Origin of the sequence: Streptosporangium sp. H16 (assembly GCF_051918855.1) — a bacterium.
Classification (GTDB): Bacteria; Actinomycetota; Actinomycetes; order Streptosporangiales; family Streptosporangiaceae; genus Streptosporangium.
Window position 1 is genome coordinate 170,696 of record NZ_JBPXMD010000005.1, and the last position, 115,343, is coordinate 286,038.

Annotated in this window: 93 protein-coding genes (2 of these 93 running past the window's edge); 54 read left to right on the forward strand and 39 right to left on the reverse strand. The window is 71.4% G+C overall.

Annotated elements, in window-relative coordinates; translation table 11 throughout:
• From ACTOQ2_RS10780 to ACTOQ2_RS10800, 5 genes are all read left to right on the forward strand, one after another.
• Positions 1-1,595: the 3' portion of a polyribonucleotide nucleotidyltransferase gene (locus ACTOQ2_RS10780; protein ID WP_440099500.1), read on the forward strand. 757 nt of this gene lie to the left of the window's left edge; only the last 1,595 of its 2,352 coding nucleotides appear in the window; the start codon falls outside the window, past its left edge; its stop codon occupies positions 1,593-1,595.
• Complete coding sequence (locus ACTOQ2_RS10785) at positions 1,595-2,908, forward strand: M16 family metallopeptidase (RefSeq protein WP_440099677.1); 1,314 nt, start codon at positions 1,595-1,597, stop codon at positions 2,906-2,908. The genes ACTOQ2_RS10780 and ACTOQ2_RS10785 overlap by 1 nt, the downstream gene beginning before the upstream one ends.
• A 162-nt stretch (positions 2,909-3,070) precedes the next feature.
• Complete coding sequence (gene dapB / locus ACTOQ2_RS10790; protein ID WP_440071126.1) at positions 3,071-3,808, forward strand: 4-hydroxy-tetrahydrodipicolinate reductase; 738 nt, start codon at positions 3,071-3,073, stop codon at positions 3,806-3,808.
• A 63-nt stretch (positions 3,809-3,871) separates the two neighbouring features.
• Positions 3,872-4,048 (forward strand): hypothetical protein, encoded by a 177-nt coding sequence (locus ACTOQ2_RS10795; RefSeq protein WP_362677621.1) that lies wholly within the window; start codon positions 3,872-3,874, stop codon positions 4,046-4,048.
• Positions 4,017-4,526: a GNAT family N-acetyltransferase gene (locus ACTOQ2_RS10800; protein WP_440099501.1), complete on the forward strand. Its 510-nt coding sequence runs from the start codon at positions 4,017-4,019 to the stop codon at positions 4,524-4,526. The genes ACTOQ2_RS10795 and ACTOQ2_RS10800 overlap by 32 nt, the downstream gene beginning before the upstream one ends.
• A 90-nt stretch (positions 4,527-4,616) precedes the next feature.
• Here the strand turns inward: ACTOQ2_RS10800 and ACTOQ2_RS10805 are convergent, their stop codons facing one another.
• The 4 genes from ACTOQ2_RS10805 to ACTOQ2_RS10820 all read right to left on the reverse strand — a co-directional run bounded on the left by ACTOQ2_RS10805 (position 4,617) and on the right by ACTOQ2_RS10820 (position 8,355).
• Positions 4,617-5,486 carry a 1,4-dihydroxy-2-naphthoate polyprenyltransferase gene (locus ACTOQ2_RS10805; protein WP_440099502.1) on the reverse strand — a complete coding sequence of 290 codons (870 nt, stop codon included), beginning with the start codon at positions 5,484-5,486 and terminating at the stop codon, positions 4,617-4,619.
• A gap of 25 nt (positions 5,487-5,511) precedes the next feature.
• Entirely contained in the window at positions 5,512-6,123 is a 612-nt protein-coding gene (locus ACTOQ2_RS10810) for a GNAT family N-acetyltransferase (RefSeq protein WP_362677609.1), read from the reverse strand.
• A 132-nt stretch (positions 6,124-6,255) separates the two neighbouring features.
• Positions 6,256-6,804 (reverse strand): CGNR zinc finger domain-containing protein, encoded by a 549-nt coding sequence (locus ACTOQ2_RS10815; protein ID WP_440099503.1) that lies wholly within the window; start codon positions 6,802-6,804, stop codon positions 6,256-6,258.
• 153 nt (positions 6,805-6,957) lie between these two features.
• Positions 6,958-8,355 carry a PLP-dependent aminotransferase family protein gene (locus ACTOQ2_RS10820; protein ID WP_440099504.1) on the reverse strand — a complete coding sequence of 466 codons (1,398 nt, stop codon included), beginning with the start codon at positions 8,353-8,355 and terminating at the stop codon, positions 6,958-6,960.
• 76 nt (positions 8,356-8,431) lie between these two features.
• Here ACTOQ2_RS10820 and ACTOQ2_RS10825 point away from each other — a divergent pair, with 76 nt between their 5' ends.
• Both ACTOQ2_RS10825 and ACTOQ2_RS10830 read left to right on the forward strand, forming a co-directional pair.
• Positions 8,432-9,364: a DMT family transporter gene (locus ACTOQ2_RS10825; protein WP_440099505.1), complete on the forward strand. Its 933-nt coding sequence runs from the start codon at positions 8,432-8,434 to the stop codon at positions 9,362-9,364.
• The gene (locus ACTOQ2_RS10830) at positions 9,331-9,627 is read left to right on the forward strand and encodes a hypothetical protein (protein ID WP_440099506.1); all 297 of its coding nucleotides are present in this window, start codon (positions 9,331-9,333) and stop codon (positions 9,625-9,627) included. The genes ACTOQ2_RS10825 and ACTOQ2_RS10830 overlap by 34 nt, the downstream gene beginning before the upstream one ends.
• A 76-nt stretch (positions 9,628-9,703) precedes the next feature.
• Here the strand turns inward: ACTOQ2_RS10830 and ACTOQ2_RS10835 are convergent, their stop codons facing one another.
• Positions 9,704-9,913 carry a hypothetical protein gene (locus ACTOQ2_RS10835; RefSeq protein WP_440099507.1) on the reverse strand — a complete coding sequence of 70 codons (210 nt, stop codon included), beginning with the start codon at positions 9,911-9,913 and terminating at the stop codon, positions 9,704-9,706.
• Between the two features lie 318 nt (positions 9,914-10,231).
• Between ACTOQ2_RS10835 and ACTOQ2_RS10840 the strand changes: the two genes are divergently transcribed.
• The 3 genes from ACTOQ2_RS10840 (at position 10,232) to ACTOQ2_RS10850 (ending at position 12,812) form a co-directional block, all read left to right on the forward strand.
• A complete protein-coding gene (locus ACTOQ2_RS10840) occupies positions 10,232-10,906 on the forward strand; it encodes a YoaK family protein (protein ID WP_440099508.1) in 675 nt (224 codons plus the stop codon).
• 184 nt (positions 10,907-11,090) lie between these two features.
• Positions 11,091-11,567, forward strand: a complete 477-nt coding sequence (locus tag ACTOQ2_RS10845; RefSeq protein ID WP_440071135.1) for a peroxiredoxin — start codon at positions 11,091-11,093, stop codon at positions 11,565-11,567.
• A gap of 96 nt (positions 11,568-11,663) precedes the next feature.
• Complete coding sequence (locus ACTOQ2_RS10850) at positions 11,664-12,812, forward strand: hypothetical protein (RefSeq protein ID WP_440099509.1); 1,149 nt, start codon at positions 11,664-11,666, stop codon at positions 12,810-12,812.
• 92 nt (positions 12,813-12,904) lie between these two features.
• Here the strand turns inward: ACTOQ2_RS10850 and ACTOQ2_RS10855 are convergent, their stop codons facing one another.
• Positions 12,905-13,402, reverse strand: coding sequence for a GntR family transcriptional regulator (locus ACTOQ2_RS10855; protein WP_440099511.1), 498 nt, complete (start codon positions 13,400-13,402; stop codon positions 12,905-12,907).
• 109 nt (positions 13,403-13,511) lie between these two features.
• Here ACTOQ2_RS10855 and ACTOQ2_RS10860 point away from each other — a divergent pair, with 109 nt between their 5' ends.
• On the forward strand, positions 13,512-13,835 hold the full coding sequence (locus tag ACTOQ2_RS10860) for a hypothetical protein (RefSeq protein WP_440099512.1): 324 nt from the start codon (positions 13,512-13,514) through the stop codon (positions 13,833-13,835).
• A gap of 269 nt (positions 13,836-14,104) precedes the next feature.
• Here the strand turns inward: ACTOQ2_RS10860 and ACTOQ2_RS10865 are convergent, their stop codons facing one another.
• Entirely contained in the window at positions 14,105-15,172 is a 1,068-nt protein-coding gene (locus tag ACTOQ2_RS10865) for a glycerophosphodiester phosphodiesterase family protein (RefSeq protein ID WP_440099514.1), read from the reverse strand.
• Between the two features lie 373 nt (positions 15,173-15,545).
• A complete protein-coding gene (locus tag ACTOQ2_RS10870) occupies positions 15,546-16,268 on the reverse strand; it encodes a GntR family transcriptional regulator (RefSeq protein WP_440071141.1) in 723 nt (240 codons plus the stop codon).
• Positions 16,269-16,968: 700 nt separating this feature from the next.
• Between ACTOQ2_RS10870 and dapA the strand changes: the two genes are divergently transcribed.
• Both dapA and ACTOQ2_RS10880 read left to right on the forward strand, forming a co-directional pair.
• Positions 16,969-17,895 carry a 4-hydroxy-tetrahydrodipicolinate synthase gene (gene dapA, locus ACTOQ2_RS10875; protein ID WP_440099515.1) on the forward strand — a complete coding sequence of 309 codons (927 nt, stop codon included), beginning with the start codon at positions 16,969-16,971 and terminating at the stop codon, positions 17,893-17,895.
• 164 nt (positions 17,896-18,059) lie between these two features.
• Positions 18,060-19,745: a ribonuclease J gene (locus ACTOQ2_RS10880; RefSeq protein WP_440099516.1), complete on the forward strand. Its 1,686-nt coding sequence runs from the start codon at positions 18,060-18,062 to the stop codon at positions 19,743-19,745.
• Positions 19,746-19,920: 175 nt separating this feature from the next.
• Here the strand turns inward: ACTOQ2_RS10880 and ACTOQ2_RS10885 are convergent, their stop codons facing one another.
• Positions 19,921-20,613, reverse strand: a complete 693-nt coding sequence (locus ACTOQ2_RS10885) for a hypothetical protein (RefSeq protein ID WP_440099517.1) — start codon at positions 20,611-20,613, stop codon at positions 19,921-19,923.
• 212 nt (positions 20,614-20,825) lie between these two features.
• Between ACTOQ2_RS10885 and kduI the strand changes: the two genes are divergently transcribed.
• Positions 20,826-21,638, forward strand: a complete 813-nt coding sequence (kduI, locus tag ACTOQ2_RS10890; RefSeq protein WP_440099518.1) for a 5-dehydro-4-deoxy-D-glucuronate isomerase — start codon at positions 20,826-20,828, stop codon at positions 21,636-21,638.
• Entirely contained in the window at positions 21,638-22,258 is a 621-nt protein-coding gene (locus ACTOQ2_RS10895) for an SDR family NAD(P)-dependent oxidoreductase (protein WP_440099519.1), read from the forward strand. The genes kduI and ACTOQ2_RS10895 overlap by 1 nt, the downstream gene beginning before the upstream one ends.
• Here the strand turns inward: ACTOQ2_RS10895 and ACTOQ2_RS10900 are convergent.
• Complete coding sequence (locus ACTOQ2_RS10900; protein ID WP_440099520.1) at positions 22,255-22,437, reverse strand: type II toxin-antitoxin system Phd/YefM family antitoxin; 183 nt, start codon at positions 22,435-22,437, stop codon at positions 22,255-22,257. The genes ACTOQ2_RS10895 and ACTOQ2_RS10900 overlap by 4 nt on opposite strands.
• A 24-nt stretch (positions 22,438-22,461) precedes the next feature.
• Between ACTOQ2_RS10900 and ACTOQ2_RS10905 the strand changes: the two genes are divergently transcribed.
• The 9 genes from ACTOQ2_RS10905 to ACTOQ2_RS10945 all read left to right on the forward strand — a co-directional run bounded on the left by ACTOQ2_RS10905 (position 22,462) and on the right by ACTOQ2_RS10945 (position 32,311).
• The gene (locus ACTOQ2_RS10905; protein WP_440099521.1) at positions 22,462-23,703 is read left to right on the forward strand and encodes an RNA-guided endonuclease InsQ/TnpB family protein; all 1,242 of its coding nucleotides are present in this window, start codon (positions 22,462-22,464) and stop codon (positions 23,701-23,703) included.
• Positions 23,700-23,942, forward strand: coding sequence for an SDR family oxidoreductase (locus ACTOQ2_RS10910; protein ID WP_440099522.1), 243 nt, complete (start codon positions 23,700-23,702; stop codon positions 23,940-23,942). Before ACTOQ2_RS10905 ends, ACTOQ2_RS10910 begins: the two co-directional genes overlap by 4 nt.
• A gap of 17 nt (positions 23,943-23,959) precedes the next feature.
• Positions 23,960-24,736, forward strand: a complete 777-nt coding sequence (locus ACTOQ2_RS10915; RefSeq protein WP_440099523.1) for an IclR family transcriptional regulator — start codon at positions 23,960-23,962, stop codon at positions 24,734-24,736.
• Between the two features lie 643 nt (positions 24,737-25,379).
• The gene (locus ACTOQ2_RS10920; protein ID WP_440099524.1) at positions 25,380-27,899 is read left to right on the forward strand and encodes a DNA translocase FtsK; all 2,520 of its coding nucleotides are present in this window, start codon (positions 25,380-25,382) and stop codon (positions 27,897-27,899) included.
• Between the two features lie 312 nt (positions 27,900-28,211).
• Entirely contained in the window at positions 28,212-28,967 is a 756-nt protein-coding gene (locus ACTOQ2_RS10925) for a helix-turn-helix domain-containing protein (RefSeq protein WP_440070207.1), read from the forward strand.
• 192 nt (positions 28,968-29,159) lie between these two features.
• Entirely contained in the window at positions 29,160-30,569 is a 1,410-nt protein-coding gene (rimO, locus tag ACTOQ2_RS10930; RefSeq protein ID WP_440070206.1) for a 30S ribosomal protein S12 methylthiotransferase RimO, read from the forward strand.
• Positions 30,570-30,594: 25 nt separating this feature from the next.
• A complete protein-coding gene (pgsA, locus tag ACTOQ2_RS10935; protein WP_440099525.1) occupies positions 30,595-31,200 on the forward strand; it encodes a CDP-diacylglycerol--glycerol-3-phosphate 3-phosphatidyltransferase in 606 nt (201 codons plus the stop codon).
• Between the two features lie 52 nt (positions 31,201-31,252).
• Entirely contained in the window at positions 31,253-31,756 is a 504-nt protein-coding gene (locus ACTOQ2_RS10940) for a CinA family protein (protein WP_440099526.1), read from the forward strand.
• A gap of 207 nt (positions 31,757-31,963) precedes the next feature.
• A complete protein-coding gene (locus ACTOQ2_RS10945) occupies positions 31,964-32,311 on the forward strand; it encodes a helix-turn-helix domain-containing protein (RefSeq protein ID WP_440070203.1) in 348 nt (115 codons plus the stop codon).
• On the opposite strand, the gene ACTOQ2_RS10950 is transcribed toward ACTOQ2_RS10945, so the two are convergent.
• Genes ACTOQ2_RS10950 through ACTOQ2_RS10960 form a run of 3 tightly spaced genes read right to left on the reverse strand, consistent with a single transcriptional unit; the run spans position 32,308 to position 35,258 of the window.
• Positions 32,308-33,099, reverse strand: a complete 792-nt coding sequence (locus ACTOQ2_RS10950; protein ID WP_440099527.1) for an Fpg/Nei family DNA glycosylase — start codon at positions 33,097-33,099, stop codon at positions 32,308-32,310. The genes ACTOQ2_RS10945 and ACTOQ2_RS10950 overlap by 4 nt on opposite strands.
• Positions 33,100-33,117: 18 nt before the next feature.
• Entirely contained in the window at positions 33,118-33,567 is a 450-nt protein-coding gene (locus ACTOQ2_RS10955) for an RrF2 family transcriptional regulator (RefSeq protein WP_440070201.1), read from the reverse strand.
• Positions 33,568-33,587: 20 nt separating this feature from the next.
• The gene (locus tag ACTOQ2_RS10960; RefSeq protein WP_440099528.1) at positions 33,588-35,258 is read right to left on the reverse strand and encodes a condensation domain-containing protein; all 1,671 of its coding nucleotides are present in this window, start codon (positions 35,256-35,258) and stop codon (positions 33,588-33,590) included.
• 307 nt (positions 35,259-35,565) lie between these two features.
• Here ACTOQ2_RS10960 and ACTOQ2_RS10965 point away from each other — a divergent pair, with 307 nt between their 5' ends.
• The 3 genes from ACTOQ2_RS10965 (at position 35,566) to ACTOQ2_RS10975 (ending at position 38,807) form a co-directional block, all read left to right on the forward strand.
• On the forward strand, positions 35,566-36,744 hold the full coding sequence (locus ACTOQ2_RS10965) for an ROK family protein (protein ID WP_440099529.1): 1,179 nt from the start codon (positions 35,566-35,568) through the stop codon (positions 36,742-36,744).
• Between the two features lie 165 nt (positions 36,745-36,909).
• Positions 36,910-38,109: a hypothetical protein gene (locus ACTOQ2_RS10970; RefSeq protein ID WP_440099530.1), complete on the forward strand. Its 1,200-nt coding sequence runs from the start codon at positions 36,910-36,912 to the stop codon at positions 38,107-38,109.
• Positions 38,106-38,807, forward strand: coding sequence for a PIG-L deacetylase family protein (locus ACTOQ2_RS10975; protein WP_440099531.1), 702 nt, complete (start codon positions 38,106-38,108; stop codon positions 38,805-38,807). Before ACTOQ2_RS10970 ends, ACTOQ2_RS10975 begins: the two co-directional genes overlap by 4 nt.
• A 20-nt stretch (positions 38,808-38,827) precedes the next feature.
• On the opposite strand, the gene ACTOQ2_RS10980 is transcribed toward ACTOQ2_RS10975, so the two are convergent.
• Positions 38,828-40,330, reverse strand: a complete 1,503-nt coding sequence (locus ACTOQ2_RS10980) for a glycoside hydrolase family 3 protein (RefSeq protein ID WP_440099532.1) — start codon at positions 40,328-40,330, stop codon at positions 38,828-38,830.
• 191 nt (positions 40,331-40,521) lie between these two features.
• Between ACTOQ2_RS10980 and ACTOQ2_RS10985 the strand changes: the two genes are divergently transcribed.
• From ACTOQ2_RS10985 to ACTOQ2_RS11010, 6 genes are read left to right on the forward strand one after another with little or no spacing between them, the layout of a single operon-like run.
• Positions 40,522-42,021, forward strand: coding sequence for a condensation domain-containing protein (locus tag ACTOQ2_RS10985; RefSeq protein WP_440099534.1), 1,500 nt, complete (start codon positions 40,522-40,524; stop codon positions 42,019-42,021).
• The gene (locus ACTOQ2_RS10990) at positions 42,018-46,676 is read left to right on the forward strand and encodes a non-ribosomal peptide synthetase (protein ID WP_440099535.1); all 4,659 of its coding nucleotides are present in this window, start codon (positions 42,018-42,020) and stop codon (positions 46,674-46,676) included. Before ACTOQ2_RS10985 ends, ACTOQ2_RS10990 begins: the two co-directional genes overlap by 4 nt.
• Positions 46,669-48,129, forward strand: a complete 1,461-nt coding sequence (locus ACTOQ2_RS10995) for an MFS transporter (RefSeq protein WP_440099537.1) — start codon at positions 46,669-46,671, stop codon at positions 48,127-48,129. Before ACTOQ2_RS10990 ends, ACTOQ2_RS10995 begins: the two co-directional genes overlap by 8 nt.
• On the forward strand, positions 48,107-49,156 hold the full coding sequence (locus ACTOQ2_RS11000) for a methyltransferase (RefSeq protein ID WP_440099539.1): 1,050 nt from the start codon (positions 48,107-48,109) through the stop codon (positions 49,154-49,156). The genes ACTOQ2_RS10995 and ACTOQ2_RS11000 overlap by 23 nt, the downstream gene beginning before the upstream one ends.
• Entirely contained in the window at positions 49,153-50,619 is a 1,467-nt protein-coding gene (locus tag ACTOQ2_RS11005) for an FAD-dependent oxidoreductase (protein WP_440099540.1), read from the forward strand. The genes ACTOQ2_RS11000 and ACTOQ2_RS11005 overlap by 4 nt, the downstream gene beginning before the upstream one ends.
• Positions 50,613-51,317: a DUF6875 domain-containing protein gene (locus tag ACTOQ2_RS11010; RefSeq protein ID WP_440099542.1), complete on the forward strand. Its 705-nt coding sequence runs from the start codon at positions 50,613-50,615 to the stop codon at positions 51,315-51,317. The genes ACTOQ2_RS11005 and ACTOQ2_RS11010 overlap by 7 nt, the downstream gene beginning before the upstream one ends.
• Positions 51,318-51,520: 203 nt before the next feature.
• Here ACTOQ2_RS11010 and ACTOQ2_RS11015 read toward each other — a convergent pair whose 3' ends face one another.
• From ACTOQ2_RS11015 to ACTOQ2_RS11030, 4 genes are all read right to left on the reverse strand, one after another.
• Entirely contained in the window at positions 51,521-52,975 is a 1,455-nt protein-coding gene (locus ACTOQ2_RS11015; RefSeq protein WP_440099544.1) for a glycoside hydrolase family 3 protein, read from the reverse strand.
• A 123-nt stretch (positions 52,976-53,098) separates the two neighbouring features.
• Complete coding sequence (locus tag ACTOQ2_RS11020; protein ID WP_440099545.1) at positions 53,099-54,004, reverse strand: carbohydrate ABC transporter permease; 906 nt, start codon at positions 54,002-54,004, stop codon at positions 53,099-53,101.
• Positions 54,001-55,014, reverse strand: a complete 1,014-nt coding sequence (locus tag ACTOQ2_RS11025; protein WP_440070187.1) for a carbohydrate ABC transporter permease — start codon at positions 55,012-55,014, stop codon at positions 54,001-54,003. The genes ACTOQ2_RS11020 and ACTOQ2_RS11025 overlap by 4 nt, the downstream gene beginning before the upstream one ends.
• Positions 55,015-55,016: 2 nt before the next feature.
• Positions 55,017-56,351 carry an extracellular solute-binding protein gene (locus ACTOQ2_RS11030; protein WP_440099546.1) on the reverse strand — a complete coding sequence of 445 codons (1,335 nt, stop codon included), beginning with the start codon at positions 56,349-56,351 and terminating at the stop codon, positions 55,017-55,019.
• Positions 56,352-56,558: 207 nt separating this feature from the next.
• Here ACTOQ2_RS11030 and ACTOQ2_RS11035 point away from each other — a divergent pair, with 207 nt between their 5' ends.
• Positions 56,559-57,761, forward strand: a complete 1,203-nt coding sequence (locus ACTOQ2_RS11035; protein ID WP_440099548.1) for an ROK family protein — start codon at positions 56,559-56,561, stop codon at positions 57,759-57,761.
• A gap of 171 nt (positions 57,762-57,932) precedes the next feature.
• Positions 57,933-58,577, forward strand: coding sequence for a M15 family metallopeptidase (locus ACTOQ2_RS11040; protein ID WP_440099549.1), 645 nt, complete (start codon positions 57,933-57,935; stop codon positions 58,575-58,577).
• Positions 58,578-58,641: 64 nt separating this feature from the next.
• Here ACTOQ2_RS11040 and ACTOQ2_RS11045 read toward each other — a convergent pair whose 3' ends face one another.
• The gene (locus ACTOQ2_RS11045; protein ID WP_440099551.1) at positions 58,642-59,166 is read right to left on the reverse strand and encodes an NUDIX hydrolase; all 525 of its coding nucleotides are present in this window, start codon (positions 59,164-59,166) and stop codon (positions 58,642-58,644) included.
• A gap of 41 nt (positions 59,167-59,207) precedes the next feature.
• Entirely contained in the window at positions 59,208-60,554 is a 1,347-nt protein-coding gene (locus tag ACTOQ2_RS11050; RefSeq protein ID WP_440099553.1) for a transcriptional regulator, read from the reverse strand.
• A gap of 198 nt (positions 60,555-60,752) precedes the next feature.
• Between ACTOQ2_RS11050 and ACTOQ2_RS11055 the strand changes: the two genes are divergently transcribed.
• A complete protein-coding gene (locus ACTOQ2_RS11055) occupies positions 60,753-61,085 on the forward strand; it encodes a hypothetical protein (RefSeq protein ID WP_440099555.1) in 333 nt (110 codons plus the stop codon).
• 341 nt (positions 61,086-61,426) lie between these two features.
• Here ACTOQ2_RS11055 and ACTOQ2_RS11060 read toward each other — a convergent pair whose 3' ends face one another.
• The 5 genes from ACTOQ2_RS11060 to ACTOQ2_RS11080 form a co-directional block, all read right to left on the reverse strand.
• Positions 61,427-61,954, reverse strand: a complete 528-nt coding sequence (locus ACTOQ2_RS11060; protein WP_440099557.1) for a PPC domain-containing DNA-binding protein — start codon at positions 61,952-61,954, stop codon at positions 61,427-61,429.
• Positions 61,955-61,982: 28 nt separating this feature from the next.
• Positions 61,983-63,038, reverse strand: a complete 1,056-nt coding sequence (locus ACTOQ2_RS11065; RefSeq protein ID WP_440099558.1) for an asparaginase — start codon at positions 63,036-63,038, stop codon at positions 61,983-61,985.
• A gap of 165 nt (positions 63,039-63,203) precedes the next feature.
• Positions 63,204-63,986, reverse strand: a complete 783-nt coding sequence (locus ACTOQ2_RS11070) for a hypothetical protein (protein WP_440099559.1) — start codon at positions 63,984-63,986, stop codon at positions 63,204-63,206.
• A 226-nt stretch (positions 63,987-64,212) separates the two neighbouring features.
• Entirely contained in the window at positions 64,213-64,806 is a 594-nt protein-coding gene (locus ACTOQ2_RS11075; protein WP_440099560.1) for a DUF4291 domain-containing protein, read from the reverse strand.
• A 43-nt stretch (positions 64,807-64,849) separates the two neighbouring features.
• A complete protein-coding gene (locus tag ACTOQ2_RS11080) occupies positions 64,850-65,923 on the reverse strand; it encodes an alkene reductase (RefSeq protein WP_440099561.1) in 1,074 nt (357 codons plus the stop codon).
• A gap of 110 nt (positions 65,924-66,033) precedes the next feature.
• Between ACTOQ2_RS11080 and ACTOQ2_RS11085 the strand changes: the two genes are divergently transcribed.
• From ACTOQ2_RS11085 to ACTOQ2_RS11095, 3 genes are all read left to right on the forward strand, one after another.
• A complete protein-coding gene (locus ACTOQ2_RS11085; RefSeq protein WP_440099562.1) occupies positions 66,034-66,411 on the forward strand; it encodes a MerR family transcriptional regulator in 378 nt (125 codons plus the stop codon).
• Positions 66,412-66,546: 135 nt separating this feature from the next.
• Positions 66,547-69,930, forward strand: a complete 3,384-nt coding sequence (locus ACTOQ2_RS11090; RefSeq protein ID WP_440099563.1) for a BTAD domain-containing putative transcriptional regulator — start codon at positions 66,547-66,549, stop codon at positions 69,928-69,930.
• A 78-nt stretch (positions 69,931-70,008) separates the two neighbouring features.
• Positions 70,009-71,175, forward strand: coding sequence for an FAD-dependent monooxygenase (locus tag ACTOQ2_RS11095; RefSeq protein WP_440099564.1), 1,167 nt, complete (start codon positions 70,009-70,011; stop codon positions 71,173-71,175).
• Between the two features lie 48 nt (positions 71,176-71,223).
• Here the strand turns inward: ACTOQ2_RS11095 and ACTOQ2_RS11100 are convergent, their stop codons facing one another.
• The 5 genes from ACTOQ2_RS11100 to ACTOQ2_RS11120 all read right to left on the reverse strand — a co-directional run bounded on the left by ACTOQ2_RS11100 (position 71,224) and on the right by ACTOQ2_RS11120 (position 81,495).
• Entirely contained in the window at positions 71,224-73,080 is a 1,857-nt protein-coding gene (locus ACTOQ2_RS11100; RefSeq protein ID WP_440099565.1) for a N,N-dimethylformamidase beta subunit family domain-containing protein, read from the reverse strand.
• Positions 73,077-74,531, reverse strand: coding sequence for a hypothetical protein (locus ACTOQ2_RS11105; RefSeq protein ID WP_440099566.1), 1,455 nt, complete (start codon positions 74,529-74,531; stop codon positions 73,077-73,079). Before ACTOQ2_RS11105 ends, ACTOQ2_RS11100 begins: the two co-directional genes overlap by 4 nt.
• A gap of 25 nt (positions 74,532-74,556) precedes the next feature.
• On the reverse strand, positions 74,557-74,808 hold the full coding sequence (locus ACTOQ2_RS11110; protein ID WP_440099567.1) for an acyl carrier protein: 252 nt from the start codon (positions 74,806-74,808) through the stop codon (positions 74,557-74,559).
• Positions 74,809-74,873: 65 nt separating this feature from the next.
• On the reverse strand, positions 74,874-75,047 hold the full coding sequence (locus ACTOQ2_RS11115; protein WP_350972660.1) for an MbtH family protein: 174 nt from the start codon (positions 75,045-75,047) through the stop codon (positions 74,874-74,876).
• A 1-nt stretch (position 75,048) separates the two neighbouring features.
• Positions 75,049-81,495: an amino acid adenylation domain-containing protein gene (locus ACTOQ2_RS11120; RefSeq protein WP_440099568.1), complete on the reverse strand. Its 6,447-nt coding sequence runs from the start codon at positions 81,493-81,495 to the stop codon at positions 75,049-75,051.
• 364 nt (positions 81,496-81,859) lie between these two features.
• Between ACTOQ2_RS11120 and ACTOQ2_RS11125 the strand changes: the two genes are divergently transcribed.
• From ACTOQ2_RS11125 to ACTOQ2_RS11150, 6 genes are read left to right on the forward strand one after another with little or no spacing between them, the layout of a single operon-like run.
• Positions 81,860-83,314, forward strand: a complete 1,455-nt coding sequence (locus ACTOQ2_RS11125) for a class I adenylate-forming enzyme family protein (RefSeq protein ID WP_440099569.1) — start codon at positions 81,860-81,862, stop codon at positions 83,312-83,314.
• Positions 83,314-85,119 carry a condensation domain-containing protein gene (locus ACTOQ2_RS11130; RefSeq protein WP_440099570.1) on the forward strand — a complete coding sequence of 602 codons (1,806 nt, stop codon included), beginning with the start codon at positions 83,314-83,316 and terminating at the stop codon, positions 85,117-85,119. The genes ACTOQ2_RS11125 and ACTOQ2_RS11130 overlap by 1 nt, the downstream gene beginning before the upstream one ends.
• A complete protein-coding gene (locus ACTOQ2_RS11135; protein WP_440099571.1) occupies positions 85,112-86,035 on the forward strand; it encodes a thiamine pyrophosphate-dependent dehydrogenase E1 component subunit alpha in 924 nt (307 codons plus the stop codon). Before ACTOQ2_RS11130 ends, ACTOQ2_RS11135 begins: the two co-directional genes overlap by 8 nt.
• A complete protein-coding gene (locus ACTOQ2_RS11140; protein ID WP_440099572.1) occupies positions 86,026-87,009 on the forward strand; it encodes an alpha-ketoacid dehydrogenase subunit beta in 984 nt (327 codons plus the stop codon). Before ACTOQ2_RS11135 ends, ACTOQ2_RS11140 begins: the two co-directional genes overlap by 10 nt.
• Positions 87,002-88,276, forward strand: a complete 1,275-nt coding sequence (locus tag ACTOQ2_RS11145) for a 2-oxo acid dehydrogenase subunit E2 (protein ID WP_440099573.1) — start codon at positions 87,002-87,004, stop codon at positions 88,274-88,276. Before ACTOQ2_RS11140 ends, ACTOQ2_RS11145 begins: the two co-directional genes overlap by 8 nt.
• Positions 88,273-93,969: an amino acid adenylation domain-containing protein gene (locus ACTOQ2_RS11150; RefSeq protein ID WP_440099574.1), complete on the forward strand. Its 5,697-nt coding sequence runs from the start codon at positions 88,273-88,275 to the stop codon at positions 93,967-93,969. The genes ACTOQ2_RS11145 and ACTOQ2_RS11150 overlap by 4 nt, the downstream gene beginning before the upstream one ends.
• Positions 93,970-94,164: 195 nt before the next feature.
• Here the strand turns inward: ACTOQ2_RS11150 and ACTOQ2_RS11155 are convergent, their stop codons facing one another.
• Positions 94,165-94,314 (reverse strand): hypothetical protein, encoded by a 150-nt coding sequence (locus ACTOQ2_RS11155; protein WP_440070167.1) that lies wholly within the window; start codon positions 94,312-94,314, stop codon positions 94,165-94,167.
• 133 nt (positions 94,315-94,447) lie between these two features.
• Positions 94,448-99,358, reverse strand: coding sequence for an ATP-dependent helicase (locus ACTOQ2_RS11160; protein WP_440099575.1), 4,911 nt, complete (start codon positions 99,356-99,358; stop codon positions 94,448-94,450).
• Between the two features lie 305 nt (positions 99,359-99,663).
• On the opposite strand from ACTOQ2_RS11160, the gene ACTOQ2_RS11165 reads away from it, so the two are divergent.
• Positions 99,664-100,152: a VOC family protein gene (locus ACTOQ2_RS11165; protein WP_440099576.1), complete on the forward strand. Its 489-nt coding sequence runs from the start codon at positions 99,664-99,666 to the stop codon at positions 100,150-100,152.
• A 214-nt stretch (positions 100,153-100,366) separates the two neighbouring features.
• A complete protein-coding gene (locus ACTOQ2_RS11170; protein WP_350972642.1) occupies positions 100,367-100,561 on the forward strand; it encodes a DUF3046 domain-containing protein in 195 nt (64 codons plus the stop codon).
• 83 nt (positions 100,562-100,644) lie between these two features.
• Here the strand turns inward: ACTOQ2_RS11170 and ACTOQ2_RS11175 are convergent, their stop codons facing one another.
• On the reverse strand, positions 100,645-100,923 hold the full coding sequence (locus ACTOQ2_RS11175) for a hypothetical protein (protein WP_440099577.1): 279 nt from the start codon (positions 100,921-100,923) through the stop codon (positions 100,645-100,647).
• A gap of 335 nt (positions 100,924-101,258) precedes the next feature.
• On the opposite strand from ACTOQ2_RS11175, the gene recA reads away from it, so the two are divergent.
• From recA to rny, 3 genes are all read left to right on the forward strand, one after another.
• Complete coding sequence (recA, locus tag ACTOQ2_RS11180; protein WP_440099578.1) at positions 101,259-102,398, forward strand: recombinase RecA; 1,140 nt, start codon at positions 101,259-101,261, stop codon at positions 102,396-102,398.
• 14 nt (positions 102,399-102,412) lie between these two features.
• Positions 102,413-103,333, forward strand: a complete 921-nt coding sequence (recX, locus tag ACTOQ2_RS11185; RefSeq protein ID WP_440099579.1) for a recombination regulator RecX — start codon at positions 102,413-102,415, stop codon at positions 103,331-103,333.
• A gap of 287 nt (positions 103,334-103,620) precedes the next feature.
• Positions 103,621-105,234: a ribonuclease Y gene (gene rny / locus ACTOQ2_RS11190; RefSeq protein WP_440099580.1), complete on the forward strand. Its 1,614-nt coding sequence runs from the start codon at positions 103,621-103,623 to the stop codon at positions 105,232-105,234.
• A 162-nt stretch (positions 105,235-105,396) separates the two neighbouring features.
• Here the strand turns inward: rny and ACTOQ2_RS11195 are convergent, their stop codons facing one another.
• The 6 genes from ACTOQ2_RS11195 to ACTOQ2_RS11220 all read right to left on the reverse strand — a co-directional run bounded on the left by ACTOQ2_RS11195 (position 105,397) and on the right by ACTOQ2_RS11220 (position 111,562).
• Positions 105,397-107,274 (reverse strand): prolyl oligopeptidase family serine peptidase, encoded by a 1,878-nt coding sequence (locus tag ACTOQ2_RS11195; RefSeq protein WP_440099581.1) that lies wholly within the window; start codon positions 107,272-107,274, stop codon positions 105,397-105,399.
• A 226-nt stretch (positions 107,275-107,500) separates the two neighbouring features.
• Positions 107,501-108,451, reverse strand: coding sequence for an amino acid ABC transporter permease (locus ACTOQ2_RS11200; RefSeq protein ID WP_440070161.1), 951 nt, complete (start codon positions 108,449-108,451; stop codon positions 107,501-107,503).
• Complete coding sequence (locus ACTOQ2_RS11205; RefSeq protein ID WP_440070160.1) at positions 108,448-109,116, reverse strand: amino acid ABC transporter permease; 669 nt, start codon at positions 109,114-109,116, stop codon at positions 108,448-108,450. Before ACTOQ2_RS11205 ends, ACTOQ2_RS11200 begins: the two co-directional genes overlap by 4 nt.
• 60 nt (positions 109,117-109,176) lie before the next feature.
• Positions 109,177-109,998, reverse strand: coding sequence for a glutamate ABC transporter substrate-binding protein (locus ACTOQ2_RS11210; protein WP_440099582.1), 822 nt, complete (start codon positions 109,996-109,998; stop codon positions 109,177-109,179).
• A gap of 50 nt (positions 109,999-110,048) precedes the next feature.
• On the reverse strand, positions 110,049-110,804 hold the full coding sequence (locus ACTOQ2_RS11215) for an amino acid ABC transporter ATP-binding protein (protein WP_440083075.1): 756 nt from the start codon (positions 110,802-110,804) through the stop codon (positions 110,049-110,051).
• An 83-nt stretch (positions 110,805-110,887) separates the two neighbouring features.
• Positions 110,888-111,562, reverse strand: a complete 675-nt coding sequence (locus ACTOQ2_RS11220; RefSeq protein ID WP_440099678.1) for a Uma2 family endonuclease — start codon at positions 111,560-111,562, stop codon at positions 110,888-110,890.
• Positions 111,563-111,734: 172 nt separating this feature from the next.
• Between ACTOQ2_RS11220 and miaB the strand changes: the two genes are divergently transcribed.
• From miaB to ACTOQ2_RS11240, 4 genes are all read left to right on the forward strand, one after another.
• On the forward strand, positions 111,735-113,228 hold the full coding sequence (gene miaB, locus ACTOQ2_RS11225) for a tRNA (N6-isopentenyl adenosine(37)-C2)-methylthiotransferase MiaB (RefSeq protein WP_440099583.1): 1,494 nt from the start codon (positions 111,735-111,737) through the stop codon (positions 113,226-113,228).
• A gap of 330 nt (positions 113,229-113,558) precedes the next feature.
• Positions 113,559-114,092, forward strand: a complete 534-nt coding sequence (locus tag ACTOQ2_RS11230) for a hypothetical protein (RefSeq protein WP_440099584.1) — start codon at positions 113,559-113,561, stop codon at positions 114,090-114,092.
• Between the two features lie 238 nt (positions 114,093-114,330).
• Entirely contained in the window at positions 114,331-114,999 is a 669-nt protein-coding gene (locus ACTOQ2_RS11235; protein ID WP_440099585.1) for a hypothetical protein, read from the forward strand.
• 97 nt (positions 115,000-115,096) lie between these two features.
• A protein-coding gene (locus ACTOQ2_RS11240) for a methylated-DNA--[protein]-cysteine S-methyltransferase (protein WP_440099586.1) crosses the window boundary here: on the forward strand, positions 115,097-115,343 show its start. Its footprint extends 269 nt past the window's final position; 247 of the gene's 516 nt are visible here — the first part of the coding sequence; its start codon is at positions 115,097-115,099; the stop codon falls past the right edge of the window.

Genomic DNA, 115,343 nt, shown 5'->3' on the forward strand with positions numbered 1-115,343 from the left:
CCGCCGAGTACCCCCTGTTCCTCGACTACCAGGACGACGTCCTGGAGGCCGTGACCGGCGCGGTGCGCAGCGAGCTCGCCGCCGCGCTCACCATCGCCGGCAAGCAGGAGCGCGAGACCGAGCTCGACCGGGTTAAGGCCCTGGTGCTGGAGAAGGTCGGCCCCGACTTCGAGGGCCGCGAGAAGGAGATCGGCGCCGCGTTCCGGTCGCTGACCAAGAAGCTCATGCGCGAGCGCGTCATCGCCGAGGGCGTCCGCATCGACGGCCGCGGCGTCAAGGACATCCGGCAGCTCAGCGCCGAGGTCCACATCGTGCCCCGCGTGCACGGCTCGGCCCTGTTCGAGCGCGGCGAGACCCAGATCCTGGGCATCACCACGCTCAACATGCTCCGCATGGAGCAGATGATCGACACGCTCAACCCCGAGCGCACCAAGCGCTACATGCACAACTACAACTTCCCGCCCTACTCCACCGGTGAGACCGGCCGGGTCGGCTCGCCCAAGCGGCGCGAGATCGGTCACGGCGCGCTCGCCGAGCGGGCGCTCCTGCCGGTGCTGCCGGCGCGCGAGGAGTTCCCGTACGCCATCCGCCAGGTCTCCGAGGCGCTGAGCTCCAACGGCTCGACCTCCATGGGGTCGGTCTGCGCCTCGACGATGGCGCTGCTCGACGCGGGCGTCCCGCTGAAGGGCATCGTCGCGGGCATCGCGATGGGCCTCATCAACGAGGGCGACCAGTACGTCACGCTGACCGACATCCTCGGTGCCGAGGACGCCATGGGCGACATGGACTTCAAGGTCGCCGGCACCAAGGACGTCATCACCGCCCTCCAGCTCGACACCAAGCTGGACGGCATCCCGGCCTCCGTGTTGTCGGCCGCGCTGCGGCAGGCCAAGGGCGCCCGCCTGGCGATCATCGACGTGATGCAGGAGGCCATCGACTCCCCGGCGGAGATGAACGCGACGGCCCCGCGCATCATCACGATCAAGATCCCGGTGGACAAGATCGGAGAGGTCATCGGCCCGAAGGGCAAGATGATCAACCAGATCCAGGACGACACCGGCGCCGAGATCACCCTGGAAGACGACGGAACCATCTACATCGGCGCCACCGACGGCCCGTCCGCCGAGGCGGCCAGGTCGGCGATCAACGCCATCGCGAACCCGCACATGCCGGAGGTCGGCGAGCGCTACCTGGGCACGGTCGTCAAGATCGCCGCCTTCGGTGCCTTCATCTCCCTCATGCCGGGCAAGGACGGCCTCCTGCACGTCTCCCAGATCCGCAAGCTGCACGGCGGCAAGCGCATCGAGAACGTCGAGGACGTCATGAACGTCGGCGAGAAGGTCCAGGTGGAGATCGCCGAGATCGACTCGCGCGGCAAGCTCTCCCTGGTGCCCGTCGAGGTCATCGAGAAGGAGGCCGCCGCGAAGGCCGAGTCCGGCGACACCGAGACGTCCGCGGCCCCGGCCGCCGAGGCGCCCGCCGCCGACGAGCGGCCCCGTGAGGAGCGGCCCCGCCGCACCCGCACCCGCAGCAGCAACGGCGGTGGCGGTGGCGGCAACCGCGGTGGCGGCGGAGGGGAAGACCGCAACTCGTGATCACCACCACTCTGCACCCCGGCAAGGACGGCGCCGGGGTCGTGAAGCGCACCGTCCTTCCCGGTGGGCTCCGGGTGGTGACCGAGTCCATGCCGACCGTGCGTTCCGTCGCGGTCGGCATGTGGGTCGGCATCGGATCGAGAGACGAGTCCCCCCAGCACATGGGCTCCTCCCACTTCCTCGAGCACCTGCTGTTCAAGGGCACGCCCACGCGGGACGCCCTGGAGATCTCCGCGGCCATCGAGGGCATCGGCGGCGAGATCAACGCGTTCACCGCCAAGGAGTACACCTGCTACTACGCGCGGATCCTCGACGAGGACCTGCGGGTGGCGATCGACGTGCTCGCCGACGTGGTGACCTCCTCGCTCATCAGCGAGGAGGACGTCGAGGCCGAGCGTGGCGTGATCCTGGAGGAGATCGCCATGCACGACGACGATCCCTCGGACGTGGTGCACGAGCAGTTCTCCGCCGAGCTGTACGGTGACACGCCGGTCGGCAGGCCGATCCTCGGCACGGTCGACTCGATCACCGCGGTCAGCCGCGACCGGATCGCCGAGTACTACCGGCGTTACTACCTGCCCACCCACACCGTGGTGTCGGTGGCGGGCAACGTCGACCACGAGCAGGTGGTGGCCCTGGTCGCCGCGGCCTACGAGCGGGCCGGGGCCCTGGGCGGCGACGCCTCGCCGGTGCCCCCGCGCGTGTCGGGTCCCGGCGTCGAGCTCCGCTCCGGCACGCGGGTGGTGCACCGGCCGACCGAGCAGGCCAACCTGGTCCTCGGCACGACCGCGCTGACCCGCACCGACGAGCGCCGCTTCGCGCTCGGCGTGCTCAATGCGGCGCTGGGCGGCGGCATGTCCTCCCGGCTGTTCCAGGAGATCAGGGAGAAGAGGGGCCTCGCCTACTCGGCCTACTCCTACACCTCCGCCCTCGCCGACACCGGCCAGTTCGGCATCTACGTCGGCTGCCTGCCGTCGAAGATCGACGACGTGCTGAAGATCTGCCGCGAGGAGGTGCTCCGCGTGGTCGCCGACGGCATCACCGAGGAGGAAATCGTCCGCGGCAAGGGCCAGATGCGCGGCGGTCTCGTGCTCGGCCTGGAGGACACCGGTTCCCGGATGTCCAGGATCGGCAAGGGCGAGCTGGTCTTCGACGAGCTGCTCTCGGTCGACGACCTGCTCGCCAGGATCGACGCGGTGACCCCGGAGCAGATCGCCGAGGTCGCCTCGGAGGTCCTCACCCGCCCGATGACCCTCGCGGTCATCGGCCCCTACGAGGAGGACAGGGACTTCAGCGCGGTCGTCACCGGCTGACGGTCCCTCACGGCTCCCTGTACGAGCGGCCCCGGCGTTCCCGCGCCGGGGCCGCTCGTCGTTTCGTGACGGCCCTTACCGGCTCCACGTACGAGCGCGACCCCGTCGTCCCGTGCCGGGGCCGTCCGTCGTCCCGGGGTCCTTCGGTATAGCCTTGGGCCCGTGATCAGGGTTGGAGTTCTCGGCGCCCGAGGGCGCGTCGGTGTCGAAGTGTGCAGGGCCGTCGAGGCGGCGGACGATCTGGAGCTGGTCGCGGCCGTCGACCAGGGCGACCCGATCGAGGGGCTGGAAGGCGCCGAGGTGGTGGTCGACTTCACCCACCCCGACGTCGTCATGGGCAACCTCGAATGGTGCGTCTCCCACGGCATCCACCCGGTGGTCGGCACCACCGGCTTCGACGCGGGACGGCTGGCGACCGTCAGGGGCTGGCTGGACGCCAACCCCGGGGTCAACGCGCTGATCGCCCCCAACTTCGGCATCGCGGCCGTGCTCATGATGCACTTCGCCCAGCAGGCGGCCCGCTACTTCGAGTCGGCCGAGATCGTCGAGCTGCACCACCCCAACAAGGCCGACGCGCCCTCGGGCACAGCCCGCCGCACGGCCGAGCTGGTCGCCGAGGCCCGGCGCAAGGCGGGTTCCGCGCCGATGCCGGACGCCACCAGCACGGAGCTCGACGGGGCGCGCGGCGCCGACGTCGACGGGGTCCGCGTGCACGCGGTCCGGCTGGCCGGGCTCATCGCCCACCAGGAGGTCATCCTGGGTGGCGACGGCGAGATCCTCACCATCCGCCACGACACCATGAACCGCTCGTCGTTCACCCCGGGCGTGCTGCTGGGCGTGCGCCGGGTGCGCGAGCTCCCCGGCCTCACCGTCGGACTGGAGCACCTTCTCGACCTCTAGCGCGTGGCCCGCCGGTTCCGCCGCCTCCGGAACCCCGGGTCTCGCGCCGCTCGTTGCACGACCATGACGCCTTCCGAGCTCGCCTGCCCGCTCTGTCACGGCACCGCGTTCCAGCAGGAGCAGGGCAGGCTCGACAGCCGCTGGGGTATCACCTCGCACCGGTTGACCCTGATGATCTGCGAGCGGTGCCGCTATATCCTCCACTTCTATGACAAGCACTCCATCTTCGACTTCGACTGAGGTCCGCTGGGCGCGGCCGGAGGAGCTGGCCGGGCTGGTGGCGGTGGAGCTGGCGGCCGACGGGGTCTTCGCCCAGGTGGGGATCACCTTCCCGCCGGGGACCACGATGGTCGAGGAGGCCGACGACCCCTCCCGGGTGCTCGTGGCGGGCGACCCGCCGATCGGGTTCGCCCTGTTCGGCCTGGTTGACGGGCAGGTCCACCTCGACCAGCTCGCCGTCCACCCCGACCACGGGCGCAGGGGGGCCGGTGGGCGCCTGCTGGAGGCCGTCTGCGAGCACGCGGCCTCGACCGGCTTCGCCGCCGTGACGCTGACGACCTACCGCGACGTGTCCTGGAACGCGCCCTGGTACGCCCGGCGCGGCTTCTCCGTGCTCGACCCCGCCGAGTGGGGGCCGGAGCTGGCCGAGCTGGTGCGCCACGAGCGCGAGCTGGGCATCGAGATCGCCCCCCGCGTCGTGATGCGCCGCATCCTGTGACGGGATCGGTTCAGCGGATCGTGAAGCCGGGCTTCGGCAGGGCCGGGTGGCGGGGCCTCGGCGGGGCCGGCGAGCCGGGCCTTCGCGGGCTCAGAGGGCCAGGCCGACGGTGAGCAGCAGGCCGTACACGAGCTGGAAGCGGCCCGTCTGCTGGAGCGTGGCGATGAGCGCGGGGCCGGTCGCGCCCGCCCGTACGGCCTTCACCGGGGCGACGGCGAGCGGGGCGGCGAGCAGCGCCAGCGCCGCGAACGGCCGCCAGGGCGCCAGCGCGGGCGCGATCACCAGGGGCAGCAGCAGGCAGAGGGTGTAGAGGACCCGGGTGCCGCGGTCACCGAGCACCACGGCCATGGTGCGCTTGCCCGCGGGTCTGTCGGTCACGATGTCGCGCAGGTTGTTGACCACGAGCATCGCGCAGGCCAGCAGGCCCGCCGGGACGGCCGCCGCCACCGCGAGCCAGGGCAGGTACTCGAGCTGTACGTACGTGGTGCCCGTCACCGCCACCAGGCCGAAGAACACGAAGACCGAGACCTCGCCGAGCGCCCGGTAGCCGTACGGGCTGGAGCCGCCGGTGTAGAACCAGGCGGCGGCGATCGCCAGCGCGCCGACCAGCAGCAGCCACCACGCGCCGGTGGTCACGACGAGCACCAGCCCGGCCACCGCGGCGGCCAGGAAGCAGGCGAGGGCCGCGGTGAGGACCTGGCGGGGCGAGGCGGCGCGGGAGCCGACCAGGCGCATCGGGCCGACCCGGTCGGAGTCGGTGCCGCGCACCCCGTCGCTGTAGTCGTTGGCGTAGTTGACGCCCACCTGGAGGGCGAGGGCCACGAACAGGGCCAGCAGGGCCCGCCACCACACCCCTCCGGCGTATCCGATCGCGACTCCGGTGCCGACGGCGACGGGGACGACTGCGGCGGGAAGGGTGCGCGGACGTGCTCCGGCGATCCACTGGCTCGGGGTGGCCATGGGCGTGCGAGGTTCCTCTCCGGCTCTAGCTGATGTCGGTCGCCAGGCGGATCATCCGCACCGTACGGCCCATGTCGATGACCCGCTCGGCCCCGTCGGCGCCCCACCCGGCGGACTCCAGGAAGCCGAGCACCGCGTAGTTGTCGGCGAAGACCCAGGTCACGATGGTGTGGTAGCCGTCGTCACGGAGGTAGTCGACTGTGGCGTTCAGCAGCCTGCTGCCGTGGCCGCGCCGGACGTGGTCGGGGTCGATCAGGAACGTGAGCATCTCCCCGGCGGTGGTCGGGTCGAGGTCGGGATCCTCCGCCGGGGCGTGTGAGGCCAGACCGGCGACCTTCTCCGCGCCCTGCAGCGCGGCCATGGCCTCGATGCCGCCGGGACCGAGCGCCGGGAAGGCGTCGGTGTCGAGGACAACCTGCTCCACGGCCACCAGCACGCGGTGCCGGCGGCTGGGCGGCGAGGTGATCGCGTCCTCCCACTGCTGGCGCCACATCTTCTCGGCCGCCGGGCCGGTCATCTGCTCCAGCGGTCCTTCGGGAAGGAAGTCCCGGTAGCCGTACTTCCACGCGCGGATCTGGGTGCCCGTCACCGCGGCGACATCCTCGTGCCGAGCCGCCCGCACGCCTACGTCTGCCATCTCGGCCCGCTCCTTCTCTGCCGTCTGCCGTCGCCTCGAAACGCGCTGTCTCGTAGATCTCGTGCCACGCGAGCGGGCATCAGGCGGGTGGATCCGTGAGGCAGGCTCTTACACCGTATCGGGGAATCCGACTCAGAGATGACGTGAACCCGGCTCCGTCTGCCGTCGGGCCCGATATGCCCTTGTCTTCGTGCGGTTGCCGCAGACCCTCATGGAACACCACGAGCGTGAACGATTCTTGGACGAGTCGACGAACGCCCACTGGCAGGTGCTCTCGGTGCAGACCTTTAGGCGCGGCCACATCCCGCCGGAGTGGGCGCTCATCACGGCGGCGACGATCCCGGCCAGGCCGCCGGGCACCCCAGTCGCGACCGGTTCGAGCACCGGCCCACCGGCGGTCAGGGCGACGCGCAGCGGGAGGGCGCCGAAGGACCGCGACGGCCCGGGGTCGTGATCACCGCCGCCGGGGCGGTCGTGGTTGTGGCGGAGGGTCTCGCGGAGGGTCTCGCGGAGTTCGACGGCCGTCGCCAGATCCGTATCGGTGGCCGTGTCCTGCGGGCCGATCAGGCCTCGTCCGGCCAGCCAGGCGGTCAGCGCGGCAGGGGAGGGGATCGAGTCGGTCCCCTCCTCGACGTCGTACGTGTTCACGAAGGCGATCACCAGCTCGGAGGGGTCGTTCATGTCGTCGCTTACCTCCTCCCTCTTCGCAACCACTGTACGCCATTAGGGGGTTGTGTTCCTTTCGACACCATCATAAGGGCATAGATGGTGTTTTGAGGAGGTTGTCATGTGGTACCTGGCCTATCTCGCGTTCAAGGAGACCGGCAGGCGTGGTCAGAGGGGGTCCAGGGCCGTCGCCAGCCTGCGCACGCCCTCGACCAGTTCGGCCGTGTGGACGGCCGCCGAGTGGGTCACCCTGATGCGCGGGCCCGGCGGCTCGGCGGGGTAGTAGATGCGCCCGGGACTCACCAGGGCGCCCGCCCTCCTGGCGGTCTCCACCACGGTCTCCTCGTCCCGGTCCTCGGGGAGCCGTACCCACACGTGCAGGCCGCCACGGGGGACGAGGTGGATCCCGGCGCCGGGCATCCGGGCGGTCAGGGCGGCGGCGAGGGTGTCCCTGCGAAGCGCCAGCTCGGTGCCCAGGGAGGCCAGGTGGCGCCGCCAGGCGGGCGAGCCGACGAACTCCAGCGCCGTCTCCTGGAGCGGCCTGGCCACGAAGAACGACTCCACGAGCTGGCTCGCCCTCAGGCGCCGGGCGGCGGGGCCCCGGGCGACGACCCCGGCGACCCGCAGGCTCGGCGACAGGACCTTGGTCAGGGAGTTGATGTGCACGACCGTGCCGTGGGCGTCCAGCGCGACCAGCGGCGGCGGTACGGGGGAGGTGGTGAAGTAGCGGGCGTAGTCGTCCTCGATCACGAACGCCCCGGCGGCGCGGGCGATCGCCAGCACCTGCTCGCGGCGCTCCAGGGGCAGGGTCGCGCCGGTGGGGTTGTGCAGGGTCGGCTGGCACAGGAAGACCCGCGCGCCGGTCACGGCGAACGCCTCCGCGAGGAGCTCGGGCCGCACCCCGTCGCGGTCGACGGGCACGGCCGTCGCGCGCAGCCCGGCGGCCCGCGCCGCCGCGAGCGCGCCCGGGTAGGTGGGGGTCTCGACGAGGACGGGGGTGCCGGGGGCGGCGAGGGCGCGGAAGGCGTGGATGAGCGCAGACTGCCCGCCGCTGACGATGAGCACGTCCGACGGGGTGACGTCGCCGCCCAGTTCCTGGGCGAACCACCTGCGCAGCTCGGGGAGACCGGCCAGCGGCGGCATCGCCCAGACGTCGGGGCGGCGCAGCGCCCGGGAGGCGGCGGCCGACAGGGCCCTGGAGGGTCGCAGGACCGGGTTGAGGTAGCCGCCGGTGAGCGGGATGACCCCCTCGGGCGGGGCGGTGAGCAGGCCGCTGACCTCGCTGTCGTCCACCACCCTGTCACCGAGCGCCACCGTCTGCCACGACATGTCGGCGCTGTCGCCGCCCCGCGTGATCGCCGGGGCCACGTAGGCGCCGCTGCCGGGCCTGGTGATCACCCTTCCCTCGGCGGCGAGCCTGCCGATCGCGCGCGACACGGTCACCGGGCTCACGTTGTGCAGCCGGACCAGCTCCCGGCTCGACGGCAGCCGGTCGCCCGGACGGAGCCGCGACACCTCCTCACGGAGCGTGGCGGCGAGCCGGACGATACTGCTATCGTCATTCATGAGTGAAAAGAGTAGCGCTATCGTACCAAATCGGATAGCGGCGGGTACGGTCTCGCCGGGAGAGGTGCTGCCCGGTGTGGTGCCTCCACGGGAGGCACGTCACGATCGGCGGCCGGCCGGCGCGGTGCCGCCCGAGGCGCCGGGCAGGGCCTGGCGGGGGACCCTGCTGGCCGGGCTCGGAGTGCTGGCGTTCTCGGGGTCGTTCCCGGCGACCGTCTTCGCGATGGAGGGCTTCGACCCCTACCTGGTGGCGGTCGGCCGGGCCGCCGTCGCCGCCGCCGCGGCCGCCGCGTTCCTGCTCGTGGCCGGGGTGCCGCTGCTGCCGCCCAGGTCCCAGCTCCGGTCGTACGGCGTCATCGTGGCGGGCGTGGTGTTCGGCTTCCCCCTCTTCAGTGGCCTGGCGCTCTACGCCGGGGCCTCCACCTCGCACGCCGCCGTGGTGATCGGGCTGCTGCCCGCGGCCACCGCCGCCTGCGCGGTGCTGCGGGCGGGGGAGTGGCCCAGGGCGCTGTTCTGGGTGTCCTGCGGCCTCGGAGCCGTGTCGATCACCGCCTTCACCCTCAGCATGGGCGGCGGCCACGTCACCGGGGCCGACCTGCTGCTCGTCGGCGCGCTGCTGTCGGCCGCCGTCGGCTACACCGAGGGCGGGCGCCTGGCCCGCGCGACCCCCGGCTGGCGGGTGATCTCCCACACCCTCGTCCTCGCCACCCCGCTGACCGTGCCGATCACCGTCGCGCTCGCGCTCACCACCGACGTGCGGCCCACCGCCGCCTCGCTGGCCGGGTTCGCGTACGTCGGCCTGGTCTCGATGTTCCTCGGCTTCATCCCCTGGTACGCGGGCCTGGCCATGGGCGGCATCGCCCGCGCCGGGCAGACCCAGCTCGCCCAGCCGCTGCTGACGCTGCTGTGGGCCTGGCTGCTGCTCGGGGAGCTGTTCGGCCCGGTCACGATCGCGGCGGCGCTGGCCGTCCTCGCGTGCGTCGCACTGACGCAGCGGGCCCGCTCCTGAAAGCCTTCGGGGCCCCCGGCGGCTTCTGGGAGCTCCCGCCGTACTTCCTGCCCAACCACCGCGTCCTGATGGACCACGCCCGCGACGCGGGCCTCGGCGTGCTCTCGTACGAGGAACAGGCGGACAACTGGCGCGTGGCCATGGCCAGGATCCGCGCCATCGTCGAACGCTGGGGCATCGAGTTCCCCGCCATCCCCGAACTCGACATCGACGGCGTCCAGGTCGACGTCATCGACCCCGAGGAGATCATCCCGGTGTTCTAAGCGCCTGATCGGTGGCATACGAAAGCCCCGGCCTTCCTTGGACCGGGGCTCGCTGCTGTCCGGGTCTCGTACCGGGCTACGAGGCCACGCCCTCCAGCCGCGCGACGACACGGACGAGCAGGTCGCGGATCTCGACCTGCCCGGCTTTGAGTTCGGCGACGTCCTGGGGTACGCGGTTGAGCTTCAGCTCCATACCGCTCTGCCCGGCTTTGATTGCTGCGATGTCGCTTTTGATCTCAGCGATGTCGGATTCGACGGTGTCGATCCGATCCTCGATGCACGGCATGCGACCAGGATAGGACGATCCCCCGCGAGCGTGAGGCCGATTCGGAAGGAAGCATCGCGTCACCCGCTTTCGAAGGCGGGAAGCCGGGTGAAACCGCTCCGAGCTGGGAAAATTCACCGTGCGCGCAACCGCATGACCCCGGAGGACGGCAGATGGCCGATCAGCCCCATGACTCGCCCTGAGGGCGAAGACTCCTCGGCGCCCGTCGGTCCACCTCCCGCGCACGCTTCCGATCCGGCCCCCGCGTCCGGTGCGGAGCCCGTTCCCGTACGAGCACCCGAGACGAGGTCCCTCCAGCGGCGAAGTCATATCGCCCTCGTGCTGCTGACGCTGGCGGCGGGGGCGATGGACGCGATCGCCTTCCTCGGGCTCGGCGGTGTCTTCACGGCGAACATGACCGGCAATCTCATCCTTTTCGCCCTCGTCGGCCGCGAGGACTGGCTGCTCCACGCGATGCGCTCCGGACTCGCCTGCGCGGGGTTCTGCGCGGGGCTCCTCATCGGCTTCACAATGCCGGGACGTCGCGAGGGGCACGCGTTGTGGCCGTTGGCCGCCGTCAGGCTCCTGTGGGCCGATCTGGCCCTCCAGATCGCCTTCCTCGCCGGTTGGGCGCTCATCGCGGGAGCCCCCAGCCCTGTCGCGATCCTCGCGCTGATCGGGACGGGATCCTGCGCCATGGGCATGCAGGCCGCCGCGGCCCGCCGCGTCAACCTCGCCGGCATCACGGCCACGTTCGTCACGGGCACCCTCACCTCGCTGTTCGAGACCTCGGCGTCGGGCTGGTCCACCGACAACCGGCGTCGCGCCGCCATCGTGGTCGCTCTCGTCCTCGGTGCCCTCTGCGCGTCCCTGCTCCTGCGTTTCGCGCCGCCATGGGCCGGTGTGGTCGCCCCGGCCTGCACGTTCCTCGCGCTCGTCGTCGTACATCCGTACGTGCGGGGGGCGCGTTTCCGGGGACGCCGAGGACGACCGGACCGAGAGCCCCAGCGGTGATTCGCGGCCGATTCATGAGGTTTTCGCAGGACGAGAATGGATATTCCAGGGCGGGTCGATTGTGGGTCTGTCGCTCGGCCGGTGAATCGCTTAGAAATGAGATCGGGACTCCGACTTCCACTCTCGCCCGATCACGACGGCCAGGGGCGAGCGGAGATCCTCCGATGACATAAGGAGATGACTCGTGGGCGTGGGCCTCTCGGTGGGAGATGTGGTCGAGGACTTCGAGCTTCTTGACGAGACGGGCACGCGGCGGCGGCTCAGCGAATTCCTGGCGAAGGGGCCGGTGGTGCTCTTCTTCTATCCGGCGGCCATGACCTCCGGATGCACGGCCGAGAGCTGCCACTTCCGCGACCTGGCGGCCGACTTCGCCGCCGAGGGGGCGACCAGGATCGGGATCAGCCGCGACCGGGTCGACCGGCAGGCGAGATTCGCCCAGGCCAACCAGCTGGGATTCCCGCTTCTCTCCGACCCTGACGGCACCGTCGCCCGGCGCCTCGGCGCCCGCCGCACCGTCGCGGTGGGCCCGTTCCTCACCCGCCGGATGACCTTCGTCATCGACGTGGACCACCGCCTCCTGGAAGTGATCCACAGCGAGAGCTCCATGGAGGCCCACGCCGACCGGGCACTGGAAGCCCTCCGCTCCCGCCCGCACCCGTGACCGGAGCGCGAGAAAGCCCTCTGATGCTCCGGTGACACTTCGTGATCTCCCACGTTGAGGTCCCGCGAACACGGGTGTCGCACGAAGATCTGAGTCATGAGCAATGAATCGGGATGGCGGATAGCGCTCTCTGCTCTGTTGATCGCGGGCCTGCTGACGGGAGACGCGGCGGGCCGGGTCGTGAGGCACCCCGGCCCGGCCGACGTGCAGCGGATCGGTGAGCCGGCCGCCCGCTGGCACCTGAGATACGCGACCGAACCCGCGACTGCCGACATCACACACCGGGTCGTTCCCGCCGCGGGAAACCAGGCATGGCTGTTCGTCACCGGCGAAGGGCGCCCCGGTACGTCGTTGCTGCACTGGAACACCTCCGGCTGGAATCCCGTCGGCAGCCTGCCCGGCCAACTGAAAAAGGCCGAATACATCGACGTCAGCGACTCGGCGTCCGGCGACGCGGTGTTGGTGATCAACCATGTGCCGGACGAATGGGATGATTCGACCGAGCACCTCTGGCAGTTCTCCGGTGGCCGCTGGACGCATCATCGTCCCCGCCACCTGGACTGGACCGGCGACTTCGCCGTCGTCGGCCGGAACGACGTGTGGCTCGCGCAGGGAGGCGGTCCCGACGGACCCCCTCCGGACATGGTTCATTGGGACGGCACGGCCCTGCGCCGGCATACACCCCCGGAGGCGACGGACCTGGCCGTGGTGGCGGCGGCCGGTCCCGATGACGTGTGGGTGGTCGATGACAGGGGCTGGCCCAGAATGCTGCACTGGGACGGCGGGCGATGGAGCGTGGCCCCGCTACCGTGCACTCCTGCTCTCGCCCGGCGCGGTTGCCACGGACGTCCCTTCCTCAGCCGGTTGAGTGGTCTGGCGGCGGGGTCGAGGAATGACGTGTGGGCGGTCGGCCCCGGTTGGGCCGACGGTGCCCGCCCGGTCGTCCTCCACTGGAACGGCGTGGCGTGGAACCAGGTGAAACTCGATGTGAACCACCACACAGGGCTGGTGGCTGTGCGCACCGACCCCGTCGGCGGTGTGTGGATCGCCGCCAATCCCGCCGACGGAACGCCCTACGTGCTCAATCTGCGCAACGGCGAATGGACGAGGTCTGCTCTTCCTCGAAGTGGTCCGCCCGCCCACATCGTGGACATCGCTCCGGCGCCCGGCACCACCCACCTGTGGGTCCAGGCCCAGCACGGCGACGGCCCCGGGAAAACATCCCTGATCTACGAACTCCAGTGACGCCCGGCCGGGTCTGGCGGCCGCCGGCCCGCGCTTCGGCGCCCGCCGTGCCGTCGCGGTGGGCCCGTTCCTCACCCGCCCCGCCCCTGACGTCAAGAGCCGTCTTTCTCCTGCTCCCGCGGCCATTTCTCGGGTGGCGACACGTACGTTCCGCGATGGCGGACGGTGAAGACCCAGCCCTGCTCGCGAAGGAACGCGACGGAGTTCCGGATGGTCACCTTGGCGACGCCGTACTGCTCCATGAGCACTTTCTCGCTGGGAATCGCCCGGTTTGGAGAGAAGTCGCCGTTGCGAATCCGCCCGGCGATCTCAAGGGCGATCTCCTGGTAGAGCGGCGTTTTGCGAGGAGCGCGTGGAACGTCCGGCTCGCCGACGAAGGTGCCCTCACCCTGAACCGTGTAGACGAGCCCCTGCTCCCGAAGTTCACGGGCCACCCGTCGCGCGGTCGTACGGGCGATCCCGTACTCACTCTCAAGCTCGGTCTCGCTGGGCATCGCTTCGCCGGGAACGATGTCGCCGCTGCTGATTCGTCCTCGAATCTCATCCGCTATCTGCTTATAGACCGGTATGGGACCGTCTCGATCGAGCACAGTTGAATGCTAGACCAATAGATACGTATACCCACAAACCAGACGTCTGATAGCCGTGGAGGATACGAGCTTGTAGACCGGAGTAGACGTCATCACTTATAGTCACCGAGTGAGCGCATGGGGGATGGAAGTCCTTGTGGTGGCGGGGGTGCCGGGTGGGCGGCATCACGGGCATCACGTGGCGCCGTTGCAGGTGGGCTACGAGCCGATCGACTGGAGGCCCGAGCGGCCGAGGGCCGACCGGTTGCGGATCAAGGAGCACACCTGTGACTGCCTGCCCACCTTCTATGAGCTCTGTCAGGCGGGCGGGCTGATGTTCGTACGGCGAACGGAACGGGCGAGAAAGGGAGTGGTCGTGCACGAGCCGCCCTGGGTGGTCGCCAAGCGGACACAGGAACTGTGGCTTCGGCTCCTGATGGGCGCCGCCCACTGACGATCGGGCGCCGGGAGGAGGACGACTCCGGACCGGCGCCCACAAAAGCCCCCGAGCTCCCTGAAGGAGGCCATGTCGTCCGGGGAGATCGGGCGGCGGTCCCGCACCGGTCGGAGGGTCCGGTGCGGGACCGCCGGACAGCGGCCCGGCAGGCGTCCCTTCCCACACTCACCTGCCGGGCCCCGTCCCCCTCACGGGGGGACGCGGCGCCAGGCGGTGTCGATGACGACGGTGGGGTCGCGAAGCCGGCGCGGGAACTTCGGCCGGGACTACCTGAGGGAGTACGGCCGGGGAAGCTTGAACCCGCGGTCGGACATCACCTTGCGCAGGCGGTCGGGGTAGTCGGTGATGATGCCGTCGACGCCGTCGTCGATGAGCTTGTTCAGCGTGGGCTCGTCGTCGACGGTCCACGGGATCACCTTGATGCCGAGGCGGTGCGCCTGGTCGACCATCTCCTTGGTGACGTAGGGCTGGTAGCCGGGGTCGGTGATCTTCCCGTTCTGCGGGGTGCCGTGCACGGGGGAGAAGGCTGTCGCGCCGAAGGACTTGATCGCCTTGAGCGGGTCACCGCCGAAGTCGTCGATGTCGATCCCGCCGAGCCAGGGGGACGCGCCGGGCTGTCCGGTCTGCAGGAAGTCCCGGTTGGTCAGGGCCACGAGAGGCAGCTTCCGGTCGACCTGGCGCATCCGCATCAGGGCGCCCCAGTCGAAGCTCTGGATGGTGACCTGGCGCCGCATCCCGGCCTTGCGGATCTCGGCCGCCGTGACCTGGACGAACTGCTCCCTGGGGGCCGTCTGCTGCGGCGCCCCGGCCTCGACCTTGGTCTCGACGTTGAGCATGACGTCGTGCGCGCGGTAGCGCTTGACCAGGTCGAACACCTCGCTCAGCAGGGGCATCCGGGCTCCGGGGTCCGGCCGCTGGCCGGGGAACTCCGCCAGCGTCTGACTGCCGCAGTCCATGGTCCTGACCTGCGCCAGGGTCAGCGTGTTGATGAACTTGCCGACGTAGGGGAACTCGGGGTCGCCGTCGAACGCGGGGGCGGTGTCCCGGCACTTCCTGCCGTTGATCTGCCGGTCGTGGGTCACGACCGCCTTGCCGTCCTCGGTGATCTGCACGTCGAGTTCGAGCGTGCTGACCCCGAGTTCCAGACCGTTGGCGAACGAGGCGAGAGTGCTCTCCACGACCAGTCCCAGCCCACCCCGGTGGGCCTGCAGGTCGAAGGTGCGGCGGTGGTGCCTGTCGCCGTCGCCGTGCCCGTCGGCGGTCGCCGTCCCGGACAGCGCCCCCATCGCGACACCGATCGTCGCGATCACTGCGGCCGCACGCCATCTACGCATCTGTTGTCCCTCTTCGTGGCTGATCTGTCAGGTGACCGGATCATGGTTGGACGATCCGTTCCGTCCGAGAGTCAGCCACGTGTGCGGCCAGAGGGGATATTGGGGCTGAAGGGAATTTTAAGGCTTTATGACCGTTTCCCTGTCCGGCGTGGCGTCGCGGGTCGGCGGACGCCCTTCCGGCTTCCGGGCTCCCGTGACGGCTCCACGATGGTTTTCGCGAGGCTCCGCGACGGCTCCACGAGGGCTTCCGAGGTTCCGTGACGGGCGGCGCGTGGATGCCGGGACACGAGTCGGTGAGGACCCGCCCCCGGGCGCGCGGGAACGCCCTCACCCGCCGCGCAGACGAGAGGTGCCAGCCGTCAGGCCCGGGGTATCAGGGGTGCAGGGGGTGGCTGTAGACGAGGCGGAAGCGGTCGCCGGGGACGACGATGTCGCTGGTCTCCACCGGGCGGTCTCCGGCCCAGTGGGTGCGCTCGACGTGCAGGACCTGGACGCCCGCGGGCAGGGCGAGGGCGTCGCTCTCGGCCGGTTGCGGGACGCGGGTGTAGACCTGCTCGACGATCTCGGTGACCTTGACGCCGATGGCCGACAGGCGGGCGATCAGGCTCCGGGGGCTCTCCTCCGCGGTCTCGCCGAACTCGGCGGGCTCGTAGGAGGTGGCCAGCTGGATCGGCTTGCCGTCGCCGCGGAAGACGTAGTGGGTGCGGGTGACCGGGGCCGACTCGTCCAGCCGGAGGCGGTGGGCGATGTCCGGGGTGGCGCCGGCGGGCTCGGCCCGCCAGTCCCAGGTGGCCCGGGTGCCCTGTGACTGGATGTCCGCGCCGAAGGGGGCGTGGTGGTCGTGGAAACGCCATCGGTGCAGGGGGAGCAGCACCGGCTGCTCTCGTACGTAGTGACCCGAGCCGACGCGGCCGACGATCAGGCCCTCGGCGACGAGCACGCGCAGCGCGTGCCGGGCGGCGGTCTCGCCCACGCCGTACTTCCTGGTCAGCTGGGCGCGCGAGGGGATCGGGGCGCCGGGGGGAAGGGAGCCGTCGACGATCTGGCGCCGGATGTCGGCGACGACGCGCAGGTAGACAGGATCGGAGCTTGCCACGTGTCCATCCCTGGGGGTCTGGGGCGTTGTCCCATCCTGTCGTATTCAATGCACAACGCAGGGTAATGGCTCCGATTTGGAGCTCCAACTTTACCGCCGCTCCCAGAAGTGGCCAAAAATATCTCAGAGACCCTGTAACGCCCGCGTAAGGATCGCCGATTCAACGGTAGAGGTCGTCGATGTGTGTACCCCCGAGCACATATCGGCGGCCTCTTTCTCGTTCAAGGATGTCCTCGCCGTCGCCAAAGCGGACAAAGTCCTCGTTATTTCACGCAATCGGGCGCGAGATCTGCGAAAGCCGTTTTCTGCCCGCTTTCCTTCCGCCCTTCGCCGGTGACCGGCCTCACCCGCGCCGAACCCGCGCCGAACCCGCATCGACGGAGATCACCCGGATCCGTGTCCCGATCACTCCTGACCTCCCGCCGCCCGGGACGCCCGGCCCGGTCGCCGTTCCGCCTCCCCGTACGGCCCCGTACGGCCCCGTACGGCCCCGTACGGCCCCGTACGGCCCCGTACGGCAAGGCCGGAACGGCCCGCGGGGAGCGTCGGCCGGGGTCAGTCGCCGCGGCGGTGTATATCCGCGTGTACGGTGTGCAGCGGGCACCTCGGGGGGATGTTCGCTCTTGGGCCCATCGGTGGACGGAGGTTAGGCGGGGTGGCGGGGTCCACCGTTTCAGCGGATCCAGGTAGCGTTCGGTCTATGGCAGCGCCAACTGGAACCTCCGACGCCCCCTTCGGCCGCATGCTGACCGCGATGGTCACACCGTTCACGAGTGACGGAGCGGTCGACTACGAGACAGCGGGGCGCCTCGCCACCTACCTGGTGGACGAGCAGCGTAACGACGGCATCGTCGTGAGCGGCACGACGGGGGAGTCCCCGACGACCACGGACGACGAGAAGGAGCGCCTGCTGCGCGCCGTCGTCGAGGCGGTCGGCGACCGCGCCACGGTCGTCGCCGGAGCCGGGACCAACGACACCCACCACAGCGTGGGGCTGGCCAAAGCCGCCGAGCGCGCCGGGGCGCACGGTCTCCTGCTGGTGACGCCGTACTACAGCAAGCCCCCCCAGGAGGGGATCTACCGCCACTTCGCCACCGTGGCGGACGCGACGGCCCTGCCTGCCATGCTCTACGACATCCCCGGCCGGAGCGGCGTGCCGATCCGGAGCGAGACGCTGGCGCGGCTCGCCGGGCACGAGCGGATCGTCGCGGTGAAGGACGCCAAGGCCGACCTGTTCGAGGGATCGCAGATCATCGCGTCCACCGGCCTGGCCTACTACTCGGGTGACGACACGCTCAACCTGCCGTGGCTGTCGGTGGGGGCCGTGGGGTGCGTCAGCGTGATCGGCCACGTCGTCGGCGCGGAGATCGCCGCGATGATCGAGGCGTACCGCTCAGGGGACGTCGCGGGCGCGCTCGCCATCCACCGCAGGCTGCTTCCCGTGGTCTCCGCGATCATGATGCAGGCCGGTGGTGCGATCATGGCGAAGGCGGCGTTGTCCCTGGTCGGACAGCCCGCGGGACCGATGAGGTTGCCCCTGGTGGAGGCGACCCGGGAGCAGCTCGCGAGGCTGCGTGAAGACTTGATCGCGGGCGGTGTGAAGCTGTCCGACGAAGTTGTGACATGAGATAAAGCACCGCGGCCTTCACCGGCCGCATCCGGGAGGAACGAGAGTTTGCGAGAAAGAAGACACAACGGTCCGCTGGGGGACGGAGTGCTCGGCGAGGGAGTAGTCCTGCTGCCCACCAGGGCCTCCGTCGCATGTGAGACCTCTGAGAGAGGTGTGGCCGGATGAGTCACCCCCACCCCGAACTCGGGCTGCCGCCCGCGCTGCCCGAGGGTGCCCTGCGCATCGTCGCGCTGGGCGGTCTCGGCGAGATCGGCCGCAACATGGCCGTGTTCGAGTACGAAGGCCGTCTGCTGATCGTCGACTGCGGGGTGCTGTTCCCCGAGCCCGACCAGCCCGGCATCGACCTGATCCTGCCCGACTTCGAATACATCCGGGGCCGCCTGGACGACATCGAGGCCGTGGTCCTGACCCACGCGCACGAGGACCACATCGGTGCCGTGCCCTACCTGCTGCGCGAGCGCCGCGACATCCCGATCGTGGGATCCAGGCTGACGATGGCGCTGATCGAGGCCAAACTCACCGAGCACCGCATCCAGCCGACCAAGCGCGAGGTCGTGGAGGGGGAGCGGCACCGGTTCGGGCCGTTCGAGTGCGAGTTCCTCGCCGTCAACCACTCCATCCCCGACGCGCTGGCCGTCGCGATCAGGACGCCCGCGGGCATCGTCCTGCACACCGGCGACTTCCGGATGGACCAGCTGCCCAGCGACGGGCGGCTGACCGACCTGGGCGGGTTCGCCAGGATCGGCGCCGAGGGCGTCGACCTGCTGATGTCCGACTCGACCAACGCCGAGGTGCCGGGCTTCGTCACCAGCGAGCGGGAGATCGCGCCGGTCATCGACGAGGTCATCCGCACCGCGGGCAAGCGGGTGATCGTGGCGAGCTTCGCCTCCCACATCCACCGCGTCCAGCAGGTCATCGACTCGGCGGAGAAGCACGGCCGCAAGGTCGCGCTGGTCGGCCGCTCGATGGTGCGCAACATGGGCGTCGCCCGCGACCTGGGCTACCTGCGGGTCTCGCCGGGCCTGATCGTCGACTCCAAGGAGATCGAGGGCTGGCCGCCGGAGGACGTGGTGCTGATCTGCACCGGGTCCCAGGGCGAGCCGATGGCGGCGCTGTCGCGCATGGCCAACCGCGACCACCCGATCCGCATCGCCGAGGGCGACACGGTCCTGCTGGCCTCCTCGCTGGTGCCGGGCAACGAGACCGCGGTCAACAATGTGATCAACGGGCTGTCGCGCTGGGGCGCCCGCGTGGTGCACAAGGGCAACGCGAAGGTGCACGTCTCCGGGCACGCCGCCGCCGGTGAGCTGCTGTACGTGCTCAACCTGACGCGGCCGTCCAACTTCATGCCGGTGCACGGCGAGTGGCGCCACCTGCGGGCGCACGCCAAGCTCGCCGCGCTGACCGGGGTGCCCGACGACCACATCGTGATCGCCGAGGACGGCGTCGTGGTGGACCTGGTCGACGGCCGGGCCAAGATCGTGGGCGCGGTTCCCGCCGGTTACGTCTACGTGGACGGCACCTCGGTGGGCGACGTCACCGACTTCGCGCTGAAGGACCGCCGCATCCTGGGCGAGGAGGGCTTCATCTCCATCGTCATCGTGGTCGACACCGCCACCGGCAAGCTCGCCGGGGGCCCGGAGATCCACGCCAGGGGATCCGGCATCGACCCGGCCATGTTCGACGACATCCTGCCGCAGGTCGAGAGGGCCCTGCAGGAGAACGCGGCCGACGGGGTGGTGGACATCCAGCAGGTCCGCCGCGTGGTCCGCAGGACCGTGGGGCGCTGGGTGAGCGACACCTACCGCCGCCGCCCGATGATCATCCCCGTGGTGGTCGAGGTCTGACCCTCGCACCGTACGGCGGCCGCACCGGTCGCCGTACGGACCGTCGGGCCGCCCGGATCGGCGGGCCCCGTCCCGTCCCGCGTGGCCCTGCCGCGGGCCCGTCCCGCCCGGCCCTGCCGCGCCTGCCCGTCGTCGTGCGGGCGCGCGCCGGTTCTGTGGGCCTTCCCTGTGCCGGTCAGCAGACGCCGCGCAGGGAGCAGACCTTGGCCGCCATCTTCCTGGCGTCCTTCAGCTGCCGGGTGAAGTCGGAGCCGCGCACCTTGCCGTACTCGCCCGCCAGCACGTAGACCGCGACGGCCCGGCCCTCGCGGACGACGACGGCCCGCTGCCCGCCGACGGCCGGACGCACGCCCTTGGCGTCGTAGCCCTGGAGGGTGATCCGCACGGCCCGGTTCCCGGCGCGGACGGGGTCGGCCCAGGTCTTGGTGACCGTGCCCTCTGACTTGACGCGGGCGCACCTCTCGACCTGCCCGAGGAGCCCGGCCAGCGCCCTGCGCGCGGCGGCCGTGGAACGGTAGATCACCAGCTGCTCGCCGGAGTGGTGCTCGGGAGCCTGGTAGTCGACGCTACGCATGGCCACCCGGTCGCGATCGGCGGGGCGGCGCAGGCCGCACGGGTTGATCCCCAGGTTCGCTCCCAGCCTGTCGCTGATGGTCCACGTCTCCTCGCCCGGATACCTCACCGGTTTGCGGGCCTGGGGCTCGTGCAGGAGGAAGTTCTTCGGGATCCCCGCGGCGGTCCTTCCCGTCTCGCCCGTTCCGCCCGGTCCGCCCGTCTCGGCGAGGGCGGTGCCGCCCGCGAGGGCGGTCGCGAGGACCGTGCCGGCCGCCGCCAGCCGGATCGTCGTCCGTGTCATGCCAGTCGTCATCGGTCTCTCCCGTGTGCTCGGTGGTCCGTTCGGTGGCGATTCCCTATGTGGGACCCGGTTCCGGCGGGAAAAGTTCTCACTCCGGCGATCGTTTTCCGGGCGCCCGCGCGTGGCGGGAATCGCGGTGAGTGCGCGGGGAAGGGGGCCGTTGTATGCTCACAATGTTCTATGTAGCAGCTTCTAATTTCATGTAATAGAACAATGGAGGGGCGATGGAGGTACGGCACGCCACGGCACCCGACCAGATCACCGGGGCGACCACCGACTGGCTGCGCCGCCGGTTCCTGGTGGAACAGCTCTTCGTGCCAGGGGAGGTCCGGCTGCTCTACTCCCACGAGGATCGCATCGTGGTCGGCGGGGCCCTGCCGGACGACGGGCCACTGAGACTGCACTGCCCCGACCCGCTCAGGTCGGAGTACTTCCTGGAGCGCCGCGAGCTCGGCGTGGTCAACATCGGCGGGCCCGGCACGGTGACCATCGACTGCACCGCGTACCCCCTGGCCGCCAAGGAGTGCCTCTACGTCGGCAGGGGAGCCCGCGAGGTGGTCTTCGAGGGCGGCGCGTTCTATCTGGTCTCCACCCCCGCGCACGCGACCCTCCCGACGACCGCCGCGACCCTGGAGGACGCCGAGCCGGTACGGCTGGGCGGCCAGGACGGCTCCAACGGCCGGACGATCTACAAGTACATCCACGCCAAGGGCATCCAGAGCTGCCAGCTCGTGCTCGGCGTGACGGTGCTGGAGCCCGGCAGCATGTGGAACACCATGCCCTGCCACACCCACGAGCGCAGGACCGAGGTCTACCTCTACTTCGACCTGCCACCCGGCGAGCGGGTGATCCATCTGATGGGACGGCCGGACGAGACGCGCAACCTCGTCGTCGCCGACCGCCAGGCGGTCGTCTCCCCGCCCTGGTCGGTGCACTGCGGCTTCGGTACGAGAAGTTACTCCTTCGTCTGGGCGATGGGCGGGGAGAACCAGGCCTTCGAGGACATGGAGCAGGTCGAGATCGGCGAGCTGCGCTGATGTTCTCACTGGAGGGCAGGATCGCGCTCGTCACCGGCGCGCGGACCGGGATCGGCCGGGCCCTCGCCGTGGGCCTGGCGGCGGCCGGGGCCGACATCGTGCTGCACGGCCGCGACGACGACCTGGACAAGGTCGAGGCGGAGGTCCGCAAGACCGGCAGGCAGGCCTCCCGGTGGGTCCTGGACCTGTCGGACCCGCGGGCCGTCCCCGAGGCGGCCGGGCGGCTGGGCCCGGTCGATGTGCTGGTCAACAACGCCGGGATCATCCGCAGGGCCCCGGCCGCCGAGCACTCCCACGAGTCCTTCCGCGAGGTGCTCGACGTCAACCTGGACGCGGTCTTCCTGCTCAGCCAGGTCCTCGGGGCACGGATGCTCGCCCGGGGCTCCGGGAAGATCATCATGATCGCCTCCATGCTGTCCTTCCAGGGCGGCGTCAACGTCGTCGGCTACACCGCGGCCAAGCACGGTGTCGCCGGCCTCACGCGGGCGCTGGCCTGCGAGTGGGCGGGCTCGGGGGTGCAGGTCAACGCGATCGCCGCCGGCCACCGAAATGCGGGCCAGTGCTCCGGTCTTCAGGCCGGGGGTGCCGGGGGTGAAGGCCCGCGTGGCAGTGCCCGCTAGGGCGCGAGCGTGCCCTGACCTTCCTGGTCTTGCCGCTCGGCCCACCAGGCGTAGGAGACGACCACGGCGCGAGGCTCCCCGTGTCGCTCCACGATCGTGGGTTCGCCGGTGAAGTGGGCGACGTCGATGCGTCGCCCCAGGTTGTCGCGGAGTTCTCGAACACTCATGCGTTCCGTCATGGAACCAATGGTACTATCGGTACCATGCAGCTTCGTTACCAGTACCGGCTCTACCCCGACACCGCTCAGCGCCAGAGGCTGGCGCGGGCGTTCGGATGCGCGCGGGTAGTGTTCAACGACGGGCTGCGCGCACGCCAGGACGCCCGCGAGGCGGGCCTGGCCTACGTCTCCGACGCGGAGCTGTCCAAGCGCCTGACCGCCGCTAAGACGACACCGCAACGGGCATGGCTGGGCGAGGTGTCCAGCGTGGTTCTTCGGCAGGCGCTGGCCGACCTGAACACCGCGTACCGCAACTTCTTCGCCTCGATCACCGGCAACCGCAAGGGGCCGAAGGTCGGCCCGCCCCGGTTCCGGTCGCGCAAGGACAACCGCCAGGCGATCCGCTTCACCACGAACGCCCGGTTCGCCATCACAGCGGGCGGGAGGTTGCGCCTGCCGAAGATCGGTGACGTGGTGGTGCGCTGGTCACGGACCCTGCCGTCGGAGCCGTCCAGCGTCACGGTGATCAAGGATGCGGCGGGCAGGTACTTCGCGTCGTTCGCCGTGCAGAGCACTGACGAGCCGCTGCCCGAGCCGGCACCCGAGGTTGGCGTCGACCTGGGCCTCACCCACTTCGCGGTGCTGTCGGACGGCCGGAAGATCGACAACCCGCGCATCCTGCGGCGCGCGGGGAAGAAGCTCCGCAAGGCGCACAAGGCCCTCAGTCGCAAGGCGAAGGGGTCGAACAACCGCAAGAAGGCCGTCGTCAAGGTCGCGCGGGCGCACGCCCGGGTGGCCGACGCGCGCCGGGACTTCGCCCACAAGCTCTCCACCCAGTTGATCCGCGACAACCAAGCGATCTACGTGGAGGACCTGTCGGTCAAGGGCCTGGCCCGCACCCGGCTGGCCAAGTCGGTGCATGACGCGGGCTGGTCGGCCTTCGTCGGGATGCTGGAGTACAAGGCCGCCCGGTACGGCCGGACCTTCGCCAAGATCGACCGGTGGTTCCCGTCCTCCAAGCGGTGCTCGCGGTGCGAGACCGTCGCCACCGCCATACCTCTGGAGGTCCGAAAGTGGGAGTGCGCTTGCGGCGCGGTCCATGACCGCGATATCAACGCCGCACGCAACATCCTGGCCGAAGGCCGACGAACCGTCGCCGCTGGACGGAAACCCGCCGCTGGGAGGCGGCGGGAGGCGGAGACGTTAAATGCCTGTGGAGGTGACGTAAGACCACCGCTCGCGGTGGCGGACGCCGACGAAGCAGGAAGCCTCAGAGGTGCCGCGTGACGCGGCACGGGCTGAATCCCCGGCCTTCAGACCGGGGAGCGCGTCAAATCAGGACCGGCAACACCGAGCGGCTCTGGGACGACCCCGCGCGGGAGGCCGAGATGAGGGGCCGTATCCCGGCGGGGCACTGGGGCAGGCCCGAGGAACTCGTGGGCGCCGCCGTGTTCCTGGCGTCCGGCGCCTCCGACTACGTCAACGGGCACCTGCTGGCCGTCGACGGAGGCTGGTTGGCACGCTGACCAGTAGGCTCACGATCGTGGTCAGGGAAGGCAGTTCCATCGACAAGGCGCTGGCGGTGCTGGAGGCGATCGCCGAGCACCACCGCGTGACCGACATCGCCGCCGCGACGGGCGTGTCCAAATCGACCGTCCATCGCATCCTCCAGTCGCTCGTCGAGTGGGGGTTCGCGCGGGCCGACGGCCGCGGCGGCTACGAGCCGGGCCCCCGGATCCTCACACTGGCCGGGCGGGTCATGAACCGCTTCGACCCGGCCCGCCAGGCCTCCGGCGCGCTCCACGCCCTGCACGAGCGGACCGGCTACACCACGCACTTCGCGATCCGCAGCGGGGACGAGGCCGTCTACGTCGAGAAGCTGGAGGGCCGGCGGCCCTACCAGATGCCCTCCCGCGTCGGGATGAGCCTGCGCCTGCATTGCACCGCGATCGGCAAGGCGGTCCTCGCCCAGCTCGGTGCCGACGAGGTCCGCGCCATCTGTGCCCGTACGGGTATGCCCGCCCCGACCCCCACCACGCTGGCGACGCCGGAGGACCTGCTGGCCGACCTGGCGTTGGTACGGTCCCGCGGCTACTCGATCGACAACGAGGAGAACCTGCCCGGCGTCCTCTGCGTCGGCGCCCCGGTCTTCGACCACACCGGCCAGGTGCTCGGCGGCGTCTCCATCTCCGCCCTCGCGATGGACATGGGTCGCGACGACCTGGAGCGCTTCGCGCCCGACGTCGTCGCCACGGCCCGCGAGGTCTCCGCGGCCCTCGGCGCGCCCGGCGCTCCCGCCGCCCCGGCGCTCAACGGCTGAGCCGATCCGCCCGCGTCCCGGTTCCCTGGCCGATTGCAGCTTCCATTTGTTGCATGTAATGGAATGTTATCTCATTTTATGAAACGACCTGAGCTTGGAGGAATTCGGCATGCCGAACATCGCCGTGGAACTCCTGTCCGGTGGGATCCTCGACCGGCGCTGACCGAGGCGGCCGTGAACATCCTGAAGGCGCGTCGTGAGGCGGTACGCATCGTCTTCGCCGAGATCAAGAAGTCGGACGTGGTCAACGGCGGCGTCCTGGAGCCCGACGGGTAACCGGGGGCCGGCACGTGGTCCGGCGGGGCCCGGTCCCCTTGGCCGCGATGTCCACGACCTTCGGCAGCGCGCCGCTGTAGGCCGGCACCCGCTGGGTCGGCAGGTTGTGAAGTACGCGCCCAGAACGGACCAGTCGAGTGCGGACATGTGTCTCCTCCCAACGCCCTGTTGGTGAGGAGGTTCTACTACATGAAACGCAATGTCAATACATGGAATGGAAGACGCTTTCCGGCAGACTAATGGGACCTTTAGCCCCTCCCATCGCTGTTCACGAAGTATCGACCGATCTTGTGAAACGTCGGCGAGGGTCGGGCGGCTGCGGCGAGTCGGCGCGCAATCCACCACCCGTCTCGTTAACCTCCCTAACATGGCCACCCGTACGTCTAAAGGCTCCTCAGGAAAGCCCCCCGGCAAGGGGTCCTCCGGTCGTTCGGGCGCCTCCCAGGCCCGTACGGCCCCCGCGAGGCGGGCGCCCGCCGGCCGGGGGAGGAGCACGAGTCAGGGCCGCAGGCCCTCGCCCCAGCACGACCCGATCAGCTGGGTGCTCATCATGATCGGCAAGTTGTTCATGGGCATCTGGATGCTCCTCGCCGGGGGCATCGGCAGCGCCGCGCGGGCCCTGGGGCAGAACGCGCGCGAGCTCGACCCCGTGCACCGCCGCGACGGGCTCGGCCTGGCGGTCTTCGCCGGGGCGGTCGTGCTGGCCGCGATGACCTGGCGGAAGAACACCGGCACGGTCTCCACCGTGGTCGACGGGGTGATGCGCGGCGTCTTCGGCTCGCTGACCTGGGTGATCCCGATCCTGCTCGTGCTGCTGGCCTGGCGGCTGCTGCGCCACCCCGACCAGAACGCCGACACCGGCCGGATGATCATCGGCTGGTCCGCCCTGACCATCGGCGTGCTCGGCGTCGTGCACGTCGTCCATGACACGCCGTACCCCTCGGGGGGCAGCTCCGACGGCATGGACAAGGTGGCGGCCGCCGGAGGCATGATCGGCTTTATCGTCTCGGCGCCCCCGGCGAGCATCCTGCCGTCCTTCATCACCATCCCGCTGCTGCTGATCCTGTCGGGCTTCGGCATCCTGGTGATCACCGCGACGCCGGTGCACCGGGTCCCCGAGCGGCTGGCCGAGATCCGGCACATGCTCTTCAACCGCGACCTGCCCCCCACGCCGCGCGTGTCCAGGAAGAAGCCCTCCACCCGCAAGAAGCCGGAGTCCGAGGGCGGCGAGCTGGGCGACCACGTCAAGCCCTACGACACGCCCCTGATCGCCGAGACCACCGGTGGCCCCTCCGGGCACTCCCCGGAGATCGTGCCCGGCCTGGTGGACGAGGAGGCGGCCGACGCGGTGGTCAGGGCCGAGCCCCCCGAGCCGACCCCCGCCCCGCGCAAGGTCGAGCAGCTCGTCCTGTCGCCCCAGGCCGGTCCGTACACCCTGCCCGAGTCGCAGCTGCTGCGCCCGGGCACCGCGCCCAAGCCGCAGACGAAGGCCAACACCGTCGTCGTCAACGCGCTGACCAGCGTGATGGAGCAGTTCGCCATCGACGCCCAGGTGATCGGCTTCACCCGGGGGCCGACGGTGACGCGCTACGAGATCGAGCTCGGCCCGGCGGTCAAGGTCGAGAAGGTCACCGCGCTCACCAAGAACATCGCGTACGCGGTCAAGTCGGCCGATGTCCGGATCCTGTCCCCGATCCCCGGCAAGTCGGCGATCGGGGTCGAGATCCCCAACACCGACAAGGACCTCGTCTCGCTGGGCGACATCCTGCGCTCCCCGGTCGCCCAGGCCGACCACCACCCGATGATCGTCGGGCTCGGCAAGGACGTCGAGGGGCGCACGATAGTGGCCAACCTGGCCAAGATGCCGCACCTGCTCATCGCGGGCGCCACCGGCGCCGGAAAGTCGGTCTGCGTCAACGGGCTGATCACCTCGATCCTGATGCGGGCCACCCCCGACGAGGTCCGCATGGTCCTGGTCGACCCCAAGCGGGTCGAGCTCAGCGTCTACGAGGGCATCCCGCACCTGATCACGCCGATCATCACCAACCCCAAGAAGGCCGCCGAGGCCCTGGAGTGGGTCGTCGGGGAGATGGACCGCCGCTACGACGACCTGGCCGCCAGCGGCTTCCGGCACGTCGACGACTTCAACAAGGCGGTCCGCGCCGGCAAGCTGGTGCCGCCGCCGGGCAGCGAGCGGGTCTACCAGCCCTACCCGTACCTGCTGGTGATCGTCGACGAGCTCGCCGACCTGATGATGGTCGCCCCGCGCGACGTCGAGGACTCCATCGTCCGCATCACCCAGCTCGCCCGCGCCGCCGGGATCCACCTGGTCATCGCCACCCAGCGCCCCAGCGTGGACGTGGTCACCGGCCTGATCAAGGCCAACGTGCCCTCCCGGCTCGCCTTCGCCACCTCCTCGCTGGCCGACTCCCGGGTCATCCTGGACCAGCCGGGCGCCGAGAAGCTCGTCGGGCAGGGTGACTCGCTCTTCCTGCCGATGGGTGCCAGCAAGCCCATGCGGCTGCAGAACGCCTTCGTCTCCGAGAAGGAGATCGGCGAGATCGTCGGGCACTGCAAGGCCCAGATGGCGGTCGAGTACCGCGACGACGTTGCCGCCGTGGCGACCGCCAAGAAGGAGATCGACGAGGACATCGGCGACGACCTCGACCTGCTGGTCCAGGCGGCCGAGCTCATCGTGACCACCCAGTTCGGCTCGACCTCGATGCTCCAGCGCAAGCTGCGGGTCGGTTTCGCCAAGGCGGGCCGCCTGATGGACCTGCTGGAGAGCAGGAACGTCGTCGGGCCCAGCGAGGGGTCCAAGGCGCGAGAGGTCATGGTCAAGCCGGACGAGCTTCCCGGCCTGCTGGCCGACCTGCGCGGGGGCTGACGGCGCGATGCGGGGGCTCCGGCCGGCCCGCGCGGGATCCGACGGCGCCGTACGGGGGCTCCGGCCCTACCCGTGCGGGCGCGGTGCGGGAGGCTCCGGCCCGGCCCGCGCGGGGGCCGGCGGCGCGGTGCGGGGGGCTCCGGCCGCCCGCACCGGGAAGTGCCGGTACATATCAGGGAATACCGCCCCCCAACCGGCTCGCCCGGGGATGACGGCGCCGTGCGGGAATGGGACCCCCGCCGCGCATCCTCCACGCGGTTACTGATTGAATAGGTATCGCTACGCAACGTCGGGGGCTGAGAGGCGTGCGCCATGGGCATTGGAAGCGATCTGGCGGATGCCCGGCGGTCAAAGGGGATGACCGTCGGGCAATTGAGCGCGCGGACACGCATTCGCGAGGTGCTCATCCAGGCAATCGAGAGGAATGATTTCTCCCAATGTGGGGGAGATTTCTACGCGCGGGGCCATATAAGAAACATCGCCAAGATCGTTGACCTCGATCCCGAGGCGCTGGTGCACCGCTACGACGAGCAGCACGGGGGCGTGCCGCTGCCGGTGCGGGCCTCCAGCGTCTTCCAGGCCGACATGCCGCTGAAGATCCGCGAGCGCCGTTCGCCCAACTGGACGACGGCCATGGCGGTCGCTCTGGGCATCGTGGTCATCTTCGGTGTGGTGCGGACCATGGGCGGGGGCGACACTCCCGTGGCGGACCCGCGCCCGATGCCGGTGCCCGCCGCGCCGCCGCTCTCAGCCGGTCCCGGCCCCGACTCGCCGCGCCGGGCCTCGTCGCTGGCCGAGGAGAGACGGCGCGACATCGTCGTCCTCCAGGTCAGGGCGAAGCGCACCTCCTGGCTCGACGTGCAGGACGCGGGCGGCCGGCGTCTCTTCTCGGGAACGCTCGCGGCGGGCAAGACCTCGACCTGGAAGGCGAAGACCGGGATGAGGGTCACCTTCGGCGACGGGGGAGCCGTCTCGCTGAAGGTGAACGGCAAGAACCTGGGCGCCCCCGGCCGCCGGGGGCAGGTCGTGAACCGCTCCTACGAGGCTCCTGCCACCAAGAAGCGCTAGGTCACGCCGTACGGAGCACTTCTCCGCGGCACTCTTCCGGCGCCCCCCGGGCGTCCACGCCGCCGCGGTCCGGCCGAGCGTCCTGGCCGTCCCGGCGGCGGTACGTCCGGGGCGGGGCGGGGGGTGCGGCGGTGCCTGAATGGGGGGAGGTGCATCGGGTAGTGGCCAACTCCCGATACCGTAGTGTTCACCATGTCATCCCGCCGAACCGCATCGCTGATCACGCTTGGTTGCGCACGCAACGAGGTCGACTCCGAGGAACTCGCCGCCCGTCTCGAGGCTGCCGGTTGGCAGCTGGGCGACGACGACCCCGATGTCGTCGTCGTCAACACGTGTGGCTTCATCGACTCGGCGAAAAAGGACTCCATCGACACGCTGCTCGCCGCGGCCGACTCCGGTGCCAAAGTGGTCGCCGCGGGCTGCATGGCGGAGCGGTACGGTGACCAGCTCGCCGACGCGCTGCCCGAGGCCGCCGCCGTCATCTCCTTCGACGACTACACCGACATCGGCACGCGCCTCGACGACGTGCTGGCGGGCAAATCGCTCGTCCCGCACAGTCCCCGCGACCGCAGGACCCTGCTGCCCATCTCGCCGGTGGAACGCGCCGCCGCCCCCAAGACCGCCATTCCCGGCCACGGCGAGCTGCCCGAGGGTCTGGCCCCCGCCAGCGGCCCCCGGCCGCTCCGCAAGCGCCTGGGCGACGGCCCGGTGGCCTCGCTGAAGCTGGCCTCCGGCTGCGACCGGCGCTGCACGTTCTGCGCCATCCCCGCCTTCCGCGGGGCGTACGTCTCGCGCCGAGCCGAGGAGCTCCTCGGCGAGGCCGCCTGGCTGGCCGAGCAGGGCGTCAAGGAGCTGGTGCTGGTCAGCGAGAACTCCACCTCCTACGGCAAGGACCTGGGCGATCTGAGGGCGCTGGAGAAGCTGCTGCCCTCCCTCGCCGCGACCGAGGGCGTCGAGCGGGTGCGCGTCAGCTACCTGCAGCCCGCCGAGCTCCGCCCGGGGCTGCTGGAGATCATCGCCTCGACCGAGGGCGTGGCCCCCTACTTCGACCTGTCCTTCCAGCACGCCAGCGGGACGGTGCTGCGCCGGATGCGGCGCTTCGGCGACCCCCGGCGCTTCCTGGACCTCCTGGAGTCGATCCGTGCCCACGCCCCCGAGGCGGGGGTGCGCTCCAACTTCATCGTGGGCTTCCCCGGCGAGACCGAGGAGGAGTTCGGCGAGCTGGTGGGCTTCCTGGAGGAGGCCAGGCTCGACGTGATCGGCATCTTCGGTTACTCCGACGAGGACGGCACCGAGGCGGCCTCGCTGCCCGGCAAGCTCGACCAGGAGGTCGTCGACGCCCGCGTGTCCGCCCTCACCGAGCTGGCCGAGGAGCTCATGGCCCAGCGGGCCGAGGAGCGGATCGGCACCGAGGTCGACGTCCTGATCGAGGAGGACCTGGGCGACGGCGGCTACGAGGGCCGTGCCGCCCACCAGGGGCCCGAGGTCGACGGTTCTGTAACGGTCCAGGGCATCGGGCTGGTCCCCGGCCAGATCGTCCGGGCCGTCGTGGTCGACTCGGAGGGGGTCGACCTGATCGCCCGCATCAAGGCGGCCCCATGAGCGCGCCGCCGGGCCGGGAGAGCGTATGACCAACACGCCAGAGACCGGCACCGACTCGACCTCGGCATCCGGGCGCCCCAAGGTGAGCGCCTGGAACATCGCCAACGTCGTGACGGTGATACGGCTGGCGATGGTCCCGTTCTTCGTGGCCTGCCTCTTCCTGCCGGGATCCGGCTGGCGGGCCGCGGCGCTGGTGGTCTTCATGGTGGCCTCGCTCACCGACCTGCTCGACGGCGAACTGGCCCGCCGCTACGGCCTGGTCACCGACTTCGGGAAGATCGCCGACCCGATCGCCGACAAGGCCCTCATCGGCGCCGCCCTGATCAGCCTCTCGGTGCTGGAGGAGCTGCCCTGGTGGGTCACCGTCGTGATCCTGGGCAGGGAACTTGGCGTCACCGCGCTGAGGTTCGCCGTCATCCGGCACGGCGTCATCCCGGCCAGCTACGGCGGCAAGGTGAAGACCGTCCTGCAGATCGCCGCGATCGTCTCCTACATCTGGCCGGGCGTGCCCGACCTGATCCGCTGGATCGTGATGGGCGCGGCGGCGCTGGTCACCGTCGCCACCGGTCTCGACTACGTGATCCGGGCGATCAAGCTGCGGCAGGTCGCGAAGCGGGCACGGGCCATATGAAGGCGGGCCGGGTGAAGGCGGACGGCATGGGCCGCGACACGGGGCGGGCCATATGAGCCGGCGCCTGCTCGCGGCCACCGAGGTCCTCGCCCTTCTCGTCCGCAGGGGCGAGACGGTGGCGGTGGCCGAGTCGCTGACCGCCGGGCTCATCTGCGCGTCCCTCACCGGCCCCCCGGGGGCCTCCGCGGCCTTCCTGGGCGGGGTCGTCTCCTACGCCACCGAGCTCAAGCACCGGCTGCTGAACGTCCCGGCGGACCTGCTCGCCCGCGAGGGGGCGGTGCACCCGGAGGTCGCCGCCGCCATGGCCGACGGGGTGCGCCTTCTGGCCGGTGCCACGTACGGGCTGGCGGCCACCGGAGTGGCCGGCCCGGACCCCCAGGACGGTAAACCGGTGGGCACCGTGCATCTCGCCGTTAGCGGACCGGACGGGCGGGTATGGCACCGGGATCCGCGGCTCGCCGGGACGCGTGACCAGATTCGGGAGATGACCGTGAACGAGGCCGTGGATCTCCTCCGAGGTGTGCTGGAGACGAACGTGAGGGAACATTCAGGATGATTACCGCGTTACGTCCCCAGCGAACATGCTCCACATGGTCTGCCGCGTTGTCGGTCCATACAGGTACGGTGGAACGGTGAGTGAGGTAAAGGTCAAGCGATGATGACGGCGAGGAGTATGTACCAAGGGTCGCGTTCGAAGAACGGGCGGCACGAACCGATAGCGCGGAGTGTCGTGAAGACATCCGCGCCGGGGAGGGAGCGACAGATGGTCCTGCTGCGTCAGCTGCTCGGTGACGTGCTGCGGCGGCTGAGGGTGCGGCAGAGTCGCACCCTGCGTGAGGTGTCCACACTGGCTCGGGTTTCTCTTGGCTATTTGTCCGAGGTTGAGCGTGGTCAGAAGGAGGCCTCTTCAGAGCTGCTCGCGTCGATCTGCGGTGCCTTGGGCGTGCCGCTTTCACAGGTTCTCCGTGAGGTTTCCGATCAATTCGCCTTGGCCGAGCTGCAGCATGCTCCGGTGATGGCGGGAGACGTCCCCGAACGGGAGCGTCTGCCGATTCCCGAAACCGTGCCTGATTCCGTGTTTCCCGAGGTCAACGACATGGTCGCCGCCTAGCCGGTCGGTTCTTCCGGCTGGCAGTGACGGCACCAGACGATCAGCCGTTCCTGCGGCTGTGCGCCCATCTCCCCACGACTGATCCGACGCCCGCAGCGCAGGCAAGGCCGCCCGGCCCTGCCGTAGACCCAGGTGCTCCGTCCCGGACGGAGGTCGCCTGTCGTCGTCCTGCTCGAGCGTTCCTTGTTGGCGTCCAGCAGCCGCCACGCGATCGACACGATCGTTCTCAGGTCCTCAACCGCCCCCACAGGTCGCCACGGCGACACTCCGGCGAGGAAAAGCGTCTCGGCGCGATAGATGGTGCCGATTCCCGCCAGGTTGCGCTGATCGAGCAGCGCGACCCCGATGCTCGTCTCAGGCCGTCCTGCCAGCCGTCGCACGGCCTCCGCCTCGTCCCAGTCCTCCCCGAGCAGATCGGGGCCGAGATGCCCGACGAGCCGCCCCTCCTCCTCGGTCGAGACCAGGTCGACCATGCCCAGTCGCACCCCCGCCGCCTGCCATCGCTCGTTGGCCAGCACCAGGCGGACGACGTCGCTCCCGGGCAGCCGCCGCCCCGCGGGTGAGATCTGCCAGCTGCCCTCCATCCGCAGATGGGTGTGGACGGTCAGCCCGCCCTCGACCCTGGTGAGCAGGTGCTTGCCGCGCGAGACGGTCTCCAGCACCGCGCGCCCGGTCAGGTCGGCCGTGGAGTGACGCGGCACGCGAAAGTCCGAGCGGGTCAGCACCCGCCCGTCGAGCGCCCGGCCGAGCCGCAGGGCGGAGAGGTGGATGACGTCACCCTCGGGCACGTGGCCACACCGGCATGGTCAGTCCCAGGCCGCGGGGTCGGCCGACAGGCTGCGGACCCGGTCGGGGAGGGCTCCGGTGGCCACGTTCTCGAGGGTGACCTCCTCCAGGATCGCCCGCTCGCTGGCGCGCAGCGCGATCCAGACCTGCTGCAGCGACTCGGCGGGACCCCGGTAGCCGACATGCTCGGGCCGCTCCCCCCTGACGTTGGCGAGCGGGCCGTCAACGGCGCGGATCACGTCGGCGAGGCTGATCTCGGCGGGCGGGCGGGCCAGCACGTAGCCCCCCTCGGGGCCGCGCTGGCCGCGTACCAGCCCGGCGCGGCGCATCTGGAGCAGGATGTTCTCAAGATACTTGGGAGGCATGTCCTGCTCCTTGGCCAGCTCACCCACCGTGGTAGGGCCGGCACCCGCGGCGGCGAGTTCGGCGGCGGCACGGAGGGCATAGTCGACACGAGCGGATAGGCGCATGTAACCGATTATCCCGCCTGCTATTGGTTACTTACGCGCGCGGGGCCGACGGAGATGGAGTGGCGTCCGTCGCCCTCGGTGACGACGGGCCCGTGGAGCGACGAGCCGGTGGGCTCCGGCGCGTGCACGACGTAGTGGTGAGGCGCCATCGCGGAGGTGCGGCCCGGCAGCAGGGCGAGGCAGGCGGCGCGGATCTCCTCGGGGGTTCCTGAGGTGACGTGGCAGGTCAGGCGCCCGTCCGGGTCGTGCGTCACCAGGTGGGGACGTCCCTGCACCGCCTCGCCGACGAGCCGCTCCACCGCGCCGAGGTTCACCCAGCAGGAGTCGGTGTAGATCCACTCCGGCCCGCGCTCAATAGGCGAAATTCCCGATATATTCGAAATGTCGGAAACCTGGATGTCTCCGTCTCCGGCCGCGACCAGCAGCCGGATGATCCCGGTCCCGAAGCCCTCCGCCTCCGCCCGGCTCATCACCCGTGGATCGATCCAGAGTGTCAGGTCGACCACGTCCTCCAGCTGGTTGGCCCAGAGCGCGAGGTGCGCGGGGAGCGAGGCCGCCGGAAGCCAGTCGCACTCGACCTCGGCGGACGGCTCGGGTTCGGGCTCGGAGACGGTGACGCCGCTCATGTCGTTGAAGACGCAGTCGCGGGCGAAGTCCACCCCTCGTTCGGCGTTGACGGCCTCGATCACCTCCCACAGGGCGATGGAGTCGAAACGGCTGTGCTGGTACCCGGACAGGGACGCGGCGCGGAAGCGGCGGATCGCCTCGTCGAAGGTGGAGACGTCGAGGTCCGCGGTCATCAGCGCGTCCTGGGCCAGTGGCCCGACGTAGTCGCGCAGTTCGGGTCGTACCCGGTTGCTCGCCAGCGACGCGATCACGCAGGACCGCTGGGTGGTGCGCAGGCCGATGAGGACCCCCAGGGCGGCGAGCGTGATCGCCGAGCGGCTGGCGCCCGTGCGGCTCGCGACGGCGTCCAGCGCCCTGGCGGCCACCGCCGAGCGGACCCGCAGCCGGGGCCGGATCGCGTCGGCGTCGGCCCCGGCCGCCTCGTCGATCGCGAACATCGACTGGGGTGCCCGCCTGAGCCCGTTCTCCCAGTGCCGCAGGGCGGCCTCGGTCCGGCGCAGGGCGGCCGGGGTGCCCTCCGCGGTCGCGAGGTCCAGCGGCTGCACCGGGCACGGCGACGGGACGGCGACCCCACGGATCAGTCGCTCCCACTCCCTCATGACGGTGGCCAGCCCGATGGCGTCGACCGAGGTGTGGGGCAGAACGAAGGTCACCAGACGGGGCGCCTCCCCATCGGTGATCACGGCGACCCTGATCGGGAGCTCGGTCCGCAGGTCGAACCGGGTGCCCTGCATGCGCAGGCCCACCTCCTCGGCGACCTCGTCGAGGAGCCCGGTCCCCGCGCCGTGCACCTCGACGGGCAGGAAGCCGGAACCGGTCACGACCTGGACGTCCGAGTGGATGGTGGCTCGCAGTCCCTCGTGCCTGGAGAGCAGGCGCCCGACCGCCTCGGTGACGGCGGACAGGGGCGTTCCCTCGGGGAGGCGCTTGGTGACGCGGAAGTTCATGTGGAGCGGCGGGTCGCGGAGCACGCAACGCGCCATGTTGGCCTGGCCCATGGTCATGGGCCCCTGCCGGGCCCGCAGACCCGTGTATTCGGCCGGGATCGTGATGACGGTGTCCATGTCGAAACCTGCCTCGCCACCCGACGGCAAGGGTCTTACTGAAAAGAACCTTTACCGTTTTCGGGAGTGTTCCACGCGCCGGGCCGACGTCGCAAGCCCTTGATTTCCGGGCATCGCGGTGATGGGCGGGAGAGCGGTGCCGGCGAAACGGCGATGAGCAGGGACGCGACGCGGCCGGGAGGCCTCCGGTAGCCCTCCGCGGCGTCCGGGCGGCGCTAAACTGTCAGGAAGCCTTATTAAGAATAGAACCGTTATTCTTGATTGAAAGTAATCGCGACGGGGAAGCGGCGAACAAGAGAGCATGCGTATGGAGCGACGTCCTGGCGTGCCCAGGCTATTGAGGGAGATCAACGACAGGGCCGCCCTGGAGCTGCTGCTCGCCTCCGGGCCGCTGACGCGGGGGCAGATCGGCGAGCTCACCGGCCTGTCCAAGGTGACGGCGTCGCAGACGCTCGCCCGCCTGGAGGGGCGCGGACTGGTCGAGGTGGCGGGGGAGCAGGCGGGGGGCCGCGGGCCTAATGCCGCGCTTTATGGGATTATTTCCTCCTCCGCTTATGTGGCGGGTCTGGACGTCGGTCCGGAATTCGTGACGACCGCCATCGCCGATATCCACGGGGAGATCGTGGCCGAGGTGCGGGTGGCGCCGAGCGGGCACGACGATCCGGTGGCCCTCGTGCACAACGCGGTGGTCAAGGCGTGCCGGTCGGCCAAGGTCGCGCTCTCCAAGCTGCGCTCGGTCGTCATCGGCACCCCGGGCGTGGTCGACCCCCGCACCGGCGACGTGCGGTTCTCCTTCGACCTGCCCGGCTGGCACGAGGGCATCCACGAGGCGCTCGCGCGTGACCTGCGCCGCGACGTCAGGATAGAGAACGACGTGAACCTCGTCGCCATCGCCGAGCGCACGCTGGGCGCCGCCCGCGAGGTCGACGACTTCGTGCTGCTGTGGGTGGGCCGCGGTATCGGCCTCGGCGTCGTGCTCGGCGGGCGGCTGCACCGGGGCCGGTCCGGCAGCGCGGGTGAGATCGGCTACCTGCCGGTGCCGGGGGTGCCGCTGGCTGAGGACGTACGGGCCGTGCCCGGCAGGCTGCCGTCGCTCGCCGGGGGTCTGCAGTCCCTGGTCAGCGCCGAGGCGGTCGCCGAGCTCGCCGCGACGTACGGCTTCGAGGGGGGAAGCGCCGCCGAGTGCGTCGCGGCGGCGGTCGCGGCGGGCAAGAGGGGAGAGCCCCTGATCGACGACATCGCGGGGCGGCTGGCGCTGGGGGTGGCGTCGGTGTGCGTCGTGCTCGACCCGGGGCTCGTGGTGCTCGCGGGGGAGGTCAGCAGGGCCGGGGGCGACGAGCTCACCTCCAGGATCGAGGAGGCGGTGGCCAGGAGCTGCCCGGTCAGGCCGCAGGTGGTGGCGAGCGAGGTGGGCGGCAACCCGGTGCTGCGCGGGGCCGTCATCGCCGCCCTGGACCAGGCCAGGGAGGAGATCTTCGCCTCCTGAGCCCTCGGGTCCTTGGTCCGGAGTTCCGGAGTTCCGGATCCCGGATGTCCTGCGGGGTGGGGGATCCTTCTGGGCGAACGGCCGTCGCGCGGCAGGCAAGATCCTCTATGCTGGCGCGGAAATGTCATGAAAAAGACATCTTTCCGTGATCGGGGATGGGGACAAATGACGGCTGTCATCGCCGTGCTGCATGCCGAGGACGTCGCCCTGGAGTTCGTCTCCGTCCTGCGGGACCACGCCGACCAGGACGTCCTGGTGGTCGTCGGGCAGGCGAGGACGAGCGTGACCCTGCCGGGAGGGCTGTCGCTGCGGGAGCGCCTGGAGCTGCTCGGACCCCTGGTGGAGCCCGGGGGCAACACCGCGGAGCTGCCCGTCCCCGCCGACGTCGCCGCCCTGCTCGGCGAGGCATCGGCGCCGGCGCCCGATGAGATCTGGACCCACTCGCCCGCCGACCACCGCATCCGCCGGGCCAGGTTCGGCTGGATCGTCTCCCGCGCCGTGTCGCCGTTCTCGCCGCCCCCGGCGTCCTCGCCCTCCTCGCTGTCCTCACCGGCCGTGACCTGCTCGGTCGGTGACAATCCCTTCCTGCAGACGATCGCCAGTACAGCGAGCGCGATCACCGCCGCCGAGGCCGAGGCGAAGATCGAATTCATCAACCGGCGCGCCGGTGAGCTGCTGCGCAGCCGGGTGGCCGACCGGCTCGTCACCACCGACCGGGTGCCGGCCGTCGAGAGGTTCTTCACCGCGAGCGCCGCGCAGGCCAACCGCCTCTACGCGCTGACCTCCAGCCTCGGGGACGACGCCGCGGTGGCCGACGACCCGTGGGAGTTCGGGCTCTCGGCGTACGAGGCCGCCCGGCTGGACGCGACCGCCGCGTGGACCGCCCGCTGGTGCTCCCCCCAGGACGGGCCGATCGTGGAGGTCGGGGCGTGCCAGGGCGAGCTCACCCGGCGGCTGTCGGGGAAGGGATACCGGGTCCAGGCGACCGAGCCCAACGCGGGTTTCCGCGCCCGCCTGGCCGAGCGGGCGGAGCCGGGCGTGGAGGTGCTCCCGGACAGCCTGGAGGATCTCGCCGACCACGGTGAGCGCCAGGCGGCGGCGTACCTGCTCGTCGAGATGCTCTACTACGACCAGGATCTGGCGCTCCTCGACCGGCTGCCGACCGACCTGCTCCTCGTCGCGCTGGAGAGCGGTCAGCTCAACGAGCGGATCTGGCCCTGGCTGCGCGAGCAGTCCACCTGGCGGGTCGCCGAGCGCGTCGAGCTCGCTCCGCCGACCCTGGAGTCCGTCTGCGACGGGCTCGCCTACCTGCGCAAGCGGGGCAGCCGCGGTCTCGTCCTGGCCAGGGCCGGGTGGCGGCGATGAGCTGGGAGACGGTCGTGGTCTCGCCGCACTTCGACGACGCGGTGCTGTCGGTGGCGGGACTGCTCGCCCGCCGCGAGGGGGACGCGGTGATCGTCACGGTGCTGGGCGGCGCGCTCGGCGGGGCGCTCTCGGCGTGGGACCGGCTGTGCGGGTTCGCCTCGGCGGAGGAGACGGCGCGGGAGCGGCGGGCCGAGGACGCGCGGGCGTGCGAGATCCTCGGGGTCGACCAGGTGGTGCTGGACAATCCGGATGTTCCGGCGGCCCGGCTCCCGCTGGACGACCTGGAGACGTTCCTCACCGAGCACGTCACCCCGCGCACGCGCGTGCTCGTCCCGATGGGGATCGGCAACGCCGACCACGAGGCCGTACGCGACCGGGCGCTCGACGGGCTGGAGAAGGTCGAGGCCCTGGAGCGCTGGGCCTACGCGGACCTGCCCTACGCCGCCGCCGTACGCGAGTGGGGGAGCTCGGCGGCCGGGCCGGCCCTGGCGGACAGGCCGCCGGTCCGCGCGCTCGCCGGGCGCCACCGCCTCGAGGCGAAGACGTGGCCGCGACTGGAGGGGGAGGAGTGGGCGCTCAAGCGGCGCGCGGTCCTGGCGTACGCCTCGCAGATCGCGCCGCTCGCCTGCGACCACGGGGAGTTCCTCGCGATGCCCGGTCCCCTCCAGCACGAGCTGGTGTGGGTCCTCGACGGCTGACCCGCCCACGGCGCCGCAGGTCACGTCCCACGGCGGCCCGAGAGGAGTTCGGCGGCGGCCCGGCCCGAGGCGGCGGTCGCGCCGTGGGTGGTGATGTGGGTGGCGCCCGGGGTGGCCGGACCCGGCAGGCCCATCTCCACCACGATCGCGTCGGGACGCCGTGACAGCAGGGCGCCCAGGCGGTCCGTGACCCAGGCGTGCCGGTGGGCGTCGCGTACCACGATCACCAGCGGGCGCCCGTCGGGAGGCGGGACCGGGTCGCCGGAGCCGAGGCGCAGGGCCGTCGTGCCCGGCAGCAGCGCGGCCAGCGGCGCGGCGACGCCCCACGGGGTGGCGCGGTCGACGGCGATGTTCGTCTCGGAGACGAACTCGATCACCTGGGGCGCGGCGGGCAGCGGGAGCCCGCCGCCGCGGACCCGCAGCGCCCGCCTGGCCGCGTCGAGCCCCGCGGGCTCACCGGCCGGGCCCGTCTCGCCGGCCGCCCGCCGCCGCTCCGCCGACCAGGCGGCGAGGCGCCGGACCCGGGCGGCGGCATCGGCCAGGCGTTCCTCGGGGAGCGTCCCGTCGGCCACCGCGCCCATGATGGCGTTGCGCATGAACCCGACCACCCCGGGGCCCTTGCGCTCGCCGCCCACGCAGATCGCGTCGGCCCCGGCGGCGAGGGCGCGGACCGCCGCCCCGGTCACGCCGTACCGCTCGGCCACCGAGGGCATCTCCACGCCGTCGGTCACGATCAGCCCGTCGAAGCCCAGTTCCTCCCTGAGCAGCCCGGCCAGGATGCGGCCGCTCATGGTGGCGGGGTGGTCGGGGTCGTAGGCGGGGACGAGCAGGTGGCCGGTCATCACGGCGCGTACCCCGGCCTCGACGGCGGCCCGGTAGGGCGGGAGCGTGGTGGCGGCGAGCTCCTCGGCCGAGTAGGCGACGGTCGGCAGGTCGTCGTGCGAGTCGACGGCGGTGGCGCCGTGGCCGGGGAAGTGCTTGGCGCAGGCGGCCACCCCCGCGGACTGGAGGCCGGTGACCCAGGCGCGGGCGTGCCGGGCGACCAGACGGGGGTCGGCGCCGAACGCGCGGGTGCCCACGACGGGGTTGTCCAGGTCGGAGTTGACGTCGACCACGGGGGCGTAGTTGAGGGTGATGCCCGCCGCGGCCAGGTCCAGCCCGATCTCGCGGGCGACCCGCTCGGTCAGCGCGGGGTCGTCCACCGCGCCGAGCGCGAGGTTGCCGGGACGCGAGCTGCCGGTGCGCGCCTCCAGCCGGGTGACGTCGCCCGCCTCCTCGTCGGTGGCGATCACCACGTCCGGGTTCTCCGCGCGCAGCGCGGCGGTCAGCGCCTTGATCTGCTCGCTGTCTACAAGATTCCGGGAGTAGAGCGCAACCCCGCCGAGTCCCTCGGCGAGCCGCCTGCGCAGCCAGTCGGGCACTTCCACGCCCACGAACCCGGGTTGCAACACGGTGTCGGCAAGCCCGGCCAGTTCGGGGCTCGCGCCGTTCGCGCCGCTCGTACGGCCACCGCGAACGATCATCAAAGCCTCCAGGTCGGTTCGTGGCAAGTCGCTTGTCTCAGGCGTACCACATGTGTAGCATTCGGGTTGCGTAAATAGACAGGAAACTTTCCTAATAATTCTTTGTCAGGACCGCATGTCAGGGGCGACGCAGCCCCCGGCGCCTGCCCGAAGCGAGTCACCCACGAGGGAGCACAAGGGAGACGGACAGGATGTCGCACGCCCCCTTCGACCTGCGGGGAATCCCGCTGGCGCTTCACCTGAACGGTCCCGTCGACGTTCCGGCGCTGCTGGGCGCGTGCGCCGTCGTGGCCGGCAGGCATCCGGTGCTCGGCCGCGTCAGGGTCACCCGCACGGAGTCGACCCCGGAGCGCTATCCCCGGGTCGCCGCGGCCGAGGCCGCCCGCCCGTTCGACCTGGAGCGCGGCCCGCTTGCCCGGTTCACGCTCGTCACGGTGGGTCCCGAGCGCGTCAGGCTGCTCTTCACGGCACACGGGCGGGTGTTCGACGCGGGCTCCAAGGACGTCCTGATCCGCGATCTGGCCGACGCCTACTTCGCGCGGGCCGCCCTGCCGGGGCCGGCGTCGCCGTCCTCCCCGGTCCCGCGGCCGTACGGGTCTTCACCGGACCCGCCGTCCGGGCGGGCGGGCCGGCCCGGCGGTTCCGGGGCGGACGGCTGGGCCTTCCCTGCACCGCCCGACGGCGCCGAGGAGTTCTGGAAGGAGCGTGACCGCGCACCCGCGGAGCTGGTCCTGCCCGGCCTGCGCGCCGTTCCGCACGGCACCGGTCCCGGGGAGATCGTCGAGATGGTGCTCGGCGGCACGGAGTCCGGAGCCCTCACCGAGGCCGCCGCGGTGCTCGGCGCCACCAGGTTCGAGCTGCTGCTGGCGGCCGTGGGCGTGCTGCTGCGACGGTACGGCACCTCCGCGTCGCCGCTCGCCCTCGACCTCGGCACCCGCACCCGCGAGACGCTCGACCGCATCGGGCCGTTCGTGGCGCGGGTGCCGTTCGTCCCGCACCCCGACCTCGACAAGGGGTTTCCCGACCACCTGCGCACGGTCCGGGCCGAGCTGCGCGCCATGTACCGGTTCCGGCACGCGCCGCCGGCCCCGCCCTCCTCGCCGGTGCTGCTCAGCTACCGCAGGAGGGCGGCCGTCCCGGAGTTCCCCGGTGTCGGGGTGGGCGTGGAGTGGACGATCTTCAACGGGGCCGCCCGCGGCGCGCTGCACATCCAGGCCGTGGACGCCGGGCCGAGTCTCACCCTCGGCCTCCGCTTCAACCCCGCCGCGATCGGCCACGACGACGTGTCCGGGATCGCGGGTCACCTGCGCGCGCTGCTGCGCGCCATCTCCGCGGACCCCCGTGCGAAGGTCGCGGATCTGGCGGAACCACCCCAAATCACGCCCCATGAGGAGCCTTCCGTGACCGACCTGTTCGTCCCGGCCCCCGACAACGTGACGGAACCTCCCGCCGAGGAGGATCCGGTCACCGCGCAGGTGCGGGAGATCTGGCAGGAGATCCTCCGCCTCGACGACATCGGGCTGGACGAGGACCTCTACGACCTCGGCGGGCACTCGCTGACCATCACCCAGATCATCGCCAGGACCCGCCGCAGGCTCGGCGTGGAGGTGTCCCTGGACGTCTTCTTCGACAACCCCACCATCGCCGGCGTCGCCGAGGAGGTCACGCGTCTGCGGGGCGAGGCCGCGTGAGCACGCTCTCGTACGCCCAGGAGCGCCTGTGGTTCCTGGACCGGCTCACTCCCGGGGGCGGGACGTACAACATGGTCGTCTGCGAGCGGCTCATCGGGTCGCTCGACGCCGGCGCCCTGGAACGGGCGCTGGGTGAGGTCGTGGCCAGGCACGAGGCGCTGCGGACCGTCTTCCCCGAGGTCGGGGGCCTCCCGTCCGCGACGGTCCTGGATCCCGCGCCGCTGGTCATGGAGAGGATCGACCTGACCGGCGAGCCGCCGTACGGGACGCGGGAGCGGGGGACGGACGGCGTCCCGGACGGGCCACCGGACGGTTCTCCGCACGGGTCGCCGAATGGGTCGCGGCACGGTTCGCCGGACGGGGGCGCGGGGGCGGGGGCGGCGCGGGAGCGGGCGCTGGAGGTGTTGCTCGCCGAGCGGAGCAACCGGCCGTTCGACCTGGTCAACGGGCCGCTGCTGCGGGCGACCCTGGTGCGTACCGGGTACGACGAGCACGTCCTGCTGGTCGTCGTGCACCACATCGCCGGGGACGCCTGGTCGATCGAGCAGGTCATGTTCGGGGAGCTGGCGTCGCTGTACACGGCCTTCACCCTCGGGCTGCCGTCCCCCCTCCCGCCGCCCGCACGGCAGTACGCCGACTACGTGCGCGGGCAGCGCGAGCATCCGGTGGACATCGCCGGCGTGGTGCGCGAGCTCGACGGCGTCCCGGTGCTGGAACTGCCCACCGACCGGCCGCGCCAGGCCGTGCGGACCACCGAGGGCGGCCTGGTGGTCCGCAGGATCCCGCTGGAGCTGTGGCGGGGGATCACCGGGCTGGCGCGGGCCGAGCGGTGCACCCCGTTCATGGCCGTGCTGGCCGCCTACCAGGTGCTGCTCTCCCGCTACACCGGTCAGGACGACTTCTGCGTCGGCACCCCCGTCGCGGGCCGTACGGAGGAGGAGTTCGAGCAGGTCTTCGGCGTCTTCATCAACACCCTCGCCCTCCGCGCCGACCTGGCGGGCGACCCGACCTTCCGCGAGACGCTCAAGCGGGTGCGGCGGCGCGCCTTCACGATGTACGGCCACGCCTCGGTCCCGTTCGAGCACGTGGTGAGCGAGCTGCGCGTCGACCGCGACCCGGCCAGGACTCCGGTGTTCCAGACGATGCTGATGCTGGGCAACCCGGACGCCGGATCGCTCGACCTCGACGGCATCCGTACCGAGCCGGTGGCGTCGGGCCTGGCCGTGGCCAAGTTCGACCTCTCCCTGGACGTGATCGTCTACCCCACGCACGTCCAGCTGATGTTCGCCTATGACACCGGCCTGTTCGACCGGTCCACGGTGGAGCGGATGGGCGCCCAGCTGGAGACGCTGTTCCGCTCGATCGTCTCCGACCCGGGCCGCCGCCTGTCGCGGCTGGAGATCCTGCCCGCCGCCGAGCGCGCGATCGTGCTCGGCGGCGCCGCGGCGCCGGATCCGGGGGACGTGCTCTCGGACGGTCCGGCCTGGGATCCGGGGGACGTGCTCTCGGAGGATCCGGCCCGGCCGGTCCGGTCCGTTCACGGGGCGGGGGAGTTCCTCGACCGTCTGATCGCCCGGCAGGCCGCCCGTACCCCCGACGCCCCCGCCGTGATCACTCCCGGCGTCGCAGGCGAGGCGGGCGCCGTTCTCCCGTACGGGGAGCTCGACCGGGCCTCGGATGCCGTGGCCGATCGGCTCCGGCCGCTGCTGGAGCGGCCGGCGGGTTCCGGTACCACCGACGGAGGGGAGGCGCTGGTCGCGCTGGCGCTCGCCGCCGGGCCCGAGGCGATCGTGGCGCTGCTGGGCGTCCTCAAGGCGGGCGCCGCGTACCTGCCGCTCGATCCGGCGCAGCCCGCCGAGCGGCTGGCGTACCTGCTGGCCGACTCCGGCGCGCGCGCGGTGATCGCGGACGGGGCGGAACTCGCCGGGTTCGCGGGGCCGGTCGTCAGCCGGGCCGACCTGGCGCGCTGGACGGACGGCGGCCCCCCGGGAACGGCGGCGGCTGTCGAGTCCGGCACGGGGCACCTCGACGACGACACGGCGATCGGGAAGGAGGCGGCGCGCAGGCCCGGCGCGGAGCACCTCGCGCTTGAGGACCCGCGTGTCGGTGACGACACGGCGATCGAGAAGACGGTGGCGCGCGGGCCCGGCGCGGAGCACCTCGACCGGGCCGCCTACGTGATCTACACCTCCGGATCCACCGGGCGCCCCAAGGGGGTCGTCGTCGGTCACCGCACGCTGTCCCACCTGGCCCGATCGTTCAGAGAACTGCACGGGTTCGGGCCGGGGGAGCGGGTGCTGACGGTCCCGCCGCTCAGCTTCGACGCCTCGGCGGGGGACGTCTTCCCCGCCCTGATCAGCGGCGCCGCGCTGGTGCTGCACCCCGCTCCCGCCTCGCTGACCGGCCCCGCCCTCGCCGCCCTGTGCGCGGAGCACTCGATCACCATGGTCGACACCGCCTCGGCGCTCTGGCAGCAGTGGGTCGAGGAACTGGACGAGATCACCGTCCCGATCACCACGATGATGGTCGGCGGCGAGAGCGTGCCGGTGGAACGCCTGCGCTCCTGGGCCGCGCTGACCGGCGGCCGGGTCGCGTTCCACAACCACTACGGCCCGACCGAGGCGACCGTCTGCGCCACCTCGTACCGCACGGTCGACGGCGCAGAGCTGGGCGCGGCCATCCACCTGCCGATCGGCACCGCGCTGCCGCACACCCGTGTCTACGTGCTCGACCGCCACGGCAACCCGGCCCCGATCGGGGTGCCCGGCGAGATCCACATCGGCGGCGAGTGCCTGGCGCGCGGCTACCTGGGCCGTCCCGGGCGGACCGCCGGGAGCTTCCTGCCCGACCCGTTCTCGCCCCGGCCGGGGGCGAGGATGTACGCCACGGGCGACCTGGGCAGATACCGGCCCGACGGGAACCTGGAGTTCCTGGGTCGCACCGACCGGCAGGTGAAGATCCATGGCAACCGGATCGAGCCGGCAGAGGTCGAGGCGGCCTGCCTGGCCCACCCCGGCGTCCGCGAGGCCGTGGTCACCGCCGACACCCGGCGGCTCGTCGCCTACCTGGTGGGGGACCGGATCACCGTCGCCGAGCTGCGCGCCTTCCTCGCCGGCCGGCTCCCCGGCCACATGCTGCCCGGCGCGGTCGTCACGCTGCCCGCGCTCCCGCTGACCTCGCACGGCAAGGTCGACCTGCGGGCGCTGCCCGAGCCGGACGCGGACGGCGAGGCCCCGCCGTACGAGCCGCCGAGGGAGGGGACCGAGCGGGTCATCGCCGGGATCTGGGCCGACGTGCTCAAGGTCGACCCCGGTCGCGGGGACAACTTCTTCGATCTGGGCGGGCACTCGCTGCTGGCGCCGCAGATCGTCTCCAGGATCACCGCGGAGCTGGGGGTGCCGGTCCCGATGACCGCACTCTTCGCCGCGACCGACCTGGCCGGGCTGGCCGCCGCGGTGGACGAGCGGATCGGCCTCCCCGGTCCCCGGGGGCGGGCCCCGGCCGCCGTGGACCTGTACGCGGAGGCGGTGCTGCCCGGCGACATCGCGTACACCGGAGCGCCGGTCCCCGAGGGGCCGCCGCGCCGGGTGCTGCTCACCGGCGCCACAGGCTTCCTCGGCGCGTACCTGCTCGCCGGGCTGCTGGGCACCACAGGGGCCGAGGTCCACTGCCTGGTCAGGGGCGACGGCGCGGCCGGGCGGCTGCGCGACAACCTCGGCGGGTACGGGCTCTGGGACGAGCGCTTCGACGGCAGGATCGTCCCGCACGCCGGGGACCTCGACCTGCCGGGACTCGGCCTGACCGCCGGGGAGTTCGCGGAGCTGGCGGACTCGATCGACCTCGTCGTGCACAACGGGGCGCTGGTCAACTTCGCCCTGCCCTACCGGCGGCTGCGCCGGGCGAACGTGGACGCCGTCCTGGAGATCCTGCGGCTGGCCGCGTCCGGCCGCCTCACCACCCCCGTCCACCTCGTCTCGACGCTCGGCGTGCACCTGACACCCGGGGAGCGCACGGTCAGGGAGGACGACCCGCTGCCGGATCCCGGCCCGCTGCACCTGGGCTACGACCAGAGCAAGTGGGTCGCCGACCGGCTCGCGGGCGCCGCCAGGGAGAGAGGGCTGCCGATCGCGATCCACCGCCCGGCAAGGGTCTCCGCCGACAGCCGCACCGGCCGGTCGGTGCCCGGCGACTTCCTCGGCCGCCTCTTCGCCACCTGCGCCCGCCTCGGCGCGGTCCCCGAGGGGGAACGGATCGACATGGCCCCGGTCGACCACGTCGCCTCGGCGATCGTGCACCTGGCGACGAGCCGGGTCACCGGTGACTTCCACTATCACAACCCGCGCGTGCTGACCTCGGAGGAACTCGCCGAGGGACTGCGCGAGCACGGCTTCCCGGTACGGCTCATGCCGGGGGACCGATGGCGGCGGCTGGTCCGCGACCGGCTGGAGATCGGCGACGACCTGCCGATCGCCCCCTACCCGGCGTTCTTCGCCGAGTACGGCACGCTGCCCGGCCCGTCCTTCGACTGCTCGGCCACCGAGAGACTCCTCGCCGCCGCCGGGCTGGTCTGCCCTCCGGCGGACGGGAAGCTGCTCGACCTCTATCTCGGTGACCACATCGGCACCGGAGTCCTGCCGGGAGGCGGCCGTGCATGACGGGATACGCCGGTTCGCCGTCATCTGGGCGGCGCAGCTGCTGTCGATCATCGGGTCGAGCCTGACGGGGTTCGTGCTGGGCGTCTGGGTCTACCAGCGCAACGGCTCGGCCACCGAGTTCGTGCTGATCATGCTGTGCGCGGTGCTGCCCGAGGTGCTGCTCTCCCCGCTCGCCGGGGCGCTGGCCGACCGGTGGGACCGCAGGCGGATGCTGATGGCCGCCGACGCCGGGGCCGCCGTGGTCACCGGCGCCCTCGCGGTGCTGCTCGTCCTGGGCTCGCCGGAGGTCTGGCACGTCTACGTGATCACGGTGGCCGGGGCCGTCTTCGGGACCTTCCACATGGCCGCGTACCACGCGATGATGCCGCTGATCATGCCCCAGCGGCACCTGGGCAGGGCCAACGGCCTCATGCAGGTCGCGGACTCGGTGAAGATCGCGGCTCCGCTGCTGGCGGGAACGCTCCTGGTCACGGTCGGCGTCACCGGCGTGGTCGTGATCGACCTGGTCACCTTCCTGGTCACCCGGGTGGTCATGTTCGCCGTACGGCTGCCGCGCGAGGTCACCCGCCCCGGGGCCTCGGCCGCGCCGGAACCGCTGCGCGGGGACCTGCTGTTCGGCTGGCGCTACCTGCGGGCCAGGCGCGGGCTGTTCCAGCTGGTCGTGGTGCTGGCCGCGTACAACCTGTTCTTCGGGATGTCCGGGGTGCTGGTCCAGCCGCTGATCCTGTCGTTCGGGTCGGCCGCGGTGCTCGGGGCGCTGATGTTCGCGGGCGGCGCGGGGGTCTTCGCCGGAGGGCTGGTGCTGAGCGCGTGGGGCGGGCCGAGGCGGCGGGTGCGCGGCGTCGCGGCGTTCGTCGCCCTGGGAGGGGTGCTGCTCGCCCTGCACAGCCTCGCGCCCTCACCCTGGCTGATCGCGGTGGTGGCGCCCGCCTTCCTGTTCACGCTGCCGTTCGTGCAGGGCACCGGGATGACCGTGCTGCAGATCAAGACCGACCCCGCGGCGCTGGGCCGGGTACTCAGCACGGTCCGCGCGCTCACCCAGACCGCCACGGTGCTCACCTACCTGGCCGCGGGCCCGCTGGCCGACCGGGTCTTCGAGCCGATGCTCGCCCCCGGCGGGGCGCTCTCCGGCACCCTCGGCGCCGTGATCGGCACGGGCGAGGGGCGGGGCATCGCGGCGATCTTCCTGATCACCGGCCTGTGCCTGGTGCTGCTCGCACCGCTCGCCTACCTCCAGCCGCGCCTGCGGAAGGTGGAGTCCGAGCTGCCCGACGCCGAGGACGTGCACGCCCCTCCGGAACCCGGCGCGGATCCCGTCACGGATCCCGGCGTGGGACGCGGTGCGGGACGCGATATGGAGGCCGGTTCGCGAACCGGCGTGCAAGCCGACCTGGGAACCGACGTCGCGCGAGTCGCGCAAGGAGACAGCGATGCCGCTCTATCTCGACCCTGAGGAACTCCGCGGGGCACCGGGCCCCCATGTCGACCTGATCGGCGCGATGGCGTTCCGGGCGGCGGGGGCCGCCCAGCGCCTGGGGATCTTCGAGGCGCTCATGCCCGGCCCGCTCTCCGTGACGGAGCTGGCGGCCAGGACGGGCACCGACCCGGCCGGGCTCGCCGTGCTGCTGGAGGCGCTCGCCTCCCTCGGCTACCTCGACCGGGCGCCGGGCCGGGTCTACGGCAACAGCCCGATGGTCGCGGGCACCCTGGACCGGCGGAGCCCGTGGAGCTACGCCCCCGCACTGGCCTTCTGGCAGGACGTGCTGGCCGAGCTCTGGGACGGCCTGGAGGAGTCGGTGCGCACCGGCGCCCCCCAGGTCGACTTCTACGCCTGGCTGGAGGAACGGCCAGGGACGCTGGCCGAGTTCCAGAGCATGCTCGACGGGATGGCCGCCGGGCTCGCCCCGCTGGTCGCCGCGAGCGCGCCCCACCCCGGGGAGCGCCTGCTCGACGTCGGCGGCGGGCACGCCCGCTACACCGTCGCGTTCTGCCGGGCGCACCCCGGGCTCACCGCGACGATCGTCGACCTGCCGAACGCCCTGCGGGGCGGCCGGGCCAGGATCGAGGCGGCTGGGCTGGGCGACCGCGTCACTCTGCTCCAGGGCGACCTGACCGGCTCCGGTGCCGACCCCGGTGCCGACCTCGGTGCCGGATACGACACCGCGCTGCTGTTCAACCTCTGCCACGGGTTCGACGAGGTGGGCAACCGCGCGCTGTTCAAGAGGGTGGCGGCCGCGCTGCGCCCCGGCGGCGCGGTGGTCGTGCTGGAGACCTTCGCCGACCTGCCCGACGGCACGCCCGCGACCGTCGAGGCGTTCGTCCGCGCCTTCGGCCTCAACCTCGCCATCACTCAAGGCGGCGGGATCCACGCCTTCGCCGACATCGCCACCTGGCTGTCCGGCGCCGGATTCGGCCGGATCGAGCGACGCCACGTCGACGGCCCCAACGAACTGCTCGTCGCCCGCCTGGAGACCACATGAAGATCACCGTCATCGGAGCGGGCCCCGCGGGCACCCTCCTCGCCTGCTACCTGGCCAGGCGCGGCTTCCGGGTGGAGGTCTACGAGCGGCGGGCCGATCCCCGGCTGCTCGACGAGGACGAGAGCAGGTCGATCAACCTCGGCCTGTCCGCCAGGGGCATCGCGGCGCTCACCGACATCGGCCTGATGGACACCCTGTGGCCGCTCACCGTCCCGATGCGCGGCCGGGCCATCCACCTGCCCGGCGGCGCGGTGCCGTTCCAGCCCTACGGCGCCCACGAGGGAGAGATCCTCCACTCGGTCCTGCGCCGCGACCTGATCACCACGCTCGTCGACCACGCCGAGGCCCAGCCGGGGGTGACCTTCCACTTCCGGCACCGGCTGGTCGGCCTGGACCGCGAGACGGCCGCCGCGCGCCTCGTCCACGAGGAGACCGGGGCCGCGAGCACCGTCGAGGGCGACGCGGTGATCGGCGCGGACGGCGCGTTCTCGCAGGTGCGGGCGCACATGCAGCACGGGCTGCGGGCCGACCACCACCAGGAGTTCCTGGAATGGGGGTACAAGGAACTGACCATCCCCGCCGCCGGCGACGGGTCGGCCAGGACCAGGCTGGAGGCCCTGCACGTCTGGCCCGGCGAGGACGCCCTCATCGTCGCCCACCCCAACCGGGACAACTCGCTCACCGGCACGCTCTTCCTGCCCGTCGAACGGTTCGGCGAGATCACCGACCCCGAGGAGTTCCTCGGGGAACGGTTCCCGGACACGCCCGACCTCATGCCCCACCTCGCCAAGGAGTACGCCGAGCACCCGGTGGGGCACCTGGTGTCGATCCGCACCTCGCCCTGGCACCACCGGGACCGGGTGGCGCTCATCGGCGACGCCTGCCACGCCGTCTACCCCTTCTACGGCCAGGGCATGAACTCGGCGCTCGAGGACTGCACGGTCCTCGACCGCTGCGTGGGCGACCATCCCGGAGACCTCGGGGCCGCCTTCGCCGAGTACCAGCGGCTGCGTAAACCGCACACCGACGTGCTCGACGAGCTGTCCAAGCAGAACTTCGTGGAGCTGCGCGACCGGCTCCGCTCCCCGCTGCACCTGCTGCGCAAGAAGGCGGACCTGCTGCTCGCCCGGGCGCTCCCCGGCCGGTGGGTCCCGCTCTACACGATGATCTCCCACACCACCGTCCCGTACGGGGATGCGCTCGCCCGCGCCCGGCGGCAGGACACGCTCCTGCGCGGGGCGGGGGCGGCGGTGGCCGTCGCCGGACTGCTCGCCGCGGCCCCGGCCGTCCGCCGCCTCGTACGCGGCCCCGGCCGCTCCACGGTCGCACCTCCCGTACGCGCCACCGGCGCCGCACGCGGTGCCGACCCCGCACGCCGCGCCGTCTTCGCACGCCTCACGCGCTTCGCACGTCGCGCACGCCTCGCACAGCGAAACCCCCGGAAGGGCGAACCACCATGCTGACCGATCCCGCGGACCCTTCTCGCGTCCTCCTGGAGACCGCCGATCTGGCCGGTGACCACGATCTGGTCCTGCGCCACCGCACCCCGCTCAGGGAGATCGTCACCTGGGCGCGAGAGTATCTCTGCCGCCCCCACGAGCAACTGGGCAGGAAGGGACCCGTCTGCCCGTACGCCCAGACCGCGCTGGACCGCGGCACCTTCTACCTGGCGGTCCGCCCCGGGCGGCCGGGCGGGCCCGAGGCGGCCGAGACCCTCGCCGGCTACCGCGACTGGTTTTTGAGGCTGCCCGCCACGCCGGGAGTGTCCGCGCAGTACCGCACGATCCTGGTGCTCTTCCCCGACCTGCCGGAGTCCGAGGCCGCCGCGGTGATCGATTACGCCCAGGAGGCGCTCAAGTCGCGCTACGTCTCGGAAGGGCTGATGATCGGGGAGTTCTACCCCGGCCCGCCGCCCAAGGCGGGACTGTGGAACCCCTCCTTCCTGCCGCTGGGCAGCCCGGTCCCGCTGCTGGCGATCCGCCACATGGTCGCCACCGACTTCCCGTTCCTGCGCGACGATCCCGCGCAGGTCGCGGCGTACCTGGAACGTTTCGGAGACCGCCCCCCGGCCGCCCTCAGGGCGGAGATCCGGTCCGTCGCCGGCCGCTACGGCCTGCTGCCCGCGGCCACGTCCTGCGCGCCGTCCCTGACGGCGTCCTGACCGTCCTCGACGTCTCGACGGGGAGTACGCGTCTTGGCGGTTGACAGGGAGTACGCGTCTTGGCGGGGAGTACGCGACGCGCGAGGAAAGACACGGCCCGCCCCCGCGGTTCTCGCGGGAGCGGGCCGTGTCGTCGCCGGTACGCCCCGCCGGCCCGGTGTCTCCGGGCGACGGGACGAGCCGGTGGAATGTGGCCGATTCCGTCAGACGCCGAGGAGCTCGGCGGCGGCCTGGGCGTTGGCACGGGCGGCGCCGTAGGTGGCCAGGTAGGTGACGCCCTCCGGGCGCCAGATCGGCAGGCCCATCTCGACCACCGTGGCGTCGGGACGGGCGGCCAGCAGCGCGGAGACCACCGACTGGCTGGCCTCGTAGCGGTGGGCGTCCTTGACGACGACGATCAGGGAGCGGCCCGAGGCACGTTCCAGGATGTCCGCCACGTCGGCCGCCTCCGGCTTGACCCGCAGCACCTCCGCCTGCGGCAGCAGCGGCGTGAAGCCCCACGGCACGTTGCCGACCGCGATGGTCGGCGGGGTGTCCACCTCGACCACCAGCGGGTCGACCAGGGGAGAGGCCGAGCCGGTGAGGCTGACCGCGCGGCGGGCGGCGGTGAGGCCGATCACGTCCCGCTCGGCCTCACCGGTGCGGGGCGTGCCGAACCAGCCGCGCAGGGCGGCGACCCGTTCGGCCGCCGCCTCCAGGCGGGCCGCGGGAAGCCGTCCGTCGTGGACGGCCGCGACGATCTCGTCCACGATGCGGCGGACGTCGTCCTCGGTGGGAATCGGGCCGAGGCAGAGCAGGTCGGCTCCGGCGGCGAGGGAGAGCACCGAACCCCCGGCGAGACCGTACGCGGCGGTGACGGCCTTCATGTCGAGGGCGTCGGTGATGATCACACCCTCGTAGCCCATCTCGCCGCGGAGCAGGCCGGTCAGGGCGGCGGGGGAGAGCGTCGCGGGAAGCGTGCCGGTGACGGCGGGCACGCGTACGTGCGCGGTCATGATGGATCTGGTCCCGGCGTCGATCGCGGCGCGGAAGGGCACCAGCTCGCGCTCGCGCAGCAGTCCCACGGAGGCGTCGACGAGCGGGACCTCCAGGTGGGAGTCCTGCCGGGTCGCGCCGTGGCCGGGGAAGTGCTTGACGCAGGCGGCCACTCCCGCCGACTGCAGGCCGTGCACCGCGGCGACGGTGTGCCGGGCGACGAGCGCGCTCTCCGCCCCGAACGAGCGGGTGCCGATCACCGGGTTGTCCGCGGCGGTGTTGACGTCCGCGGAGGGGGCCATGTCCAGGTTGACGCCGCAGCGGGCCAGGTCGTCGCCGATGGACCGGTAGACCCGCCGGGTGAGCTCGACGTCGTCCACGGCGCCGAGGGCGGCGTTGCCGGGGTACGGGCTGCCCACGTGGTAGGCGAGCCGGGTGACGTCACCCCCCTCCTCGTCCAGCGATATGACCGGATCGGCGGCCTCGCGCAGCCGGGAGGTGAGAGCGGACAGCTGTGCGGCGTCGGCGACGTTGAAACCGAAGAGGGTGACGCCGCCGAGACCGTTCTCCAGCTCCCGCAGGACCCACTCGGGTGCCTCGGTGCCCTGGAACGCGGCGAGCAGCGTGCCGGCCGCGAGACGACGCAGCCCCTGATCGCCGCGATCCGCGATGAACTCAGACATGGCGGTAGGTGTTCCTTACCTGAGATGTAGGGGGGTGTCGGACATGGATGTAAGCAAAGAAAACAGAACAGGGCTGGTACGGCCCGCGCCTTGTGGGTGCGTGCCGTACCAGCACCAATGGGATCAGCCCTTGACGGCACCCGCGACGAGTCCGGAGACCATCCGCCGCTGCACCAGAAGGAAGAAGACGATGACCGGGATGGTCATCAAGGTGGAGGCGGCCATGATGGCGCCCCAGTCGACCGACCGCTGGCTGACGAAGTAGCGCAGCGCCACGGGCATGGTGTAGTTGCCCTGGTCGTTGATGAGCGTCAGCGCGAACACGAACTCGTTCCACGCGGTGATGAACGAGAAGATGCTGGTCGCCACCAGCCCGGGGGCCACCAGCGGGAACAGCACCTTCCAGAAGGTGGCGAACCGGCTGGCTCCGTCGATCCAGGCGGCCTCCTCCAGCTCCTTGGGCACCGCCGCGACGAAGGTGCGCAGCATCCAGATGGCGAACGGCAGCGTCATGGCGACGTTCACCACGACGAGGCCGAGCAGCTGGTCGTACAGCCCGGCCCGCCTGACCATGATGAACAGCGGGATGAGCAGCGCCTCGCCGGGGACCATCTGCACGATGAGCAGCAGGATCAGGAACGAGGTGCGCCCGCGGAACCGGAAGCGGGCCACCGCGGTCGCCGCCAGCAGGGAGAACACCGCGCCGATGAGCACGGTGCCGAGGGCCACGACGGAGCTGTTGAGCAGATACTGCCAGATGGAGTGGCCCGCGATGCCCTCGGTGAAGACCCGCTTCACGTGTTCGAGGGTGGGGTCGGTGGGGAACGGGATGAAGTCCGTCGTGAAGATCTGCTGCCTGCTCTTGAAGGCTGTGCTCACCATCCAGTAGACGGGGAACATCGCGAACAGGAACACCACGACGGCGGTGGTGTTCAGGCCGATCCTGCCGAGCCGCTTGCGCGTCCTGGGATTTCCCCGGGGCGCGCGTGCGGGCGCCTTCGGGGGCACCCGCGTGTCGTAGGTGGTCATCGCACGTCCTCCGTCTTCACGATCTGGCGGACGTAGAAGAAGGTGATGACGAGCAGGATCAGCGTCAGCACCACCGCGATGGCCGCGCCCATGCCCATCTTGGGCGGCGCGCTGAAGGCCTGGGTGAAGGCGAACAGCGACAGGTTGTACGCCTCCCGGTTGGACGTGCCGCCCGCCAGCACGAACAGCTGGGTGAAGACCTTGAAGTCCCAGATCACCGAGAGCACCGTCAGCACCGCGAAGACCGGCTTCAGCAGCGGGAAGGTGATCTTCCAGAAGATCCGCCACGCGGAGGCGCCGTCCACCCTTGCCGCCTCGTACAGCTCCTGGGAGATGCTCTTCAGCCCGGCCAGGATCGAGACCGCGATGAACGGGAACGACGCCCAGACCACCGCGAGGATCAGCACGACGTAGATGGTGAACGCGTCGTTCAGCCACGGCTCGCCGGTCCAGTCGGAGCGGCCGAACAGCAGGGAGGAGAACCAGTCGGGCAGCGCGTTCAGCACCCAGTTGATGACGCCGGCCTCCGCGTCGAACAGCCAGCGCCAGATGATCGCGGTGGCGATCTGCGGGGTGGCCCAGGCGGCCATGATGCCGACGATCAGGAAGGTCGACATCTTCTTGCCCAGCTTGTGCAGGAGCAGGCCGACCAGCGTGCCGAGGATCAGGGTGCCCGCCACCGTGACGACGGCGAAGACGACGGTGTTGCGGAGCGACGACCAGAACAGCTCGGACTCGATCAGCTTCTGGTAGTTCTCGAAGCCGACGGACTCGGCCGGCGCTCCCCGGACCTGCCGCAGTCCCACGTTCTGGAAGGACATGACGACCATCTGGTACAGCGGGTAGAGCAGCAGGCCGGCGATGACGAGCAGGCCGGGGACGAGCAGCGCGTAGGGGACGACCCAGGCGGGCAGTCCGCCGGACCTGCGCGGGGGCGTGGCGCCTCGGGGCCCCCGCGCCGGGACGGAGGGGGTGCCCCCGTCCCGGGCGATGGTTGAGGTGTTCGCCATGGTTACTGGTTCAGGATCTCTTCGAGTTCCTTGTTGGCGTCGGCCAGCGCGGTGTCGACGTCCTTCTTACCTTCGATGACCGAGCGGGCCGCGCTCTGCAGGACCGCCTTGGTGTCGTTCGCCTCGGCCCAGTTGGTGTCGTTCGGGAAGCCCTTGGCGACCTTGAAGGTCTCGGCGAACGGCGCCTGCACCGGGTCGGCCGCGTACTCGGTCAGAGCCTCCGGGTAGAGCGGGAGCAGGCCGCCCTCCTTGGCGTAGCGGGTGCCGAACTCCTTGCCGGCGGCCAGCTTGACGTACTCGGCGGACAGCTCGACGTTCTTGGTGTCCTTCCAGATGGCGATGTCGTTGCCGCCCTGGAAGGCCGGGGCCGGGCCGCTGCCGTCCTTGGCCGGGAGCGAGAAGAAGGCCATCTTCGCGTCGTCGACCTTGCCGCCGCTCTGCTCCTTGATGGTGGTGATGTCCCAGCCGCCGGTCACGTACATGCCGACCTTGCCGTTGGCGAAGCGGGTCGCGATGTCCACCGAGTTCTGGGTCAGGGCGGACTTGCGCGAGACGCCGTGCTTGGTCACCAGGTCGGTGTAGTACTGGAAGCCCTCCTTGAAGCCGGGCTCCGTCAGCTTGCCGGTCCACTTGCCGCCCTCGAAGGCGGCGAAGTCGCCGCCGGCCGACCAGACGAACGGCGACAGCGACATGTTGGCGTCGGAGCCGCCGTTGAAGGCGAAGCCGTCGACGTCCTTGCCCTTCTCGGCGACGATCTTCTTGCCCGCGGCGACGAGGTCCTCCCAGGTCTTGGGAGTCTCGATCTTCAGGTCCTCGAACCAGTCCTTGCGGTAGAGGACGGCGCGGGTGCCGCCGCCCCACGGGGCGGCGTAGATCTTGCCGTCCACCGTCTCGTAGCCCCACAGGTTCTGCGGGATCTGCTGGAAGTCGGGCGTGGCCTTGACGACGTCGGTGATGTCGGTCAGCGCGTCCTGCGCGACCCACGCGGCCACCTGGTCGTTGCCGAACTCGGTGACGTCGGGGCCCTCGCCGCCGGCGAGCGCGGCGGTCCACTTGGCCTGCGCGTCGGGCCAGGGCACCCACTGGAGCTTGACGTCGGCGCCGGTGGTCTCCTTGAACTTGGCGTTCAGGTCGGCCATCAGCTTGTCCTGCTTCTCGTCGGGAGTGCCGAGGCGCCAGACGGTCAGCGTCTGACCTGCGAACTTGGGACCGGACGCGGCGGGCGCCGACGCCTGGTTGTCGGCGGCCGGTGTCGGCTCGCTGCTGCCACACGCGGCGAGACCCAGGGCGAGGGCGGCGGTGGTTGCCGTCGTGGTGGCGATTCTCGCGAACTTCACTGGAGTTCTCCCTTTCAGGCTTTCGCCGGGGTTTGCGCTCATCTGTTATGGCCGGGGTCCCCGCGACCCTCTGCACTCACTGGGAGCGGTCGGAACTACCGCAACCCGCGGTTCCGATCGCTTGCCTGCGGGCTGACTAGGGTTAAACTAACAAGAAACTTTCTTAAAAGAAACGATCGTTAGCGGATCGTGACGGGGAGGACGACCTTGCCCACACGCCCGGGGACCCCTCGGTTGTTGCGCCGGCTCAACGACCGCGCGGCGCTGGAACTCCTGCTGTCCAGCGGCCCTCTAACCCGGGCTGAGCTGGGAGAACATACCGGGCTGTCCAAGGTGACCGCGGGTCAGCTGCTCTCCAGGCTCCAGGAGCGCGACCTCGTCGCCGTGGTCGGCGAGCAGGCGGGCGGCCGCGGCCCCAACGCCGCCCTCTACGGGGTGGTGCCCTCCTGCGCGTACGTGGTCGGGCTCGACGTGCTGCCCGACAGGATCAGCGCCGGGGTCGCCGACATCACCGGCACCCTCGTCGCCGAGGTCTCCGCCGACCCCAGCGGGCACGAGGACCCGGTACGGCTGGTGCGGAGCGCGGTGAGCCAGGCGTGCGCGTCGGCGGGCATCGGCGTCGACCGGCTGCGCGCCTTCGTGATCGGCACCCGGGGCGTCGTCGACCCCCGCACCGGTGACGTGCGCTTCTCCTTCGACCTGCCCTCCTGGCACAACGGCGTGCTCGCCGAGCTCCGCCGCGATCTGGGGGTCCCGGTGACGATAGAGAACGACGTGAACCTGGCCGCGCTGGCCGAGCGCGCGTACGGGGCCGCGCTGGGCGTCGACGACTTCGTGCTCGTCTGGGCGGGGGTCGGGCAGGGGCTCGGCGTCATGCTGGGCGGGCGGCTGCACCGCGGCTTCACCGGCGGCGCGGGCGAGATCGGCTGGCTCCCCGTGCCCGGCGAGCCGCTCCCCACCGACGTGAGCGAGCCCCAGTCGGGCTCGTTCCAGCGCCTGGTCGGCGGCGACGCGGTCGCCGGGCTGGCCGGGGCCCACGGCATCGGCCCCGGTCCGGGCTCCGACCCGGCCTCCGACGGGAGCCCCGATGGAAGTTCCGTGGGAGAACACGTCCGTACGGCCGTCGCGAAGGGCGCCGAGGCGTTCCTGGACGAGCTGGCCGGGCGGCTGGCCGTCGGCGTCGCCGCCGTCGCGGTGGTCCTGGACCCCGGACTCATCGTGCTCAGCGGCGACGTCGGCAGGGCCGGCGGAGACGCGCTCGCCGCCAGGGTGCAGGACGCCGTCGCCCGGGTCTGCCCGAGCCAGCCCAGGGTCGTGGTCTCGCGGGTCAAGGGCAACCCCGTGCTGCGCGGCGCCCTGGTGTCGGCGCTGCAGCAGGCCCGGGAGCAGGTGTTCTCGGACACGATCTGACGTCCCGCGCGGACGGGACCGGCCCGGGTCCCGTCGCGACGAGACCCGGGCCGGACCGGCGTACCGTGTTCTACGGGCACGGGCGCGATCATGGATGCGGGCACGGTCCGGTGCTCCCGTTCCCCGTGAGCGAGGTCTGCGCACTGTGGCGCTTGGGGAAGAATTGTCGCCATGCCTGACATCGTTCTGATCTCCGATGCCCGAGTCGCCGCGATCCCCGTCGAGGAGTCAGGGGAGCGGCTGGTCGACGTCCGGGGGCGGCTGCGGACGGACGGGCGGCTCGCCGACCCCCAGGGGGCCTTCGCCCACCTCAGGCTCGGGCTGCTGACCAGGCTGGAGGAGGCGCAGGCGCAGCTTCCCGGGGGATACCGGTTGCTGGTCGTGGAGGGGTACCGGCCACCGGCGACGCAGAAGAAGATCTTCGACGGATACTCGGCGGAGCTCCGGACGCTGTATCCGGAGATGTCGCCCGCGGAGCTGCGAGCCGCGGCGAGCCGCTACGTGTCGCCCGTCGAGATCGCCCCGCACACCGCGGGAGCCGCGGTCGACCTGACCCTGGCCACCGACGACGGGACCGAGCTCGACATGGGCACCCGGCTCAACGCCACCCCCGAGGAGAGCGACGGTGCCTGCTACACCGACGCCCCCGGCCTGTCGCCCGAGGCCCGCCACCACCGCAAGCTCCTCGGCGTCGCCCTCGACGCGGTCGGGCTGGTCAACTACCCCACCGAGTGGTGGCACTGGTCCTACGGCGACCGCTACTGGGCCCTGACCACCGGCTCCCGGGCCGCCCTCTACGGTCCGGTATCCATCTGACCTCGTACGGCGGTTGAGAAGCGGTATCCCGCGATCATGGGATCGTGCCGGAGCGCTTTACTTTCTACGACTCGGTGAGGACGTAGAGCAGGCCGGCCATGCTGGTGCCGCTCACGATGTCGCCCTTGCCAACCAGGCCACGGATGTCGGAGAGGGGCATCCACTCGACGCGCTCGGCCTCCCACGCCTCAGTCGGTGGACCGATGTAGGTGGCGCTGTGGGCGCGGAAGATGTGGTGGACCGAGTCTGAGATGCCGTTGGTCGGCTGGACGCGCAGCAGCGGGCGCAGCGGTCCCGGCAGCCATCCGGTCTCCTCCTCGACCTCCCGTGTGGCGGCGGCGATCGGCTCCTCGCCGTCCTCGATCTTGCCGATGGGGATCTCCCAGCCCCAGGAGTCGGTGATGAAACGGTGCCGCCAGATCAGCAACACCCGGTGTCGATCGTCGGTGACAACGGCACCGGCTCCAGGCGCGGTACGGATCAGCCGGTGGTCCAGATGCCTGCCGTCGGGAAGCTCCACATCCGCCACCCGGACATCAAGCCAACGGTCGGTGTAGAGAGGTTCTTCGGAGTGGACCTGCCAGCGCATGTGGCGTACTCCCAGCGTGGTTACCTGATCTCGGCACCACGCTACAAGGGCACGCGTGCCTGCTGGTGCGCCCGCGTCAGAAACTCTTCGACCACGCGGGCGTCGAAGGGACGTAGCGCGTCGGCCACCATGGCGACCCGTTCGGCGATGCGTTCGGACTCCATGCCCTGTGCGCGGTCGAGCATCGTCTCAGCGGTGGTGACGGCCCGGTCCAGGTCGCCGCGTTCGGTCAGGACAAGGGCGAGAGTCGCGAGTCGGTGGGTCTGGCCGCGTAGATGGCAGGTATCGGCGGAACGAAGCGCTTCCTCGGCATATGTCTGAGCGGCCGTGAGGTCACCAAGCCGCCGCAGGGCCTCCGCGCGCTGGCACTCCAGCAAGCCCGGCTGCACGTATCCGGTTTCGGGCGGCTCGTCGTCGTGGCGGATTCGAGCTGCGGTGGCCTCCGCGCGGCACAGGTGCGCATGACAGCTCGCTCGATCTCCTACTCGTGCGCACGCCTTGGCCTGGAGCGTGTGCAGGTCGGTGACCAGGGCTGGACTCAGGTGTCCACGCGCGCCGCGCAACGCGGTCTCGGCGTACTGGAGGACATACCGATATTTCGCCCGGGACATGGCCTGATTCGCCAGCAGGGCGACCACGTAACCGCCGAACGCCAGGTTCCCCGATGCTTTGGCCATCCGCAGGGCGTGGAACAGATAGCGCTGGGAAAGCGCCTGACGATCGGAGTCGTAGGCGCAGATGCCCGCGAGCGCGACCAGGCCACCGGCTGCCCGGAACAATTCCCGGCCTGTGCGGTCGTCGTGGCTGCCTTTCAGTAGAGGTGTCACGTTGGCGTTGAGGAAGGCCACGATGCGTGGCCGTACCGGCACCCCGCCGACCCGGCGGTACATCTGTTCGTAGCGGTTACGCGCGTCCCTGAGTATCTGGACGTCATTCATACTCACCGGGCGTGGGCCTCGGCGGGAGACGTCCAACTCGTGAGGAGGGTTCTCCCACTCGAAGACAGGCGCGACGGCGGCCGGTCCGTCGATCATCGAAGCACCTGTCAGGAAGACCTTGTTGTTGAGGTCTCCACGCCACAACGCGACCGCCTGATCGACCGCTTGCGACAAATCCGGCTCGTCTCGGCCTGTTTCGCTGCGCGGCATGCCGATGTCCGCGAGCGACAAAGGCCGACCAACCTTGCCTCCGATGATCTCGCAGATGATTTCCGGTACATCTCCTCGGGGAATCGCCCGGTCCCTGATCCATCGGGCGACGGCGGTGTGGTCATAGCGGGTCGGGCGCCGGGCGGTGGACGTGACCCTGTTGACGCGTGCGGCGAGCCCGGCGTGTGAGATTCCCGCCTCGGCAAGCAGAGAGTCGAGCAGGATGTTCGGCTCGCTCATCGCCCCGCCTTCCGTAGACTGCCGCTCTCGCTCGGAGTGTAAACAGGCTCTTGCGTTCCGGACAGGTCATCTACTCAGGGTGACTGTCACGACTGAATCGCTTTCACACGGGGTGTGAACCGGCTCCCATATCCACGGTCGATCACACGCTTATGTCCCCTCGGGCACAGGCGGTCCACTGAGTGCATGAATCCGTCGATGACCCATATGGATCTTGCCGCGCCGACTCCCGTCGACATGGCCGAGGAGCTTCGGGCCGAACTGGGGCGGCTCGGCATCAAGGCCGACGTCCATGACGGGTATGGCCTGGCACTGGTGTCGGTCTGGGTAGGCCTGGTCGTCTGGTGCAAGGACGATCGCTACTGGTGGCGTACCGGCTGGGACGCCCGTCGTCACCGGCCCGTCTACGCCTGGCATCCGGCGATGGACACTCCCCGGGCCGCTCGTCGGATCGCGTTCCGCTATGCGGAGCTGCGCGAAGCCCATCCCCCGTCCGAGCTGACGGCGGGGGTGCGTTGTGACCCTGCTTGACGAGTGCGTGAGTCCGCACGTGGCTATGGTCCAGCGGGATCACGTGCGGCTGGAGTGGCGGCGGTTACACGCGGATTCGGTGCTTGAGCGGGCTCGCTCGGTGTTGTGGACCTGTCTGTGCCGCGCCACGGTCTACGAACTGTACGAGGGCGGTGGGCGGGCCTTCATCCGGCGAACCGTCCAACTCGACCACACTCCCGAGGTCCACGACACCTTCATGTATTCGATCGGTGAAGCTCGGGCCGTCTGGACAGCGCTCCTGTCCGGAAGCGCCCGTTAGACGGCGTGGCGGCGTGGGATCTGGAGGCACCTACGCCGTCGCGCCTGCCGGAAACCATCGGCTACGGTGCAAAATCTGATTTCCTTCGTCCGCGCATCCCCGCATTCCCGTGGATCTCGGGTTGGTTCTGTTCGCCGAACGTGAGCAGCGGGACGTCGTACAGATTCGGCATCCTGGGCCGGGTCAGGGCCGGGGCGAGGATTTCCACGACGATGAGTTCTATGACGAACTGGACCGTGGCGCCGAGCAGATGACTCGTGCGGCCGTCCGCGGACTGGGCTTTCAAACCGGCGGAGACATGGATGTGGGGGGCGAGGCGGTCGCTCTCGGCGTCCCAGGCCAGTGTGCCGCCACCGAGCGCTTCGAGAGTCTCCACCTCGATCTCCTCCCACAGCGGCCTCTCCGGGTGCTTCAGCGGCTCACAGGAGCCGACCAGCCTCGCGGAATGGAAGCCGCCGACAAAAGTCGGGACGTAACCCGCACGGATGCCGTTCTCGGCACAGAACTTCTCCAGCGCGGGAAAGAACTCCTCACCGTGGTCGATCACGACGACGAAACTCCGGCCCGTGGTGATTTCGGTGGTGCGCATACGGTGCTCCAGATCTCTCGCGGACGGCTCAGCACCTGACCTCGAAGGCGTCCGCGATCACCGTAAGGTCCGCTCCGGTGCGCAGGCACGCGAGAAGGAGAAGGCGAGCCTTGTACGGGTCCAGCGTTCCGCCGTTGATGAGGCCACGTGCCAGCAGGTCGCTCTCGGATCCCCCGAACGCGTACGTGCTGGAGAGCACGCTGCCGGCACCGGTGCGGGAGGTGAGGACCACGGGGATGCGGGCCGCGAGTTCCTCCAGGCGCTCGACCCAGGTCGCCGGCACGTGCCCGGCTCCGAAGGCCGCGATCACAACGCCGTCGAGACGTTCGCCGAGTCCCTGGAGCAGGGGCCCATCGCTGCCCAGGGTCGCGTGGACCACCTCCACCCTGGCCTGCCGGGTGAACGGGAGCGCTACGGCCGGCCGACGCTGCAGCGAGAAGTGCGGGCGTGGTCGCCCTTCCACAACATGACCTATCGGGCCGGCGCCGGGCGAGGAGAACGCGGACGTGCTCGTACTGTGGATCTTACGAACGTGACGCGCGGCGTGGATCTCGTCAGCGAAGACCACCAGGGTGCCAAGGTTCCGGAAGGTCGGGCTGGCCGCGGTGCGTACGGCGGCGAGAAGATTCGCCGGGCCGTCCGCACCGGCCATCTCAGGATTGCGCATCGCACCGGTGAGCACGACGGGGGCGTCACCTCGGTAGAGAAGGTCCAGTAGGAAGGCGGTCTCCTCCAGCGTGTCGGTGCCCTGTGTGATGACGAAACCGGCTGTGCCCGTGGCGGCCTGCTTGTTGAGCCGTTCGGCCAGAGCCGCGATGTCGTCGATGGTGAGCCAGGCGCCAGGCATCTGCCGGAAGTCTTCGACCTCCAGGGCGGCCTCCCCCTTCAAGCCAGGCACCGCCGCGACGAGGTCCGCCGCGGTCAGCCGTGGAGTGACACCACCGGCCTCTCCGGAGGGAGTGGTCATGGCGATGGTGCCGCCGAGCGAAAGCACCAGAATGGCGCGGTTCGGTTCCTGGAGGTCGAGGGCCACGGAGAGCGCCTTTCGAGAGGGCAGGTCACAGTCGTCGGGATCAAGGATCAACCTTGGCTCCCTCGTCTGTCCGGAGCAGGGCCGAAGCGATCCGAGCCGAGGCCGGGCCGCCCCGGACGGCGATCTCGACGATCACGGCCTGCGTCGGCCGCCCGAAGACGTCGGCCGGCTCGCGGCGGACGTATGGGAGCGGAGCTCTTCACGAGGAATCATCGATCACCAGAAGCTGACGACGAGGTGCTTGGGTGGGGCCGTAATCCTGACAGGGGTTCCCCACCCTCGATAGATGATGTTCATCGTCATGGTCTCGACCTCATCGCCGGTGTACTTCGAGGTGAACCTCATGATGGCGTGGAAACGTCTCGGCAGGTTGTCCGGGCCCACCCAGAGTTTCCAGGTGATCGGCTCGTTCCACGACGCTCCCTCTTCCTCCTCGGTCCTGAAGTACATTCCGGCCTGTCTCTCGTCCAGGCCGGGAACCGTCACCGTGCCGCTGTGGAGGGTCGTCCTCACCCCCTCGAAGGTTCCGCCGTCGGAGCTGGTCGCACCGTGGGAGGTGACCAACTTGAGGAAGCCCGGGTTGATCCCGTTGATCAGGTCCTCTCCCCAAATGACCCCGGCGAAATTCCGCCCGGCCTCCCATTTCCCCACTGTCGACGGTGACTTCCAGACGTACTTGCCGTCCTTGGAACGCACGTAGGCCTGTGAGTAGAAGTCCCGGCCGATGCTGATTCCCCGGGACCGGCCTGTCCCCTCTGGTTCCTGGGAGATCGTCGTGGTGTCGGCGGCGTACACGCCTGAAGCTCTGAAGCGGTACGCGCCGGACGCCTTCATATCCGAGGTGGGTGGGGGTCCGCCACGTCGCTTGACGGAGAAGCGTACGCTGCTCTGCTTCGCGAACTGCTTCTTGATCGCTTTGACGACGGAGTCGAGGGACCTCGATTCGGGAGCCGCGTGTACGGCGCCGCCGGGAATCGCGACGCTCAGCAGGCCGGCCACCACCAGCGCGACGCTCATGCGTTTCATGCGCCGATCATCACGGGTGATCATCTCGATCTCGTCACGGCAGGCCCTTGCTTGATCGGCCGGATCGGGAAGAAGTCGGTGACGGTCCATCCGACTTCATGGAGGCGTGGGACACGGAGAACCGACGGAGAACCGACCTGGCCGGACCGGTCGAGTCCGGTGCGGCGGTGTGGGATCCAGGGGGCCTGCGCCGCCGCGCTTACGGACATAGGTGGGCCAGAAGCTCGTCCCCGGCGGGATAGGGACGCTCCTCGGGCAGGAGCCGGGCCGCGGTGTCCGGTTCGCCCTCGCGCAGGAGTGCGTGGATCTCGCGGACGAGCGGGGTGACGTCGGTGATGGCGACCGTCCACTCGTCCGCGTACCGGCGAGCGCCCTCACCCGAGAGGCCGAGTTGCAGGGAGCGGTAGGGCAGCGGGCGCAGGTGAAGATCGCGTTCGGGGTCCCACTGCACCCGGGCCGGCGCGTGTCTCAGTTGTCGCTTCCAGGTGGCCCGGTCGGGGTGAAGCCCATGCGCGTAGTGCGACAGGCACGCGTGGCGCAGGGCCCATTCGAACCCCTCGCGGGTGATCTCGAGGGCCAGGACGGTCTCCTGGCCCTCCTTGGTGCCCCAGCCGCAGCGGTACATCATCCACAGGAACGATGGTTTGACCCACGTCATCCGATCCCGTTTCCAGGTGGCCGGGAAGCGGCCGAGACGAGCGGCGGGGAGACCGATCTCCGGGGTGTAGGCCTGGTAGACGGTGATCGTGGACGCGCTGTGGACCGCCCGGATCCCGTGTTTCGGTTCTTCCATGGCGAACAGGATTAGCCCTGCCACATGGGAAAGCCATCCAATATCAGGCGGTGTGCTGGTACGTCGAGTAGGTCAGGTAGCCCGCGTCGCCGCCCTGGTAGTACGTCGCCTCGTCGACGGGAGCGATCGGCAGGCCGGTACGCAGCCGCTCGACCAGGTCGGGGTTGGCGAGGAACCCGCGGCCGAAGCTGATGAGGTCGGCGCCCAGCCCGAGCCAGTGGTCGGCCTCGGCCCGTCCGGTCTGCTTGGGGCCCATCGGCAGCACCGGGTTCATGACGAGGGTGCCCGGCCACGCGCGGCGCAGCCCGATCAGCACCTCTTCGTCGGTGGTGGCCTCGAGGTGGACGTAGGCCAGGTCGAGGTGGGCCAGTTCGGTCAGCAGCGCGGTGTACAGCTTCGGGATATCGGTCTCCTCCACCCCCCAGAACGTCCCGCCCGGGGAGAGGCGGATCCCGGTCCTGGCCCCGCCGACGGCCTCGACGGTCGCGGACACCGCCTCGACGGCGAACCGGATCCGGTTGGCCACCGAGCCTCCGTAGCGGTCCGTGCGCAGGTTGGCGTTCGACGAGAGGAACTGCGAGATCAGGTAGCCGTTCGCGCCGTGCAGCTCCACGCCGTCGAAGCCGGCCTCGACGGCACGGCGGGCGGCCCGGCCGTAGGACTCGGCGTGCTCGGGCACCTCGGCGGTGTCCAGGGCGCGCGGTGTCGGCGCGGGCCGGGGCCCGGACGGTGTGAACACGTCGCCGACGGCCGGGACCGCCGAGGGCCCGACCGGCTGCATACCGGTGGTGGCGGGATGGGAGACCCGTCCGCCGTGCATGAGCTGGGTGAAGATCCGCCCGCCGCTGGAGTGCACGGCGGCGGTCACCGGGCGCCACGCGGAGACCTGCTCGTCGGTGTGCAGGCCCGGCGTGCCCGGGTTGGACTGTCCGATCAGGCTCGGCTGCACGCCCTCGGAGACGATCAGCCCGGCCGTCGCGCGCTGGGCGTAGTACGTCGCCATCGACGGTGTCGCCAGCCCGCCGGCGGCGGCCCGGATTCGCGTCATCGGGGCCATCACCATCCGGTTGGGGAGCGTCAGGTCGCCGAGCCGATAGCTGTCGAAAAGGGTCGTCACGTCGTCCTCCGTGGTCGTCGATCCCGGATCTCGGGTACGGTGAGTACGCTAGAAGCTCACATCAATGTCAGAGGCAAGCCTTGTGCCGCAGATCACAGTGGGAGGACGATGTGCGCATCGGCGAACTCGCGTCACGGACCGGGGTCAGTGTCCGGTCGCTGCGCTACTACGAGGAGCAGGGGCTGCTCGCCAGCGTCCGCAGCGCCAGTGGACAGCGGCACTACACGGACGACGAGGTCGAGCGGGTCGCGTTCATCCAGCGCCTGTACACCGCCGGTCTGTCCAGCCGCACCATCGTCGAACTGCTCCCGTGCACCGAGTCGCCCAGTACGGAGAACTCCGACGCCGCCCTGGAACGGATGGTGCAGGAGCGCGACCGGCTCTCCGCGCACATCGGCGACCTCATCCGCACCCGCGACGCGCTCGACGGGCTGATGGCCATGAACCGAGCACATCGTGAGCAGCTGCGGGTGCCGCTGGCCGGCTGACCACCGCCGACGGCCCAGCGGGCGGCCGGGGGGTGTCACGGACGGGCCGCGCCCGGGTTCGTCATCGAAATCCGGCGGCCTCGTGCTGCCTGCGGCGTTCGTCCCTCATCGGAGGCGTGGGGGACAATCGGGGCCATGCGGTTCGGTGTCCTCGGTTCCCTGGAGGTGCGGTCCCCCACCGGTGAGGAGATCTCCGTGGGCGGGCCCCGGCCGCGTGCCCTGCTCGTGATGCTGCTGCTGGACGCGGGCCGGGTGGTCGGCGTGCGGCGTCTGATCGACGGCCAGTACGGTGACGATCCCCCCGCCGGTGCCGCCAACGCGGTGCAGGCCCAGGTCTCCCGGCTGCGCCGGAGCCTGCCCGCCGAGGTGATCGAGTTCCACGGGACCGGTTACCGGCTCGCGGCCGACCCCGACGACGTCGACGCCCACCGGTTCGAACGGCTGGCCCGCGAGGGGCGGCGGCTGCTGGCGGAGGGGCGCCACCCGGACGCCGCCGGTCCGCTGCGGGAGGCGCTCGCCCTGTGGCGCGGGCCCGCGCTGGCCGACCTGCCCTTCGGGCGGGCGTGGGCGGCCCGGCTGGAGGAGCTCCGGCTGACGGCGACGGAGGACCTCGCGGAGGCGGAGTCGACCCTCCCCGAGGGCGGCTCGGTGACTTCGGCGGCTTCGGTGGCGGAGCTGCAGCGGCTGGTGGCCGCGCATCCGCTGCGGGAGCGGCTGCGGGGCCGGCTGATGCTCGCCCTGCGGGCGACGGGGCGGCAGGCCGAGGCGCTGGCGGTGTTCGAGGAGGCCAGGCGGCTGCTCGCCGAGGAACTCGGCGCCGATCCCTCGCCCGAGCTCGCCGCGATCCATCTGGCCGTCCTGCGCGCCGAGCGGCCCGCGCCGCCACGGCGGGGACTCGCGGCCCAGCTCACCAGCTTCGTGGGACGCGAGCGGGAGCTGGAGCGGATCGCCGCGCTGCGCGACTCGCGGCTGATCACGATCACCGGGCCCGGCGGCACGGGCAAGACCCGGCTGGCGATCGAGACGGCCGGACGCGGGCGGCGCGAGGTGTGCTTCGTCGACCTCTCCCCGCTCGGCGGCTCCGTTTCGCTCGGCGGCTCCGCTGCGTCCGGTGGTCCCGTCTCGCCCGGCGGTTCCGGCCCGTCCGGTGGCGCCTCTGTTCCGTTCGGCGAACCCGCTCCGTCCGGTGGGCGCGTCCCGCCCGGTGGCGGTGACCAGGTGGCGCGGGCGGTGCTGGGCGCGCTCGGGCTGCGCGAGCCCGGGTTCCACGCGCCGCGCCCGGCCGACCTCGTGGAGCACCTGGTGGCGGCACTCGCCGAGCGCGAACTGCTGCTGGTTCTCGACAACTGCGAGCACGTGAACGCCGCCGTCGCCACGCTGGCCCGCAGGCTGCTGGGAGAGTGCCCCGGGCTGGCCGTCCTGGCCACCGGGCGCGAGCCCCTCGGCATCACCGGCGAGACGCTGGTGCCGCTGGCACCGCTGGAGACCCCGCCGCCGGACTCCTCGCCGCCCGCCGCCCTGGCCTCTCCTGCCGTGAAGCTGTTCGCCGACCGGGCGGCGGCCGTACGGCCGGGATTCGAGGTGCGGCAGGCCAACGTGGAGACGGTCGTCCGGATCTGCGCGGCGCTGGACGGGCTGCCGCTGGCCATCGAGCTGGCGGCCGCGCGGCTGCGCTCCTTCACCGTCGAGGAGATCGCCACGCGCCTGGCGGAGCACGGCCGGTTCCGGCTGCTGTCGCGCGGCGACCCCACGGCGGCGGCCCGCCACCGGACCCTGCGCGCGGTGGTGGAGTGGAGCTGGGACCTGCTCTCGCCCGCCGAGCAGGTGCTGGCCAGGCGGTTCTCCGTGTTCGCGGGAAGCGCGTCCCTGGAGGCGGCCGAGGCGGTCTGCGAGGTGGAGGACGCGGCCGGACTGCTGGCCGACCTGGTGGACAGGTCGCTGGTCGTGGCGGACGGCGACCGCTACCGGATGCTCGACACGATCAGGCTGTTCTGCGCGGAACGGCTGGCCGAGGCCGGCGAGGAGGATCGCCTGCGCGGCGGCCACGCCCGCCACTTCCTCGACCTGGCCCGGCGCGCCGATCCCCACCTGCGCCGGGCCGAACAGCTCCGGTGGCTGGCCAGGCTCTCCGCCGAGCACGGCAACCTGACGGCCGCGCTGCGCTGGGCCGTGCGCGAGGACACGGAGACGGGGCTGCGGCTGGTCGCCGCGCTGGCGGCGTACTGGTGGCTGGGCGGCCGGCGCGGCGACGCGGGGGAGGCGGCGGCCGAGCTGCTCGAGGCGACCGGCCGCCCCCTCCCCGGGCTGGAGGAGGAGTACGTCATGTGCGTGGCGCACGCCGTGCCGCGGGCGCTGCCCGAACACCGGGAACGGGCCGACGCGATCATGTGGTCGCGGGACCGGCCGCTGCGCCACCCCTTCGCCGCGGCCCTGTGGGGCATGTTCGCCGGGCCGCCGGAGTCGGCGCCGCCCACCGGGCCCGAGACCGACCGGCTGCTCGGTTCCGATCCGTGGAGCCTGGCCCTGGACGGGCTGAGCCGCGCCCTGCTGAAGGTGCTCGGCGGCGATCCCGCCGGGGGCGAGCGGGAGCTGGAGGAGGTGCTGGCTCGCTTCAGGTCCCTGGGGGAGCGCTGGGGGACGGCTCAGGGGCTCGACTGGCTGGCCCTGGTCGCGGGCTGGCGCGGGGAGTGGGCGCGTGCCCGCGGCCTGTGGCGGGAGGCGCTGGAGCTGCTGGAGGAGCTCGGTGCCCTTGAGGAGACCGCGGACGTGCTGGGGCACCGGGCCGAGGCGCTGGCACGCGAGGGTGACCTCGTCGCCGCCGCCGCCGACCACCGGCGCGCCGGGGAACTCGCCAGGAAGGCGGGATCGCCGGGCGTGCCCGCCGTGACGCACCTGGGGCTGGGGGAGATCGCGCGGTTCGAAGGCGACCTCGCCGAGGCCCGCCGCCGGATCGACCTGGCGCTTCGGGGTGCGGAGACCGGGGCCTTCGGCGCGGAGGCGGCGCGGGCGCGGGCGCTCACCGCGCTGGGACGGCTGGCCGAGGCCGAGGGGGATCTCGCCGGGGCCCTGCTCCACCATCGCCGGGCGCAGGCCCGCGCGCGCAGGTCGCCGCTGGCGGCGGACCTCGCCGACGCCGTCGAGGGCCGGGCGGGAGCCGCCCTGCTCGAAGGGACGGGGACGCGGGTACGCGGAGAAGGGGAGGCACGCGCCCGCGAGGGAGCGGGGACACAGGCGGCGCTGCTGCTTGGCATGGCGGTGGCACTGCGCGGGACGGCCGTGGCCGGTGACCGTGACGTCGCCCGGGTCACCGCGGGCGCCCGCGACCTCGCCGGCGCGGAGGCGTTCGCGTCGGCGTACGCCCGCGGGGCCGCGATGCGCCGCGACGAGGTGCTCACGGCGCTCGACGCGCTCGACGCGGGCGACGTGGACAGTGCGGGCGACGCGGACGGCGCGGACGGCGCGGGCGACGTGGACAGTGCGGATGACGCGGGCGAGGCGGGCGACGCGGGCGAGGCCTGACGGCGCCCGGCGCCGGGGAGGCCCGGCTGTCAGCCGATGGTCGGCGGGCTGTCAGCGTCCCCCTCGACGCTCGTGAGCATGAAGAACACCACCGTCCTCATCTCCGGTGCGAGCATCGCCGGGCCCGCACTCGCCTACTGGCTGAGCCGTTCCGGCCACGCCGTCACCGTCGTCGAGAGGGCGCCCGCGCTCCGTCCCGGCGGTCAGGCCGTCGACTTCAAGGGCGAGACCCACCGTGTCGTGCTGGAGCGGATGGGAATCCTCGACGAGGTGCGGCGGCGCCAGACCGGCGGTACCGACCAGACCATCGTCGACGCGGACGGCAGGCGGCTGGCGGTCATGCCCGGCGAGTTCACCGGCGGCGACATCGAGATCCTCCGCGGCGACCTCTCCGCCCTGCTGTACGAGAGGACCGAGGGGGAATGCGAGTACGTCTTCGGCGACTCCCTCACCTCGCTGACCGACACGGCGGGCGGCGTGCACGTCACCTTCGAGCGCGGCGCGCCGCGTACCTTCGACCTCGTGGTGGGCGCAGACGGCATCCACTCCAACGTGCGGCGGCTGGCCTTCGGCCCCGAGTCCGACTACGTGCGCTTCCTCGGCCATTACTACGCGCTGGCCGATCTCGGCGTGGATTCCGGCAACATGATGTACAACGAACCCGGCCGGATGGTGGCGATCGGCGGCCCCAAGTCTCCCGCGTTCTTCGTCTTCGCCTCCGAGCGGCTCGACTACGACCGCTACGACGTGGAGCGGCACAAGCGCATCCTGGCCGACGCCTACCGGGGCATGGGCTGGCGGGTTCCCGAGCTCGTCGCCAGGCTGCCCGAGGCGCGCGACCTCTATCTCGACTCGATCAGCCGGGTCGAGGTCGACCACTACGCCAGGGGCCGGGTGGTGCTGCTCGGCGACGCCGCCTACGGCAACACCCTGGGCGGCTTCGGCACCGGCCTGGCGATCGTGGGCGCGTACGTGCTGGCCGGGGAGCTGGCGGCGGCCGGTGGCGACCACCGGACGGCGTTCCGCGCGTACGAGGAGGCCTTCCGCAGCTACGCCAGGGTGGCCGGGCGGGGCGGCGCCGGCCCCTTTCTCGCCCCGGCGACGTGGCGAGGGATCAGGATGCGGAACTGGATCTTCAAGCGCCGGTTCCTGCTGTGGACGATGCTCAGGATGACGGACAGGTTCGCCACGGACATCAAGCTCAAGGACTATCCGGCGCTCACCGGAACCTCTACCGCGACCTGAGAGGCGGCGGCTTCGAACCGCCGCGAGGAGGCCCCCGGACGGAGCGGGTCACGGCGTGGGCGTCGCCTCCTCCGGGAAGGCCGCCTCCCGCAGGAAGCCGGCGCGCCGGAGCAGGGGCCGGTCGCGGGCGGTGCCGATCAGGGTGCCCGCGTGCCCGGTCAGCACGGTGCAGCCGCCCGCGTCGCACAGGTCGGTCCATCCGGCCGGGGTCGCCACCGGCAGCCGCGTGCGGATCCGGCCGTCCGCGTCCGCCATGTACAGCCGGCCGTTCATCGCGGCCAGCGCCACGGCCTCGGCACCGGCACCCGCCTCGACCAGGCTCCAGGCGGAGGTCTCCGGGTCGAACAGCCACAGGCCCTCCGCGGCGGCGGCGAACAGCTCGCCGTTCACCATGCCCAGGCCGACCCCGCCGCGGGGCCCGTCGGCGAGGGTGATCCAGCCGTGCTCGGGGTCGCGGTAGACGAGCCGGTCGTCGACGGTGAGACCGTACAGGCCGATCGGGTGGACGGCGGTGGCCTCCCTGGGGGTGGCCAGGGCGACCAGCGCGGGGGCGGTCCCCTCGGGGCGCCAGCGCAGGTTCTGGTCCGAGACCTCGCGGGTGAGCAGCGAGCCGCCGGAGGTGGCGCCGTACAGCAGGGAGTCGAAAACGGTCAGCGCGCCGACCTCGTCCGCGCCGCCGATGGTCTCCCACCCGCCCGTACGCACCGACAGCCGGTCCAGCACGTTGCGGGTGATCCGGTCCACCGCCGGGTCGTGCAGGGTGTTGCCCCAGTTCACGGTGGAGGCGGTGAACACCGTCCCGGCGCCGAGGCCGAAGACGCCCATGGTGGCCATGCCGCCCTGGCCGTACCGGTGCCAGTGCCGCAGGTCGGCGGTGGCCAGGATGACGAAGGACGGCGGGGTGCCGTCGCGCCCGGTGGCCACCGGCACGCCGTCCTCCTCGACGAAGTCGCAGGCGTCCGTCTCGTAGCCGATGGCGCCCTTGCCGAACGTGTCGCCCTCGCCCAGCTTGGTGCCCTCGAACACCCAGTGCTCGGGGAACCGGACGGTGTAGGACTCCTCGTGCATGAGCTGCATGTACGGCCCCCAGGTCCCGGCACCGCGCCGGAAGCTGACCCCGGTCAGGCCGTTCTCCGGGCGGTTCACCGGCGCGCTGGACCACTCGACCGTGGTGAGAGCCGGGTCCACGGCGGCCATCGGATCGGCGATCGCGTCGCGGTAGCAGACCATGGTGCGCCCGTCGTCCTCGAGCCGGAACTGCCACCAGCAGGTGTTGCCGGAGAAGACGGCCAGGTTGCCGCCCCGGCGCACGAACTCCTCGACGCTGTCGCGCATCCCCGCCGACCAGTACTCGTCGTGCCCGCTGACCATCAGCAGCCGGTAACCGGAGAGCAGCTCACGCCCCTCGTGCAGGTCCAGGGCCGAGCAGTGGTCGACGTCGTACCCGGCAGGACCCAGCCAGCGGATCATGCCCTCCTCCCAGCGCTCGGGCGGCGGCCCGCCGCCCGGCCGGTCGAAGGACACCCGCGAGGCGCGGGTCGGCTGCTCGCTCCAGTAGATGGACTCGCCGGGGATGCCCGCCCGGTTGTAGGCCTGCCAGGTCGGGAACGGGATCGACAGCAGGATCGGCGAGCGGGGACGGGCGGCCCGTATGACGAAGTAGACCTCGCTGCTCTCCTCGTCGGCGGTGAAGACCGCGCGGTAGAGCGAGCTGGGCCAGCCAGCGGAGACGTCGAGCGTCCACACCGGGCCGGTGAACTCCCCGTCGAGCACGGCCAGGTCGGTGGCCACGTCCTCGACCAGCACCGAGCCGCGCAGCGGGGCGCGGGAGGCGCGGGCGAGGTGGAAGCGGAGCGCGCCGCCCTGGACGCAGGACGTCGACTCCGCGTAGGCGTGGACCGTCAACCGACCGGCTCCAGCACCTCGCGGAACGCGGCCTCGACCAGCAGCGACTCCAGGTCGAGCAGGTAGCGTTCCATGGCGGGACGGGGAAGGTAGGCGGTGTCGGCGGTGAGCGAGACGCCCAGCCCGCCGGGCTCGCCGGTCACGTGCAGGCAGAACCGGCAGTTGAGCCGCTCCTGGCTGAGCGGCCAGGTGAGCGTCGTCTCGTCCAGGGCCCGCCGCACGCTCGGCTCGTCGGGGGAGGCGTCCACCCGGTCGGTGAAGCGCATGTCGTTGAAGCAGCAGTACGGGTGGATTCTCACGCCCCGCTCCCGGCCGGCCCGCTCGGTGAGCCGGTCCCGGTCGTCCGGGTCGTGGTAGGCGGACCGGTAGGCGCGCAGCGCGGCGGGTTTGGCCGCGCGCAGCAGCTCGGTGAAGCCGCCCTCGCGCAGGTCCAGCACGAACAGGCCCTCCTGGGAGAGCGTGGTGACCGCGTTGACGGTGCCGCCGCGGAAGCGGTTGCCCACGATCGGCAGCATCGCGCTCACGTCGTGCCCGGCCACCCTTCCGGCCAGCGTGGCCGCGGCGGCCAGCAGGACGGTCGAGGTGCTCGTGCCGCTCAGCGCGGCGATCCGCCGCACGGCCAGGTCCATCGCCCGGGAGACGAGGTGCGCCCGCCAGATCGGAGGATCGGCGGGGACGCCCGCCCGCCGGTCGAACATGGTCGGGGGGATGCGCCGGTACTCGCTCTCCCAGTGTTCCGCGGCCACCGCCGCGACCTTCAGACCCTGCTCGGAGCCCTGCCAGCGGGCCAGCTCCAGCGGGGAGGGCGGGGGCGGTCCGGGTACGGAGCCGCGCAGCAGGAGCAGCCGCAGCTCCGTGACCGCGACCTCGGCTCCGAGACCGTCGGCGGCCAGGTGGCAGAAGACGAGCACGATGTGAGTGACCTCGTCGCGGTCGACGACGAGCCCGATCCTGAGCGGCCACTCGGTCCCGTAGTCGAACGCGGTCTCCGCCAGCGTGTCCCGCAGCCGCTCGGGGTCGCCCTCCGCCACGGTGACCGGGATGGAGCCGCCGGTCGCGAGCACCTGCCACGGCTCCGCGCCGTCGCCCTCCCGGGCGCCGCCTCCGTACGGTGCCGTGCCGCTCGCCTGGACGACCTTCCCGTACGGTTCGGAGCCGCTCGTGCGGACGACCTTCCCGTACGGTTCCGTGCCGCTCGCGCGGACGGTGCTCCCGCGCGGCGCCTCGCCCAGCCTGGTGCGCAGGGACTCGTGCCGTTCCACCAGTGCGCGCAGGACCTCGGCGGCCCCCGCCACGGTGAGCGGCCTGGCCCGTCTGGGCACGGCGAGCACGCGGCCGAAGTTGAAGTAGTGGTCGTCCGGTGCCGTCTTCCGGATCGTGTCCCAGATGGCCCGCTGCCCCCAGGTCAGCGGTGCCGTCTCCGACCGGCTCCCCGAGAACCGGATGTCCATGTGCTTCCCCCGTTCGGAAATGCTTTCAGGAGTGCGCGCGCAGCGCCTCGTTGATGTGGCGTTCCAGCGCGTCGAGGTCTTCCAGCAGGTCCAACCCGTCGCCCGACAGGTCGATCTCCACCCCGAACTCGGTCTCCACCGCGTCGATCAGCCGCATCTGCGCCAGGGAGGTGACCCCCAGCGCGGACAGCGGGACCGTGGCGGCGAGTGCCTCCCTGGCCGTGACGGCTCCGTCGGAGGCCGAGGCCACCATCGCCGCCAGCCGTTCCCTAACCATTGCCAGCCCCTCTCGTACGATCTCCGGCGCCGCTCGCCGGGATCCGGATCCAGTCGCCGTGCATCTCACGCCCCTCTCGCGCTGAGCGGGCGCAGGTCGGTCCAGACGCGGTCGATGTGGGCGAGACACTCCTCCTTGGTGCCGGAGACGCCCTCCTCACGCCAGCCGTCCGGGAGGTCCCGGCCGTCCGGCCAGATCGAGTACTGCTCCTCGTGGTTGACCACGACGCGGTGACCCATCTCAGCTCCCGGTTTCCATGAGGCGCTCGGCCTCCTCGTCGGACATCTCGGCCAGCTCCGCGACGAGCAGTTCCTCCACCGCCGCCGCGAGATCGGCCACGGTGCTGCGGGCGAACAGGGTGCGGATCGGCACGTCCACCTCGACGGCGGCGCGGAGCCTGGCGACGGCGCGGGTGGCGAGCAGCGAGTGCCCGCCCAGCGCGAAGAAGTCGTCGAAGGCGCCGATCTCCTCGATGCCCAGCACCTCGCCGAAGATCTCGGCCACCAGCTCCTCGGCGTCGCCGCGCGGGGCGGTCCTCGTCCGGGGACCGGCCTCGGGCGCGGGCAGCGCGGCCCGGTCGAGCTTGCCGTTCGCGGTCAGCGGCAGCGCGGTGAGGCTCACCCAGAGCGCGGGGACCATGTAGGCGGGCAGCGTCCCGGCCAGGTACCCGGCCAGCTCGTCTCCCGTGGCCGTGCCGACGACGTAGCCGACCAGCGTCTCCCTGTGCACGGCTACCGCCGCCTGGCCGACGCCGGGGTGGGCCAGCAGCCGCGCCTCGATCTCGCCGGGCTCGATCCGGAAGCCGCGGACCTTGACCTGGTCGTCGAGGCGGCCGAGGAACTCCAGTTGCCCGTCGGCCCGCCAGCGCGCCAGGTCGCCGGTCCGGTAGATCCGCTCCCCGCCGGGAACGCCGGGAACACCGGAGTCGCCAAGGGTGCCAAGGGTGTCGTCAAGAATGGGAAAGCGCTCGGCCGTGAGGTCCGGCCTGCCCAGGTAGCCGACGGCCACCCCGGCCCCGCCGACGCACAGCTCGCCCGGCGCCCCCGGCGGCACGGCCTCGCCCGAGCCGTCCAGGATCAGGACCGAGGTGTCGGCGATCGGGACGCCGATGGGCGGGCGCCCGGGGGAGCCGTCCAGCTCGGCGGCGGTGACGATGATCGTCGCCTCGGTCGGGCCGTAGGTGTTGACCAGCCGCACCCGGTCGCCGAAGCGCTCCCGCCAGCGGGTCACGGCCGCCTCGTGCACCTGCTCGCCGCCGAGGATCACCAGCCGCAGGGTCGGCGGCCAGGCGATCTCGTCGATGTCGTCGACGAGCGCGTGCCAGTACGCCGTGGGCAGGTCGAGCACGGTGACCCGGTCGAGGTGGTCGGGCAGGCTGACGCCGCCCTCGGGCAGCAGCTCCAGCCGGGCCCCGGCGGGCAGCGCCGGATAGATCTCCTCGGCGTGGGTGTCGAAGCTCAGCGAGGCGAACTGGACCACCCGGTCGTCGGGCCGCAGCCCGTACGCCTCGCGCATCCACCCGACGCGGGCGGCCAGGTTGCGGTGCGAGACCACGACCCCCTTGGGCGTTCCCGTGGACCCGGAGGTGTAGATCACGTAGGCGGCCGAGCCTGGCACCGGGGCGCTCACCGGGACGAGGGGGCTCTCGTCCGCGTGCGCGCGTGGCGTGCCGGGAGGCAACCGGTCGCCCAGTCTCGCCGTGGTGAGGACGAGGGAGGCGCCGCTGTCGCCCAGCATGAGGGCGAGCCGCTCGGCGGGGTGGTCCGGGTCGAGCGGCAGGTAGGCCGCCCCCGCCCGCCAGACGGCGAGCAGGGCCGCGACGGCGTCGGGCGACCTGTCCAGGCAGACGCCGACCACGTCGCCGGGCGCGACGCCCCGCCCGCGCAGCAGCGCCGCCAGCTCGTCCGCGCGGGCGTCCAGTTCGGCGTAGGTGAGCGCGGTGTCCCCGCATCCGATCGCCACCGCGCCCGGCGTGGCCCGTACGGTCGCCGCGAACAGGTCCGGCACCGGAGGAGCGGGCGGTCGCGCGGGTCCCCGCGAGAGGCGCCGCAGCAGGGCGTCGTCGTCCCCGGTGCGCAGCGGCAGCTCGGAGACCCGGTCGCCGGACGCGTCCGGCAGCGCGGTGAGCAGCAGGCGGAACCGTGCGGCCATCGCCTCGATCGTGGCCCGGTCGAACAGCTCGGCGTCGTAGACGAAGCTGAGCGTCAGCTCGTGCTCGTCCTGCCAGGCCTCCAGCATCAGTTCGAGCTTGGCCTGCCGCATGCCGTGCTCGAACCCTGTGGTGGTCAGCCCCGCGAAGGCGTCGCGAGCCTGCGCGACGTCCTGCGTGTGCAGGATGAGCATGGTCTGGAACAGCGGCGTGCGGGTCAGGTCGCGCTCGACCCTCAGCGCCGCCACCAGCTCCTCGAACGGCACGCCCTGGTGGGAGAAGGCGTCCAGGACGCCGATCTGGGTCTCGCGGAGCAGGTCGGCGAAGGTGGGGTCGGCCGACAGGTCGCCGCGCATGACCAGGGTGTCGCTGAGGTAGCCGACGACCGGTTCGAGCTGGACCCGGTCCCGGCCCGCGGTGGCCGTGCCGACCAGGATGTCGCCGCGCCCGGTGTGCCGCGACAGCAGGACCTGGTAGGCGGCGAGCAGGACCATGAACATGGTGGCGCCGTGCTCCCTGCCCAGCCGGGCCAGGGCGGCGGCCTCCGCCGCGTCCAGCCGGACGCTCGCCACGTCGCCGCGCCTGGCGGCCCCGGCGGTGCGCGGCCGGTCGACCGGCAGGTCCAGCGGGGTGGGGTCGGCGAGCCTGTCCCGCCAGTAGCCGAGGAGGTCGCCGAGGTCGCGCCCGCGCTGCCAGAGGGCGACGTCGCCGAACTGGAGCGGGACCGGCGGCAGGGCGGCGGCACCGGAGTACAGCCGCGACACCTCGTCGAAGATGAGGTTGAGCGACCAGCCGTCGCCGAGGATGTGGTGGAGCACGACGCACAGGACGTGGTCGTCCTCGGCGATCCTGATCAGGGTGACGCGCAGCGGCGGCCTGGCGCCCAGCTCGAAGGGCGCGTTGGTCAGGGCCGTGACCAGCTCCAGCGCCCCGGCCTCGCCCGCGGCGTCCGTCTCCTCGACGGTCACGGGACCCGGCGGGTCGACGACCACGACCGGTGCGCCGTCCACCTCGGGGAAACGGGTGCGCAGGCTCTCGTGCCTGGCGACCGTCCCGGCCAGCGCCTCGGCGAGCGCGTCCCGGTCCAGCGGCCCGCGCAGCCGCCTGACCAGGCACATGTTGTACGACGCGTCGTCCGGGTCGAGCCGGTTGAGGAACCAGAGCCGCTCCTGGCCGAAGGAGAGCGGCGGTACGGTTCCCTCGGGTCTCGGCTGCGGCCCGTCGCTCCTCCCGCCGGACGCGGTGGCGATCAGTTCCGCCAGCCCGGCGACCGTCGGCCGGGTGAACACCTCCCGGACCGGCACCTCCGTCCCGGACAGCGCCGCCAGCCGCGCCGTGACCATGGTGGCGAGCAGCGAGTGCCCGCCGAGGGCGAAGAAGTCGTCGTACGCGCCCACCTCCGCCGTTCCGAGCACCTCGGCGAAGACCTGCGCGACCATCCGCTCGCCCGGGGTGCGGGGAGCGATCGCGTCCCGCGCGGGCGTCGCGTCCACGTCGGGAAGCGCGTTGCGGTCGATCTTCCCGTTGGGGGTGAGCGGCAACGCCTCCACCTCGACGAACACGCTGGGCACCATGTAGCCGGGCAGCTCGCGCGCGGCGCGCTCCCCGAGCCCGTCGAGCCCGTCGAGCGCTCCCGCGCCGTCCGCCTCCACCTCTGATGACGAGGCGGGCACGGCAGGCACGGCGGGCACGACGAAGGCCACCAGCCGGTCCCCGCGCACCGCGACGACCGCCTGCCGCACGCCGGGGCAGGTGTCCAGCACGGCCTCGATCTCGCCCAGCTCGATGCGGTGACCCCGGAGCTTGACCTGGTTGTCGGTCCGGCCGAGGAACTCCAGGGTGCCGTCGTTGCGGAGGCGGACGCGGTCTCCGGTCCGGTAGTGCCGCGAGCCGCCGGGACCGGGGACGAAGCGCTCCGCGGTCAGGGCCGGGCGGCCCAGGTAGCCGGTGGCGACCCCCTCGCCGCCGATGAGCAGCTCTCCGGCCACCCCGATCGGGCACGGCCCGCCGCCGGGGTCGGCGACGTGGACGACGGTGTTGGCGATCGGGCGGCCGATGACGATCTCGCCCGGGTCCTCCGGGACGTCCCAGGCCGTGGACCAGACGGTGGTCTCGGTCGGGCCGTAGACGTTGACGAGCCGGTCCACCCGGGGACGCAGCTCGCGGGCGAGCCGGGGGGCGAGCGGCTCGCCGCCGGTCAGCCCCACCACGCGCGGCAGATCCCCGGCGAGCAGGACCCGCCACCCCGAGGGCGTCGCCTGGACGTGCGTCACGCCCTCGTCCCCGACGAGGCGCGCGAGCCGCACCCCGTCGCGGGCCGTCTCCGCGTCGGCGACGACCACCCGCCCGCCCGTCACCAGCGGCAGGTAGAGCTCCAGGGCGGAGATGTCGAACGACAGCGAGGTCAGCGCCAGCCACACGTCCCGCGGCGAGGACCGCACCAGATCGCGCATCGCCAGCAGGAAGTTGGTCAGCGCCCGGTGGGGTACCACCACCCCCTTCGGCCGTCCGGTGGACCCCGAGGTGTAGAGCACGTACGCGGTGTCGCCGGGAAGCGGCCGCGCGGGCGCGGCGGTCGCAGTGCCGGTCGCAGTGCCGGCCGTCGCGCCGGTGACCGGGGGGAGGTCGTCGAGGCCGGTCAGCACCAGCGCCGCCGCGGAGTCCTCGATCACGTACGCGACGCGCGCCTCGGGGTAGTCGGGGTCGACGGGGAGGTAGGCCGCGCCGCTCATCGCCACGCCCAGCAGGGCGACGAGCATGTCGGTGCCACGTTCCATCCGGACCGCGACCAGCGAGCCGCGCCCGATCCCGGCCGCGCCCAGCCGCCCGGCCAGCTCCGCCGCCCGCCCGGCCAGCTCCGCGTACGTCAGCTCCCGCGCGCCGGCCCCGTTCACCGGCCCGTCCGCCGGTCTGTCCATCGGCCCGTTCACCGGCCCGTTCACCGGTCCGTCCGCCGGTCTGTCCATCGGCCCGTTCACCGGCCCGTCCGCCGGTCTGTCCATCGGCCCGTTCACCGGTCCGTCCGCCGGTCTGTCCATCGGCCCGTCAGCCGGCGCGCTCACCGGTGCGGTCGCGGGCATGGAGGTGCGAGAGGTGCGAGCGGACGTGGCGCGTACCGCGACCGCGTCGGGGGTCGCCGCGGCCTGTTCGAGCAGCAGGTCGACGAGGGTGACCTCGGGCAGCTCGGCCGCGGTGTCGTTCCACCCCTCCAACCGGGCGAGCTCCGCGTCCGGCAGCATCCGCAGCGAGCCCACCGGGGAGCCGGGATCCGCCACGACGGCCGCGAGCAGCTCCTGGAAGCGGGCGACCATCCGTTCCACGGTCTCGCGGTCGAACAGCTCGGTGCTGTAGATGGCGGTGCCGTACAGGGCGTCGCCGTCGGGGTAGAGGTCCACCGACAGGTCGAGCCTGGCGCGGGCCCAGCCGCTGGGGAAGGGCGCGGCGTCGAGGCCGGGCAGCGGATCGATCGGCTCGCCGTGGGTGTGCAGGGCGAACAGGGTCTGGAACAGGGGCGTGCGGCTCAGGTCGCGCTCCACGTCGAGGTCCACCACGAGGCGCTCGAAGGGGACGTCCTGCCGCGAGAGCCCGTCCAGTACGACCCTGCGGGTGCGCCTGAGCAACTCCTCGAAGGTGGGGTCGCCGGAGACGTCGCAGCGCAGGGCCAGCGTGGTCGAGAGGAAACCGATCATGGTCTCCAGCTCGGTGCTGCCGCGACCGGCCGAGGGGGTGCCCACGCAGAAGTCGGTCTGGCCGGTGTGCCGGTGCAGCAGCACCTGGTAGGCGGAGAACAGCACCATGAACGGCGTGCACCGGGCGCGGCGGGCGAGGTCGCCGATCGAGGCGGCCACGTCGGAGGAGATCCGGAACTCGACCTCGGCGCCCGCGCCGGTCCGCCGGGCGGGACGCGGCCGGTCTGCCGGGAGCTCCAGGGGAGGCACTCCGGCCAGCCGTTCGGTCCACCAGCGAAGCTCGGAGTCCGCGGGGAGCAGGGCGCGCGCGTACTCGCCGTACTGCAGGGGCAGCTCGGGCAGCGGGGCGGTGCCCCGGCTCCCGTAGTGGGCGGCCACCTCGGAGCGGAGCACGTTCAGCGACCAGCCGTCGCCGTTGATGTGGTGCAGGACGACGCAGAGCACGTGGTCGGCGGGGCCGATCTCGATCAGCGAGACGCGGAACGGCGGTGCGGCGGCCAGGTCGAAGGCCATGTTGGTGAGCGTCGAGACCAGGGCCGTGACCTCCTGCTCGCCCTGGACGGTGAGCCGATGGACCGTCGCCGGTGACGGCGGCTCGACGATCGCCACGGGCTCCCCGGCGATCTCGCGGAACCGGGTCCGCAGGCTCTCGTGCCGTGTCGCCACCGCGGTGAAAGCGGCCTCCAGGGCGATCTTGTCAAGGCGACCTTTCAACCTGTAAACATAGGAGGTGTTGTGAGCAGAGTCGCCTGGATCGAGCCGGTGGAGAAACCAAAGCCGCTGCTGGCCATACGACAGGGGGTATTCCGTCCCTGATTGGCCGGTCGAAACGGTCTCCGGTGGGAACACGCAGGGCTCCTTTTTCGGCCGCGGGCCCGTAGTTCACGCAATCGCGTTGGAGGTTGGTACGCAAAAGGTCCGCTCTGTGCACATGTGAACAGTGGGCGGACGTCGGGAAAGGTTTCTTTCTGGAAAGAAACCTTTCAGTTAGTTCTGCGGTCGTCAGTGTTACACCTTCGCCCTGAGGGCGCAAGGGTCACTTTCGCGCGGTTTTATTGCCTCTGTGAACCTCTCCCCAAAGTCTTGCGCACCCCTTACGATCATGTAAGACTGGCGCTCGATTTTAATTAGTAAAGATTCTTTCCTGTAGTGCCCTCGGTGTCCGCGCGCATCGAGTGCATATACATCCGATCTTTAATGGGAGGTTCACTTGGTGAACCTGACCGTCCCCCAGCTGCTCGGAGACCGGGCCCTCACCGATCCCGACGGGGTCGCGCTGATCGTGCACGGCTCGGCTCAGCTCACCTACCGGCAGTGGCACGAGCGCTCCACCGCGCTCGCGAACAGCCTGGTCACGCGAGGTGTCGTCCGGGGCGACCGGGTGGGCCTCGTGTTCGGGGCCGCGGACTGGGCCGACTACGCCGTGGCGTTCTGCGGGGTCCTGGCGGCCGGAGCGGTGGCCGTGCCGCTCTCCGATCGCCTCACCCTCGACGACCTGCGCTTCATGCTGGAGAACTGCCGGGCGACCGGCGTCGTCCACGCCACGGGCCTCGCCGTGCCCGAGATCGGCTGGAGCGCCACGGTCGACGGCCTGAACGTCGAAACGTCCTATGAGATGGCCGATATCGTGCCTCCGGAGCCCGGGGATCTCGCCCAGATCCTCTACACCTCCGGTACGACCGGCCGTCCCAAAGGCGTCTCGGCGACCCATGCCAATCTGGCCTACGGCTGCGGTGCCAAGCGCCGCCCGTTCGCGCACTCCCGGCATCTCGTCCACGCCTTCCCGATCGGGACCAACGCCGGGCAGGCGATGCTGATCAACGCGCTCGACGCCCAGCCGGCCGTCGTGACGCTGCCGCGCTTCACCCCGGCCCGCTTCGCCTCGCTGATCGAGTCCTACCGTGCGGGGACGGTCTTCCTGGTCCCCGCGATGGCCATCGAGCTGATCAACGCGGGGGTGGCAGACCGGCACGACCTGTCCAGCGTGCTGCTGCTCGGCTCCGCCGCCGCGCCGCTGCCCTCGGTCGTCGCCCAGGCGCTGACCACGGCCTTCCCCAACGCGACGATCACCAACTACTACACCTCGACCGAGGCCGCCCCGGCTCAGACGATCATGATGTTCGACCCGGACCGGCCGGGAAGCGTCGGCCGCGCCATCGCCGGGGGACGGGTCAGGATCGCCACCGCGGAGGGGGAGCCGCTGGCGCCGGGGGAGACCGGGGAGGTCTGGATGCGATCCCCCGCGGCGCCGCGCGCCTACTACGGCGACCCCGGCAGCGGGACCTTCCGCGACGGCTGGGTGCGGATGGGCGACCTCGGCTACATCGACGCCGACGGCTACCTCTACCTCGTCGACCGCGAGAGCGACGTGGTGAAGTCCGGGGCCTTCAAGGTCTCCACGATCCACGTCGAGGAGGTCGTCTACCGGCATCCGGCCGTGATCGAGGCCGCCGCGTTCGGGGTTCCGCACCCCGTGCTCGGAACCGTCGTCACCGTGGCCCTCGCCACCAGGGAACCCCTCACCCCCGAGGACCTGCGGATCTTCCTCAAGGACCGCCTGGCCCCGCACGAGCTGCCCGCGCACGTCATCACGGTCGACGCCCTGCCGCGCAACGCCGGCGGCAAGGTCGACAAGAAGGCCCTGCGCCGGACGATGGAGGGTGCGTGATGGACCGGGTCACGTCCGGGAACACCTCCGGGCCGCCGCGGGAAAGCACGTCAGGACCTGTGCCCGCGGGCGCGTCCGAGCCCGCGTCCGCGGGCCTGCCGGAGGTCACGTTCACCCAGCAGGGGATGTGGGTGACCGAGCAGACCGTGGGCGGGGGCGCGGCCTATCACATGCCGATACTCGTCCACCTGCGCGGCGACCTGGACACCGGCGCGCTCCTGGCGGCCTGCGAGGCGGTGGTCGCACGCCACCCGATGCTGCGCAGCGTGGTGGCGGAGGTGGACAACGAGCTGCGGCTGGTGCCCGGAGCCGGGGTTCCCGTACGCGAGGCGGTGATCTCTTCCGGTTCTGCCGACCCCGACGCCGTCACCGGTGGTTTCCCGCCGGACACGCGCGACCTCCAGGCCCCGCCGAACGCGCCGGATCCGTCGTCCGAGAACGCCGAGAACGCTGAAAACGCCGAGAGCGGCGAGAGCGATGAGAACGGTGAGAGCGGCGAGCGGTACGGACGGGCCGTGCGGGCGGCGGTGCGGGAGGAGATCCTGCGCGAATTCGACCTGGAGAAGGGCCCGCTGGCCAGGTTCACCCTGTTCGGGATCGACCCCGGACGGCACCTGCTCCTCTTCGTCGCCCATCACCTGGTCTTCGACGGCCAGTCGAAGGACATCCTGGTGCGCGACCTGGCCGCCTTCTACAACGGCGAGCCGCCGCCCCCGCTGCCCGCGCTCGACCACGGCCGGGCCGAGCGCGAGCGGGTGGCCGCCCTGCTTCCCGGCGCGCGGGAGTTCTGGAAGCCCCGCTGGCGCGATCCTGGCGAGACCGTCGTACTCGGCCGCGCGCTGCGATCCCGGCGGGCGGGCGAGGGCCGGGTGCTGCGGTTCACCGTCGATCCGTCGATCACGTCCCGCTCGTCCTCCGTTCCGTCTTCGGGTCCCTCCTCCGCGTCCGGTCCGTCTTCGGATTCCCCTTCCGCGTCCGGCCCGTCTTCTGCCCTCCCTTCGGGCACGCAGACCCCCGGCCTGACCCGGTTCGAGGTGCTGCTCGCCGCGCTGCACACCCTGCTCCTCGGCTACGGCAACACCGCGGTGACCACCGCCGTCGACCTGTCCACCCGGCCCCCCGAGGCCGCCGGCCACATCGGCCTGTTCGTCAACGAACTCCCGGTCGCCTCCAGCCCGTCCCCGGAGGCGACCTTCCGCGAGTTCGCCACCGCCCTGCGCGCCGAGCTGCGGGAGGTCTACCGGTTCCGCCAGGTGCCGCTCTCCCGGGCGATGCCCCGCCTCCGTCCGCACGCCGCGCTGGTCCCCGTCTCCGTCAGCTACCGCACCCGCCGCGACGCGGACCCGGTGTTCGCCGGGCTCGACGCGTCGGTGGAGTGGACCGTCTTCAACCACGCGGTACGCGGCGCGCTGCACCTGCAGTGCGTGGACGGCCCCGGCGGGCTGCGGATCAGCCTGCGTCACGACCCCGAGACGGTGCCCGACGCCGCCCGGGTCGCCGACGATCTGCGTCTCCTTCTGGAACGCGCCATGCATGACCCTGACCTGTCACTGCACGAAATTCTGGAGAACGAGATGGGTTCCGTCACCACGCTGACCGACCAGGTGCGCGAGATCTGGGAGGAAGTACTGGGCATCTCACCGATCGCCGATGACGACGACATCTTCGATCTGGGTGGCCACTCCCTCACCATCACACAGATCATCGCCCGCATGCGCAAGCGCCTGGACATCGAGGTCTCCCTGGACGCCTTCTTCGACAACCCGACGATCGCCGGGATCGTAGATTCACTCGGCGATGACTGAGACCCTCGACGGGCTCCGTCTCTCCCCCCTCAGCGACGACGACCTGGAGCTCCTGCTCCTGGTCAGGCACTTCGAGCTCAAGCTCCTGGAGCTGTACGGCAGAGGCGACCTCAACGGCACCACACACACCTGCCTGGGCCAGGAGTACGTCCCGGTCGCGCTGCGATCCCTGCTCGGCCCGGCCGACCACGTCTTCAGCAACCACCGGGGACACGGCCACTACCTGGCCAGGTTCCGCGACCCGCACGGCCTGCTCGCCGAGATCATGGGCAGGGAGGGCGCGGTCTGCGGAGGCGTCGGCGGCAGCCAGCACATCCACCGCGACCGCTACATGTCCACCGGCGTGCAGGGCGAGAGCATGCCGGTCGCCGCCGGGGTCGCGCTCCATCTCAAGCGCTCCGAGCCCGGCACCCTGGCCTGCGTGCACATCGGCGACGGCACCTGGGGCGAGGGCGCGGTCTACGAGGCGCTGAACCTCGCCGCGCTCTGGAAGCTCCCGCTGCTCGTCGTGGTGGAGAACAACGGCATCGCCCAGTCCACCCCGACCACCGCGCAGATGGCCGGCACGGTGGCCGACCGGGCGGCGGCCTTCGGCATCCCGCACCGGCTGGTCCTCTCCACCGACGTCAACGAGATCCGCCTCTTGCTGGAACGCGAGATCGCGCGGGTGCGCGAGGGGCAGCCGCTGGTGGTCGAGTTCGTCACCCACCGCCTCGGGCCGCACAGCAAGGGCGACGACATCCGCCCGGCCGACGTCGTCCGGGCCGCGAGGGACAACGACTGGTACGCCCGCTATGCCCACGACCATCCCGAGCACTTCTACCGGTTCGACGGCGTCGTCAAGGCCGAGGTCGAGGCCGTCGCCGACGAGGTGGCCGCGCGCCCGCTCTCCCGATGGGAGGGGCCGTGCGCGTAGCGGAGAACCTCAACGCCGCCCTGCACGGGCTGCTGGACGACGATCCCACCGCCTACGTGCTCGGCGAGGACATCCTCGACCCGTACGGCGGCGCCTTCAAGGTCACCAAGGGGCTGTCCACCCGCTTTCCCGAGCGCGTGATCGGCACCCCGATCAGCGAGGGCGCGCTGACCGGCGTCGCGGCGGGTCTGGCGCTCACCGGCAACACGGCCGTGGCCGAGATCATGTTCGGCGACTTCGTGGCGCTCGCCTTCGACCAGCTCTGCAACTTCGCGAGCAAGTCGGTGTCGATGTACGGCAGGCGGCTGCCGCTGCGGATGGTGGTGCGCTGCCCGACCGGCGGCGGCCGGGGCTACGGTCCCACGCACAGCCAGAGCCTGCAGAAGCACTTCGTCGGCATGCCGGGACTGTCGCTGTACGAGATGTCCCCCTTCCACGACAACCGCGCGGCGTTCGCGGCGATGCTGGAACGGGGCGAGCCGTGCGTGTTCTTCGAGGACAAGGTCCTCTACACCCGGCAGATGGAGCGGGTGGACCCGCTGTTCCTGACGAGCCGCGACGGGGACCTGGCGGTGGTGGACATCCGCGACGCGGGCGACCGCCCCGACTGCGTGGTCATCGCTCCAGGCGGGATGGCCCACCGGGTGCTGGGCGCGATGCGCTCCCTGATGATGGAGGAGGAGATCTCGGTCCGGCTGCTGGTTCCCTCCCGGCTCTACCCGCTGGACGCCGACGCGCTCCTGCCCCACCTCGGGGACGTCGTCATGGTCGCGGAGGAGAGCACCGCCGGGGGCACCTGGGGCAGCGAGGTCGCCCACCTGCTGCACGCCCGCCTCTGGGGTCGCCTGCGCGGGCCCGTCCGCCTCGTCCACTCGCGAGCCTCCGTCATCCCCACCGCCGCGCACCTGGAGAACGAGGTCCTGGTCGGGGAGTCCACGATCCACCACGCCGTACGGGAGGCCCTGCGTGGCTGACATCCACGTCCCCAAGCTCAACAACAACGACACCGAGTACCAGATCGTCGAGTGGCTGGTGGGGAACGGCAAGCCCGTCATCGCCGGGGAGCCGATCGCCGTCCTGGAGACCTCCAAGGCGGCCGACGAGCTGGAGGCGGAGGAGACCGGCTACCTGCACCACGCCGCCGCCCTCGGCACCTGGATCGCTCCCGGCGCGCTCCTCGCCCGCGTCACCGCCGAGGCGGCCCCGCAGCCCGCCTCTGTGCCCGTCCCTGGGCCCGCCTCCGTGCCTGCCTCCGTGCCCGCCTCCGTGTCCGATGACGCGCCCGAGGTCGTGGCCTCCGCGGACGCGGTGGGGCAGGAGGACGCGCCGGTGGCGGAGCCTGTCGTCACCGCTCCCGCCCGCGCCGCCATGGAGGAGCTCGGCGTCTCCCACGCCGAGGTCGCGTCCCTGGGACTGGCCGTCATCCGCAGGGCCGACGTGGAGGCCGTGGCCTCCCGCCGTACCGGGCAGACGACCTCCGACGTGCGCGAGGACGTGCGCGAGGACGTGAGGGAGGGCGTGCGGCAGGACATGCGGGAAGTCGTGCCCGGAGACGTGCTGGAGGACGTGCCGGAACCGGTCGTGAACGCGGGCGCGCACCGCCTCTCGCGGGTACAGCGGGCCGTCGCGCGCGCCGTCACCACCTCACACGGCACCATCCCCGCCGCGTACACCGTCGTGAGGTTCGAGGTGGGCCCGCTGCTGGAACGGGCCAGGGGGCTGAGCAGGGAGGTACGCAGGCCGGTCGGCCTGGCGGAGCTGTTCGTCCAGGCCGTGGCCGCGCTGCACCCCGCGTTCCCGCTGTTCTTCGCCTCGCTCGACGGGGACCGGGCGCATCCGGCCGACGCCCCGCGCGTCGGCGTCACGTTCGACATGGGTGAGGGCCTGTACGTGCCGGTCGTCCACGACACCGGCTCGCTCAAGGCCATCGCCGACGCGCTCATGCGCTACCGGCTCGCCGCCACCGAGGGCGACTTCCGCGAGAAGGACCTCACCGGTGCCAACATCGCCGTCACCCTGCACACCGACGCCGACGTCATCCTCGCGATCCCCCTCATCTTCCCCGGTACGGTCTGCGCCCTCGCGATCACCTCGCCGCAGCCCGAACTGACACTCGCCGAGGACGGCACGGTGACCTCGAGGACCGTCGCCAACATCGGCCTCGCCTACGACCATCGGTTGATCAACGGACGGGATGCCGCGCTCTTCCTCGCGGCCCTCCGGACGGAGTTACAAGCGTGACCGAGACAACGCTGTCGGACGCCAAGAAGGCGCTGCTCGCCAGGCGGCTGAAGAGCCGGGGAGAGGCGCGGGCCGCCGTCGCCCGCCGCGCCCCCGGAACCGTCCCGCCCCTGTCCCACGCCCAGGAACGCCTGTGGTTCCTGGAGCAGTACCGGCCGGGCACCACCACCTACACCGTCCCCGTCGCGGTGCGCCTGCGCGGGGACCTGGACGCCGACGCGCTGCGCCGGGCGCTGGACGAGATCGTCGCGCGCCACGAGGCCCTGCGGACGCGGTTCCTCACCACCGACGACGGCACCCCCGAGCTGGTCATCGACGAACCGGGGCCCGCCGCGCTGCGCGTCGCCGAGGCGGACGGCGTGGACGCCGCGATCGAGCTGCTCGACGCCGACCTCGCCGTCCCGTTCGACCTGGAGCGCGGCCCGCTCCTCCGTACCGTGCTGGTCAGGATCGCGGCCGACGACCACGTCCTCCTCATCGCCGCCCACCACACCGTCATCGACGGCTGGTCCAGCGACCTGCTCATCCGCGAGCTGCTCGCCCTGCACGACGGCGGGACCCCGCCGCCCGCGCCGGTCGGCTACGGCGACTACGCCCTCTGGCAGCGGGGCCGCGACCACCGCCGAGAGATCGACCACTGGCGCGACCGGCTCGCCGGGCTGCCCGCCATCGAGCTGCCCACCGACCGGCCGCGTCCCGCCGAGCAGTGCCACGAGGGAGCCGCCCTCGATGTCCGGGTGGACGCCGATCTCACCCGGCGGCTCGCCGAGCTGGGCGCCGCGGCCGGTGCCACGCCGTACATGACGCTGCTCGCCGCCTTCCAGGTCCTGCTGGCCCGCTACTCGGGGCAGACGGACTTCGCGGTCGGCTCCCCGGTCGCCGGGCGCGGGCTGCCCGAGCTGGACGGGGTCGTCGGCATGTTCGTCAACACCCTGGTCATGCGTGCCGACCTGGCCGACGACCCGTCGTTCACCACCTTTCTGGCCCGGACGCGCGAGACCGCGCTGGACGCCTACGCGCACCAGGAGCTCCCGTTCGACCAGCTGGTCAACGAGCTGAACGTGGTCCGTGACGTGAGCCGGTCGCCGCTCGCGCAGGTCACCTTCGCGCTGCAGAACTTCAAGGCGGGCGAGGAGGACGGGCGCGTCTCCTACCTCACGCTCCCGGCCAGGACCACCCGCTTCGACCTCGGCCTCTACCTGTTCGAGAGCCCCGACGGCGGGCTGGTCGGCCACCTCGCCTACGGCACCGCACTGTTCGACCCGGAGACCGTCGAACTGCTGGCGGCGCGCTTCGAGACGCTGCTGCGCTCGATCGTGGCGGACCCGGACACGCGGGTGGGGGAGCTGTCGCTGCTCTCCGACGACGAGCGGGACCTGGTCCTGGGCTTCGGCTCGGGACCCGCCCTGCGGCCGTCCGGCCACGACCTGCTGCACGACCTCGTCACCGCGCAGGCCGCGCTCACCCCCGGCGCGACGGCCGTGGTCCACGAGGGCTCGCCCTCTTCGGGGACGGCGCCCGCGACACGCGGCGACTCCGGATCGGGAACGGCGGGCGGCGGCTCGCTGACGTACGCCGAGCTCGACGAGCGCTCCACCGGGATCGCCGCCCTGCTGAGGAACCGTCACGGCGTGGGCCCCGACACCAGGGTGGGCGTCTTCCTCGAACAGTCCACCGACCTGGCCGCGGCCGTCGTCGGCGTGCTGAAGGCCGGTGGCGCCTACGTGCCCCTCGATCCCAAGCAGCCCCGCGACCGGCTGGCGTACATGCTCGCCGACGCCGGGGCCGTCGCCGTCCTGACCACCTCCGCGCTGCGCGATCTGCTTCCCGGCGCCCCGGTGATCTGCCTGGACTCCGAGGCGCTGGACGAGACCGGGTTCGAGCCCCCGGAGGTCTCGCCCGGCCACCTCGCGTACGTGATCTACACCTCGGGCACCACCGGGCGGCCGAAGGGCGTCGGGGTGCAGCACCGGCAGGTGCTCAACTACCTCGCCGGGGTCGCGGAGCGCTTCGAGGTCGAACCCGGCGCGGTCTACACGCTGCTGCAGTCGCTCTCGTTCGACTTCGGGGTGACGATCTTCTACCTGTCGCTCATGACCGGCGGAGAGCTACACCTGGCCGACCCCCAGGCCCCCGCCGAGGAGCTCGCCGGGCTGCTGAGCGGCACCGACTACCTGAAGATGACCCCCTCCCACCTCGCCTCGCTGCTCGCCGCGGTCGACGACCCCGCCGAGCTTCTCCCGCGCAAACTCCTCGTTCTCGGCGGCGAGGCCTCCAGGTGGAGCTGGGCGCGCGAGCTGACCGCGCACACCACGGTGGTCAACCACTACGGCCCCACCGAGGCCACGGTCGGCATCTCCACCCACGCCGTCACCGGCGAGCACGAGCGGGCGCTGAACCTGCCGATCGGCAGGCCGCTGCCCGGCGCCGGGGTCTACGTGCTCGACGAGCACCTGCGGCTGGTCCCGCCCGGCATGACCGGCGAGATCTACCTCGGCGGCGACCGGCTCGCCCGCGGATACCTCGGACGCCCCGGCCTGACGGCCGAGAGGTTCCTGCCCGACCCGTACGGCGGGCTCGGCGCCCGCATGTACCGGACCGGCGACCTCGGCCGCTGGCTGCCCTCCGGCGACCTGTGCTTCCTCGGCCGCCGCGACCTGCAGGTCAAGGTCAGGGGCTACCGGGTGGAGCTGTCGGAGATCGAGTCGGTGCTCGCCGGCGAGCCGGGAATCGCGCACGCCGTCGTCGAGCTGCGCGCGGACCGGCTGGTCGCGTACGTGGTCGGCGAGGTGGGCGGGGAGCAGATCAGCGTCAGCGAGCTGCGGGCGCGGCTGGGCGAGCGGCTTCCCGAGTACATGATCCCCGGGCGGTTCGTCTGGCTGGACGAGCTGCCCCTGAAGTCGCACGGCAAGGTCGACCGGGCCAGGCTGCCCGAACCCGACGAGGCGCGACCCGACCAGGAAGCCGGATTCGTCCCGCCGGAGACGCCCCTCGAAGAGGCGATCGCGGCGGTGTGGGCGAAGGTGCTCGGACTGGTCCAGGTCGGCGTGCTGGACGACTTCTTCGACCTGGGTGGTCATTCGCTGCTCGCCGCGCAGGTGGTCGCCCGCCTTCGGAAAGCCATTCCCGAAGGCGGGCGCCAGGTCACGATCCTGGACCTGTTCAAGCACCGGACCGTCCGCGAGCTGGCGCGGCTCGCCGAGACGGCCGACGACGGCCCGCGGATGCTCCTGCACCGGCTCACCCCGCCCCGCGCGGCCACCTCGACCCTGGTCTGCGTGCCGTACGGCGGCGGCAGCGCGGCCATCTACCAGCCGCTGGCCGACACGCTGCCGCAGAACTGGGCGCTGCACGCGGTCGCCGTCCCCGGCCAGGAGATGGGGCTGGTCGAGGAGACCCGGCCGGTGGCGGAGGTCGCGCAGGACTGCGTGGAGGAGATCCTCAAGGACGTCCGCGGCCCGCTCGCGCTGTACGGGCACTGCGGGCTCGGCGTCATGCTGATCGTGGAGATCGCCCGCCGCCTGGAGGAGACGGGCCGCCCGATTGAGGCCCTCTACTTCGGCGGTGTCTTCCCCTTCGCCCGTCCCGCCTCGGTGCTGGCCAAGCTGTCGAACCTGACCGACCGCCTGCGCAGCGACCAGATCTGGGCCAACGCCCTGCGGGCCGCGGGTCTCGAAGTGGACGACCTGGAGCCCGACCAGCTCAAACTGGTGATCGACAACCGTCGCAAGGGCACCAGGGAGGCGGAACGCTACTTCACCCGCCTCTTCGAGGAGGGCGTCGAGCCGCTCAGGACGCCGATCATCTCGGTGGTGGGTGAACGCGACCCGGCCACCGAGTTCTACCAGGAGCGCTACCGCGAGTGGCATCTCCTGAGTGACTCCACGGCCGTGGTCGTCCTCGACGAGGCCGGGCACTTTTTCCTGAAATATCGGGCGGATGAGCTCGCCGCCATCGTCACCGGCACCCACCGGGCCATCGCCTCCGGCGACACGGCGAAGCTGGCCCGTACCGACCGGTCCACCTGGTGGCTCGGCGGCGTCTCCACCCGGGACGCCCTCACGGAGATCGCCCCGGCGACGACGGCACCCGCGCTCATCGGTGCGGGACCGGTCGCGCTCGCTTTCACCGGTCAGGGGACGTCCGCGCCCGCTCCTCCCGGTCCGGAAGCGCCCGCTTTTCCCGGTCCGAAAGCGCCCGCTTTTCCCGGTCCGGAAGCGTCCGCTTTTCCCGGTCCGGGCACGGGCGGGGCTCCACCGGGGACGGGGCAGCCGGTCGCGACGACCCCACCGGCGCGCTCCGGTCCGCCGCCCAGCATGAAGCGGTTCGCCGCCGTGGCGGCCGGACAGCTCGTCTCGATCGTCGGGTCGTCGCTGACCGAGTTCGCCATCCCGCTGTGGATCTACATCACCACCGGCTCGCTCCCCATGATGGCCCTGTTCTCCGTCCTCGCGCTGGTCCCCGGCATGCTGGTGTCCCCCCTGGCCGGGGCCCTCGTCGACCGCCACGACCGGCGCAGGGTCATGCTCGCCGGAGACATCGGCGCGTTCGGCACCCAGCTGGCGCTGGGCGTCCTGCTGTGGACCGGCAACCTGCAGATCTGGCACATCTACCCGCTCCTGGTCCTGCTGTCGGTCGCGCTGACCTTCCAGCGCCTCGCCTACAACTCCGCCATCCCGCAGCTGGTCCCCAAGCGCTTCCTCGGCCACGCCAACGGCGTGGTCCAGATGGTCACCGGTACCGCCCAGCTGGTCGTCCCGCTGGCCGCGGTCGGCCTGATGGCCGTGATCGGGCTGGAGGGCATCCTCGTCCTGGACGTCGTCTCGTACGTCTTCGCGATCGGGGTGCTGCTCTTCGTCCGCTTCCCGAAGACCATGGCGTGGAAGCGCAGGGAGTCGCTGGTCGCCGAGATGGTCGAGGGCTGGAAGTTCTCCTGGGGCAACCGGGGCTTCCGCGGCATGCTGTTCTTCTTCGCGGTGCTGAACATCTTCCTGTCCCCACTGTTCCTGCTCATCTCGCCGCTGGTCCTGGGCTTCGCCACGCTGGAGGACGTCGGCCGGATCTCCTTCTTCGGCGGCCTGGGTGTCTTCCTCGGCGGCCTGACCATGACCGTCTGGGGAGGCCCGCGACGGCATCGGCTGCGCGGCGTCATGCTCTCCACCCTCGTCCTGAGCCTCTTCTGCCTGGTCACCGGCCTGCAGCAGAACCTGGTCCTGATCGCGGTCGGCGCCTTCGGGATGTCGTTCTGGCTGACCATGCTCAACGGCGTATACGCCACGATCATCCAGGTCAAGGTGCCGCAGCGCTTCCACGGCCGTGTCATCGCGCTCAACACGCTCATCGCCTGGTCCACCCTGCCGGTCGGCTTCGGCCTGGTCGCCCCGTACGGCAGCAAGCTGTTCGAACCGCTGCTGGTTCCCGGGGGGCCGCTGGCCGATACGGTCGGCCTCGTGCTCGGCACCGGCGAGGGCCGGGGCGTCGGCCTGATGTACGCGCTGTTCGCCGTCGCCATCGCGGTCACGGTGCTGGTCGCGATGCGGACCCGCACGCTGTCCAGGTTCGACATGGACGTCCCCGACGCGCTCCCTGACGACCTGGTCGGCTTCCAGGCCATCCAGAGGCGTCAGGAACGAGAGCGCCAGGAACGCGAGCGTGACGAGCCGGTCGCCGAGGTGATCTCGATCAGAAGGTGACCTCGCCCTGACCGGCGGGACGCCGGTTTCCCCGGGCCCTTCCCGGCGATCCGCCCGGGAGGGTCCGGGAGCCCCGGAGGGCCCGGAAAGAACAGGTGGGGAAAAGCACGGACGGGGCGCGGCCGGTGGCCGCACCCCGTCTTCTCGCGTCTGTCCGGCTACGCTTCTCGCGTCTGTCCGGCTACGCGCCCGGTATCAGGGGCGGTACGCCCAGCCACCGGGAGCGAAGTCCTCCCAGTGGTACCAATCCCAGTAGTAGCCACCGTTGACCTGCGCGAGCTGACTCTCGTCCAGCTCGGTGCCGATCCCGGACAGCGCGGACAGCTCCGGCTTGGCCTTGGCCATGTTGTTTCCCCTTTCGATCTAACAACGTGGCCAATCTCCCAATCCCCGGTTGCGAACCAATGGTGGGTGGCTGCAACCGCCCCGCGGGACACGCACCGGACACGGGCGGGACCGGACGACGCGTCACGGCGCTCTAGGCCCTCAGGCGCAGCCCTCTCGGCGTCGGGTGGAAACCGGCGGCCTCCAGGGCGGCGCCCAGGGGAGAGTCGTTGATGGCGGTGCCGTCCGCCCGCTCGACGGTCAGCTTGCCCAGCGCGCCGTCGCGCACGGCGAGCGCGAGGGCGTCGACGGCAGGCCGGAGGCGGTCGTCGCCGGAGAAGGACAGCAGGGTCTTGCCGCCGCGCTCGACGTAGAGGATCAGGTGCCCGTCGACGAGCACGACCAGGGAACCGGCCTTCCTGCCGGGCTTGTGGGACACCTCCCCGGGATGGGCCGGCCACGGCAGGGCCGCCCCGTACGGACTGGCCGGGTCGGCGGCCGCCAGCACCACCGCCCGCCGGGCGTTTCCGTCCACCCTCTCCGGCTTCCGCGCGCCCCACGGGTCGGGCACCGCTGCCGTGTCCGGGTGGGCGGGCGAGGGGGACGTGGCGCGCATCCGGTCGACGGCACCGGGGAGGGCGAACTGGGCACCGCCCAGCCCCTCCACGAAGTAACCCCTGCGGCACCGGCCGCTCTCCTCGAAGGCGCGAAGCACCTGGTAGACGGCGGCGAACCCGCCCGGCAGCCGCTCGGCGGTCACCGCGCCCCTGGTCACCACGCCGTGCCGCTCCAGCAGCACCTCGGCCTGGGCATGGGCGCGCTGGGTGGAGTCCTCCGCGAGGGCGGGCAGTGCCCACCAGCGCCCGCCCACCGTGGGCGGGCCGCTCCGGGTCGGCAATACCGCCCGCCGTCGCCGGGTCGGGGCCGGGCGGTGCGCGGGGCGCCCCGTCCCGAGGACGGCCCGCAGCGGCGCCAGCGTGTCGCCGGTGATCCGGCCCGACCACACCAGGTCCCACACGGCGGCGGACAGGGCACGGTCGTCCGGGACGGCACCGGCCAGGAGGGCGCCGGCCCGGCCGCCCAGCTCACGGAAGAACAGCGCGCCCCCGCCGCCCAGAACCTCCAGCACCGCCTCGTGCACCGGCGTCAGGGTGATGTCGGCGGGGCCGGGCATCAGCAGTGGCGCGGTGTCGGCGAAGTAGAGCGACACCCAGCCGTCGCCGCCCGGCAGGGACCCCTGCCCCACCCAGATCACCTCGCCGGAGGCCGTCAGCTCGTCCAGGAACGACGGGTCGTATCCGGGCACCCGTGAGGGCAGGATCAACGTCTCCAGCGCCGACGCGGGCACCGCCGCGCCCTGCAACTGCTCGATCGCGCCCACCAGCGCGTCGATCGGCGGCCTGCCCCGCTGCGGGGTGCCGGTGATGCCGTGCCAGGCGGGCGCGAAGGCGGCCAGGGTCTCCGGGGAGACCGGCTCCACCTCCTTGCGGAGCCTGGCCAGGGACCTGCGGCGCAGCATCCGCAGCACCCCCGCGTCGCACCACTCCTCGCCCCGGCCGCCCGGCCGGAACTCCCCGCTCACCAGCCGCCCCGAGGCGGCCAGGCGGCGCAGCGCGTCGGTGACGACCGCGGGGCCGAGGCCGAACCTGGCCGCGGCGGTGCTCGCGAGGAAGGGGGTGCGCGTACGGGCGTGCCGGGCCAGCAGATCGCCCAGCGGGTCGTCGACCGGTTCGAGGAACGCGTGCGGAACCCCCACGGGCAGCGGCACGCCGAGCGCGTCGCGCAACCGGGCGGCGTCCTCGATCGCCGCCCACCGCTCCTGCCCCGCCACCCGTACCCTGATGGCCCGCCGGGAACCCTCCAGCACGGTCAGCCACGCCGGGTCGCCCTCGCGCACGCCGACGTCTTCGGCCACCAGGGGGCCGTGGGAGCGGAGCAGGTCGGCCAGGTCCTCGGCGTCGCGCAGCGGCCGGTCCAGCCGGGCCAGCTCCCGCTCGGCGTCGGTGATCACGTCGAGGTCGAGCAGCTCGCGCAGGTCCGCCTGGCCCAGCAACTCGGCCAGCAGGGTCGTGTCGAGCGCGAGCGCCTGGGCGCGGCGCTCGGCCAGCGGGGCGTCGCCCTCGTACATGAAGGCGCCGATGTAGTTGAACAGCAGCGACGCCGCGAACGGCGACGCCTTGTCGGTCTCGACCTCCACCAGCCGGACCCGCCGCGCCTCGATGTCGCGCATCAGCCGGACCAGCCCCGGCACGTCGAACACGTCCTGAAGGCACTCGCGCATCGTCTCCAGCACCACGGGGAACGACCCGTAGCGGCCCGCCACGCTCAGTAGGTGCGAGGCGCGCTGCCGCTGCTGCCAGAGCGGCGACCGCCTGCCCGGCACGCGGCGCGGCAGCAGCAGGGACCGCCCCGCGCACTCGCGGAACCGCGCCGCGAACAGCGCCGAACCGCCCAGCTCCTCGGTGACGATCCGCTCGATCTCGTCCGCGTCGAAGACCGCGACGTCGGACGGGGGGTCGGAGAGCGTGTCGGGAATGCGCAGCACGATCCCGTCGTCGGAGTGCAGGGCCTGCACGTCGACGCCGTAGCGCTCCCGCAGCCGCCGCCCGATCGCCAGCGCCCACGGCGCGTGCACCCGTGCCCCGTACGGGGAATGCACCACCACCCGCCAGTCGCCCAGCTCGTCGTGGAACCGCTCGACCAGCAGCGTCCTGTCGTCCGGCACGTAGCCGGTCGCCTGCCGCTGCTCGGCCAGGTAGGAGAGCAGGTTGGCGGCGGCGTACTCGTCCAGCCCCGCCGCCCTGATCCTCTCCAGGGCCCCCTCACGCGCGGCGCTTCCCGCTCCCGCGCTTCCCGGTTTCGCGTTCTCCGCCGCCCCGTTTCCCGCCTCGGCGCCCTCCGCTCCCGCGTTTCCCGTCCCCGCGCCTCGGGCGCGCCCGCTTCCCGTCTCGGCGTCCGCGCCCGCCGCCGACATCTCGCGGAGGAACGCGCCGATGGCCCTGCCCAGCTCCGCCGGTCTTCCGGCGGTGTCGCCGTGCCAGAAGGGGAGCTTTCCCGGCTGGCCGGGGGCGGGCGTGACCAGCACCCGATCGGCCGTGATCTCCTGGATCCGCCAGGAGGTCGCGCCCAGCACGAACACGTCCCCGGCCCGCGACTCGTAGACCATCTCCTCGTCCAGCTCGCCCACCCGGGAGGACTTCTCCCCGACCAGGAACACGCCGAACAGCCCCCTGTCGGGGATCGTGCCGCCGTTGGTGACCGCCAGCCTCTGGGCTCCGGGACGGCCCCGCAGGGTGCCGGTCACCCGGTCCCAGACGATGCGCGGCCGCAGCTCGGCGAACTCCTCGCTCGGGTAACGTCCGGCGAGCATGTCGAGCGTCGCCTCCAGCGCGCTCCTGGGCAACGTCCGGTAGGGGGCCGCTCGCCGCACGACCTCCTCCAGCTCGTCCACCGTCCACTCGTCCAGCGCGGTCATCGCCACGATCTGCTGGGCGAGCACGTCGAGCGGGTTGCGCGGGTAGCGCAGGTCCTCGATCTCCCCGCTCCTCATCCGCTCGGCCACCACGGCCGTCTGGACCAGGTCCCCCCGGTACTTGGGGAAGATCACACCACGTGAGACCGCTCCCACCTGGTGCCCGGCCCGGCCGATCCGCTGCAGGCCGCTCGCCACGCTCGGCGGCGCCCCGACGCAGGCCACCAGGTCGACCGCGCCCATGTCGATGCCGAGCTCCAGGCTGGAGGTCGCGACCACGGCGGGCAGCCGCCCGGACTTGAGCGCCTCCTCGATCTGGGAGCGCTCCTCCTTCGACACCGAACCGTGGTGGGCCCGCACGATCTCCGGGACGACCCCCTTGGCCGCGCCGGCCTGCGCCATCATCGCCGCCGGGGTGGAGAGGGAGGCCGGGGGGACGGGGAACCCCTCGGCCCAGTGCACCGGCTCCGCCCCCGCCCCCGCCTCCTGCCCGACCGGCTCCTCGCCGGTCTCCCTCCGCTCCCACGCCAGCTCGTTGAGGCGGGTGCACAGCCTCTCGGCCAGTCGCCGGGAGTTGGCGAACACGATCGTGGAGCTGTGGCCTCCGATCAGCTCGAACAGCCGCTCCTCCACGTGCGGCCAGATCGACCGCCTGGCCGGGGTCTCGGTCAGCCAGCGGTCGTCGTCGGGGGCGGGCGGGGCAGGAGGCGTGTCGAGCTCGGTCATGTCCTCGATCGGGACGACCACCTCGACCTCGATCTCCTTGTCGGAGGGCGGCTGGACCACGGTCGCCGGGCGCGATCCGCCCAGGAAGGCGGCCACCTCGCTCACCGGCCGGACGGTCGCCGACAGGCCGATCCGCTGGGCGGGCCGGGGCAGGAGGGTGTCGAGCCGCTCCAGGCAGAGGGCCAGGTGCGCGCCGCGCTTGGTGGCCGCCACCGCGTGCACCTCGTCGACGATGACCGTCTCCACGCCGCGCAACGCCTCGCGGGCCTGGCTGGTGAGCAGCAGGAACAGCGACTCGGGGGTGGTGATCAGGATGTCGGAGGGCCGGGTCGCGAACCGCCGCCGCTCCTCGGGGGCGGTGTCACCCGACCGGATCGCCACCGAGATCTCCGGCACCGGGAGCCCGAGCCGCCGCGCGGTCTGCCTCAGCCCGGCCAGTGGCGCCCGGAGGTTGCGCTCGACGTCGACCGCCAGGGCCTTGAGCGGCGAGACGTACAGGACCCGGCACCGCCTCACCGGCTCGTCGTCCCCCCGGTCCCCCCGCGAACGCCCTCGCCCGCCCCGGGCGCTCGTACCGGCCGTATCACCGGTGCCACCCGTACCGGCCGTCAGGTCCGTATCGGAGGATCCGGCGTCCAGGGGGGAGCCGGGAGCGGAGGAGGCGAGCCGGTCGAGCGACCACAGGAAGGCGGCCAGCGTCTTGCCGGATCCGGTGGGTGCGACCACCAGCGTGTTGTCGCCCCGCGCGATCGCCGCCCACGCCCCCTCCTGCGCGGCGGTCGGCGCGGCGAACGCCCCGGTGAACCAGTCTCTGGTCATCCGGGTGAAGTGATCGAGCGCCCCGCCCGCGCTCGCCGTCTCGCTCATCGCCGCCCCCTAGCTCCCGGTCCGGACGACCGACCGGCTCACCGCCCATACTGCACGGCCCCACCGACAGAACCCGTCACCGCCCGCCCGGCGACCGGGCGGCGGACGGGAGCAGGTGGCCCGCGCATCACCTGCGGACGCACGGTTCGTCGGTGCTGCGGGCGCCCCACGGGAGGCCGGATCCGCGGCGTTCGCCGGGACGGTGACCATTCGCCACCATGACGTGACGTCCGGGATAGGTTGGCTCCCTGCCGTCGAGGACATGGCTTTGACGAACACACGACGTATTGAGTGGTGAGCTAAAGGTGAGCATCGACCATCAGGCCATCGAGGCGACACGCGAGCGGATCAAGGCGGAGCACCTCAGGCCGCACCGCCCGCCGAGCAGCGCGAGGGGGCTGCACCACTTCGCGCTGATCTCCTCCGACGTCGAGACGACGATCGCGTTCTACCAGGACCTTCTGGAGTTCCCGCTGACGGAGATCTTCGAGAACCGCGACTACCGGGGGTCGAACCACTTCTTCTTCGACATCGGCAACGGCAACCTGCTCGCCTTCTTCGACTTCCCCGGCCTGGACCTCGGCCCCTACAAGGAGGTCCTCGGCGGGCTCCACCACGTCGCCATCTCCGTCGATCCCTCCACGTGGGAGCGCCTGCGGGGCAAGCTGGAGGCGGCGGGCGTTCCGCACCAGGTCGAGAGCGGCGCGTCGATCTACTTCGCCGACCCCGACGGGGCCCGCCTGGAACTGCTCGCCGACCCCCTCGGCGAGATGTACGGCTCCCGCGTGCTCTGACGACCCCTCTCCCGCCTCCGGCCGCCCACGCCTTTCCCCTCGTCCTCGCCTGGGACGCTCCTCCCGCCCGTCCCCGTCCCGTCCCGTCTCGTCCGCTCCGTCTCCGGCTCGCCCCCGTCCGGCGGTGGCCGGGAGAGCGGGACGCGGGCGCCTCGCGGTCCGGCGGCGCGCCGGGGTGGATCGCGGCACGCCGGTGGGCGTCCATACTTGGGGCATGCGCCTATCGGATTTCTGGAAGCGGATGAAGTCACACTTCGGCGACCAGTACGCCGAGTCGTGGGCCCGCGACTACGTCATCGCCGATCTCGGCGGCCGGACCGTGATCCAGGCGCTGGCCGAGGGAGTCGGCGCCAAGGAGGTCTGGCACGCCGTGTGCGGGGTGACCGACGTCGCGCCCAGGCTCCGCTGAGAGCCGGTAAGCACGCGGCCCGGTAAGCGGGCCGGAGAGCATGCGGCCGGGTGAGCGGAGAGCCGGAGAGCGTGAAGGGCCGCTCAGGACGGTTCCGTGAGCGGGCCGAGGAGCTTCTCCACCGAATCGGCCGCCCGCGCGGGATCGTCGGCGCTCTCCTCACCGTCCGGTGCCCACAGAAACAGCCAGCCGTCCCTGACCGGGGTGGCGAAGACGATGGTCTGCCGACGGCTGTCCGGATGCCACACCCACAGCACCGGCGCGGCGCCTCCGAGGGTGCGGCTCGCCAGCCCTCGTTGTCGCAGCTCGGCGGCGAGGGAATCGAGATGGGCTAGACGTTGCTGCGTGAACGTGTTGGGCACGTCGGGCACCTCGGGTCGTTTCCCCTCAGGATCACTCCAGGTCAACCCGGTGACAACAGGTCCTGGGCAATTCTTGGAAATGTCGCCTTCCGGATGGGGTCCGCACCTCCCGAAGCCATGGCCCGCCGGCCTGCCCGGCCGTGTCTGGTCGTGCGCGGGGGGACTCCGCGGCGGTTCGTGACTCCCGCAACGTATGGTGCCAACGGGCGGCGATCGAACAGTCGTTCGGCTATATTGAACAAGCCAACACTCTTGGCGTGCCCTCCCGAAATTGTCGGCGGCACCCCGTAGCTTTCTGGCAACCGATCCAACCCGCGACCCTTCAGGGGGCTCCCATGGCAGCTAACGACCGCGAGAAGGCGCTTGAGACCGCACTCGCTCAGATCGAGCGGCAGTTCGGCAAGGGCTCGATCATGCGCCTGGGCGACGAGACCCGGGCGCCCATCGAGGTGGTCCCCACCGGCTCCATCGCGCTCGACGTGGCCCTCGGCATCGGCGGCTTCCCGCGCGGCCGCATCGTCGAGGTCTACGGTCCCGAGTCCTCGGGCAAGACCACGGTCGCCCTGCACGCGGTGGCCAACGCCCAGCGTGGTGGCGGCATCGCCGCGTTCATCGACGCCGAGCACGCGCTTGACCCGGAGTACGCCCAGAAGCTGGGCGTCGACACCGACGCGCTGCTCGTCTCCCAGCCCGACACCGGTGAGCAGGCGCTGGAGATCGCCGACATGCTGATCCGGTCCGGTGCCGTCGACCTGCTGGTCATCGACTCGGTCGCGGCCCTGGTGCCCAAGGCCGAGATCGAGGGCGAGATGGGCGACAGCCACGTCGGCCTCCAGGCCCGTCTGATGTCCCAGGCGCTGCGCAAGGTCGCCGGCGCGCTCAACAACACCGGCACCACCGCGATCTTCATCAACCAGCTCCGTGAGAAGATCGGCGTCATGTTCGGCTCGCCCGAGACCACGACCGGTGGAAAGGCGCTGAAGTTCTACGCCTCGGTCCGCCTCGACATCCGCCGCATCGAGACGCTGAAGGACGGCACCGAGGCGGTCGGCAACCGCACCCGGGTGAAGGTCGTCAAGAACAAGATGGCCCCGCCCTTCCGCGTGGCCGACTTCGACATCCTCTACGGCGTCGGCATCTCCCGCGAGGGTGGCCTGATCGACATGGGTGTCGAGCACGGCTTCGTCCGCAAGTCCGGCGCCTGGTACACCTACGAGGGTGACCAGCTCGGTCAGGGCAAGGAGAACGCGCGAAACTTCCTCAAGAGCCACCCGGACATGGCGAACGAGATCGAGAAGAAGATCAAGGAGAAGCTCGGCGTCGGCCCGCGCGTCGACAGCCCGGCCGTCCCGTCGCCCGTCCCCGCGGCTTCGGCCCCGGCCGCCGCGTCCGGTCGCGCGTCCGGTGCCGCTTCGGCTCCCGCCGCGTCCGGTCGCGGTTCCAAGGCCGCCGCCCCCAAGCCGGGTGACGCCTGAATCCGGGCTGATCGATGACCACGGGACCTGACTCCGGTCCGGCCGGCGAGGCCGGGCCGAGAGACTGGGGAGCCTGGCCCGACGAGCCTCGGGCGGGTTCACAGGGCCGGCGCGGGCGCGACCATGACCACGGTTCGTCCGCCTCGGAGGGAGGCTTTCGCGAAGAAGCCGCGGACCCGGCGAGTGACGGGCCGCGAGGCCGGAAAAAGCGTGCCTCACGGCGTGGGCGGCGGTCCGGGAGCGCTACCCCGGGCTTTCTTCCCGACCGATCCGACGGATTCGACGGACCTGGCGGACCTGACGGAATTGACAGATCCGGCAGGTCCGGCGGACGCGGCAGGTTCGGTGGGCGTGACGGGTCCGGTGGACGTGACGGGTCCGACGGGCCGGCCGAGGGGTCTCGGGCGAGCCGGGGGGCCGGATCCGATCCGCAGGCGGTCGCCCGGGGCATCTGCCTGCGGCTGCTGACCATGGCGCCGCGCACCCGGGCCCAGCTCGCGGAGGCGCTGCGCAAGCGCGAGGTGCCCCAGGAGGCGGCGGACGCCGTGCTGGAGCGCTTCTCCGAGGTCGGGCTCATCGACGACGAGGCGTTCGCCGCGGCATGGGTGAGCTCGCGTCACGCCGGGCGGGGTCTCGCCAGAAAGGCACTCGCCTCGGAGCTCCGCCACCGAGGGGTGGACGAGGAGACCGTGAAGGAAGCGGTGGATCGGCTCGATCCCGAGGAGGAGGCGGAGACCGCTCGTCGCCTCGTGCGGCGCAAACTCTCCTCGACCCGGGGTCTGGAGCCCGCGGTCAGGACCCGCAGGCTTGCCGGCATGCTCGCCCGCAAGGGATACGGCCCCGGCCTGGCATTTCGCGTAATCCGTGAAGTGCTGGAGGACGAAGGGGCGGAAACATCGCCATTCGCGGAGGATCAGGGCTATCCACTCGACTAGTCCAAAGCAGCTTTGACAGCGGGTCTTTGCTTGCTCGTTACCTCTCTGACGCTTAATCTCAACGACAGTGAGGAGTTACTCCGCGCAGTGCGGATTGTCATAGCGGTGTAATACGGACAAGCAGGCTTGGCGGATGAGGACGGGACGACGGACCGGCGGGAACAGCCGGTGGGTGATCCCCTCTGGGTTCACTTCTGTCCCGACGGTGCCGTCTCTTGAGCTTTCCGTGCCGTGCGTGTGACCCCTCGTGTGCCTGATATTTGCGACGCGAGGAAGGTGAGGCGCGCATGGATCCGGTCGTGGTCGTCATGTTGACAGTGGCGGTTATGGCTCTCGCCGTGATGACAGCCGTGCTGGTCGTGTTGCTGCGTCGTGTCGGCGGAGCCGGGGGCCCGAAGGGTCCCACGCCTGAGCAGGAGGCCGAGGTTCAGGCCCACCTGGAGGAGGCCAGGCGCGAGGCCGCCGACATCCGGGCGAAGGCCCAGGACGACGCCGGAGAGCTGCTGCGCAAGTCGGAGGCGGCGATCGAGGCGGCGGCCGAGATGCGCAAGGAGGCCGAGGCCGAGGGCAAGATCCTGAAGTACGAGCTCAAGGAGCTCCGGTCCGACCTCGAACGCAGGGAGAACCGGCTCGCGGAGCGCGAGCAGCGTCTCGACGAGGAGGCCAGGCGCCAGGCCGACCGGGCCCGCAAGCTCGCCGAGACGGAGACCGAGCTGGCCGACCGTCGCGAGGATCTCGAACGGGTCGCCGAGGAGCGCAAGACCATCCTGGAACGGGTGTCCGGGTTCACCAGCGACCAGGCCAGGGCCGAGCTGGTCAGGGAGATCGAGAACCAGGCGAAGCGCGAGGCCGCGCTGATCATCAGGGAGATCGAGGGAGAGGCACGCAAGGAGGGCGAGAAGCGCGCCACCAAAATCGTCACGTTGGCGGTCCAGCGGGTCGCCACCGAGCAGACCGCCGAGTCCGTGGTGAGCGTCCTGCACCTGCCCGGTGACGAGATGAAGGGGCGCATCATCGGCCGCGAGGGCCGCAACATCCGGGCCTTCGAGTCGACCACCGGCGTCAACTTGATCATCGATGACACGCCGGAAGCCGTGTTGTTGTCGTGTTTCGACCCGGTCCGCCGCGAGACCGCGCGGCTCACCCTGGAGAAACTCGTCCTCGACGGCCGCATCCATCCGCAGCGCATCGAGGAGGCCCACGATCGCAGCAAGGCCGAGGTCCAGGAGCTGTGCGTGCGTGCGGGCGAGGACGCCCTGGTGGAACTCGGCATCACCGACATGCATCCCGAGCTCGTCACCCTCCTCGGCCAGCTCCGTTACCGCACCTCCTACGGCCAGAACGTGCTCGGCCACCTCATCGAGTCGGCCCACATCGCCGGCATCATGGCGGCCGAGCTGCGGCTCGACACGACGCTGCTCAAGCGCTGCACGCTCCTGCACGACATCGGCAAGGCCCTCACCCACGAGGTCGAGGGCAGCCACGCGCTCATCGGCGCCGAGATCGCCAGACGATACGGCGAGCACGAGGACGTCGTCCACGCCATCGAGGCCCATCACAACGAGGTCGAGGTCAAGACCGTCGAGGCCGTCCTAACCCAGGCCGCCGACGCGATCAGCGGCAGCCGTCCCGGCGCCCGCCGCGAGTCGCTGGAGGCCTACGTCAAGCGGCTGGAGCGCCTTGAGGAGATCGCCACCTCCTACGAGGGCGTCGAGAAGGTCTTCGCCATGCAGGCGGGCCGGGAGATCAGGGTCATGGTGAAGCCGGACGCGGTCGACGACATCCAGGCCCAGGTGATCGCCCGCGACGTCGCCAAGCAGGTCGAGGAGGAGCTCACCTACCCCGGCCAGATCCGTATCACGGTCGTCCGCGAATCGCGGGCCACCGAGTTCGCCCGCTGACCCCGCCCAACGGGCCCAACCCGCCGACCCCGCTGTGCGCGCCGAACCCGCCCAACCCGCCGACCTTGCGGAACCCGCTCGACCCGCCGACCCCGGGGAGCACGTCGATCCGCCCGGTTCGCCGGCCCGCCCGGCAACCCGCCGGTCCACCTGGCCTCTCGCTCAGGAATGGAAGATCTGCTGGTAGAAGGCGAGCTCGGTGGCCAGGGCCGCGCTACGGGTCTCGGCGCGGCGGAAGCCGTGGGCCTCCCCCTCGAACGTGAGGTAGGTGCAGGGAACGCCGCGTTCGGCGAGCGCGTCGGCGAAGGCCTGTGACTGCGCCGGGGGGACCACCGGGTCGGACAGGCCCTGGAGGAGCAACATGGGGCAGCTCACCCCGGCCGCCCGGCCGACGGGTTCGCGCGAGGCGTACAGGGCGGGGTCCTCCGGGCCGATCAGCCACTCGACGTAGCGCGACTCGAAGTCGTGGGTGGTCGCGCTGAAGTTGGCGAGCCCGCTCACGCCGTAGTAGGAGACGCCTCCGGCGAACGCGTCGGACGCGCAGCAGGCCGCCATGACCGTCCAGCCGCCCGCGCTACCACCCCGAATCGCGATCCGGGCCGGGTCGCCCAGCCCCTCCGCGGCCAGCCACTCGGCCGCGGCGATCGCGTCCTCGACGTCGACCACGCCCCACTGACCGCGCAGCCGCTCGCGGTAGACGCGGCCGTAGCCGGTGGAGCCGCCGTAGTTGACGTCGAGCACGCCGATGCCCCTGCTGGTGAGGAACGTCTTCTCCAGATCGAGCGCGCCGACGCTGTTCCCGGTCGGCCCGCCGTGCACGAACACGACGTACGGCGCGGGGCCCTCGCCACGCGCCACGGGGTTGGACGGGGGGTAGAGGAACGCGTGGACCTCGCGCCCGAACCGGCTCTCGAACTCCACGGGCCTGGCGCGCGGCAGGTAGCCGGGGTCGGGCAGCTCGTTGACGTCCCGGCGGACCTCCTCCACCCGCCCGGTCACGGTGTCGACCCGGACGATCGACCGGGGCAGCGCCGGGCCGTACCCGATCCCGACCACGGCACGCCCGTCGGTGGCCAGCACCACCTCCCAGCCGTCGTAGGGCACGTCCAGGTCGCTCAGCACGCCACTGTCCGGGTCAAGGACCCCCAGCCGCAGGTCGCCCCGCCCGTGCAGGACCGCGAGGCTCCCGTCGTCCATCGGCGCGTACGGCACCGCGCCGAGCTGCCACAGCGGCCCCGCGAACTCCTGCTCCGCCGGGTGGAGCGCCTTCGCCGAGGCGCCGTGTATCCCGACCAGGTAGAGGTTCCACCAGCCCGACCAGTCGGAGACCAGATACAGGTGCTGCTCGTCACGCCACCGCGGGGCGAGCACCGATTCCGAGATGCCGCCCTTGACCTTCCAGGACGTGCCGTCGGCGAGCCGGGAGATCCACAGCTCGGTGCCGTTCCACGGCATCCGGGGGTGGTCCCAGCAGACGAAGGCCAGGTGCTCGCCGTCGGGGGAGACGGTGGGGGAGGCGTAGAAGTCGTGCCCGCCGGCCCGCTCGCGCGGCTCGCCCTCGCCGGACAGCGGGATGGACACGATCGACCGGCTCACCCGGCCGCCGTTGTGGCTCTCCCTGACGCACCAGATCTGCCCGTCGTGAAGGACCAGGTCCGCATAGCGCAGGGCCGCCGGCTCCTCGGGCTCCGGCGTGAGCGGCCTGGGCTCGCCACCGGTGGGCAGCAGGTAGAGGCGCTGGTCGACGAAGTTGGCGAACACCACGCCCTCGCCGGGCACCACCGCGTACGACCGCCCGCCGTACTCGTGGACCCTGGTCCTGGCGCTCCACGGTGCGCTCAGCAACTCGCGCTGGGCGCCGTCGGCGCCGCGGTGCACGATGGTGGTCCGCCCGCCCTCGGCGGGACGGTCCTCGGTCCACCAGACCTCCTCGCCGAGCACCGTCGGGTATCCGAGGCGCAGCCCGGAACGGGCCACGTCGGAGGTGGAGACCGGCGACGGCCAGGTGGCGTACGGCAGGACGACCTGCTCGGGGGACATGGCGCAATCCTGCCCGATAACCCGCCGCGTGTCGCCGGTATCACGCTCGCGTCACCCGAGATATGCCGCCGGTGAACCGTGCGAGCCGTGAGATCGGGGGGAATGATGAGGTGAGAGTCGTTGGTCCGGTCTCCGTCATAAGCCGACCTGCGGATGTTTTCTCACCCGCCTGGCACGCGGAAGGGCGGCCACCGGATCCGGTGACCGCCCTTCGGCTGCCGTGCTTCTACGGTGCGGGGGTGGTGGGGGTTCCGAGGCCGCCCTCGACCGCCGTCGGCGAGTCGGGCCGGGCGATCGGCTTGGCCGCGGTCTTCCTGCTGCGACGGCTCCGCCTCTCCAACCAGGTGGCGACGGCGCCCACCATCACGTTGATGATGATGTAGATGATCGCGATGACGATCACGGCGGGAATGATGTTGTTGAAGTTGGAGGGCAGCACGCGCGCCCCCGCGTTCAGCAGGTCCTCGAACGACACGATGAAGCCCAGGGCGGTGTCCTTCAGGAGCACCACCAGCTGCGCCACGATCGCCGGCATCATGACCGTGACCGCCTGCGGCAGCAGGATCATCCGCATCACCTGGCCCGGACGCAGGCCGACCGCGAGCGCGGCCTCGCTCTGCCCCCGGGGGATGGACAGGATGCCCGCCCGTACGATCTCCGCCAGCACCGAGCCGTTGTACAGGACCAGGCCGATCACCACCGCCCAGAAGGGCGTCACGGTGAGCCCGAAGACCGCGCTCCCGCCGAACATCACCGCGAAGATCATGATCAGCAGCGGGATCGCCCGGAAGAACTCGACGACCGCACCCGAGGCGCGGCGGATCCAGGCGTTCGCCGAGAGCCGGCCGATGCCGAAGACGAACCCGAACGGCACCGCGATCAGCGCGGCCACCGCGGCGGCGCTGAGCGTGTTGACCAGGCCGGGCAGGATCAGGTTGATCCACACGTCGCCGCGCAGGAACGGCGTCCACAACTCGGCGCTGAGCTGGTTCTTCTCGCCGAGCTTGGTCACCATCACGTACACCGCGAACAGCACGGCGAGGATGACCAGCACGGTGAGCACGTTGTTGCGTATCCGGGCCTTGGGGCCGGGAATGTCGTACAGGACGCTGACCCGGTCGGAACTCTCGACGCGCCGCTTGCGCGCCGGGGGCCGCTCGGTGGTGACCGCGGTCATCGGACCACCGCCAGGCGCTTGGCCAGCCAGCCGAACAGCAGTCCGGTCGGCAGGGTCAGGATCAAAAAGCCCAGCGCGAACCCGGCGAAGATCTGGATGACCGCGTCGCCGTGCGCCTCGAACAGCGTCTTCATGGTCAGGGACGCCTCACCCACCCCGATGGCCGCGGCGATCGTGGTGTTCTTGGTCAACGCGATCAGGATGCTGCCCAGCGGGGCGATCACCGCGCGGAACGCCTGGGGCAGCACGATCAGCCTCAGGTTCTGGCCGAACGTGAGCCCGATGGCGCGGGCCGCCTCCGCCTGGCCGACCGGGACCGTGTTGATCCCGGCCCGGATCGCCTCGCAGACGAACGCCGCCGTGTAGGCGGACAGGCCGATGATGGAGAGCCACAGGTAGTTGACGGACAGGCTTTCTGAGAACGAGACGTCCAGGACGAGGCCGAGGCCCAGCCCGCAGAACACGATCACCAGGGTCAGCGGGGTGTTCCGCAGGACGTTCACATACGTCGTGCCGATCCCGCGCAGGACCGGCAGCGGGCTGACCCGCATGCCCGCGAGGATCGTCCCGAGCACGAGCGCCACCAGCCCACTGGCGAGGGTGAGCCGGATGGTCAACCAGAAAGCGTCCAGAATGATCGGGAATTCATCGAAGAGTGCCTGCACTCATCCCTCCAGAGGTCACAGGCCGGGGCGTCCGTACGCCCCGGCCGAGGTGTGACCGAATCAGTAGCGCTCGACAGCCGGCGGGGTGGTGAAGAACTTCCCGAACTCGCCGAAGTTGGCGTCGATGGCCTTCTTCCAGCTGCCGTCCGTGAACATCTTCTCGACGGCCGCGTTCACCTTGTCACGGGTCGCCTTGTCCTCCAGCTTCAGGCCGATGCCGTACTTCTCCTCGGAGAAGGGCTGGCCGACGAGGCGGAACTTGCCGGGGGACTGGGTGGCGAAGCCGGCCAGGATCGTCGCGTCGGTGGAGATCGCGTCGACCTGCTTGTTCTCCAGCAGCGGCAGGCAGGCGCCGTAGCCCTGCTGCTCGGTGAGGAAGCCGCTCTTCCACTCGTCGCCGAACTTCTCGACGAGGCGGGCGGGGGAGGAGGAGCCCTGGGCGCCGCAGACCTTCTTGGTCTTGAGGTCCTCGACGCTGTTGATCGTGGTGTCGTCCGCCCGGGTCAGGATGTCCTGGCCGGTGACCAGGTACGGGCCGGCGAAGGAGACCTTCTTCTTGCGGTCGTCGGTGATCGAGTAGGTCGCGATCACGGCGTTGACCTGGCCCTGCTGGATGAAAGATTCGCGGTTGGCCGAGATGGCCTCCTTGAACTCAATCTTGTCGTCCGTGTAGCCGAGCTCCTTGGCGACATACCGGGCAACGTCGACGTCGAACCCCTTGAAGGAGCCGTCGGGCTGCTTCTGCCCGAGACCGGGCTGGTCGACCTTGATGCCCACGACGAACTTGTCGCTTCCGCCGCCGGCGTCGTCGCCGCACGCGGTCAGACCGGCCATCGCCGCCGCGGCTGCGATCACCACGGCTCCAATACGACGTACACGCATTCTTGCTACCTCGTCTTTCATCAGGGACATATCAGGGATGAGCAGAGCCGTCAGTGAGTGAGGATCTTGGAGAGGAAGTCCTTGGCCCGACCGGTCCTGGCGTTGGTGAAGAACTCCTCGGGGGTGTTCTCCTCCACGATCTGGCCCTCGGCCATGAACACCACGCGGTTCGCCGCGCGGCGGGCGAAGCCCATCTCGTGGGTGACGACCATCATCGTCATGCCCTCCTGGGCGAGGCCGATCATGACGTCGAGCACCTCCTGGACCATCTCCGGGTCGAGCGCCGAGGTCGGCTCGTCGAACAGGATCATCTTGGGGTCCATGGCCAGGGCGCGGGCGATCGCCACGCGCTGCTGCTGGCCTCCCGAGAGCTGCGCGGGGTACTTCGACGCCTGGGCGCCGATGCCGACCCGCTCCAGCAACTCCATGCCCCGCCGCTCCGCTTCGGCCTTCGCGATGCCGCGAACCTTGATCGGCCCGAGGGTGACGTTCTCGAGGATCGTCTTGTGCGCGAACAGGTTGAAGGACTGGAACACCATCCCGACCTCGGACCTGAGCTTGGCCAGGGTCTTGCCCTCGACCGCGAGCGGCTGCCCGTCGAAGGTGATGGTTCCCTCGTCGATCGCCTCCAGCCGGTTGATCGTCCGGCAGAGGGTCGACTTGCCGCCGCCCGACGGGCCGATGACGACGAGGACCTCGCCGCGGGAGATCGTCAGATTGATGTCCCGAAGGACGTGCAGGCTGCCGAAGTGCTTGTTGACGCCTTCGAGCACGACCAGAGGAGTCTTGTCCCCGTTCTCCGTCATGGTGGACAACGTAATTCTGTAAAGGGCACCTGAGGCTAACCCTGCGGTACCGATCAGATCACGGCCTGCTCACACCTTGATCATCAAATCCTGCTCAGAGCCTCGGGGTCAACCCTGAACGTGAACGGTTCCGTCAGGTTCACGGTCGTTCCGGTGGCGACGCGGTGGATGAGCTGGTACTCGCCGTTCTCGTCGAGCGCGTACGTGAAGATCACCGGGAACTCGTCGGATCCCTGCCCTCGGAACGGCTTCATCTCGACGCGCCAGAAGTGGGGTATCCCGGCCTCCGCGTACTTCACCGGTTTGATGATCCGATCCACAGCCGTGGTGGACCTGGAGACGATCTCCACGACGAGGTGGGCCCATTCCGGGTCGACGACCTGGGCGCCGTCACGGATCGGTTTCCGTTCCACCACCATGACGTCGGGAATGACGCCCGGCCGGGAGTCGAGGAGGAGTCCGGTGCCGGTGACGACCATCAACTCCTCGGGGGCGGCGTCCTCCAGAAACCGGCGGAGCCGGTCGCCGATCCACTGATGCTGGGCGGATGGGGCAGGAGACACGATCAGACTCCCGTCGATGAGCTCGTAGCGACCGCCGTCATCGCGGGAGTTGAGCTCGAACCATTCGTCGATGCCGAGTTCGCCGGGTGTCTCCCAGAAGTTCGCCGTCGGGACCGCGGTGCTCTGCGGCTTCTTGTGCGGCTTTTTGACGGGCTTCTTGGCCTTCACCGGGGCCTCCGAGGTCTGCACGAGCATCGCCACCGTGGCTCACCACTCTCAGCTGTCGGTCGAGTCCTAATTCTCGCATGCGGCTTTGGAGCCCCAGCTCAGCGAAGGAATTGACTCTGAGTTACCAATCGATTACCTGGAGTTCGGCGGGGTGAGGGCGTACCTGAAGGTTCGGCGGAGCGCCTACCCTTGTCGTGAGATGACTGCCACCGTGGAGAGCGCCCGCACGTACGAGGTCCGTACCTATGGGTGCCAGATGAACGTGCACGACTCCGAGCGCCTGTCGGGCCTCCTGGAGGACGCCGGATACGTCCCGGCCGCCCAGGGGGAGACGGCCGACGTGGTCGTGTTCAACACCTGTGCCGTACGGGAGAACGCCGACAACAAGCTCTACGGCAACCTCGGACACCTGCGCCCCTCGAAGATGGGCAACCCCGGCATGCAGATCGCCGTGGGCGGCTGCCTGGCGCAGAAGGACCAGGGGGAGATCGTCCGCAGGGCGCCCTGGGTGGACGTGGTGTTCGGCACCCACAACATCGGCTCGCTGCCGGTGCTGCTGGAGCGGGCGCGCGTCCAGCAGGAGGCCCAGGTCGAGATCAAGGAGTCCCTGGAGACCTTCCCGAGCACGCTGCCGACCAAGCGCGAGTCCGCCTACGCCGCCTGGGTGTCGGTCTCCGTGGGGTGCAACAACACCTGCACGTTCTGCATCGTGCCCGCCCTGCGCGGCAAGGAGAAGGACCGCCGCCCCGGCGACGTTCTCAACGAGGTGCGCGCCCTGGTCGACCAGGGCGTGCTGGAGATCACCCTCCTCGGCCAGAACGTCAACACGTACGGCGTGGAGTTCGGCGACCGGCTGGCCTTCGGCAAGCTGCTGCGGGCCTGCGGCGACATCGAGGGCCTGGAGCGGGTCCGCTTCACCAGCCCGCACCCGGCGGCGTTCACCGACGACGTCATCGCGGCGATGGCCGAGACGCCCAACGTGATGCACCAGCTCCACATGCCGCTGCAGTCGGGCTCGGACCGGGTCCTCAAGGCCATGCGCCGCTCGTACCGGGCCGAGCGCTACCTGGGCATCATCGAGCGGGTCCGCGCGGCCATGCCCGACGCGGCGATCTCCACCGACATCATCGTGGGCTTCCCCGGCGAGACCGAGGAGGACTTCCAGGCCACCCTCGACGTGGTGCGCGAGTCGCGGTTCGCCAACGCCTTCACGTTCCAGTACTCCATCCGGCCCGGCACGCCCGCCGCCACCATGGAGCACCAGGTTCCCAAGGAGGTCGTGCAGGAGCGCTACGAGCGGCTCGTCGCCCTGCAGACCGAGATCTCCTGGGCGGAGAACAAGAAGCAGGTCGGCCGGACGCTCGAGGTGCTGGTCGCCGAGGGCGAGGGCCGCAAGGACGAGGCGACCCACCGGATGTCGGGGCGGGCCCCCGACAACCGCCTGGTGCACTTCACCCCCGGTGCCGAGACCCCGCGTCCGGGTGACGTGGTGAGTGCCGAGGTCACGTACGCGGCACCGCACCACCTGGTCGCCGACGGACCCGCGCTGAGGCTCCGCCGTACCCGCGCGGGCGACGCCTGGGAGGCCCGCCAGGGCGCCCCGGCCGGAACCGGTTCCGGGGTCATGCTGGGCATGCCCTCGATCGGCCGTCCCGCCCCGCTCCCGGAGACCTCGGGCTGCTCCGTCTCCTGAGGTTCCGTCCTTCGGATGCCGCACCGGAAGTACCTCTCCCGATTTTTCCCTTCGGGTGAGGTCTTCCGGCGTCTTTTCGAAGGCGCTCCTCGGAGTGGCGCGGGCCCATGATCGAATCCTCGGAATCCCCGGTGGCGGCGGCGATTCCGGCGACACCGCCGTCCCTGCCAGGGGGTATGCGCACGGGGCCGCCGCGGCTTCCCCAAAGAATGATATTTCGTGATTCGCCCGTGATTGATGTGCGAGCATTTCCCCACTGTGACTACTGTGGTTCGGCACCCTCGGAAGCCGTGGAGGTTTCCCCCCGAGAGCCGCAGGGAGTTCTTCCTCATGCACGTCCCTCCATCCCCGGGCAGTCCCGGAGAACCAGAGATCCTCGTCGGCCCCGCCGACGGGCCCAAGAAGCCTCGCAAGCGCAAGCCCCAGCGGATGAACGGCCTGGCCATAGCCGTCTTCTCCGTCCTCGCCGCCGCCCTCCTGGGCGGGGGCGCCGTCTTCGCCTTCATGAACGCCGGGGGCGACGACCCCCGGGTGCCGCCGGCGCCGGACAGCGCCCAGGAGGCGTCCCAGGAGCCCGCGCCGGACCAGAGCCCGCCGCAGGCCACGAAGCAGAAGCCGGAGAAGGGGGCGGACGCCGCCTCCGGAGCCGATGACACGTCCACCGGAGGCGGCGGCACCGACTCCGGCACCGGCACTGGCACCGGCGGGGCGGACGAGAGCGAGCCCGGAGCCGAGTCGGCCGCAGGGAAGCCCTCGAAGGACAAACCGTCGAAGCAGCCGCAGAGCAGTCAGCAGCCGCAGGACTCCGGCACCGACGACCCCGCCGGCTACGTGCATCCCCAGGGGCCCGTCGGCGGCTACTGACCGAGATCGGAAAGCCGCACGTCTCCGGTCCGCCGGACACGTCCGGCGCGCGGGGCACGGTGAGCGGATCACCGTGCCCCGCCGCGTTCCGGTAGCCCGCAAGCCGTCGTCCCGCACGGCCGCTCTCGCCGCGAGCCGCGAGTTAGCGGGGCGGCGAGATGGCGGAACGGTTCCCGGAGAGGGCTCCGCCGGCTTCCCGGAGGGGGCTCCGCCGGCAGGGCTCCGTTAGTCTGGCGAGGTGCTTGTCGCCGCGGCCGTGTGCCCGCATCCCCCGCTGCTGGTCCCCGAGCTGGCCGGGACCGCGGCCTCGGAGCTCGACGACCTCAGGGCGGCCTGCGCGGCCGCGATCGGGGCGTTGCGCGACGCCGGCGCCGACGAGATCGTGGTGGTGGGAGGCGCGGACCGGACCGCGGCGTACGGCGCGGACGCCGCCGGGAGCCTCGCGCCCTGGGGCGTCGACGTCCGGAGCGGGCAGGGGGAGCCCGTCCTGCCGCTGTCCCTGACGATCGGCCGCCGGCTCCTCGAAGGAGAGCACCTGACGGCCTCGGGATTCCACGCGATTTCCTTCGACGCGGCTCCTGGGGAGTGCGCGGCCCTGGGGGAGCGGCTGGCGGCCACGGCCGGTCGCGTGGCGATGCTCGTCATGGCCGACGGCTCGGCCCGCCTCACCGAGAAGTCCCCCGGATACCTGGACCCTCGCGCGAAACCGTACGACAGGACGATCGTCGAGGCGCTCGCCCGTGGCGAGGTCCCGGCGCTCGACCCCGGCGAGGCCGCCGAGCTGTGGGTCGCGGGCCGCGCGGCCCTGCAGGTCCTCGGCGGGTGCGGGAGCGCCCTGCGCGGTGAGATCCTCTACGACGAAGCGCCCTACGGCGTCGGCTACTTCGCCGCCCGCTGGATGGAGTGATCCCGCCCGGAGTGGTTACGGTGGCGGGAGAGGACGATGCCCGGGGCACCGGGGACGACGAGTTCGCGAAGGGGACACGAGGCCGATGGCGGGGAGCGTGGCGTTCGGGAGCGTTCCGACACCGCTGGGGGACATGGCCGTCGCCGTGACCGAGGACGGTGTGGCGAGTGTGGGCTGGGAGGAACCGTCCCGGTTCAGGGCCCGCCTGCTTGAACGGCTGGGGCTGGAGGAGGCGGACGACCCCGGCATGACGGCGGCCGTGCTCGGTGAGCTGGGCGACTACTACGCGGGCAGGCTGAGGGTCTTCGGGGTTCCGGTGGACTGGCGGCTGGCCTCGCCGGTGC

Bases quoted from the DNA above. Each gene is read 5' to 3' on its own strand.
- ACTOQ2_RS10795 (WP_362677621.1), top strand. From the start codon at position 3,872: ATGACGCCTTCCGAGCTCGCCTGCCCGCTCTGTCACGGCACCGCGTTC.
- ACTOQ2_RS10800 (WP_440099501.1), top strand. From the start codon at position 4,017: ATGACAAGCACTCCATCTTCGACTTCGACTGAGGTCCGCTGGGCGCGG.
- ACTOQ2_RS10805 (WP_440099502.1), bottom strand. From the start codon at position 5,486: ATGGCCACCCCGAGCCAGTGGATCGCCGGAGCACGTCCGCGCACCCTT.
- ACTOQ2_RS10810 (WP_362677609.1), bottom strand. From the start codon at position 6,123: ATGGCAGACGTAGGCGTGCGGGCGGCTCGGCACGAGGATGTCGCCGCG.
- ACTOQ2_RS10815 (WP_440099503.1), bottom strand. From the start codon at position 6,804: ATGAACGACCCCTCCGAGCTGGTGATCGCCTTCGTGAACACGTACGAC.
- ACTOQ2_RS10820 (WP_440099504.1), bottom strand. From the start codon at position 8,355: ATGAATGACGATAGCAGTATCGTCCGGCTCGCCGCCACGCTCCGTGAG.
- ACTOQ2_RS10835 (WP_440099507.1), bottom strand. From the start codon at position 9,913: ATGCCGTGCATCGAGGATCGGATCGACACCGTCGAATCCGACATCGCT.
- ACTOQ2_RS10850 (WP_440099509.1), top strand. From the start codon at position 11,664: ATGAGCAATGAATCGGGATGGCGGATAGCGCTCTCTGCTCTGTTGATC.
- ACTOQ2_RS10865 (WP_440099514.1), bottom strand. From the start codon at position 15,172: ATGCGTAGATGGCGTGCGGCCGCAGTGATCGCGACGATCGGTGTCGCG.
- dapA (WP_440099515.1), top strand. From the start codon at position 16,969: ATGGCAGCGCCAACTGGAACCTCCGACGCCCCCTTCGGCCGCATGCTG.
- ACTOQ2_RS10880 (WP_440099516.1), top strand. From the start codon at position 18,060: ATGAGTCACCCCCACCCCGAACTCGGGCTGCCGCCCGCGCTGCCCGAG.
- ACTOQ2_RS10885 (WP_440099517.1), bottom strand. From the start codon at position 20,613: ATGACGACTGGCATGACACGGACGACGATCCGGCTGGCGGCGGCCGGC.
- kduI (WP_440099518.1), top strand. From the start codon at position 20,826: ATGGAGGTACGGCACGCCACGGCACCCGACCAGATCACCGGGGCGACC.
- ACTOQ2_RS10895 (WP_440099519.1), top strand. From the start codon at position 21,638: ATGTTCTCACTGGAGGGCAGGATCGCGCTCGTCACCGGCGCGCGGACC.
- ACTOQ2_RS10900 (WP_440099520.1), bottom strand. From the start codon at position 22,437: ATGACGGAACGCATGAGTGTTCGAGAACTCCGCGACAACCTGGGGCGA.
- ACTOQ2_RS10905 (WP_440099521.1), top strand. From the start codon at position 22,462: ATGCAGCTTCGTTACCAGTACCGGCTCTACCCCGACACCGCTCAGCGC.
- ACTOQ2_RS10920 (WP_440099524.1), top strand. From the start codon at position 25,380: ATGGCCACCCGTACGTCTAAAGGCTCCTCAGGAAAGCCCCCCGGCAAG.
- ACTOQ2_RS10925 (WP_440070207.1), top strand. From the start codon at position 28,212: ATGGGCATTGGAAGCGATCTGGCGGATGCCCGGCGGTCAAAGGGGATG.
- rimO (WP_440070206.1), top strand. From the start codon at position 29,160: ATGTCATCCCGCCGAACCGCATCGCTGATCACGCTTGGTTGCGCACGC.
- pgsA (WP_440099525.1), top strand. From the start codon at position 30,595: ATGACCAACACGCCAGAGACCGGCACCGACTCGACCTCGGCATCCGGG.
- ACTOQ2_RS10940 (WP_440099526.1), top strand. From the start codon at position 31,253: ATGAGCCGGCGCCTGCTCGCGGCCACCGAGGTCCTCGCCCTTCTCGTC.
- ACTOQ2_RS10945 (WP_440070203.1), top strand. From the start codon at position 31,964: ATGGTCCTGCTGCGTCAGCTGCTCGGTGACGTGCTGCGGCGGCTGAGG.
- ACTOQ2_RS10955 (WP_440070201.1), bottom strand. From the start codon at position 33,567: ATGCGCCTATCCGCTCGTGTCGACTATGCCCTCCGTGCCGCCGCCGAA.
- ACTOQ2_RS10960 (WP_440099528.1), bottom strand. From the start codon at position 35,258: ATGGACACCGTCATCACGATCCCGGCCGAATACACGGGTCTGCGGGCC.
- ACTOQ2_RS10965 (WP_440099529.1), top strand. From the start codon at position 35,566: ATGGAGCGACGTCCTGGCGTGCCCAGGCTATTGAGGGAGATCAACGAC.
- ACTOQ2_RS10970 (WP_440099530.1), top strand. From the start codon at position 36,910: ATGACGGCTGTCATCGCCGTGCTGCATGCCGAGGACGTCGCCCTGGAG.
- ACTOQ2_RS10975 (WP_440099531.1), top strand. From the start codon at position 38,106: ATGAGCTGGGAGACGGTCGTGGTCTCGCCGCACTTCGACGACGCGGTG.
- ACTOQ2_RS10980 (WP_440099532.1), bottom strand. From the start codon at position 40,330: ATGATCGTTCGCGGTGGCCGTACGAGCGGCGCGAACGGCGCGAGCCCC.
- ACTOQ2_RS10985 (WP_440099534.1), top strand. From the start codon at position 40,522: ATGTCGCACGCCCCCTTCGACCTGCGGGGAATCCCGCTGGCGCTTCAC.
- ACTOQ2_RS11000 (WP_440099539.1), top strand. From the start codon at position 48,107: ATGCCGCTCTATCTCGACCCTGAGGAACTCCGCGGGGCACCGGGCCCC.
- ACTOQ2_RS11005 (WP_440099540.1), top strand. From the start codon at position 49,153: ATGAAGATCACCGTCATCGGAGCGGGCCCCGCGGGCACCCTCCTCGCC.
- ACTOQ2_RS11010 (WP_440099542.1), top strand. From the start codon at position 50,613: ATGCTGACCGATCCCGCGGACCCTTCTCGCGTCCTCCTGGAGACCGCC.
- ACTOQ2_RS11015 (WP_440099544.1), bottom strand. From the start codon at position 52,975: ATGTCTGAGTTCATCGCGGATCGCGGCGATCAGGGGCTGCGTCGTCTC.
- ACTOQ2_RS11020 (WP_440099545.1), bottom strand. From the start codon at position 54,004: ATGACCACCTACGACACGCGGGTGCCCCCGAAGGCGCCCGCACGCGCG.
- ACTOQ2_RS11025 (WP_440070187.1), bottom strand. From the start codon at position 55,014: ATGGCGAACACCTCAACCATCGCCCGGGACGGGGGCACCCCCTCCGTC.
- ACTOQ2_RS11040 (WP_440099549.1), top strand. From the start codon at position 57,933: ATGCCTGACATCGTTCTGATCTCCGATGCCCGAGTCGCCGCGATCCCC.
- ACTOQ2_RS11045 (WP_440099551.1), bottom strand. From the start codon at position 59,166: ATGCGCTGGCAGGTCCACTCCGAAGAACCTCTCTACACCGACCGTTGG.
- ACTOQ2_RS11050 (WP_440099553.1), bottom strand. From the start codon at position 60,554: ATGAGCGAGCCGAACATCCTGCTCGACTCTCTGCTTGCCGAGGCGGGA.
- ACTOQ2_RS11055 (WP_440099555.1), top strand. From the start codon at position 60,753: ATGACCCATATGGATCTTGCCGCGCCGACTCCCGTCGACATGGCCGAG.
- ACTOQ2_RS11060 (WP_440099557.1), bottom strand. From the start codon at position 61,954: ATGCGCACCACCGAAATCACCACGGGCCGGAGTTTCGTCGTCGTGATC.
- ACTOQ2_RS11075 (WP_440099560.1), bottom strand. From the start codon at position 64,806: ATGGAAGAACCGAAACACGGGATCCGGGCGGTCCACAGCGCGTCCACG.
- ACTOQ2_RS11090 (WP_440099563.1), top strand. From the start codon at position 66,547: ATGCGGTTCGGTGTCCTCGGTTCCCTGGAGGTGCGGTCCCCCACCGGT.
- ACTOQ2_RS11095 (WP_440099564.1), top strand. From the start codon at position 70,009: ATGAAGAACACCACCGTCCTCATCTCCGGTGCGAGCATCGCCGGGCCC.
- ACTOQ2_RS11105 (WP_440099566.1), bottom strand. From the start codon at position 74,531: ATGGACATCCGGTTCTCGGGGAGCCGGTCGGAGACGGCACCGCTGACC.
- ACTOQ2_RS11110 (WP_440099567.1), bottom strand. From the start codon at position 74,808: ATGGTTAGGGAACGGCTGGCGGCGATGGTGGCCTCGGCCTCCGACGGA.
- ACTOQ2_RS11115 (WP_350972660.1), bottom strand. From the start codon at position 75,047: ATGGGTCACCGCGTCGTGGTCAACCACGAGGAGCAGTACTCGATCTGG.
- ACTOQ2_RS11130 (WP_440099570.1), top strand. From the start codon at position 83,314: ATGGACCGGGTCACGTCCGGGAACACCTCCGGGCCGCCGCGGGAAAGC.
- ACTOQ2_RS11135 (WP_440099571.1), top strand. From the start codon at position 85,112: ATGACTGAGACCCTCGACGGGCTCCGTCTCTCCCCCCTCAGCGACGAC.
- ACTOQ2_RS11155 (WP_440070167.1), bottom strand. From the start codon at position 94,314: ATGGCCAAGGCCAAGCCGGAGCTGTCCGCGCTGTCCGGGATCGGCACC.
- ACTOQ2_RS11160 (WP_440099575.1), bottom strand. From the start codon at position 99,358: ATGAGCGAGACGGCGAGCGCGGGCGGGGCGCTCGATCACTTCACCCGG.
- ACTOQ2_RS11170 (WP_350972642.1), top strand. From the start codon at position 100,367: ATGCGCCTATCGGATTTCTGGAAGCGGATGAAGTCACACTTCGGCGAC.
- recA (WP_440099578.1), top strand. From the start codon at position 101,259: ATGGCAGCTAACGACCGCGAGAAGGCGCTTGAGACCGCACTCGCTCAG.
- recX (WP_440099579.1), top strand. From the start codon at position 102,413: ATGACCACGGGACCTGACTCCGGTCCGGCCGGCGAGGCCGGGCCGAGA.
- rny (WP_440099580.1), top strand. From the start codon at position 103,621: ATGGATCCGGTCGTGGTCGTCATGTTGACAGTGGCGGTTATGGCTCTC.
- ACTOQ2_RS11195 (WP_440099581.1), bottom strand. From the start codon at position 107,274: ATGTCCCCCGAGCAGGTCGTCCTGCCGTACGCCACCTGGCCGTCGCCG.
- ACTOQ2_RS11200 (WP_440070161.1), bottom strand. From the start codon at position 108,451: ATGACCGCGGTCACCACCGAGCGGCCCCCGGCGCGCAAGCGGCGCGTC.
- ACTOQ2_RS11210 (WP_440099582.1), bottom strand. From the start codon at position 109,998: ATGCGTGTACGTCGTATTGGAGCCGTGGTGATCGCAGCCGCGGCGGCG.
- ACTOQ2_RS11215 (WP_440083075.1), bottom strand. From the start codon at position 110,804: ATGACGGAGAACGGGGACAAGACTCCTCTGGTCGTGCTCGAAGGCGTC.
- ACTOQ2_RS11220 (WP_440099678.1), bottom strand. From the start codon at position 111,562: ATGCTCGTGCAGACCTCGGAGGCCCCGGTGAAGGCCAAGAAGCCCGTC.
- miaB (WP_440099583.1), top strand. From the start codon at position 111,735: ATGACTGCCACCGTGGAGAGCGCCCGCACGTACGAGGTCCGTACCTAT.
- ACTOQ2_RS11230 (WP_440099584.1), top strand. From the start codon at position 113,559: ATGCACGTCCCTCCATCCCCGGGCAGTCCCGGAGAACCAGAGATCCTC.